This is a genomic window from Chelatococcus sp. CO-6, from assembly GCF_001271345.1.
GTDB lineage: Bacteria > Pseudomonadota > Alphaproteobacteria > Rhizobiales > Beijerinckiaceae > Chelatococcus_A > Chelatococcus_A caeni.
In genome coordinates this window covers 618,324-729,927 of record NZ_CP012398.1, presented here as the reverse complement: position 1 = coordinate 729,927, position 111,604 = coordinate 618,324, and the positions used below count along the sequence as shown (strand labels likewise).

The following is a 111,604-nucleotide window of genomic DNA, read 5'->3' as shown; positions in this document are numbered from 1 at the left end:
GCAGATCATGCCGCCGGTCATGGGCGCGGTCGCCTTCATCATGGCCGAGACCATCGGCGTGCCCTATGCCGAGGTGGTGCAGGCCGCCGTCGTGCCCGCAGTCCTCTATTTCGCCTCGGCCTTCTGGGCCGTGCATCTGGAGGCCGGACGCTGCGGGCTCACCGGCATGCCGAAGGCGGAGCTGCCCAACGCCTTCAAGGCCTTCACCTCGAAGTGGTACCTGGTGCTGCCGCTGGCGGTGCTCGTTTACCTCCTCTTCGCCGGCTATACGCCTCTCTTCTCGGGCTCGGTCGGGCTTGCCCTCACGGTAGTGCTGATCCTCGGGGCGGCCGTCGCGGCCGGTCTCGTGCACGAGGTGGTGCGCGTCGTGTTCTGGGTCGGCCTCGGCCTTCTCGCCGCGACTTTCCTGATCTGGGGCGTCCTCGTCATCCTCGGCCTCGTCGCCGTCCTCGTGGTCGCCAGCCTCTTCGTGCGCGGCGGCGTCGAGACGCTGGCGGCGTGCCGCGACGCGCTCGCCGAGGGTGCCCGCCAGGCGCTGCCCGTGGGCCTCGCCTGCGCCGTCGTCGGCATCGTCATCGGCACGATGACGCTGACGGGCATCGGCACCATCTTCGGCAACTGGGTCGTATCCATTGGCAAGGGCTCGCTCGCGCTATCGCTGGTGCTGACGATGTTCGTGAGCCTGCTGCTCGGCATGGGCATCCCGACCATCCCGAACTACATCATCACCTCGTCGCTGGCGGCGCCGGCGCTGCTCGAGCTCGGCGTGCCGCTGATCGTCAGCCACATGTTCGTGTTCTACTTCGGCATCATGGCGGACCTGACGCCGCCGGTGGCGCTCGCCGCCTTCGCGGCGGCTCCCATCGCCAAGGACAACGGCTTCCGCATCGGCTTCCAGGCGCTGCGCATCGCGCTGCCCGGCTTCGTCATCCCCTACATGGCGGTCTACGATCCGGCGCTGATGCTGCAGCCGGTGGCGGGCCTCTCGGGCGCCGCCTACTGGCTCGACGTCAGCTACATGATCTTCAAGACCGGCCTCGCCATCGGCCTGTGGGGCATCGCCTCCATCGGCTACCTCTGGTCGCCGCTGCAGACATGGGAGCGCGTCGTCGCGACCATCGCCGCGCTGTCGCTCTTCGCGGCCTTGTCGATGACCGACGAGATCGGCTTCGCGCTCGCGGCCGTGGTGCTCGGCTGGCACTGGTGGCGCACGCGCCGCGGGGCACGGCCGGCCTCGGCCGCGTGAGCGGCCTGTGCCTCGCGGCGGCGGGGCTCGTCGTGCATCTCGGCACGGCCGCCCTGACGCTCGGCTGGACCCATTCGGTGGAAAAGACCGTGTGGGAGGAGGACTGGCGGCTGACGGAGCAGGGTCTCGTCATCGCGGAAGCGCGCGTCAAGGGTTCCGGCGCGGGCATGGACCCGGCGCCGGACGCCCGGCTGATCGATGGCTTCTGGCGCTGGACACCGTCGCTGCCGCCGCAGGACATGGTCGTCATGCGGCGCTCGCAGGCGGTGGCGGACTGGTATCTCTGCGTGGAAGGGGCGTGCAGGCCGCTCGAGCGGCTCGTGCCGCAGGCAGCCGATCCGGTGACGCTGCGGGCGTGCGACCGGCCCTGATCAGGCCATGATCAAGCCTTGTGGCCGCCGGCCCCGTGGGCACCCTCGGCTCGCGCGGCCTGGCGCATGAAGCCGACCATCGCCCACAGGCCGACGAGGGCGAAGAGGCCCATCAGCACATAGCCGACGGTCTGGCCGAGCTCGAAGATGCCGGCAATGGCCCAGCCGGCCGCGATGGCGACGGCGAACACCTCGGTGCCGACGAGCACGGCCACGCTGATGAGCGTGACGAGGGTGCGGGAGGTGCGGGCCTTCTGCGCTTCAGCCACTTCTGTCTTCCCCGTGCCGCGCGGCGGCTTCATGGTGACGTCACGGTCTTGGCACTACAGCATGGCGGCGGCGAAAGGCAAGAGGCCTCGGCTTTCGGCCTCGTCGCGGCGGCTGGCGAAAGAGCCCCGGCCGCTCTATGGCTTAACGGTGCACTCGCTCGCACGCCCGGCCGAATCGCCAAGCTCCCCGCAACCATTCCCGAAACGAGTGGTGAGATGTCATCCAACGGTTCGCGTTACGCCATCTATTTCGCGCCCCATTCCGACGATCCGCTGTGGCGTTTCGGCTCCGGCATCCTCGGTTATGACGGGGCGACGGGCGAGGAGGTGCCGCAGATCGTGCCGCGCGGCCTCGATGCGGAGGCCTTCCACAGGCTGACGGAGGAGCCGCGGCGCTATGCCTTCCACGCCACGCTGAAGGCGCCGTTCCGCCTGGCCGAGGGCCAGGCCGAGAGCGACCTCATCGCGGCTCTCGTCGACTTCGCCGAGGCGCGGCCGGCCTTCACCCTGCCGCGCCTCATCCTGACGGCCATCGGCCGGCGGCCGGCGGAAGGGGCGTTCCTCGCGCTCGTCGAGGCCCGGCCATCCGCGGAGCTCGCGCAGCTGGAGCGGGCGCTCGTCCCCGCCTTCGAGCCTTTCCGCGCACCAGCGAACGGCGACGAGATCGCCAAGCGCCGGCCGGAGACGCTCTCCGAACGCCAGCGGCAGCATCTCGAGACCTACGGCTACCCTTATGTGCTCGAGGAATTCCGCTTCCACATGACGCTGACCGGGCGCGTGCCGCGCGAGGACGTGGCGCGCACCGAGGCGGCGCTCGCCCTCGCCTATGCGGAGCACGTGCCGCCGGCGGACGTCCTCGTCGATGCGCTCGCCCTCTGCCGGCAGGACGGGCCGGGCGAGCGCTTCCGCATCGTCGGCCGCGCCGCCCTCGGCGCTTAGAGCCGGATCCGATCGGGTTGAATCAAGCCGATCAGTCCGGGCTCTAGCCGTAGAGCGCCCGCGGCAGGGCCGTCGCGAGCGCGGGGAACAGCCATAGGATGGCGAGCACGGCGAGCTGGATGGCGACGAAGGGCGCGACGCCCCTGTAGATATCGGCGGTGCGCACCTCCGGCGGGGCGACGCCGCGCAGGTAGAACAGCGTCGGCCCGAAGGGCGGGGTGAGGAACGAGGTCTGCAGGTTCACCGCCATCATCACGCCGAGCCAGACGGGATCGATGCCCTCCATCTGCAGCAGCGCGGGGGCGACGATCGGCACGACGACGAAGACGATCTCGAGAAAGTCGAGGAAGAAGCCGAGGAAGAACATCACGGCCATGACGAGGAGCACCGCTCCCGCCGGGCCGCCCGGCATGGCCGAGAGGGCATCCTTGACGAGGTCCTCGCCGCCGAGGCCGCGGAAGACGAGGCTGAACAGCGTCGCGCCGATGAGGATGGCGAAGATCATCGCCGTCACGTCCGTCGTGCCGCGGGCGATGGTCTTGAGGAGCCCCTCCGTCGCGAGCCGCCAGAGGGCGTGGAGGAGGCCCGCCGCGACGAGCGCGCACAGCGCCGCCGCGACGAGGATGCCGGCGGACTGGCCCGCTGTCACGACCTCGCGCCCGAGGCGCAGGTCGACGAAGGCGGTGAGGACGAGGAGAGCGAGCAGCGCGGCGGCGGTGGAGCGCGCGACGAGGGCACTCCTGCGCCCGCGTCGGTCGGCGGCGATGAGGATGGCGCCGACCGCGCCGACGGCCGCCGCCTCCGTCGGCGTCGCCACGCCGCCGAGGATCGAGCCGAGCACGGCGACGATGAGCGCCACCGTCGGCACGACCGCGCGCACGACGGTTGCGACCGGCGAGGGGCCGAGGTCGCGCGCCTCGGGCGGCAGGGCCGGCGCAAGCGCGGGCCGCAGCCAGGCGACGAGCACCTGATAGAGCACGTAGAGCAGGACGAGCAGCAGGCCGGGAACGACCGCGCCGGCGAAGAGGTCGCCGACCGACACGGTCTCCGGCGCGAAATTGCCGAGCGCGAGCTGGGCGCTCTGATAGGCCGTGCCGAGCTGATCGCCGAGCACGACGAGCACGATGGACGGCGGGATGATCTGGCCGAGCGTGCCGGCGGCCGCGACGGAGCCCGCCGCCAGCGAGCGCGAATAGCCGTGGCGCAGCATCGGCGGCAGGGCCATCAGCCCCATGGTGACGACGGTGGCGCCGACGACGCCGGTCGTCGCGGCAAGGAGCGCGCCGACGAGGAAGATCGAGAGGCCGAGCCCACCGCGCACGGCGCCGAACAGGCGGGCGCAGGTGTCGATCAGCTCCTCCGCGACGCGCGAGCGCTCCAGCACCACGCCCATCAGCACGAAGAGCGGGATGGCGACCAGCACGTCGTTGGTCATGATGCCGTAGATGCGCTGGGGAAATGCCTGCAGGAAGGCATAGGGTATCGCCCCGGTCATCAGGCCGATGGCGAAGAAGACGAGCGCGCAGCCCGCGAGCGCGAAGGCGACGGGAAAACCGGTGAGGAGCAGCGCGAAGGCGCTGCCGAACATGGCAAGGCCGAGGATGTCGTGGAGCACGCTCAACGCTCCCTGCCGGTTGTGAGCGCGGCGAGCGCCTTGAGCGCCATGGCGATGCCCTCAACGGCGAGAAGCACGGCAAAGGCGGGGATCAGGGTCTTGAGCAGGTAGACGAACGGCAGGCCGCTCGTCTCGCGCGAGCCTTCGAGGATGGCCCAGGAGCGCGTGACATAGGGCAGGGCGACGTCGAAGGTCAGCAGCGCCAGCGGTACGACGAAGAGGAGCGCCCCGAGCAGGTCGACGAGCGCCCGCGAGCGGGGGCCGAGCCGGCTGTAGACGACATCGACGCGCACGTGCCCGTCCCGCGCCAGCACAGCGCCCGAGGCCAGCATGAAGGTGGCGGCATGCAGGTAGATGACGCTCTCCTGCAGGGCGATGAAGCCGATGCCGAAGACATAGCGCATGAGCACGACGGCGAATTCGACGACCACCATCAGGATGGCGCACCAGGATACGATGTTGCCGATGGCGAGGACCGGCACCTCGAGCGCGGCGGCGAGGCGTGCGGGCAGTGGGCGTTCGGGCTGGGCGTTCGGCACGGGAACTCTCGTGCGGCAGGGAGCGGGACTTGAAAGCGAGGGACGTGCAGGCGAGGGACTAGGGGGGAAGCGGCCGCGGGTCAATCACCAACACGGGGGAAAGGCGGCGCGTGGGAAGGGGAGGCAGGACCGGAACGGGCTCGCTCCCCCGGCGAGCGGGCGCTATGATCGCCGCCGATCCTGCCCTTCGGTGCGAGGCGCCATGCACGAGCATTCCCACGGCCATCACCACGATGATCACGACCACGATCACGAGGGCAGCGAGCTCTCGCCCATGGCGCTGCGCGTCAGGGCGCTGGAATCGATTTTGGTCGAGAAGGGCTATGTCGATCCCGCCGCGCTCGACGTGCTGATCGAGACCTATGAGACGAAGATCGGCCCGCGCAACGGCGCGCGGGTGGTGGCCAAGGCCTGGGCGGACGAGGAGTACCGTGCCTGGCTGCGCACGGATGCGACGGCGGCGATCCATTCGCTCGGCTTCACCGGCCGCCAGGGCGAGCACATGGTCGCCGTCGAGAACACGGCGGAGGAACACAACCTCGTCGTCTGTACCTTGTGCTCCTGCTATCCGTGGCCGGTGCTGGGCCTGCCGCCAGTCTGGTACAAGTCGGCGCCCTACCGCTCGCGCGCGGTCATCGACCCGCGCGGCGTGCTGGCCGATTTCGGCATCACGCTGCCCGCGGCGACGCGTATCCGCGTGTGGGATTCGACGGCCGAGACGCGCTATCTCGTCATCCCCATGCGCCCGGCCGGCACCGCGGGCTGGGACGAGGAGGCGCTGGCGCGGCTGGTGACACGCGATTCGATGATCGGCACGGGCCTTGCCCGCACGCTTGAGGAGTTGCGGCCATGAACGGCGCGCAGGACCTCGGCGGCATGATGGGCTTCGGCCCCGTGGAGCCGGAGCCGGAGGACGTGCGCTTCCACGCTCCTTGGGAGAAGCGGGCGCTCGCCGTCACCCTCGCCGCCGGCGCCATGGGCGCGTGGAACATCGATGCGAGCCGGCATGCGCGCGAGACGCTGAACCCGGCCGACTACCTGTCGTCGAGCTACTACGAGATCTGGATCAAGGGGCTGGAGAAGCTGCTGCTCGCCCGCGGGCTGGTGACGGCGGAAGAGCTGGCGGCCGGCCGGGCGCTGGCGCCGGGCGATCCCGGCCAGCGCGTGCTGAAGGCCGCGGACGTGCCCGCCGTGCTCGCCCGGGGCACGCAGTACGACCGGCCGCCCGAGGCGACCGCCCGCTTCGCGGTGGGCGAGCGGGTGCGCACGAAGGTGATGCACCCCGCCGGCCACACGCGCCTGCCGCGCTATGCCCGCGGCAAGGTCGGCACCATCGCGCGCGTCAACGGCGTCTTCGTCTTTCCCGACACGCACGCGCACGGCAAGGGCGAGTGTCCGCAGTGGCTCTACACCGTCGCCTTCTCGGGCGCGGAGCTGTGGGGCGCGGACGGCGATGCGACGCTCACCGTCTCGATCGACGCCTGGGAGAGCTATCTCGAAGGAGCGGCGGCATGAGCGCTGCGGATGCACTGCTCGATGCCGTCTGCGGCATCACGCCGGTGGCGCGGGACGCGGACGGGCCCGTCTTCCGCGAGCCGTGGGAGGCCGAGGCCTTCGCCATGGCGGTGGCGCTCAACGAGGCCGGGCTCTTCACCTGGAGCGAATGGGCCGAGGCGTTGTCGCAGGAGATCCGCCGCGCGCAGGCGGCGGGTGATCCCGACCTCGGCGACAGCTATTACCACCATTGGCTCGCGGCGCTGGAGAGGCTCGTCGCCGAGAAGGGCGTCGCCGCGCCCGAGGCGCTTGCCGAGCGCTGCGCCGCCTGGGACAGGGCCGCACGGGCGACGCCGCACGGACGGCCCATCCTGCTCGAAAACGATCCGCTGGCCCCGGCGTGAGGCCGTTCAGCTCGGCGCGGCGCCGGCCCACAGGCCGGCGAGGAGGGCAAGGCCGAGCACGAGGACGAAGGCTCCGGCAAGGACCTCGAGCCCCCCGACGATGCGCGCGCCCGTGAGGCCGCGCCCGCCTGCGAGCCGCAGCGCGAGTGCCTTGGCGAAGACGGCGAGGGCCGCGAGCGCCCCGGTCGTCAGGGCCGTGCCGAGCGCCATGGCGAGCGTCGCGGCGACGCCGGCGGCGAAGAGGCCCTGCGACAGGGCGAAGACGAGGACGATGAGCGCCCCCGAACAGGGGCGGATGCCGGCGGCGATGGCGATGCCCGCCATCTCGCGCCAGTCGCGCATCCGGTCGAGCGCCTCCGGCGGGGGGATGTGCACGTGGCCGCAGTCGTCGTCGCAGGATGCGGCGCCGGCCTGCGGCAGGCCGATGGCGACGAAGCGGCCCGCCTTGCGCCACAGCACGGCGGCCCCCATCAGCGCGACCGCGGCGAAGCTCGCGAGTTCCACGAGGCGCGCGGTTTCGTTGATGGAACGCGCGGTGGCGTTGAGCGCGAGGGCGAGCACGGCGATGAGCGCGATGGCGACCAGCGCCTGCACGAGGGCGGCGGCGAAGCTGAGGCCGACGCCCCGCTTCAGCGAGCGGCCGCTGGCCACGATGTAGCCGGAGATGACGCCCTTGCCGTGGCCCGGACCGGCGGCATGGAAGACGCCATAGGCGAAGCCGATGGCGACGAGGCTCCAGAAGGCGGCGCCATCCTGTTTCATCGCCTGCACGGCGGCGGTGAGCTGGCGGTAGTACTGGCTCTGGACGGCGAGGATAAAGGCGCCGAAACCCGTCGGTTCGGGGGCGGCCTCGCGCAGGCCGGTGCCGAAGGGGTTGCGCGCCGGCGGCGCAGGTGTCGCGCTCCCCTGCAGGAGGTGGGCGATGAGCGCGAGCACGCCCGCGACCACCGCCACAGCGACGATCGCCACGACGAGCCGGCGCGCCACGAGGCGCGGCCCTGCCGTCGCTCCTGCCAGGCCGAGGCTCGTCACGGGCAGGCCACGAGCACGCGGTTGGCGAAATCGGCCCCGAAGGTCGAGTTCGCGCTGAGGTTCTCGAAGAAGCTCTCCGACAATTCCTGCATCTTGGCCGGATCCGGCGTCTTCGGGCGGGTGACGTTGGTCTTGCAGCCGCTCGGGCCGCCGGCGAGCCGCACGGCGTCATCGCCCTCCGCCATGGCGAAGGAGACGAAATAGGTCGGGTCGTAGACCTCGAGCGACAGCAGCTTGTCGGCGCGCGCGGGCTTCGCCGTGGGCAGCGTGAAGGTGAGCGTCAGGGCGCCGTTGTCGTAGGTAAGGCCGTAGTCCCTGGGGTCGGCGAAGGCGACCTTGGCGCCGTTCGCCTTGGCGACCGTGAAGTAGTCGTACTCGTTGAGGGATTCGACGTTGACCTCGGCGAGTTCCTTGAGCTCGTCGGGCGAGATCTTGCCGTCTCCGTCCTTGTCGAGGCCCTGCACGGCGAAGGCCGAATAGGCCGCGTCGAAGGTCCAGACGTGGCGCACGCCGGTCATCTCCCCCTTGCCGTCATAGAGCACCTCGCTGCGCGCCGTCACCCAGACATGCGGATGGGCGGCGGCGGGTGCTGCGGCGAGCACCGTGATGAGGGCCGCTGCGATCGCGGCGGCAGGGCGTTTGATCATCGGGGTCATGTCGCCGTCATTTCATCCGAGCGAGCGCAAAGCGTTCCGTCGAGCCTCGGTCGACAGGGTTAACCATTGCTTGCGATCTTGCACGCAGGTGCGAGAGCATCGCTTCCGTTTCTATCACATGTCGGTGCGAGTGGGGCGAAATGGAGGCGCCGGTGAGTTGGGAAGCGCCTCCAACTGGAACCATTCTCATCTCGTTGACGCGGATTCGGAATTATGTCAGCATTACTGACATATCGACATGGCCAAGACCGGGAAACAATCCGGCGGCAAGCGCGTCCGAGGGGGCGCCAGGAGGAGGATCGGCATGGGCCAGCCCGCCATTCCGCTTAGGGACGTGTCGCTCGACGACAAGTACGACCTGACGAAGAGCAGCGTCTTCATCACCGGCACGCAGGCGATCGTACGCCTCATGCTGATGCAGCGGGAGCGTGACCGGCGGATGGGCCTCCATACCGCCGGTTTTGTTTCCGGCTATCGCGGCTCGCCGCTCGGTGGCCTCGACCAGCAGTTCGAGCGCGCCAGGCGCCATCTCGACCCGGCGGGAATCGTCTTCCAGCCCGGCCTCAACGAGGATCTCGCCGCGACCGCCGTCTGGGGCACGCAGCAGGCCGAGATGCGCGGCGAGGGCAAATACGACGGCGTCTTCTCGCTGTGGTACGGCAAGGGCCCGGGCGTCGACCGCTCGGGCGACGTCTTCCGTCATGCCAATATGGCCGGCACGTCGAAGCATGGCGGCGTCGTCGCCATCATGGGTGACGACCACACGGCCGAATCCTCCACCGTGGCGCACCAGACGGAGTTCAACTTCGTCGACATGATGGTGCCGATCCTCAACCCGGCCGGCGTGCAGGAGCTGATCGACTACGGCCTCTACGGCTATGCGCTCAGCCGCTTCGCCGGCACCTGGGTGGCCCTCAAGGGCATGAAGGACACGGTGGAATCGACCGCCATCGTCGACGGCTCGCTGGACCGGCTCGACATCGTCCTGCCGGAAGACTTCGTTCTGCCGCCGGGCGGGCTCAACATCCGGCCCTTCGACAACATCCTCCAGCAGGAGGAGCGGCTGCACGAGTTCAAGCGCGAGGCCGTGCTCGCCTTCGTGCGCGCCAACAGGCTCAACCGCATCATCACCTCGGGTGGGCGCAACCCGAAGATCGGCATCGTCACCGTCGGCAAGAGCTATCTCGACGTGCGCCAGGCGCTCGAGGACCTCGGCATCGACGAGGTCCGCGCCAACGACCTCGGCATCCGCCTCTACAAGATCGCCTGCCCGTGGCCGCTCGGCCGCGCCGACCTGCTCGACTTCGCCCGCGGCCTCGACATGGTGATCGTGGTCGAGGAGAAGCGCTCGCTCATCGAGGTGCAGCTGCGCGAGGAGCTCTACGGCACGGCCGACCAGCCGATCTGCGTCGGCAAGAAGGACGAGGAGGGCAACTGGCTCTTCCCGGTCAAGGGCGCGCTCGACCCCAACGACATCGCCATCGCGGTCGGCGAGCGCGTGCTGCGCTACCACCCGAGCGAGGAACTCGCGGCGCGCGTCGCCCGCATCAAGGAGTTCCAGCGCGCCCTCAAGGAGGCGCCGGAGATCGCCAACCGCCTGCCGCACTACTGCTCCGGCTGCCCGCACAACAGCTCGACGGTAGTGCCGGAAGGCATGCGCGCCTATGCCGGCATCGGCTGCCACTACATGGTGCAGTGGATGGACCGGCGCACCGACGGCTTCACCCAGATGGGCGGCGAGGGCGCCAACTGGATCGGCGAGGCGCCGTTCTCCAAGCGCGGCCACGTGTTCCAGAACCTCGGCGACGGCACCTACAACCATTCGGGCATCCTCGCCCTGCGCTGGGCCATCGCGACGAAGACCAACATCACCTACAAGATCCTGTTCAACGACGCCGTCGCCATGACCGGCGGCCAGCACCACGAGGGCAGCCTCACGGTGGACATGATCGCCCGGCAGGTGCGCGCCGAAGGCGTCGAGCGCATCGCCCTCGTCTCGGACGAGCCGCACAAATATCCGGCGACCATCGCGTGGCCGGCGGGCATCACCTTCCACCACCGCGACGATCTCGAGGCCGTGCAGCGCGAGCTCGCCGAGATCCCCGGCGTCACCGCGCTCATCTACGACCAGACCTGCGCGGCCGAGAAGCGCCGGCGGCGCAAGAAGGGCGAGTTCCCGGATCCCGACAAGCGCGTCATCATCAACGAGCTCGTCTGCGAGGGCTGCGGCGACTGCGGCGTCAAATCGAACTGCGTCTCGGTGCAACCGCTGGAGACCGAGTTCGGCCGCAAGCGCCTCATCGACCAGTCGAACTGCAACAAGGATTTTTCCTGCGTCAACGGCTTCTGCCCCTCCTTCGTCACCGTGCATGGCGCGCAGCTGAAGAAACCGGCTCCGGCCAAGGTGAAGGAGAGCGCGGATGACTGGGGGATGCTGCCCGAGCCGGAGCTGCCGGACTTCAACGGCCGGCCGTGGAACATCATCGTCACCGGTGTCGGTGGCACGGGCGTCGTCACGATCGGCGCCATCCTCGGCATGGCGGCGCATCTCGAAGGCAAGGCCTGCGGCATGATCGACATGGCGGGCCTCGCCCAGAAGGGCGGCGCCGTCTTCAGCCACGTCCGGCTGGCCGAGAAGCCCGAAGACATCCACGCCATCCGCGTCTTCGCCGGCGAGGCGGACCTCATCCTCGGCTGCGACCTCGTCGTCACCGGCATGAAGAAGGTGCTCGCCGCCATCCGGCAAGACGGCACCACCGTCGTCGTCAACACGGCCGAGGTGCATCCGGGCGAGTTCACCCGCAACGCCGACTACCACCTGCCGAGCGAGCGCATCAAGCGGGCCATCGCGGCCGCTGCCGGCGAGGGCGTCGCCTTCGTCGACGCGACCGGCATCGCCAACGCCATCCTCGGCAACGCCATCGCGGCCAACATGTTCATGCTCGGCTTCGCCTACCAGCGCGGCAAGGTGCCGGTCTCGGCCGCGGCGCTGGAGAAGGCCATCGCGCTCAACGGCCAGGCGGTCGGGCTCAACAAGGCGGCCTTCCTGTGGGGCCGGCGTGCGGCGCTGGAGCCGGCGCGCATCGAGCAGCTCGTGGCGCCGACGCGCGAGGCGACGCCAGCCCGGCACATCTCGCAGACGCTCGACGAGATGGTGGAGCGGCGCGTCGACTTCCTCACCGCCTACCAGAACAGCGCCTATGCGGCGCGCTACGCGGCGCTCGTCGAGCGCGTGCGCGAGCGCGAGACGGCGGTGAAGCCCGGCGCGACGGCGCTGGCGACGGCGGTGGCGCGCTATCTCTTCAAGCTCATGGCCTACAAGGACGAGTACGAGGTGGCGCGGCTCTATACCGACGGCAGTTTCGAGAAGCAGGTGAGGGCGACCTTCTCCGGCGAGAACCTGCGCTACGAATTCCACCTCGCGCCGCCGATCCTCGGGCGCAAGGATGCCAAGGGCAACCCGAAGAAGACGAGCTTCGGCCCGCGGATGCTGCCCGTGTTCCGCCTGCTCGCGAGGCTCAAGGTGCTGCGCGGCACGGCGCTCGATGTCTTCGGCTATACCGCCGAGCGGCGCACGGAGCGGCAGCTGATCAAGGGTTACGAGGCGCTCGTCGCGGAGCTCACGCAGGGTCTCACGCAGGAGAACCACGCGCTCGCCGTCGCCCTCGCCTCGATCCCCGAGAAGATCCGCGGCTTCGGCCACGTCAAGCTGCGCCATCTCGAGGCGGCGAAGAAGGAGGAGGCCGAGCTCATCGAGCGCTGGCGCGCCGGCGAGCCGCCGCTCGCCATGGCGGCGGAATAGGCCGCGCTCACCGGTGCAGGCCGAGCCCCTTGAGGGCGCGGTCGACATCATTGCGCGGCCCGTGCACGGAAAAGCCCGCAAGATCGAGCTCCGGGCTCGGCACGGCGGCGACGGCGGCGCGGTTTGCCGCGTCGTGGCCCGTCGCGAACAGCTGCTCGGTGAAGACGGCGAGGCCGAGGCTACGCGACCAGGCCCGCTCGTAAGCGGCCTTGAGCGCAGCGCCGTCCGCGGCGGTCAGCACGACCACGGGCTGGCCGAACATCGACCAGTATTGCCGGCCCGAGCCGTCCCGATAGGGCTCCCCGATGGTGCCGGGCCTGCCGGCGGCGATGCCGCTCGCGAGGAAGGCGACCATGTTGAGCTTCTGCCAGACGGCGAGATCCTCGCGCACGGCAATGGCGATCTTGGTGTCGAACTTCATGTGATCCCGGCTCTCCTGCCTCTTCGTTGGGCTGTCGTGTCCAGGATCGTTTCCGGTTGCGCCCCGCGTCTTGTACGCTGGTGCGGCGAGGAGAGATGGTCTTGCAACAGGCAACTGCCGACGACTGGTTCCGAACACGGCGCGACGACACGCGCGGCGCCGAGGCGCTGCAGGCCGGCCTCAGCCGGCACGCCTACGGCCGGCACGCGCATGCGACCTATGCGGTCGGCTTCACGGAGCGGGGATCGCAGAGCTTCTGGTGCCGCGGCGCCCGGCACCGGACGCAGCCGGGCTCCGTCATCCTGTTCAGCCCCTTCGACCTGCATGACGGCCATGCGACGACCGACGCGGGCGTTGTCTACCGCATGCTCTATCTGGCGCCGGAGCCGTTATCGGCCGCGCTCGCCGAGCTCGGCCCCAGGCACGAGATCGGCTTCCGGGATGTGGTGGCGGAGGATCCGCCGCTTGCCGCCGCGCTTTTCGCCTATGCGCACGAGCTCGACGCTGGGGATGATCCCTTCGCGGCGGGGGAGCGCTACCTCGGGCTCGCCGCCACGCTCATGCGTCACGCCGGGCGGCGCGGCCGGGCGGAGGATGCAGGCCATGGAGCCATCGCCCGGCTCGCCGCGCGCATGCGGGAGGAGATGGCGGAGCGGCTGACGATCGAGGCGCTGGCCGAGGGAGAAGGGCTCGGGCGCTTTCAGCTCATCCGTGCCTTCCGGCGCCGCTTCGGCCTGCCGCCGAGCGAATATCTGCGCGCCATCCGCCTGGAGGCGGCCAAGGGCGCGCTCGCCCGCGGCATCCCGCCCGCCGAAGCGGCGGCGGAGGCTGGCTTCACGGACCAGGCCCACCTTACCCGGCTCTTCAAGCGCGCCTACGGTTTGACCCCGGCGGCCTATGCGCGGCAGGCCGGTGTGCCGCGCCTGCCGCGGCGCACCTGACCGTTGCGGTCTTGCGTCACTTGATCAGGGCGAGCGCTTCTTTGAAGCGCGGGTGCTCGCAATCCTGCAGCCATTCGAAGACGACCATCTCGCTCGTAACGATCTCGACGCCGTGGCGGGCGAGCCGGTCGAGGGCGGCGGCCTTGCTCGCCGGCTGGCGCGAGCCGATGGCGTCGGCCACGACGATGGGGGCGAAGCCGTTCATCTTGAGGCCGAAGGCCGTCTGCATGACGCAGACGTGCGCCTCCCAGCCGGCGATGAGCACGGTGTCGCGGTTCTCGTCGAGGGCATCCTGCAGTTCGCTCTGGCGCGAGGCGTCGAAGGCCGTCTTGGCGATGACGAGCTCCGGCAGGTCGCGCAGGGCTTCGATCGTCGGGCCGAGCCCCTGCGGGTTCTGCTCGCTGGCGATGACGGGCACGTCGAAGAGCCGGGCGGCGAGCGCGAGGCGCCGCGCCGCAGCGACCGTCTCCATGGCGCCTGAAATGGCGGGGGCGAGGCGGCCCTGAAAGTCGACGAGGAGAAGGCAGGAGCGTTCGGCTTCGATGATCATCGCAGGATGGTTCCCCCAAGGTTCACCCGGTTTCTGCCGCCAAGGTTCCATTCCCGACGAGGCTGGACAAGAGGACGAAAGAAGGGAGACGCAAGGCCGAGCCCCCGGGCGGCGCACGATGCTTCGCTTGGCCGGCAAGCCTCTCTATAGTGTGCCGGCGACGCGGCCACGGACAGTGTCTTGATCACGACCGAGCATCTTCTTTCCATTGCGCGCTGGGCGCATGATCTTTCCCCGGCCGAACGGGAGCGGGCGGCGAGGGGCATCGTCGAGCGCAGCTTTGCGCAGGGAGAGTATATCTGCCATCAGGGGGACCGCTTCGACAGCTGGTCCGGCGTCGTCAGCGGCCTCGTCAAGGTCAGCACGGTGTCCGACACGGGCAAGGCCGTCACCTTCACCGGCATGCCGGCGGGCGGATGGTTCGGCGAAGGCACCCTGCTCAAGGACGAGCAGCGCAAGTACGACCTCGTCGCCATCCGTGCGACGCGCCTTGCGCTGATGAACCGGGCGACCTTCCTCTGGCTGTTCGACAACAGCGTCGCCTTCAACCGCTTCCTCGTCCATCAGCTCAACGAGCGGCTCGGCCAGTTCATCGCCGTGCTCGGCTATGACCGCATGCTCGACGCGCAGGCGCGGCTCGCGCGCGGCCTCGCCTGGATGTTCAACCCGGTGCTCTATCCGAGCGTCGGCAGCTATCTCGACATCAGCCAGGAGGAGCTCGGGCTGCTCTCCGGCCTGTCGCGCCAAATGACCAACAAGTGCCTCCGGGCGCTCGAGGACGAGGGCCTCCTGAAGATCGAGCACAGCGGCGTGCGCATCATCGACCTGCGCCGGCTGGCCCGCTACGGCGAATGAGGCCGGATGCGAATCGCCGCACGATTTCTGCGGATCGCTCCCAGGTGATATTCGTTTTTCCGCACAGAATGCTGCGACGCCAAACAGGTCCCGCATGACGGAGGAACGGGACGAAATGGACAAAAAAGGCGGGGAAAACGGTCGGCACAAGCCGGCATCCCAGCCAACACGGGCCTGACTTGTCTGTCAAGCGGATGCTTGCGGAGATGCGGCCCTCCGCGCACTATTCGAGCATCAACGAGAGCCGGCAAAACCCGGCCTGTAGGGAAACGCCATGGCCGATGGGGCCGAAGGGAGGAACGTGCCGTGACAGCGGTCGATTCCGTGCGGGCGGACACTTTCGCCAAGCTTCTGGCGCACAACGCGGCGGTGCGCGGCGACCGGCCGGCCTTCCGCCACAAGGATCTCGGCATCTGGCAGACGTGGACGTGGGCCGAGGTCTACGAAAACGTGCGCTGCCTTGCGGTGGGGCTCGAGCGGCTCGGCCTCAAGCACGGCGAGGCCATCGCCATCGTCGGCGCCAACCGGCCGAAGCTCTACTGGACGGTGATGGCAGCCCAGATGCTCGGGGCGGTGCCCGTGCCCGTCTATGCCGACGCCGTGGCGGACGAGCTCGCCTATGTCCTCGCCCACGCCGAGGTGAAGTTCGCGGCGGTGCAGGACCAGGAGCAGGTCGACAAGATCCTCTCCGTCTCCGAGCGCCTGCCCCTGCTGCGGCACATGATCTACGACGAGCCGCGCGGCCTGCGCGACTACGACCATACGCGCCTCCACCCGATGGCCGAGGTCATCGCAGAGGGCGAGGAGGCGCTGAAGGATCCTGCGGTCTCATCCTGGCTCGACGGCATCATGGCCGCCGGCAAGGGCTCGGACGTATCCATCATCCTTTACACCTCGGGCACGACCGGCCGCTCGAAGGGCGTGGTGCTGACGGCGGAGCGCTGCATCGCCGCGGCGCGCGACACGGTGACCTTCGACAAGCTGGGTGAGAAGGACGAGGTGCTCGCCTACCTGCCGCTCGCCTGGGTCGGCGACCATTACCTCAACTATGCCCAGGGGCTCGTCGCCGGCTTCTGCATGGCCTGCCCGGAATCCGCCGAGACGGCGATGCAGGACCTCAAGGAGATCGGCCCGACCTTCTATTTCGCGCCGCCGCGCGTCTTCGAGCAGATCCTGACTCGCGTCATGATCCGCATGGAGGATGCGGGCGGGCTGAAGCGGCGCATGTTCCATTACTTCATCGGCGTCGCGAAGCGCTATGGCGAGAAGATCCTCAACGGCGAAGACGTGCCGCTCGGCGGGCGATTGCTCTACGGGCTCGGGCGGCTCCTCGTCTACGAGCCGCTGAAGAACGTGCTCGGCTTCTCGCGCATCCGCGTCGCCTATACGGCGGGCGAGGCGATCGGGCCGGACCTCTTCTCCTTCTACCGTTCGCTCGGCCTCAACCTGAAGCAGCTCTACGGCCAGACGGAGGCCTTCCTCTACGTCACGGCCCAGCCCGACGGCGCCATCAAGCCGGACACGGTCGGCCCGCCGATGCCCAATGTCGAGATCCGCCTCTCCGAGAGCGGGGAGGTGCTGTTCCGCTCGCCGGGCATGTTCACCGGCTATTTCAGGGATGAGGAGAAGACCAGCGAGGTGCTGACCGAGGACGGCTTCATCAAGACGGGCGATGCCGGCTTCTTCGACCCCGCCGGCCACCTCAAGATCATCGACCGCGCCAAGGACGTCGGCAAGCTCAACGACGGCTCGCTCTTCCCGCCCAAGTACATCGAGAACAAGCTGAAGTTCTTCCCCAACGTGAAGGAGGCCGTCGCCTTCGGCCACGAGCGCGACTACGTCTCCTGCTTCATCAACATCGACCTCACCGCCGTTGGCAACTGGGCCGAGCGCAACAACGTGGTCTACGGCTCCTACCAGGAGCTCGCCGGCCATCCGCTCGTCTATGACATGCTCGAGAAGAACGTCGACGAGGTGAACCGCTCCCTCGCCGCCGAGCCGATGATGGCCGGTGCGCAGATCCGCCGCTTCCTCATCCTGCACAAGGAGCTCGATGCGGACGACGGCGAGCTCACGCGCACGCAGAAGGTCAGGCGCGGCTTCATCGCCGAGCGCTACGCGCCGCTCATCACGGCGCTCTACGACGGCTCGCGCGAGGCCGACATCACGACCGAAGTGACCTTCGAGGACGGCCGCAAGGGCACGATTTCGGCGCGCGTCAAGATCCGCGACATGCGGATCTATCCCGCCGCGGCGAAGGAGAAGGCCGCATGAGGGCGCCCGACATGGATGCCGGTGTCACGGCCGGCGACGTCCTGCTCGCCGTCGAGAACGTTTCCCTGCGCTTCGGCGGGGTCAAGGCCATCACGGATGTCTCCTTCGACATCCGCAAGGGCGAGATCCGCGCCATCATCGGCCCGAACGGCGCGGGCAAGACGTCGATGCTCAACGTCATCAACGGTTTCTACCACCCGCAGGACGGGCGCATCACCTTCAAGGGCAGGACGCGCTCGAAGATGCGCCCCTATGTGGCGGCGAGCCAGGGCATCGCGCGCACCTTCCAGAACGTCGCGCTCTTCAAGGGCATGACGACGCTCGACAACATCATGGCCGGGCGCACGCTGAAGATGAGGCGCGGCTTCTTCTGGCAGATGCTGCGGCACGGGCCGGCGATGGCCGAGGAGATCGAGCACCGCAAGGTGGTGGAGGAGATCATCGATTTCCTCGAGATCGAGGCCATCCGCAAGGTGCCGGTGGGGCGGCTGCCCTACGGCCTGCAGAAGCGCGTCGAGCTCGGCCGGGCGCTCGCCATGGAGCCGGAGCTGCTGCTGCTCGACGAGCCGATGGCGGGCATGAACCTCGAGGAGAAGGAGGACATGTGCCGCTTCATCCTCGACGTCAACAGCCAGTTCGGCACCACCATCGCGCTCATCGAGCACGACATGGGCGTCGTCATGGACCTCTCGGACCGCGTCGTCGTGCTCGAATACGGCCGCAAGATCGCGGACGGCGTGCCCGACGAGGTCAAGAGCAACCAGGCCGTCATCGACGCCTATCTCGGCGTGCCGCACTGAGGGCGTATTGATGGACATCCTGTACAACATCTTCATCGACCCCTTCGTGCAGATGGGCTCGGCGCCGGACCTTCTCGTGCAGACGCTGTGGGAGGGGCTCGTCTCGGGCGTGCTCTATGCGCTGATCGCGCTCGGCTTCGTGCTCATCTTCAAGGCTTCGGGCGTCTTCAACTTCGCCCAGGGCATCATGGTGGTGTTCGCGGCGCTGACCCTCGTCGGACTCTACGAGGCCGGCGTGCCGGCGATCCTGGCGCTCATCCTGACCATCGGCGTGATGTTCGTGCTCGCCGTCGGCGTCGAGCGCATCGTGCTGCGCCCGCTCGTCAACCAGCCCGACATCATCCTCTTCATGGCGACCTTCGGGCTCACCTATTTCCTCATCGGCTTCGGCGAGCTCGTCTTCGGCGGCAACCCGAAGGTGATGATCACCGACCAGCTCTACCTGCCGCGCGGCTCCGTCGAGTTCGAGATGCTCGGCGGCTTCGTCAGCCTGCAGAAGATCGACATCACGGCGGCGGTCATCGCCTCGATCATGGTGGCCTCGCTCGCCGTCTTCTTCCAGAAGACGCGCATCGGGCGGGCGCTCAGGGCGGTCGCCGACAGCCACAAGGCGGCGCTGTCGGTCGGCATCTCGCTCAACCAGATCTGGATCATCGTCTGGTTCACCGCCGGCATCGTGGCGCTCGCCACCGGCATCATGTGGGGCGCGCGCTCGGAGGTGTCCTTCGCGCTGCAGATCATCGCGCTGAAAGCCCTGCCGGTGCTGATCCTCGGCGGCTTCACCTCGGTGCCCGGCGCCATCGTCGGCGGGCTCATCATCGGCGTCGGCGAGAAGCTCGGCGAGTTCTACTGGGGGCCTCTGGTCGGCAGCGGGATCGAGAGCTGGCTCGCCTATGTCATCGCCCTCGGCTTCCTGCTGTTCCGGCCGCAGGGCCTGTTCGGCGAGAAGATCATCGAGCGGATTTGAGGAGGCGGCATCCGTGTTCTACCGCGAAGCAGGCCAGTTCAAGACGAACTATGCCGCAGACATGGCGGTCTTCCCGATCCTGCAGGACAAGATCGGCATCGCCCTCATCCTCACGCTCGCCCTCGTGGTCATCCCGCTCGCGGGCAACGCCTTCTTCCTGTCGGTGGTGATGATCCCGTTTCTCATCTTCGCGCTGGCGTCGATCGGGCTCAACCTCCTGACCGGCTACACCGGGCTCCTGTCGCTGGGCACGGCCGGCTTCATGGGCGTGGGGGCGTTCGCCTGCTACAAGCTGACGACGATCTTCCCCGGCGTGAACATCATCGTCTGGATCCTCACCTCGGGCCTGTTCGCCGCGGCCGTCGGCGTGTTCTTCGGCCTGCCGTCGCTGCGGATCAAGGGCTTCTACCTCGCGGTGGCGACGCTTGCCGCGCAATTCTTCCTGCAGTGGTGCTTCATCCGCATCCCGTGGCTCTACAACTACAACGTCTCGGGCGCGATCGAGGTGCCGACGCGGACCCTCTTCGGCATCCCGGTGACGGGCCCCAATGCCTCGCCCGAGATGCGCTACTACGTCGTCCTCGGCATCGTCATCCTGCTGACGTGGGTCGCCTCGAACCTCGTCCACGGCCGCATCGGCCGCTCGTGGATGGCGGTGCGCGACATGGACATCGCCGCCGAGCTCATGGGCATCAAGCTTTTGCCGACGAAGCTGCTCGCCTTCGCCGTCTCGTCCTTCTACTGCGGCGTCGCCGGCGCGCTGATGGTCTTCCTCTGGTACGGCGGCGCCGAGCCCGAGGTCTTCTCCATCAACCAGTCCTTCCTGATCCTCTTCATGGTGATCATCGGCGGGCTCGGCAGCCTCACCGGCTCCTTCTTCGGCGCGGCGCTCATCTACATCCTGCCCATCGTGCTGCGCGGGGCGCCCTCACTCGTCGGCCTCAACATCGGGGCCGCCACGGTCGAGCACCTGACGTTCATGATCGTCGGCGCGCTCATCATCTTCTTCCTGATCGTCGAGCCGCACGGACTGGCGCGGCTCTGGCAGACGGGCAAGCAGAAGCTCAGGGTCTGGCCCTTCCCCTACTAGCGCGGCAGGACCGGGAACGAGCCGGACAAACGGACGGGCGCCGCGTCGCAGGCGGGGCGCTTCAACGGGAGGAAACGAAACATGGTGCGCAAGCTTTCCACCATCCTGGCGACCGCGGTCGTGGCATCGGCGGCCTTCGCCGTGCCGGCCAAGGCGCAGGATTCGGTCTATGTGCCGCTGTTCACCTACCGCACCGGCCCCTTCTCGGGGTCGGGCATCCCGATCGCCAACGGCATGCGCGACTATCTCACCATGCTCAACGAGCGTGATGGGGGCATCGGCGGCGCCAAGCTCATCCTCGAGGAGTGCGAGACGGGCTACGACACCAAGAAGGGCGTCGAGTGCTACGAGGCGGTGAAGGGCAAGAACCCGGTGATGATCAACCCGTGGTCGACGGGCATCACCCTGCCGCTCATCCCGCGCGCGGCCGTCGACAAGATCCCGATCCTGTCCATGGCCTATGGCCTCTCGGCCTCGGCGGACGGCGACACCTTCCCGTGGATCTTCAACCCGCCGAACACCTACTGGGATGGTCTGTCGATGATCATCAAGTACATCGGCGAGCAGGAGGGCGGCCTCGACAAGCTCAAGGGCAAGAAGATCGGCTACGTCTATCTCGACGCGGGCTTCGGCCGCGAGCCCCTGCCGCTCTTCGACCAGCTGTCGCGCGACCTCGGCTTCGAGCTCAAGCTCTATCCCGTGCCGGCCGACAGCATGCAGAACCAGTCCTCGCAGTGGCTGAGCGTGCGGCGCGACCGGCCCGACTACATGGTGATGTACGGCTGGGGCGCCCTCAACCCGACCGCCGTGAAGGAAGCGGCGAAGATCAACTTCCCCATGGAGAAGTTCATCTCCATCTGGTGGCCAGGCGATGACGACCTGCGCTCGGCGGGCGCCGGCGGCAAGGGCTTCAAGACCCTCAACTGGCACGCGGTGGGCACGGACTTCCCGGCCCTGCAGGACATCCAGAAGCTCGTCGTCGACAAGGGCCTCAGCCAGGCGCAGAAGAACACCCTGGGCGAGGTGCTCTACAACCGCGGCGTCTACAACTCGATGCTGATCGCCGAGGGCATCCGCAACGCCCAGCAGCTCACCGGCAAGAAGGTGGTGACGGGCGAGGACGTGCGCCGCGGCCTCGAGACGCTCGACCTCAACGAGGCCCGCCTGAAGGAGCTCGGGCTCGAGGGCTTCGCCGGCCCGATCAAGCTCACCTGCACGGACCACAACGGCCATCGCCCGGCCTTCATGCAGCAGTGGGACGGGGAGAAGTGGGTGAAGATCTCCGAGCCCATCGAGCCGATGGCCGACCGCGTCAAGCCGCTGCTCGAGGCCGCCGCGAAGGACTATGCCGAGAAGAGCACCGGCTGGCCGAAGCGCACGGAGCCCTGCGACAAGCAGTCCTGACGGAACGTCCGCAGCCTCGTCCCTCTCCCCTCGCGGGGGGAGGGGCAGGGGGCAGGGCGAAACGTGACCTTCACCGTCCGCCCCCAACCGCTCCCGGAGGGCCAGGGGGGAACGAGGGAACCAGCATGAGCACCGCAGCCGCGCCCGCCGCCGAGGCGGCGACAGAGACGATCCTCTCGGTGAACAACATCGAGGTGATCTACGACCACGTCATCCTGGTGCTGAAGGGCGTGTCGCTCACCGTGCCGCGCGGCGGCATCGTCGCGCTGCTCGGCGCCAACGGGGCGGGCAAGACGACGACGCTGAAGGCCGTCTCCAACCTGCTGCGCGCCGAGCGCGGCGAGGTGACGAAGGGCTCGATCGAGTTCGACGGCGAGCGCGTCGACCGGATGACGCCGAACGAGCTGGTGCGGCGCGGCTGCATCCAGGTGATGGAGGGGCGCCACTGCTTCGGTCACCTCACCATCGAGGAGAACCTCCTGACCGGCGCCTTCACGCGGCGCGACGGAGGGGCGGCCATCCGGCGCGACATGGAGATGGTCTACGATTATTTCCCGCGCCTCAGGCAGCGCAAGAGCTCGATGTCGGGCTACACCTCCGGCGGCGAGCAGCAGATGTGCGCCATCGGCCGCGCCCTCATGTCCCGGCCGAAGATGATCCTCCTCGACGAGCCGTCGATGGGCCTGGCGCCGCAGGTGGTGGAGGAGATCTTCGAGATCGTGAAGGACCTCAACGCCCGGGAGGGCGTGTCCTTCCTGCTCGCCGAGCAGAACACCAACATCGCCCTGCGCTATGCCACCTACGGCTATATCATGGAGACGGGGCGCATCGTGATGGACGGCGACGCCGCCTCGCTGCGCGAGAACGAGGACGTCAAGGAGTTCTACCTCGGCATCGGCGAGGGCGAGCGCAAGTCCTTCCGCGAGGTGAAGAGCTACAAGCGCCGCAAGCGCTGGCTGATGTAGGAGCGAAGGATGGACGTGGTCGACACGGGGCGGATGGCGGCTTTCGCGCTGATCGCGCTCGGCATGGTGCTGACGCCGGGGCCGAACATGATCTATCTCGTGTCGCGCTCGATCACGCAGGGCTGGCGTGCCGGCGCCGTCTCGCTCGTCGGGGTGGCGGCGGGCTTCGTCTTCTACATGGTTGCGGCGGCCGTGGGGCTGACGGCGCTCGCGCTCGCGGTGCCCTTCCTCTACGAGGCCATCAAGTGGGCGGGGGCCGCCTATCTCCTCTATCTCGCCTGGCAGGCGGTGAAGCCCGGCGGCGCGACGCCCTTCGAGGCGCGGAACCTCGCGCCCGACAGGCCGGTCCGCCTCTTCGCCATGGGCTTCCTGACGAACCTGCTCAACCCGAAGATCGCGGTGCTCTACCTGTCGCTGCTGCCGCAGTTCGTCGATCCCGGAAAGGGCGACGTGCTGCTGCAGAACATTCTCCTCGGCTCGATCCAGATCGGCGTGAGCGTCAGCGTCAACATGCTCATCGTCGTATTCGCCGGCGCCATCGCCGCCTTCCTTGCTCGCCGGCCGCTGTGGCTCAGGGTGCAGCGCTACCTGATGGGACTGGTGCTCGCCGGGCTCGCCGTACGGCTTGCGACCGACCGTCGCTGAGAGGACCGATGAAGGAATTCTACGACCATCGCGAAACGCGCGACCCCGCCGCGCGGGAGGCGGAGCTTCTCGCCCATCTGCCGACGCTCGTCGCCAAGGCGATGCAGGCGCCCGGCTGGGCCCAGCATCTTTCCGGCATCCAGCCGCTCGACATCACGAGCCGCGAGGCGCTGGCGAGCCTGCCGGTGCTGCGCAAGTCCGACCTGCCGGCCCTGCAGAGCGCGGCGCCGCCCTTCGGCGGCTATGTCGGCGACGCTCCCGGCAGCTTCAGCCGGCTCTTCGCCTCACCCGGGCCGATCTTCGAGCCGGAAGGGGCGCAGGCCGACCCGTGGCGCTCGGCGCGCGCGCTCCATGCCGCCGGGTTTCGCAGCGGCGACGTGGTGCTCAACACCTTCTCCTATCACCTCACGCCGGGCGGCTTCATCCTCGATTCCGGCGCGCGGGCGCTCGGCTGCGCGGTCATCCCGGCCGGGCCCGGCAATACCGAGCAGCAGCTGCAGGTCATCGCCGCCTATCGCCCCACCGGCTATACCGGCACGCCGGATTTCCTGAAGATCCTCCTCGAGGCGGCCGATGCGGCGGGGCTCGACACCTCCTCCTTCCGCAGGGCGGTGGTATCGGGCGCTGCCTTCCCGCCGTCGCTGCAGAGGGCTTTCGCCGAGCGCGGCATCGACGGCTACCAGCTCTATGCGGTCGCGGAGTGCGGCGCCATCGCCTACGAGACGCCGGCCCGCGAGGGCCTCATCGTCAACGAGGACCTCATCGTCGAGATCGTGCGGCCGGGCACGGGCGATCCGGTGGCGGAAGGGGAGGTGGGCGAGGTGGTCGTCACCTCGCTCGACCCGCACCATCCGATCCTGCGCCTCGCCCTCGGCGACCTGTCCGCGATCATGCCCGGGACGAGCCCCTGCGGGCGCACCAACCTGCGCATCAGGGGCTGGCTCGGGCGTGCCGACCAGACGACGAAGGTCAAGGGCATGTTCGTGCGTCCGGAGCAGGTGGCCGAGATCGGCCGCCGCCATCCGGAGCTCGGCAAGCTGCGCCTCGTCGTCACGCGCGAGGACGAGATGGACGTGATGACGCTGCAGGCCGAGACGGCCAATGCCGATCTCGTCGACGCGGCGGCCGTGGGCGAGACGCTGCAGGCCGTCGCCAAGCTGAAGGGCGGCGTCTCCCTCGTCTCGCCCGGCGCCCTGCCCAACGACGGCAAGGTCATCGCCGACGAACGCAAGTATGATTGAGAGGCAACGGCAGTCGGGAATAGGCAGGCGGCAGCGGGCGCCTACCGGATTGATTGCGCCTCCCTTGCAAAGGCGTTGGGTGAGGGATCCGAGCAGTCTTGATCCTCCCCGCACGGGGAGGTGGCGCTGCGAAGCAGCGACGGAGGGGCACGCGGTCAACATAGACACGTCGTTCCCGTCCTCGACCCCGCCCGTCTCGGTCCTTCGGACCGATCCACCCTCCCCTGGAGGGGAGGGATCCATCCGTCGCGCTGGGGCGGCTAGTCCTAACTTCTGAGGCTGAAGGACGTCTCCCGGCCGCACCTACTGCATCACGATGCGGCCTTCGGGCTTGATGTCGATCGTGCCGAGCTTGCGGGCGTAGACCATCACGTCGTTCGCCATCAGCTTGCCGGCGACGTCGAGGTCGCCGCCCTTGACGCCGCTCGCCAGCATCGAATAGCCGTCGCCGCCCTTCAGCAGGAAGTCGTTGGTGGCGACCGTATAGGTCTTGTCGTCCTCGATGGGCGCATCGCCGACCGTCACCGCGACGACGCGGCTGCCGGCGGGGCGCTTGGGGTCGACCGTCACGGTCAGCCCCGACACCTGCGGGAAGCGGCCGGCGCGCTGCTCCATCTGCGAGAAGCCGTTCTCCAGCGCCGCCTTCACCTGCTTGCCGGTGAGGCTGGTGACGACGGTGCGGTTGCCGAAGGGCATCTCGGTGAGGATGTCGCGGCGGGTCAGTTCGTGGCCGGCCGGATATTGCTTGTTGCCGCGGATGCCGCCGCCGTTGGTGATGGCGATGGTGGCGCCCGTCGCCTCGCGCATCGCATCCGCGATGAAATCGCCGATGGCGGTTTCGTGCGAGCGGACGCTCGCGGTGCGGCTGTCGAGCGGGGCGGCGAGCGTGGCGACGGCGATGTCGAGCTCCTTCGACAAGTCCGCCTCGTAGCGCGCAACGACCGCGAGCACCTCCGGGTCGGGGTCGACGGCGCGGGAATCGTTGACGCGGAAGGTCGGCGTCCACGTCACCTTGCGGGCGCTGCCCTCGCCGCTCACGGAGGCGGTGAAGTCGATGGCCGTGACGTAATTGCCCTCCTCGTTCGATTCCACCATCACCGTCTTGCCGTCGAAGCCGATGGCGAGGTCGTGGTCGTGGCCGGTGAGCAGCACGTCGACGAGGCGCGAGCGCACGATCTCGTAGTCCATCGCCCGGTCCGTATGCGTGACCGCGACAACGAGGTCGGCGCCTTCCTCGCGCAGCTTCTTCGCCTCCTTGCGCAGCGTCTCCATCACCGGCAGGAAGGCGAGGTCGCCTGGATCCGACATCTGCGGCACGTTCTCGAGGATGAGGCCGACGACGCCCACCTTGATGCCGCCGAGTTCGAAGACGGCGCTGTCCTGGTGGCCGGGCAGGGGATTGCCGGCGGCATCGCGCATGTTGGCGGCGAAGAAGGGGAACTCGGCCTCGCGCTGGCGGGCGAAATAATCCTCCTTGCCGAAGTCGAACTCGTGGTTGCCGGGCACGAAGACGTCCGGCTTGATCATGTTGGTCAGCGCCACGATGTGGGCGCCGTGGTCGAAGCCGGACATCAGCGAGGGCGAGAAGCAGTCGCCGGCATGGCAGAAGAGCATGGGCACGCCGCGCGCCCGCTCGGCCTTGACGATGGCGGCAAGGCGCGGGAAGCCGCCGCGTCCCTTGTCCTCGTTCATCTTGTAGATGTCGTTGACGAGCAGGAGCGTGAAGCTCGCCGGCGGCGGTGCGGCTTCGGCGCCGGTGGTCAGCGTGGCGGCGGCGAGGCCGGCGGTCACGCCGAGGCGCAGGGTCTGGCGACGGGAGATGGGGCTCATGGGAGGCTCCGACCGGTGGCACCTTGCGAGGAGAATGGCGCGGGCGCGCCAAAGCATGATGTCGGGCCCATGATGTCGGGCCATGGAGCGGCCGGCAAGCGGCGCGAGCGGTGCCGTTGGAACTTATCTGCGGCGATCGGTCCCCCGGCGGCGGCGGCGCGTATATTGGACAGGCGGCGAAAGGTGTCTACATGAGGCCTGTCGTGCCTGTGCGAGCAACGAATGGAGAGCGATCCGGTGTCTTCGAGCGAAGCGGCATCCCGCGCTGTGCGCCTTCCTGCCGACCATCCGCCCGTCGCGGCGGGGCGCATCGGCGTGCTGCTGCTGAATCTCGGCACGCCCGACGCCACCGACTACTGGTCGATGCGCCGCTACCTCAAGGAGTTCCTCTCCGACCGGCGCGTCATCGAGACCCCGCGCATCCTGTGGTGGCCGCTGCTCAACGGCATCATCCTGACGACGCGCCCCGGCCGCAAGGGCAAGGACTACGAGACGATCTGGAACAAGGAGCGCAACGAGTCGCCCCTGAAGACGATCACGCGTTCGCAGGCGGAGAAGCTCACGCAGAAGCTCGCCACCATGCCGGGCGGAAGTGAAGGTCGCTTCGTCGTCGACTGGGCCATGCGCTACGGCAATCCGAGCGTCAAGGAGCGCCTCGAGGCGCTGCAGCGCGAGGGCTGCGACCGCATCCTCCTGGTGCCGCTCTATCCGCAATATGCCGCCGCGACCACCGCCACCGCCTGCGACAAGGCCTTCGAGGCGCTGATGCAGATGCGCTGGCAGCCGACCATCCGCGTCTCGCCGCCCTATCACGACGATCCCGTCTATATCGGAGCGGTGGTCGAGAGCCTGAAGGCCGAGCTCGCCAAGCTCACCTTCGAGCCCGAGGTCATCATCGCCTCCTTCCACGGCGTGCCCAAGGACTACCTCCTCAAGGGCGATCCCTATCACTGCCAGTGCCAGAAGACGGCGCGGCTGATGCGCGAGGCGCTCGGCCTGCCGCCGGAGCGCTTCATCCTCACCTTCCAGTCGCGCTTCGGCCGGGCCGAATGGCTGCAGCCCTATACGGACATGACCGTGAAGGGCCTCGCCGAAAAGGGCGTGAAGCGCCTCGCCGTGGTCATGCCGGGCTTTTCGGCGGACTGCCTCGAGACGCTCGAGGAGATCGCCGGCGAAAACGCCGAGATCTTCCACGAGCATGGCGGCGAGCACTTCGCCGCCATTCCCTGCCTCAACGATTCGCCGGAGGGCATGCGCGTCATCGAGCATATCGTGACGCGCGAGCTTCAGGGCTGGGTCTGATCGCTCGCCCTGGCCGCCCTCGGGCGAGCGAGAGCCCGCTGCGGATTACGCGACCCTCTGTGCGACCGTTGCCGGTGCTTTCGCGGTCGCCGGCATGTGATATGTAGCCTCGCCGCGAGGCGCCATGCGGGGGGCGCGGTTCAGGGGGCATCATGTTCGGCTTCGATATCTTCGTCATCGTCCTCGTCGGTCTCGTCATCCTGACGATCGCGCTCGGGGTGCGCACGGTGCCGCAGGGCTATGCCTATACGGTCGAGCGCTTCGGCCGCTACTCGCGCTCGCTCGGCCCCGGGCTCGGGCTCATCGTGCCCTATGTCGAATCCATCGGGCACAAGGTGAACATGATGGAGCAGGTGCTCGACGTGCCGAGCCAGGAGGCCATCACCAAGGACAATGCCGGCGTGAAGATCGATGCCGTCGCCTTCTTCCAGGTGCTCGACGCCCCGCGGGCTTCCTACGAGGTGTCGGACCTGTCGCAGGCGCTGCTGACATTGACGATGACCAATATCCGCACCGTCGTCGGCTCCATGGACCTCGACCAGCTGCTGTCGCACCGCGACGAGATCAACGAGAAGCTCCTGCGCGTCATGGATGCGGCCGCCTCGCCCTGGGGCGTCAAGGTGACCCGCATCGAGATCAAGGACATCCTGCCGCCCGCCGACCTCGCCGATGCCATGGCCCGGCAGATGAAGGCCGAGCGCGAGAAGCGGGCCAGCATCCTCGAGGCCGAAGGCGAGCGCCAGGCGCAGATCCTGCGCGCGGAGGGCGAGAAGCAGGCGCAGATCCTCGCCGCCGAGGGCCGCAAGGAGGCCGCCTTCCGCGACGCGGAGGGGCGCGAGCGCCTCGCCGAGGCCGAGGCGAAGGCGACCTCGCTCGTCAGCGAGGCTATCGCCCAGGGCGACCTCGCGGCGGCGAACTTCCTCGTCGCCGAGAAATATGTCGACGCGCTCAAGAGCCTCGCCGCGGCGCCCAACCAGAAGGTCGTGGTCGTGCCCATCGAGGCGGCGGGTGTCGTCGGCACGCTCGCCGGCCTCGGCGAGATCACCAAGACCGTCTTCGGCGAGGGCGGCTCCGGCACCGCCGTGGCGCGCCAGCTGCAGGCCTCGCGCCGCGGCAGCGTGCCCCCGAGCGGCGGGCCCGGCACTGCCGCCCCGGTCTGACGGGAGGCTCACGTGATCCGCGAGGCGATCATCGCCCTCGGCCCCTGGGCCTGGATTGTGCTGGGGCTGGTGCTCGTGGCGCTCGAACTCGCAGCGCCTGGCGTCTTCCTCATCTGGCTCGGCCTCGCCGCCATCGCGACAGGCCTGATCGATGCCCTGTTCGACCTCTCGTGGCAGGCGAGCGCCATCGTCTTCGCGCTGCTCTCCGTGGCGAGCGTCGTCGTGGGGCGGCTCGTCACCCGGCGCCGCGACGAGGGATCGGCCGACCAGCCCTTCCTCAACCGGCGCGGTGCGGCGCTCGTCGGCCGCAGCTTCACGCTCGATGTTCCGATCACGGGTGGGGAGGGCCGGGTGCGGGTCGACGACACCGTCTGGCGCGCCGTCGGGCCCGACTGCCCGGCGGGCACGCGGGTGACGGTCACGGGGCTCGACGGCGCCAATCTCGTCGTCGCGCCACATGAGGACGGCGACGCCTGAGGCGCCGCCGTCGCCCGCTTACTGCTGCAGGCAGATGCGGCCGTGGCGCGCACGGCCGGCGAGCTGGCGGAAGTCCCGGCCGGACATGTGGACGATCGTCTCGTGGTCGCCCGCTTCGAAATAGATGTCCGACAGGTCGGCCAGCATCTCGTCGACGATCATCGGCATGCCGTAGGCGGCGCCGAGCGGGGGAACCGCGCCGCGGGCGCAGTCCGGGAAGAGCCGCTCGATCTCGGCCTCGCGGGCAAGCTCGACCTCCTCGTCGAGCATCTCGCTGACGGCGCGCAGGCTGAGGTGCCGCGAGGCGGGCAGGACGGCCAGCATGTAGCCGGCCTTGTCCTTCAGCACGACCGCCTTGGCGATCATGTCGGCCGGCACGTCGCAGACTTTCGCCGTGCGCATCGAGGTGGCGGTGGGTTCGTGGCGCATGAGGTCATAGGCGACGCCGCTGCGCGACAGGTAGTGTTCTAGTCGTGGTGCGGTGGACATGACGCGTTCTCCCTTCGCGGGCGGGCCTTTCGCCCCGCTCGGGACCGACGCGTTATCCGTCACGGCCTTTCCGGACCCGTGACGATCCTGCTTCTCGCCGCGCCGCCCGACGGGCGGCCCCCCGGCTCCTGGCGGGGATCATATCGTCTGGTGCCGTGCGCGCAAAGCACGATCGGCGGGCAGGCGGGACGAGCCGGCCGGCTGTCAGGCGGCGCCGGCGCGCAGGAGATCGAGCACGTGGATGATGCCGACGGCGCGCCCGTCCTCGGCCACCACGAGGGCGCCGACCTTCGTCCGCTCCACCACCTCCAGCGCCTCGCCGACCAGCGTGTCGGGCGTGACGGCCTTGGGCGTGGGGTTCATCACCTCCTCGACGCGCTGGGCGAGGAGCGAGGGGTTCATGTGCCGGCGCAGGTCGCCGTCGGTGACGATGCCGGCGAGCCGGCCGTCGTCCTCGCTCACCAGCACGCAGCCGAAGCCCTTGGCGCTCGTCTCGACGATCGCCTCGGCCATCGACGTGCCGCGGCCGACGAGTGGCAGGCGTTCGCCGGTATGCATGATGTCGCGCACGAACTTGAGCTGGGCGCCGAGCTTGCCGCCCGGGTGGTAGACGCGGAAGTCCTGCGCCGAGAAGCCGCGGCTCTCGAGCAGGGCGATGGCGAGCGCATCGCCGAGGGCGAGCTGCATGGTCGTCGAGGTGGTGGGTGCGAGTCCGTTGGGGCAGGCCTCGCTCGCCTTGGGCAGGGCAAGGCACACGTCGGCCTCGCGGCCGAGCGTCGACTGCGCGCTCGATGTGAAGGCGATCAGCGGCACGCGGAAGCGCTTGGCATAGCCGATGATGTCGGACAGTTCCGTCGTCTCGCCCGACCAGGAGAGGGCGAGGATGGCGTCGTCCGCCTGGATCATGCCGAGGTCGCCATGGCTCGCCTCGCCGGGGTGGACGTAATAGGCCGGCGTGCCCGTCGAGGCCATGGTGGCGGCGATCTTGCGGCCGATGTGGCCGGACTTGCCCATGCCGGTCACGATGACACGGCCGCGGGCACCGGCGATCGCCTCGACCGCCGCCTCGAAGGGGGCGGCGAGATCGCCCCCGATGGCCTCGATCAGGGCCGCGAGCCCGGCCCGCTCGCTCGACAGCGTGCGCAGGGCCGAGGCCACGGCCGTGTCGGTCCTGCGCTGCGTCGTGCCGGGGTCGCGGGCTGCAAGGCTGCTCATGGTGTTCTTCCTGCTCTCGTCTTGCTCCTAGCGCCGGGCGCTCGGATTTCTCGTGGCGGTCTTAGCACGGTGAGTGGCGGCAGGCGACGTCGGCGCCGAAGCTTACCGGGCGTTAACCATGCCGCTTTAGCCTCCATTAACCACGCTGGCCATCCGCCGGAAAGAACCGTCACGGCGGCTGAGCCGCATCGCCTTTGCAGGAAAGCGACCACTTGCGCCAGGGCCCCTCCATTCCTTCTCGCCGGTGCGGCGGCGCGCCGCTGGCAACGTGCCTCGCCGCGGGCGCGATCATGCTCGCGGGGCCGGCCGCGCACGGCCAGGATGGTTCGTCGTTTTTCACGCTGCGCGGCACCGTGCAGCCCGATCGGGCCGGCGCCGGTGGGGGGCGGGTGTCGCTGCCAGGCGTGCTCGAAACGTCCGCCGGGGACGGGTCGCAGACGCCGCCGCCTTCGCCCGTCCATCGTCCGGTGCAGGCCCCCACCTCATTGGAGCAGAGCCCGCTGCGTCCGTCGCAGGTGCCGGTCGCGCGCCTGCCCGCGCCGCTCGACGCGCCTTTCGCCCCCCCGCGGCCAGGCGAGTTGGAGGAGGAAGATCCGTGGGCGCCGCTCGGCCTGCGCCTCGGCACGCTGACGGTCTTTCCGTCGATCGAGGTCGACGGCGGCTACGACAGCAACCCCCGGCGCGAGAGCGGGAACGTGAAGGGAGCGACCACCGTCGTCACGCGCGGCGGTGTGGCCCTGCGGTCCGACTGGTCGCGCCATGAGCTCACGGGCCATCTGCGCGGCTCCTACTGGGCCTTCCCCACCCTCGAGAAGGCGGACCGGCCGGAGGCGGACGGGCGCCTCAACCTGCGCCTCGATGCCACGCGGGATACGACCATCAATGTCGAGGGGCGGGCATCGCTGACGACGCAGCGGTCGGACAACCCCAACCTGCCGGGCGGCGTCGTCAACCAGCCGACGATCATCTCGTATGGCGCTTCACTGGGCGGCGCGCACCGCTTCAACCGGCTGACGCTCGGGGCAACCGGCGTCGTCGAGCGCAACGTCTATGGCGACGCCGAGTTCGCCGACGGCAGCCGCCTCGACCAGAGCTACCGCAACTACAACGAATATGGATTGCGGCTGCGGGCGGGCTACGAGGTGCACCCCGGCTTCATCCCCTTCGTCGAGGGGCTGATCGACCGCCGGCAGTACGACGAGCGGATCAATGCCGGCGGTTACGAGCGTTCGTCCAACGGGCTCGGGGCGCGCGTCGGCTCCACCTTCGAGCTCACGCGGCTCGTCACCGGCGAGGCGGCGATCGGGCACCAGGTGCGCAAGTACGACGATCCGCGCCTCGCAGACCTGCGCGGGCCCATCGGCGAAGTATCGCTGATCTGGCGGCCGACGGCGCTGACCACCGTCCGGCTGACGGGGGCGAGCAGCCTCGGCGAGACGACCATCGCCGGCTCGAGCGGCGTCGTGAACCGCAGTGCGACGCTCGCACTCGAACACGCCCTGCGCCGCAACCTCGTCTTCACGGCCTCGGCGACGCTCAGCGACAGCGACTACAAGGGCGTCGACCTCAACGAGAAGGGCTTTACCGGCCGTATCGGGATCGACTGGAAGCTGACGCGCTCGCTCGCGGTGCGCGCGGGCTTCACCCACGAGCGGCTCGACAGCACGGCGCCGGGAGACGACTACACCGCCAACATCTTCCTCGTCGGGTTGCGCCTGCAGCGGTGAGCTTCGCCGGGGGGCCGGGGTGCCGCCGCCTGCGGCGGCTGTCGACGGCCGGCCATATCAAGGGCTCCACGATCTGCCGCCGTCATGGTCAAGCGCATTGACCGCTTGTCCGTTCGCGCAGCGCGAAAGTGCGACCGAGAAGCGCGTGCCTCTCCACCGTCACGGCCGGGCATGTCCCGGCCATCCCCGCCTTTCACCCCTGCGCGAGCGTCACGGCGTGGATGCCCGCGACGAGCGCGGGCATGACGGCTGAGACAAATTCGCAAACGGAATGGGGCGGGTAGCACAACCTCCCCGTTCGTCATGGCCGGGCTTGTCCCGGCCATCCACGCCTCTCACCCCTGCGCGAGCGTCACGGCGTGGATGCGCCGCGACGAGCGCGGGCATGACGGCCGAGACAAGTTCGCAAATGGAATGGGGCGAGTAGCGCAGCCTCTCCGCCCGTCATGGCCGGGCCTGTCCCGGCCATCCACGGCTCTCACCCCGCGCGAGCTTTACGGCGTGGATGCCCGCGACAAGCGCGGGCATGACGGCCGAGACAAGTTACGCAAATGGAATGGGGCGGGTAGCGCAGCCTCTCCGCCCGTCATGGCCGGGCCTGTCCCGGCCATCCACGGCTCTCACCCCCGCGCGAGCTTTACGGCGTGGGTGCCCGCGACAAGCGCGGGCATGACGGCCGAGACAGTTACGCAAATGGAATGGGGCGGGTAGCATAACCTCCCCGTTCGTCACGGCCGGGCCTGTCCCGGCCATCCACGCCTTTCAACCCCGCACGAGCGTCACGGCGTGGATGCGCCGCGACGAGCGCGGGCATGACGGCCGAGACAAGTTCGCAAATGGAATGGGGCGTGTAGCACAACCTCTCCGCCCGTCATGGCCGGGCTTGTCCCGGCCATCCACGCCTTTCAACCCCGCACGAGCTTCATGGCGTGGGTGCCCGCGACAAGCGCGGGCATGACGCTGGCGACAGGGGCTTCGCTCACCGTTTGGCGAGCAGCGCCTCGAGATCGCGGCGGTAGTCGGCGCCGAGCTCGGGGTTCGAGAGCGCATAGGCGGCGTTGGCGGCGAGGAAGCCGAGCTTGGAGCCGCAGTCGTAGATGTCGCCGTCGAAGCGCGTGGCGAAGAACGGCTGCGACTTCGACAAGGTGATCATGGCGTCGGTCAGCTGGATCTCGCCGCCGGCGCCGCGCTCCTGCCGCGCGAGCAGGTCGAAGATCTCCGGCTGCAGGATGTAGCGTCCCGAGATGGCGAGGTTGGAGGGGGCGGTGCCCTTGGCCGGCTTCTCGATCATCTGCGTGATCGGATAGACCTTGCCGTTGCCGATCGCCTCGCCGACGCCGGTGATGCCGTACTGGTGCGTCTGGTCGGCCGGCACCTCGTAGACGGCGATCATGTTGCCGCCCGTGGCGTGGGCCTCGTAGGCCTCGATCATCTCGGCGAGGCAGGGCCGCACGCCGAGGTGCAGCATGTCCGGCAGCAGGAGGGCGAAGGGCTCGTCGCCGACGATGTCGCGCGCGCACCAGACGGCGTGGCCGAGGCCGAGCGGCCCCTGCTGGCGGGTGAAGCTGGTCTGCCCGGGGCCCGGCAGGTCACGGCGCAGCTGCTCGAGTTCCCTGGTCTTGCCACGCGTCTCGAGCGTGCGCTCCAGCTCGAACTGGCTGTCGAAATGGTCCTCGATGACGCCCTTGTTGCGGCCCGTCACGAAGACGCAATGCTCGATGCCGGCGGCACGTGCTTCGTCCACCACGTGCTGGATGACCGGCCTGTCGACGACCGTCAGCATCTCCTTCGGCATCGCCTTCGTGGCGGGCAGAAAGCGGGTGCCGAGGCCTGCGACGGGAAATACGGCCTTTCGGATAGGCTTCTTCATGGAACCCCAGGGGCTGGAGGGCACAACAAGAAACACGGCCCGGCGCCCTCTCTTGCCATGGCCGTGCCCGCACGAGATGTTCGCCGATATTGACCGGCGAACGTGTCAATCGCGTAAAGCGATTGACGAATGAACGCAGCCGGTCTGTCAATAGTTCCACGGAGCCGGAGGGCCTGCGCCAGCGGGACGGCCTGGCGCAGGAAAGGGATGGGGGCATGAGCGTCCTGGTGACCGGCGGAGCCGGCTATATCGGCAGCCATATGGTTCTCGAGCTCGTGGAGGCGGGGGAGCGTGTCGTCGTGCTCGACGACCTCTCGACCGGCTTTGACGAGGCCGTGCCGCGCGAAGCCGTGCTGGTGCGCGGCGATGCGGGCGATCAGGACCTCGTCGCAAGGCTGATCGGCGAATATGGCATCGATGCGATCGCGCATTTCGCGGCCAAGATCGTGGTGCCCGAATCGGTGGCCGACCCGCTCGGCTATTACCTCGCCAATACGGGGAAGACCCGCAACCTCATCGAGGCGAGCGTGCGGGCCGGCGTGCGGCACATGATCTTTTCCTCGACCGCGGCGGTCTACGGCGACGTCACCGCCAACCCGGTGTCGGAAGACCTCACCCCGGCGCCGGTCTCGCCCTATGGCCGCTCCAAGCTGGCCAGCGAATGGATGCTGGCCGACACGGCCGTGGCGCACGACCTCAACCACGTCATCCTGCGTTATTTTAACGTCGCGGGCGCGGATCCCGCGGGCCGGATCGGGCAATCCACCCCGCGGGCGACCCACCTCATCAAGGTCGCGTGCCAGACCGCTCTCGGCCAGCACCCGGTGCTGGAGGTCTTCGGCACCGATTATCCGACGCCGGACGGGTCGTGCGTGCGCGACTTCATCCAGGTGTCGGACCTTGCCCGCGCCCATGTGGCGGCCCTGGCGCACCTCAGGGCGGGTGGCGGCTGCCTGACGCTCAACTGCGGCTACGGCAAGGGTTTTTCGGTGCTCGAGGTGGTGGCGGCGGTCAAGCGCGTGTCGGGCGTCGATTTCCCGGTGAAGCTCTCGCCACGCCGCGCGGGCGATCCGGCAGCGATCGTGGCGGATGCCTCGCGCATCCGCGCCCTGCTCGACTGGCAGCCCCGCTACGACGATCTCGACGTGATCGTCTCCCAGGCCCTTGCCTGGGAGAAGCGGCTCGCCCAGCAATCGGCGGCTTGAAGCCGTTCCGTCAACGATTTTGCAACCATATCGCGCGAGCTAGTGGAGTTGAGTGCGTATGCGTGGCGGCTTCGGCCGCGGTTCGAAACGGGGATCCGACATGCGGCATGGCAGCAGGGACGGTGAGACGAGCCTCGCGACAGGGAACGGCAGGAGGCGGGCGCTGCTTGCCACGCTCGCCGTCAGCCTCGTCCTCGGCTCCTGCGCCTCGGCGGACGTGATGTCCGTCGGCAGCATCACGCCCTATGCGCCGACCGAGCAGCGGGTCACCCCCGAGGCGCCGCGGACCCCGGCCAGGTTCTCGCGCGGCGAGGGGGCGCCATCCCCGTCCTTCCGCGCCTTCGTCTCCGCCCTGTGGCCGGAGGCCCAGGCCCGGGGGGTCTCGCGCTCCGTCTACGACGCGGCCTTCTCCGGCGTCACGCAGGACGAGAAGATCATCGCGCTCACGAAGAAGCAGGCCGAGTTCGTCAAGCCGGTGTGGGAATATCTCGCCTCGGCCGTGTCGCAGAACCGGCTCGAGCGCGGCACGCCCATGACGCGCCAGTGGGCCTCCACCCTCGACACCATCGAGCGCACCTATGGCGTCGACCGCAAGGTCGTCATGGGCGTCTGGGGCATGGAGACGAATTTCGGCGGCTTCACCGGCTCGCACTACGTCGTACGCGCCCTCGCGACGTTGGCCGAAGCGAAGTATCGCGGCGACTATTTCCGCAACGAGCTGCTGACGGCGCTCGTCATCCTGCAGCAGGGGCACGTCAGCCCCGACCGCATGGAGGGGTCGTGGGCCGGCGCCATGGGCCAGACGCAGTTCATGCCGTCGAGCTTCATGCGCTACGCGGTCGACTTCACGGGCGACGGGCGCCGCGACATCTGGACCTCGGTGCCGGATGCGCTCGCCTCCACCGCCAACTATCTCAAGCAGCACGGCTGGCAGCCGGGTCTGCCGTGGGGCTTCGAGGTCAAGGTGCCGTCGGGCTTCCGCTACGGCCGGGACAAGAAGTCCTTCGCCGCCTGGGCGTCGGAAGGCGTGCGCCGGGTCGACGGGCGGCCGCTCTCCGGGGCCGGCGAGGCGCGCCTCTTCCTGCCGGCGGGCGCGCGCGGGCCTGTCTTCCTGGTAACGGCGAACTTCGACGTCATCAAGCGCTACAACAATTCCGACGCCTATGCCCTCGGTGTCGCCCACCTCGGCGACAGGCTCTATGGCGGCGCGCCGATCCAGACGCCGTGGCCCACCGACCAGGCGCCGCTCGCCAAGCACGAGCGGGAGGAGGTGCAGCGGCATCTCGCCAGCCGCGGCTACGACATCGGCGACGTCGACGGGCGCATCGGCTCCCAGACGCGCGACGCGATCTTCGCCTTCCAGGAAAGCCGCGGCCTTATCGCCGACGGCCATGCCGACAACCGGCTGTTGGCGCAACTGCGCCAGACGCGATAGCATGAACCCGGCCCCGGCTGCGGCCGGGGCGGGAAACGGGCGATGCCGGGACGCAGCCTCATCGTTGCCATTCTCGTTGCGGCGGGATGCATCTTCGCCGCGGCGGTCGCGCACGCCCAGCAGGATCCGCTGACGCGCTTCCTCAACAACATCTTCCAGCCGAAGCCGCCGCCGCAGATGGAGCAGGTGCCGCGGCGGTCGTCCCGGCCCGCAGCCGCCCGGCCGCGCCAGACGGTGCCGCGGGCGGTGCCCGAGCAGCGCGGCGTCGCCGAGCGCACGCCGCGCGTCGAGGTCGACACCTATATCGTCGTCATGGGCGATTCCCTCGCCGAACTCCTGACGGAAGGGCTCGCCGAAACGCTGGCCGAAGCCGCCGACGTCGCGATCTATTCGCGCGCCAAGGGCGACACGGGGCTCGTGCGCAGCGACTTCTACGACTGGCCCAAGGCGGTGCAGGAGCTCGTCGCCAATCCCGAGCGGGTGTCGATCGGCGTGATGATGATCGGCGCCAACGACCGGCAGGCCTTCCGCACCCCGGCGGGGGAGGTGGAGCACGGCACGGCCGAATGGCGAACGCTCTATACGATGCGCGTCGACGAGATCATCCGCACCTTCGGCGAGAAGCGGATACCGCTCGTCTGGGTGGGCCTGCCGCCGATGAAGGGCGAGCGGCTGTCGGCCGATATGCTGGCCCTCAACGCCATCTTCCGCGAGCGCGTGACGGCGGCCGGCGGCCAGTATGTCGACATCTGGGAGGCCTTCCTCGACGCCGACGGACGCTTCTCGGCCTTCGGGCCCGATGTGAACGGCCAGAACGCGCGCCTGCGCACCAATGACGGCGTGCATTTCACCAAGGCGGGCGCGCGCAAGGCGGCGCATTTCGCGGCGCTCGTGCTGCGCCGGCTGATCGATGCGCACGGCGGCATCCAGCAGGCGCTGCTGCCGCTGCACGACGGCGTGCCCGGCCTCGACATGCGCGACCCCATCGAACGCATGATCGATGCCTCGATCCCGAGCCTGCCCGAGCCGAACGGCCTCATCTCCGTGTCGAGCAAGCCCGTGGCGGGGCCCATCCTGCCGCTCACGGCGCCGGACGCGGCGCCCGGCGGCATCCTCGTCTCGGCGCCGGCGGGTGCGGGCCAGGTCGACCAGCTCGCCGAGCGGGTGTTCATCCTCGGCGACGTGCCGCAGCCAAAACAGGGCCGGGTCGACGATTTTTCCTGGCCGCGGCGGCCGTAAGGGAGGCTGATCAGGTCAACGGTTCCGATTACAGGACCGTCATGCCCGCGCTTGTCGCGGGCATCCACGCCCTGAAAAGTCGAATGACCTCAAAGGCGTGGATGGCGACAGCAACGCGCATGCGCGTTACGTCTCTTCAAAGTGCTGCAAGTCGGACAAGCCCGACTTGCAATGACAAGCCCGGCCATGACGGGGGAGAACGTCGCTCACGAAAGCCGGCTATCCGGCCCCATGCGCTGCTTTCCCTCGGGCGGGATCCTGCGGGCCGGAGCCCGCAGCACCCGAGCGGAAAGAATTCTCAGCGCGGCAGGACGGACGAGCCCGTCAGATATTCGTCGATGGCGCGGGCGGCCTGGCGGCCTTCGCGGATGGCCCAGACGACGAGGGACTGGCCGCGGCGCATGTCGCCGGCGGAAAAGACCTTCTCGTTCGACGTGCGATAGTCGCTCTCGCTGGCGGCGACATTGCCGCGCCTGTCGAGCGTCACGCCCGCCTGTTCGACCATGCCCTCAAAGACCGGGCTGGCGAAGCCGATGGCGATGAAGACGAGATCGGCCCTGAGGACGAATTCGGTGCCGGCAACCGGCACGCGCTTCTCGTCCACGCGGGCGCAGCGCACGCCGATGACGCGGCCCTTCTTGCCCTCGAGGCCGAGCGTCGCGACCTGGAACTCGCGCTCGGCGCCCTCCGCCTGGCTCGAGGAGGTGCGCATCTTCGTCGGCCAGTAGGGCCAGACGGTGAGCTTGTCCTCCATCTCGGGGGGCTTGGGGCGGATGTCGAGCTGGGTCACCGAGAGGGCGCCCTGGCGGAAGGAGGTGCCGACGCAGTCGGAGGCCGTGTCGCCGCCGCCGATGACGACGACGTGCTTGCCGCCGGCGAGGATGGGATCGGAATCGAGGAAGTTCTCGCGGCCGTTGCGGCGGTTCTGCTGCACCAGGAAGGGCATGGCGTAATGCACGCCCTCGAGCTCCATGCCCGGCAGCTGGGGATCGCGCGGGCGCTCGGCGCCGCCGCACATCAGCACGGCGTCGTAGGCCTTCGCCAGCTCCTCGAACGGCTTGTCGACGCCGATGTTGACGCCGTAGTGGAAGACGACGCCCTCGGCCTCCATCTGCGCCACGCGCCGGTCGATGTGATGCTTCTCCATCTTGAAGTCCGGGATGCCGTAGCGCAGCAGGCCGCCGGCACGCGGCTCGCGCTCGTAGACGTGCACCTCGTGGCCGACGCGGGCAAGCTGCTGGGCGGCGGCGAGGCCGGCAGGGCCCGAGCCGACGACGGCGACGGACTTGCCGGTGAGGCGCGCCGGCGGCTCGGGGCGGATCCAGCCCATCTCCCATGCCTTGTCGGCGATCGCCTGCTCGATGGTCTTGATGGTGACGGGCACGTTCTCGAGGTTGAGCGTGCACGCCTCCTCGCAGGGCGCGGGGCAGATGCGGCCGGTGAACTCGGGGAAGTTGTTGGTCGAGTGGAGGTTGCGCGAGGCCTCCTCCCAGTCGTCGTTGTAGACGAGGTCGTTCCAGTCCGGGATCTGGTTGTGGACGGGGCAGCCCGTCGGCCCGTGGCAGAAGGGAATGCCGCAGTCCATGCAGCGGGCGGCCTGCTTCTGCAGGTCCTTGTCGTCCAGCGGCAGCGTGAACTCACGGAAATGCCGCACGCGGTCGCCGGCGAGCTGATACTTCTGCTCCTGCCGGTCGAATTCGAGAAAGCCGGTTACCTTGCCCATCGTCTCGTCATCCAGTCGTTGCGCCGCCGACCCACCTCCCCCTTGCGGGGGGAGGTCGGCCGCGTAGCGGCCGGGAGGGGGTTCCTGCCCGGACCGCGGCCTCCCCACCCCGGCGCCCTGGGCGCCGACCCGTCCCCCGAAGGAGAGGGTGGACCGCGGTCCCATGTCCTTATTCCGCCGCCTGCAACGTGCGCAGGCGCTCCATCTCGCGCAGGGCGCGCCGGTACTCGACCGGCATCACCTTGACGAATTTGGTGCGGTAGCCCGCCCAGTCGTCGAGGATGGCCTTGGCGCGGGCCGAGCCCGTGTAGAGCAGGTGGTTGGCGATGAGCTGCATCAGCCGCTCCTCGTCGTGGCCCGACATGTCGGCGAGCACGTCGATGCGGCCCTTGTGCTCGAGGTCGCCGCCGTGGTGGTGCAGGCGCTCCATGAGCTCCTCCTCCTCCTCGACGGGTTCGAGGTCGACCATGGACAGGTTGCACCGCTTGGTGAAGGTGCCGTCCTCGTCGAGCACATAGGCGATGCCGCCGGACATGCCGGCCGCGAAGTTGCGACCCGTCGGGCCGATGACGACGACGACGCCGCCGGTCATGTATTCGCAGCCGTGGTCGCCCGTGCCCTCGACGACGGCGATGGCGCCCGAGTTGCGCACCGCGAAGCGCTCGCCGGCGACGCCGCGGAAGTAGCACTCGCCGGCGATGGCGCCGTAGAGCACCGTGTTGCCGACGATGATCGAGCGCTCGGGCACCGCCTTCGTCTCCGCCGGCGGCTGGACGATGATCTTGCCGCCGGAGAGGCCCTTGCCGACATAGTCGTTGGCCTCGCCCGTCAGGTGCAGCGTCACGCCGGCGGCGAGGAAGGCGCCGAAGCTCTGGCCGGCCGTGCCCTTGAGGTTCACCGTGATGGTGTCCTCCGGCAGGCCCTCGTGGCCGTGCAGCTTGGCGATCTCGCCCGACAGCATGGCACCCGTCGTGCGGTCGACGTTGCGGATCGTCTCCTCGATGACGACCGGCGTGCCCTCGTCGATGGCTTCGCGCGCCTGCGCGATGAGCCTGAGGTCGAGCACGTCGTCGATCGGGTGCTTCTGGCGCTCGCTGTGGAAGACGGCGACGTCCGGGCCGACCTCGGGCCGGTGGAACAGGCGCGTGAAGTCGAGGCCCTTGGCCTTCCAGTGGTCGATGGCCTCCTTCTTGTCGAGGAGGTCGGTGCGGCCGATCATCTCCTCGATCCTGCGGAAGCCCATCTCGGCCATCAGCTCGCGCACTTCCTCGGCGACGAAGAAGACGTAGTTGACGACATGCTCCGGCAGGCCCTTGAAGCGCTTGCGCAGGACGGGGTCCTGCGTCGCCACGCCGACGGGGCAGGTGTTGAGGTGGCACTTCCTCATCATGATGCAGCCGGCGGCGATGAGCGGCGCCGTCGAGAAGCCGAACTCGTCCGCCCCGAGCAGCGCGCCGATGACGACGTCGCGCCCCGTGCGCAGACCGCCGTCGACCTGCAGGCGCACGCGGCCGCGCAGGCGGTTGAGGACGAGCGTCTGCTGCGTCTCGGCGAGGCCCATCTCCCACGGGCTGCCGGCATGCTTGATGGAGGTCAGCGGCGAGGCGCCGGTGCCGCCCTCGAAGCCCGAGATGGTGATGTGGTCGGCCCGCGCCTTGGCGACGCCGGCGGCGACCGTGCCGACGCCGACCTCGGAGACGAGCTTGACCGACACATCGGCCGCCGGGTTGACGTTCTTCAGGTCGAAGATGAGCTGGGCGAGATCCTCGATCGAGTAGATGTCGTGGTGCGGCGGCGGCGAGATGAGGCCGACGCCCGGCGTCGAGTGGCGCAGCCGGGAGATGACCGCATCGACCTTGTGGCCGGGCAGCTGGCCGCCCTCGCCGGGCTTGGCGCCCTGGGCCACCTTGATCTGCATCATGTCCGAATTGACGAGATATTCGGTGGTGACGCCGAAGCGGCCCGATGCGATCTGCTTGATGGCCGAGCGCTTGGAGCGCCCGTCCGCCAGCGGCCGGAAACGCGCGGCATCCTCGCCGCCCTCGCCGGTGTTGGACTTGGCGCCGATGGCGTTCATCGCCAGGGCCAGGGTCTCGTGCGCCTCCTTGGAGATGGCGCCGAGCGACATGGCGCCCGTCGAGAAGCGCCTGACGATCTCAGCCGCGGGCTCCACCTCCTCGAGCGGCACCGGCTGGGCGCCGCGCTCGGCGGCCGTCCGGATGCGGAAGAGGCCGCGCACGGTGCTGAAGCGGTTCTCCTGCTCGTTCACGAGGCGCGCGAACTCGCGGTAGCGATCCTGCGCATTGAGGCGCACCGCGTGCTGCAGCGTCGCCACCGTGTCCGGGTTCCAGACGTGGTCCTCGCCGCGCAGGCGGTAGGCGTAGTCGCCGCCGACCTCGAGGGAATTGCGCAGCACCGGCACGTCGCCGAAGGCGTCGCGGTGGCGGCGCACCGTCTCCTCGGCGATCTCGGCAAGGCCGATGCCCTCGATGGTGGTGGCTGTGCCGAAGAAGAATTTCGCGACGAAGTCGCTCTTCAGGCCGACCGCGTCGAAGATCTGCGCGCCGCAATAGGACTGGTAGGTGGAGATGCCCATCTTCGACATGACCTTGAGCAGGCCCTTGTCGATGGACTTGATGTAGCGCTTGATGATCTCCTCGTCGTCGACCTCCTCGGGGAAGTCGAGCGCCTCGTGCATCGCCGCCAGCGTGTCGAAGGCGAGGTAGGGGTTGATCGCCTCGGCGCCATAGCCGGCAAGCAGGGCGAAGTGGTGCACCTCGCGCGGCTCGCCGGATTCGAGGACGAGACCGACCGAGGTCCTGAGCCCCTTGCGGATGAGGTGGTGGTGCACCGCCGCCGTCGCGAGCAGGGCGGGGATGGCGATACGGTCCGGCCCCAGCATGCGGTCGGAGAGGATGATGATGTTGTAGCGGCCATGCACGGCCGCCTCCGCGCGCTCGCACAGGCGCTCCAGCGCACCGGGCAGGCCCTCCGCGCCCTGGCCGGCGGGATAGGTGATGTCCAGCGTCTTGGTGTCGAACTGGTCCTCGCTGTGGCCGATGCAGCGGATCTTTTCGAGATCCTCGTTGGTCAGGATCGGCTGGCGCACCTCGAGACGCTTGCGGCGCGAGGTGCCCTCGAGGTCGAGGATGTTCGGCCGCGGCCCGATGAACGAGACGAGGCTCATGACGAGCTCCTCGCGGATCGGATCGATCGGCGGGTTCGTCACCTGGGCGAAGTTCTGCTTGAAATAGGTGTAGAGCAGCTTCGGCTTGTCCGACAAAGCCGAGATCGGCGTGTCGGTGCCCATCGAGCCGACGGCCTCCTGGCCGGTGACGGCCATGGGCTGCATGAGGAGCTTGAGGTCCTCCTGGGTGTAGCCGTAGGCCTGCTGGCGGTCGAGCAGGCTCACGTCCGTGCGCGATTCACGCGCCTGGACCGGCGGCAGCTCCTCCAGCACGATCTGGGTGCGCTTCAGCCACTCCTTGTAAGGGTGGCGGCGGCTCAGTTCGCTCTTGATCTCCTCGTCGGAGACGATGCGGCCCTCTTCGAGGTCGATGAGCAGCATCTTGCCCGGCTGCAGGCGCCACTTCTCGACGATCTTCTCCTCGGGGATGGGCAGCACGCCCATCTCGGAAGCGCCGACGACGAGCCCGTCCTCGGTGACGAGGTAGCGCGCGGGGCGCAGGCCGTTGCGGTCGAGCGTCGCGCCGATCTGGCGCCCGTCCGTGAAGACGATGGCGGCCGGGCCGTCCCACGGCTCCATCAGCGCGGCATGGTACTCGTAGAAGGCGCGCCGCTCCTCGTCCATGAGCGGATTGCCGGCCCAGGCCTCGGGCACCAGCATCATCATGGCGTGGGCGAGCGAATAGCCGCCCTGGGTGAGGAACTCGAGCGCGTTGTCGAAGCAGGCCGTGTCCGACTGGCCCTCGTAGGAGATGGGCCAGAGCTTGGAGATGTCGTTGCCGAAGATCTCGGAATCGACCGAGGCCTGCCGCGCCGCCATCCAGTTGACGTTGCCGCGCAGGGTGTTGATCTCGCCGTTGTGCGCCACCATGCGGTAGGGGTGGGCCAGCGACCAGGTGGGGAAGGTGTTGGTCGCGAAGCGCTGGTGCACGAGGGCGAGCGCGCTCTCGAAGCGCGGGTCGCGCAGGTCGGCGTAATAGTCGCCGAGCTGGTCGGCGAGCAGCATGCCCTTGTAGACGAGCGTGCGCGTCGACAGGCTCACCGGGTAGTAGCCGGCGGTGCGCGGGTCGTTGAGGTCGTAGATGGCGTTGGAGACGACCTTGCGCAGGATGAAGAGGTGCCGCTCGAAATCGTCCTGCGTCGTCACGCCCTCGCCGCGGCCGATGAAGACCTGCACGTGCCGCGGCTCGGTGGGCTTCACGCTCTCGCCGAGCACGGAGGGATCGACCGGCACGTCGCGCCAGCCAAGGAGCACCTGGCCCTCCTCGGCGGTGACGCGCTCCAGCGTCTCCTTGACGATGGCGAAGCCTTCCGCGTCGCGCGGCATGAAGAGATGGCCCACGGCATAGTCGCCGGCAGGCGGCAGGGCGATGCCGAGCTTCTCGCATTCCTCGCGCAGGAAGCGGTCCGGCACCTGCACCAGCATGCCGCAGCCGTCGCCCGCCTTCGGGTCGGCGCCGACGGCGCCGCGGTGGTCGAGGTTCTTCAGGATGGCAAGGCCATCGGCGACGATGTCGTGGCTCTTGTCGTTCTTCATGTGGGCGATGAAGCCGACGCCGCAGGCGTCACGCTCGCGCGCAGGGTCGTAGAGGCCTTGCGCGGGCGGCAGACCGGGGTCCGCAGCGCGCGTTTTCTGAAGCAGCGCCGGGTTGGAGACCAGCTTTTGCTCGTTCGTCGCGCTCATGTTCTGCCCCATCGTTGCCGCCGCGGCGGCGTGTCCACGTCGTTCGTCTCTCGCGGGGTCACCGGTCCGTGCCGGCGGCCTGTCGCCGCCCGCCCGTACGCACCCTCTTGTTGGTCTTAGAGGTCCGGTCGCGCTGTTTCCGTTGCGCCCGCACCTCGCGGGCGTCTCGCGGCATAAAGCCGGGGCGCGCCCGCTAAGCCCGCGTCGTGCGGGCGGCAGGTTTCGTATCGCGTTTGGCGGCCGTCAGACGTGCCATAACCAAGACCTGCCTTGCCTTGCTCGCGGAAGGCCCGACCGGATGCCGGGCTCGGGTGATCATCGGAATGGGACAGTAAGGCTGTCCTAAACCGGGCGGACCTTGCCAGATTTTTTCTAAGGTGACAAGCGGGTATTTGCGAGTCGTTTGATCGAAACTTATACGCAGGCCCCAGCCTGGATTGCGTTCGTGACGAATTGACGGAGGCACGCGTAATTTAATTGCGCGCCGGTCGCGGCTGAGCCGTTGCCGTCCGGCAGCAGGGGAGCCAGAGCGTGCTGCCGGAAAGGCGCCGCCATGACCCCTGTGCGCTTCACGCGGGCAGAACCATGCTCTAGCTTCCGCTGGCGACCGGAGTGCGGAGGCAGGATTGAATTTCGCAAGCGACAATGTGGCGGGTGCGAGCCCGCGGGTGATGGAGGCGCTCGTCGCCGCCAATGCCGGCAGCCAGCGCGCCTACGGGGCGGACGAGCATACGGCGCGCGTCGAGGCGCGGCTGAAGGAGATCTTCGAGCGCGACCTTTCGGTCTTCCTCGTCGCCACGGGCACGGCAGCCAACGCGCTGGCGCTCGCCACCCTCTGCCCGCCCTGGGGTGCGGTGCTGTGCCACGCCGAGGCGCATGTGGCCGAGGACGAATGCGGCGCGCCGGAGTTCTTCACGGGCGGGGCCAAGCTCGTCGGCTTTCCCGGGCGGCTCGGCAAGCTCACGGCGGAGGAGATCGCGGCGCATCTCGCCGCGCCGACCGGGCGGCCGCCGCATCAGGTCATTCCCTCGGCCCTCTCGCTGACCCAGGCGAGCGAGGCCGGCACCGTCTATACGCTGGACGAGATCGCGACGCTCGCGGACATCGCCCGCCGGCACGGTCTCGGCGTGCATATGGACGGCGCGCGCTTCGCCAATGCGCTCGTGCGCCTCGGCGTGAGCCCTGCCGACATGACATGGCGCGCGGGCGTCGACGTCCTCTCCTTCGGCGCCACCAAGAACGGCTGCCTTGCGGCGGAGGCCGTGATCGTCTTCGACCGCGACAAGGCGGCGCACATGGCGCAGCGTCGCAAGCGCGGCGGCCACCTCCTCTCCAAGGGCCGCCTGCTCGGCGCCCAGCTCGACGCCTATCTCGCCGACGGCCACTGGCTCGACCTCGCGGCCCGGGCCAATGCGGCGGCAGACCGGCTCGCCGCGGGCCTCGCGCGTCTCGGCTGCCGCATCGCTCTGCCGGTCGAGGCCAACGAGATCTTCGTCTTCCTGCCGCAAGCGATGGACGAGGAGCTGCGGGCGGCGGGCGCGCTCTACCACCCGTGGGTGACGTCGAGCCTGCCGGAGGGCGTTGCGGCCGGGGAGGGGGAGGTGCTGGTGCGCCTCGTCACCGCCTTCGATACCGCGGAGGCGGCCGTCGACCGCTTCCTCGCCATCGCCGGCGGACAGGCGGCGGCCTGACCTGCCGTTGCCGCGGCGGCGCCCAACGCCCGCCCCAATGCCGGTGCACAGACGAGGGTGACGAATGGCAATGAACGAGGCAGATGACGTGCTTGCTCCTGTTGCCGGACCGCGCCGCGCCCGGCGCGCTGCCGGGCTTCTCACGGCGCTCGCGGCGCTCACCCTGGCGTCGGGCGTCGCCCTCGCCCAGGGCTACTACGCGCCCGAGGTCTATGATGAGCCACTGAGCCCGCGCGAGGTGGTGCGCTCGGTGCGCTCGGAAGGTTTTGCGCAGATCTCCCGTCCGCGCCTGACGCGCGGTTTCTACGTCGTCGAGGGCACGGACGTGAACGGCTGGCGCATGCGCCTCTTCGTCGACGCCTATTCGGGTGCGATCGTCAATGCGCGCCCGCTGCGGTCGACGATCATGGCCGAGGAGCCGTACCGGCCCTATTCGCCCGACAGGTTCGGCGGCGAGATCGGCGTCGAGATCGATACCGGGCGCGGCACCACGATCTACGCGCCGGTGCCGCTCCGGCAACGCCAGCCGAGCATGGCGGCGCTGCCGCCGCCGCGTCCGAGCGACCAGGAACTCGGGCTGCGCGCACCGCTACCGCCGTCGCGCGGGGACGTGAGGCTGCCCGAGACCTCCGGGCAGGCGGATGCGGCTGGCGAGGCTGAGGAGAGACCGAGCGTCGTCCTCGCGCCGCCCGAGGTGCCGCCCGTGCCGCCGGCAGGCGATGTCATCGGCAATGACGGCGATGAGATCGGCGGGCCGGCCTCGGGCGAGGAGATCCTGCCGAGCGCGCCGTTCTGATACAGCGGCCGGTCGGACCCATCGCGGGCTCGATCCCGAAAACAAAAGGCGCCGGAACGTCCGGCGCCTCGTCTTTTCTGGAGCGTTCCATGGCCTCGGCACGCGAGGCCATGGCCTGCCGCGTCAGGCGGCTTCCTTGGCGCGATCCGCCACCTTGGCGTCGATGGCGATGTTCGTCGGCTTCGTCGCGATGGGGATGGTGCGGGGCTTCATCGCCTCCGGCACCTCGCGGACGAGGTCGACGTGCAGGAGACCGTTCTCCAGCGCGGCGCCTGTCACCTGAACGTGGTCGGCGAGCTGGAAGCGGCGCTCGAAAGCCCGGGCCGCGATGCCCTGGTAGAGCATTTCGGGCCTCTGGGCACCTTCGGCGACCTTCTTCTCGCCGCGGATCGTCAGGGTGTTGTTCTTCGTCTCGATGGCGAGATCATCGCTGGCGAAACCGGCGACGGCTACCGTGATGCGATACGCATCTTCGCCGGTTCGCTCGATGTTGTAGGGCGGATAGCTCGGGGAGCTGTCGACGCCGGCAACCTGATCGAGCATCGAGAACAGACGGTCGAAGCCGACCGTCGAGCGGTAGAGGGGGGACAGATCGAATTGACGCATGGCACATCCTCCATTTGAAGCGATATGCGGACAATGCCCGCCTGAAACGGCCAGGCATCCCACCGTGCAGCCGTCAGTGGCCTGCACGCCAGAGAGTTGGTGGCGCCCGGCCGGTCTTTCAAGACCTGTGGCGACGGGGCGGGTGCAGCGGCTATAACCGGCAGCGAGAGGCCGCAAACGGGCGGTGGGAGGGGGCGATGGAACTCGTCGCGACAGAGCTGAACCCGGTGCCGAGCCAGCCGGTGATCACGCCGGTGACCACCGCGGACGGCATCGTGCTGCGCGCCGTGCGCTGGCGGGCGACGGCGCGCCGGACGCGTGGCACGGTCTTGCTCGTGCAGGGCCGGGCGGAGTTCATCGAGAAATATTTCGAGACGGTGGCGGACCTGCGCCGCCGCGGCTTTGCGGTCGTCGCCTTCGACTGGCGCGGGCAGGGCGGCTCGCAGCGCGACCTCGCCAACCCGCGCAAGGGCCACGTCGACGACTTCTCGCTCTATGAGCGCGACCTTGCGGCCATCCTCGATCAGGTCATCCTGCCGCGCTGCCCGCCGCCCTATTTCCTGCTCGCCCATTCCATGGGCGGGACGATCCTCCTGCACGCGCTGAGGGGGAAGAAGACGCCCTTCGCCCGCCTCGTCGCGGCCGCGCCGATGATCGACATCGCCATGGTGCCCTGGCCGCGCGCCGCGCGCCTCCTGTCCGAGATGCTCGATGCCTGCGGCTTCGGGGCGAGCTACGTCCCCGGTGGCGGCGCCACGTCGATCTCCACGAAGCCCTTCGCGGGCAACCGGCTGACGTCGGACCCGGTGCGCTATGCGCGCAATGCCGAGGTGGCCGCCCGGGCCCCCGAGCTTGCCATCGGCGATCCGACCGTGGCGTGGCTCGACGCCGCCTATCGCGCCATGGGCGCCTTCGCCGATCCGAATTTCGCGCTCGAGATCAGGACGCCGGTGCTCGTCGTCGCGGCCGGGGCCGATCCGGTGGTCTCGACACCGGCGACCGAGCGCTTCGCTGCCCGCCTCAAGACGGGCCGCGCCATCGTGATTCCCGGTGCCCGGCACGAGATCCTGATGGAGCGCGACGGCATCCGCGACCAGTTCTGGGCCGCCTTCGACGCCTTCGTGCCCGGCTCGGAAGGGGCACTGCCGGATCAGGCCGAGAGCAGCTTGAGCGCGGCTTCGTGAATCCGCGGGTCGCCCGCGGCGACGACCGTGCCGCCCGCTGCCGGTGAATCGCCCTGCCAGTTGGTGACGACGCCGCCGGCCCCCTCGATGATCGGCACCAGGGCGACGATGTCGTAGGGCTTCAGCCCGGCCTCGATGACGAGGTCGATATGGCCGGCCGCGACCATGCAATAGGCGTAGCAGTCATAGCCGTAGCGCACGAGGCGCGTCTCCCGCTCGACCCGCTCGTAGCGCGGGCGCTCGTCCGCATCGAAGAGGGCGGGGGAGGTGGTCGAGAGGGTCGCCTCGGCCAGGCTCGCGCAGCGCCGCGTCTTGAGCTTGCGCGCACCCATGGGGCCCTTGTAGCCGGCACTCCTGCCGCCGCCGTAGAAGCGCTCGCCCGTGAAGGGCTGGTGCATCAGGCCGTAGACGGGCGCGCTGCGGTGGGTGAGGCCGATGAGCGTGCCCCACAGCGGCAGGCCCGAGATGAAGGCGCGTGTGCCGTCGATGGGGTCGAGCACCCACACGTAGTCGGCATCCGTGCGCTCGTCGCCGAACTCCTCGCCGCAGATGCCGTGCTGGGGAAACTGCCGGCGGATGAGCTGGCGCATGGCGGCCTCGGCCGCGCGGTCCGCCTCCGTCACCGGGTCGAACCTGTCGCCGAGCGCCTTGTTCTCGGCCATCAGGGCGGTGCGGAAGAAGGGCAGGATGGCGCGCCCGGACACGGTTGCGAGCTCGTCCATGAAGGCGCTGAAGTCGACCGCTGCCATTCCCATCCCCTCCGCCAGCCGTGCACGAGCCTCGCACCTCACGCGGGCAGGGCTGCGTTGCAGAGGGGTCTTATCGCGGGCGGGGCCGTTTAGAAAGAGAGGAACGAACGACAGGCCATGCGCCCGGTGGAGCGCGAGGCGGGAGGAGCGGGCATGAAGGATGGTCAGATCCCGGCGGATGCCGGCACGACGCCGGTGGGAAGCCAGGCGGTGCTGCTCATCGCGGTGCTCGCGGGCATCTACAGCGTCAGCCAGTTCCTGCGCAACTCGATCGGCGTCATCGCACCGAATCTCGCCGCGGACCTTTCGCTCTCCGCCACCGATCTCGGGCTTCTCTCCAGCGGCTTCTTCCTGACTTTCGCGGCGGCGCAGATCCCGGTCGGCATCTCCATCGACCGCTACGGGCCGCGCCGCGTCATGCTGGTGTGCTCCCTGATCGCGGTGGCCGGCGTCCTGCTCTTCGCGCTGGCGCGGGACGCGACAATGCTGGTCGGCGCGCGGCTTCTCCTCGGCATCGGCTGCTCCAGCTTCTTCATGGCGCCGCTCGCCATCTATGCCCGCCTCTTCCCGCCCGAGCGCTTCGCCTTCCTCACCGGCATCCAGCTCAGCATCGGCAATTTCGGCACGCTCGCCGCCACCGCCCCGCTCGCCTTCGCCGCCGAATCGATCGGCTGGCGGGCCAGCTTTCTGGTCGTCGCGGCCTTTGCGACGGCCGCGGGCCTCGCGGTCTTCCTCGGCGTGCGCGGTCCCGCCGTCACCGCATGGGCCGGCCGCGAATCGTGGCGCATGGCGCTCGCCGGCGTGCGCGAGGCGGTGCGCGTGCGCTCGTTCTGGCCGCTCTTCCTGATGCACGCGACCGGCTATGCGGCCTTCGGCACCGTCATCGGCCTGTGGGCGGGGCCGTTCCTGAGCGACGTGTACGGCTTCGACCTCGAGCGGCGCGGTGTCGCGCTCTTCGCGGCCTCGGCGACGCAGATCGCCGCCCTCTTCCTCTGGGGAGCGGCTGACCGGCTCTTCCGCGGGTACAAACCCCCGGTCGTGCTTGGCGCCTCTGCAACCATCGCATGCCTCGCCTACGCTGCCCTCATGCCTCTCGGCCCGGTCTCGGTGGTCGTCTGGCTAGTCGTCTTCGGGGCGGCCGTGGCCTACACGCCGCCGGTCATGGCGCACGGGAAATCTCTTTTTCCTCAAAATCTTATAGGTCGCGGCATCACGCTGATGAACATCGGCACCATGGGCGGCGTCTTCGTGATGCAGACGGTGACGGGGCGGCTCATGGACCTCTTCGGCCGTGGCCCCCTCGGGCACTATCCACAAGAGGCCTACAAGGCTGTCTTTTCCTTGCTGGCCCTTGCAATTGCGGCCGCACTCATTACCTACGTCCTCGCACACGACCCCCACCCCGGCCGGGATCGCGATCCCGGGGGCACAAAAAAATAGGTCAATCACCCTTGCTTTTTGTGCGGTGCGGTGGCATGTTGTTGCAGTGCGGTACGGCGATGTTCCGTCGCGGTGCCGCTGCCCTCCTTGGGCGTTTCCTCCCTAGACTTGGGCCGCGCACGCAAGTGTGCGGCCTTTTTTCTTGCCTGGCGCCGGACTGACGGGGCTGACGGCGAGCGCCGGCTATTCGGCAGCCAGGCGCCGCTCGGTGAGATCCGTGCCGGCCGTCTCGGCGATGAGGGAGAAGACCTCGGTGATGTCGCTTGCGAGGCGGGCGAAGCCCTCCGTGCGCTGCATCGTCCGCTCGTCCATGTAGAGGCTGCGGTTGATCTCCACCTGCAGGGCATGCCGGCCGGCCGCGGGCTCGCCGTAGTGCTCGGTGATAAAGCCGCCGGCATAGGGGCGGTTGCGGGCCACGCGATAGCCGAGGCGCTCGAAGGACTGCGCGACCCTGTCGCTGGTCGCCGCGGCGCAGCTCGTGCCGAATCGATCGCCGATGACGATGTCGGCGCGGGAGTTCTCGTCCCGCGTCACGCTGGAGGAGGGCATCGAATGGCAGTCGACGAGCAGGACCGAGCCGAACCGGCGCTGGGTGCGCATCACGATCTGCCTGAGGGCGCGGTGATAGGGCTTGTAAAGCCATTCGATACGGCGCATGGCCTCGGCCACGGGGAGCTTGCCGGGATAGATCTCCTGCCCGTCGCCCACGATGCGCGGGATGGTGCCGAGCCCGCCCGCGACCCGCAGCGAGCGCGTGTTGGCATAGGGCGGCAGCCGGCCGTCGAACATGCGCGGGTCGAGCTCGTAGGGCTCGCGGTTCACGTCGAGATAGGCGCGGGGAAAGCGGGCGACGAGCATCGGCGCGCCGAGAGCGCCCATGCCGGCGAAGAGCGCGTCCACATAGGCATCCTCCGAACGGCGCAGGGCGAGCGGATCGAGACGGGCGCCGTCGACGAAGCTCTGCGGGTAGACGGCGCCGGCGTGGGGCGCATTGAAGACGAGCGGCACCGTTTGATCGGACGGTTCGACGACCGTGAAGGGGACTGCGAGTTCCGGCTCGATCGGAGACGACATCGGGGACCATGACGCTGATACGGGGACGACGGCGCCCGCGGGCAGGGCCGTCTCGAACGGCGATTGTGGCCGATTTGCCGGCGCGTCGTCCATCGCCGCGTCGCCTGGCGCCCGTGCGATCCGTGCCGCGCCGTACGTCATGCGTGGTTTTTCACGCCTTTTTTACGAGGAACGTGGCTAGACGGTAGGGCACGGCGTCGGCAGCTCGGACGGAGCATTGTCCGGCGACGGACGTGCCACTAACCTCTCGGCCGGGCAGCGCGGCACGGCAGATCCGAGCCCGCAGCCCGCCCGATCACTTTCGACGCGTGCGCCATGAGCAAGATCCTTCTCGCCGAAGACGACAACGACATGCGGCGCTTCCTCGTCAAGGCCCTGCAGAACGCGGGCTACGAGGTGGTGTCCTTCGACAACGGGCTGTCGGCCTACAATCGCCTGCGGGAGGAGCCGTTCGAACTGCTGCTCACCGACATCGTCATGCCGGAGATGGACGGCATCGAGCTGGCGCGGCGCGCCACCGAGCTCGACCCGGACATCAAGGTGATGTTCATCACCGGTTTCGCGGCGGTCGCGCTCAACCCCGATTCGCAGGCGCCGAAGGACGCCAAGGTGCTGTCCAAGCCCTTCCACCTGCGCGAACTGGTGTCGGAAGTGGAAAAGTTGCTCGCCGCCTGAGTATTTTTCGCGGACGGCTTGCGCACCCCGCCACAAGCCGCTATATCCGCGGCCCACATGAGGACGTCGCGAAAGCGTCGTCCGAAGGGCGCGTAGCTCAGCGGGAGAGCACTACGTTGACATCGTAGGGGTCACAGGTTCGATCCCTGTCGCGCCCACCATTTTTTTTGAGGACGGCCGAGGTTCGCTGGAGCCGCGCCGTACGGAGATCGGACGATGAAGATCCGCAATTCGCTCAAGTCTCTGCGCGAGCGCCACCGCGACAACCAGCTGGTCCGTCGCAAGGGCCGCGTGTACATCATCAACAAGACGCAGAAGCGCTTCAAGGCGCGCCAGGGCTGACGCCCGGGCCAAGCGTCCGGCCGCTTCGGCGGTCTTGCATGAACAACGAAGAGCCCGGCGGTGACGCCGGGCTTTTGGCGTTGGCGCGACGGGCCGCGGCTCACGGCGACGTGTCCGCGAGGGGCTTTGCCCCCGGGGCGCGGCGCGCTAGGCTCACTCCCATGACACGCGCAATCCGCCCGCTTGTGCTTCTTTCGATGGGGATGGCCCTTGCCGTTCCGCCGTGGAGCAGCGTTGCGGCCCAGTCGCAGGGCTCTGAGCGGCGGGACGCGCCCCAGAGCGCAGAGCGGCCTGTATCGCCCGAGGCGCGGCGTGCGGCGCAGCTCGACCAGCTGTTCGAGCGGCTCGGCAACAGCGGTGACGCGGCCGAGGCGGCGGGCATCGCCCGCCTCATCGAGCGCCAGTGGCTGCGCTCCGGCTCCGATACGGCCGACCTCCTGATGAGCCGGGCGCTCGTCGCCGCGCGCTCGGGCAACCCGCCGCTGGCGATCGAGCTGCTCGACCGGGTCGTCGTCATCGAGGCGGGCTGGGCCGAGGCCTGGGCGAAGCGCGCGACGCTCTTCGGCATGCTGGGGGATCGCCGGCAGGCCATTCTCGACCTCCAGCAGGCCATCGCCCGCGAGCCGCGCCACTATGAGGCCTGGACGGCCCTCGGCCGGCTTTTCGAGGTGGACGAGGAGAAGGCGCTCGCCCTGCGCGCCTATCGGCAGGCGCTGGCCGTCCACCCGCACCTGGAGGCGGTGAAGGCCGCCGTGGAGCGGCTGGCGCCCGACGTCGACGGCCGGGACATCTGACACGCACCAGAGGGCGCCAGGGGCCCACGGGCGCGCGTGGCGCCCGCGTCAGCCCGTTTGAGCCGGATCTGCTACCAGCCTGGTGTCAGGCCTTGCGCGACGTATTGCCGTGGCCGAGCGCGCCCCCTTCCGGGGCGACGAAGGCGACGCGCACCATGTTCGTCGCGCCCGGCGTGCCGAAGGGCACGCCCGCCACGATGATGACGCGCTGACCGGTCTCGGCATAGCCCGCATCGCGGCTGATGTCGCAGGCGCGGTCGGCCATGTCGTCGATGTCGCGGGCATCCTCGGTCACGATGGGATGCACGCCCCAGACGAGGGCGAGGCGCCGTCCCGCATCGGCGTTCGGGGTCAGGGCGAGCAGCGGCGTCTGCGGGCGCTCGCGCGCGATGCGCAGGCCCGTGGCGCCGGAGGAGGTCCAGGCGACGATGGCCTTGAGGTCCAGCGTCTCGGCTATCGAGCGCGCGGCGGAGGCGATGGCGTCCGCGCCCGTCGCCTCGGGCTCGGCGCGCTGGGCATTGATGATGGCGCGGTAGTTGCTGTCGCGCTCGATCTCCTCGGCGATGCGGTTCATCGTCGCCACCGCCTCGACCGGATACTCGCCCGCCGCGCTCTCGGCCGACAGCATGATGGCGTCCGCACCCTCGAAGACGGCAGTGCCGACGTCCGACACCTCCGCGCGCGTCGGGACCGGCGAGGTGATCATCGATTCGAGCATCTGCGTCGCCACGACGACGGGCTTGCCCCAGCGGCGGGCGCTGCGGGTGATGAGCTTCTGGATGCCGGGCACCTTCTCGAGCGGCATCTCGACGCCGAGGTCACCGCGGGCGACCATCAGCGCATCGGAGACCTCGATGATCTCGTCGAGGCGGGCGACCGCCTGCGGCTTCTCGATCTTGGCCATGACGAGCGCCCGCCCGCGCGCGACCTTGCGCACCTCGGCGATGTCCTCCGGCCGCTGCACGAAGGACAGAGCGATCCAGTCGACGCCGATGTTGACGGCCGCCTCGAGATCGGTGCGGTCCTTCTCCGTCATGGCGGAGACCGGGATCGTCGTGTCGGGCAGGCTGACGCCCTTGCGGTTGGAGATCTTGCCCCCCACCACGACGCGCGTGGTGGCCTTGCCCTTGCCGACGCTCTCCACCTCGAGCCGGATCTTGCCGTCGTCGATGATGATGGCATGGCCGGGCTCGAGCGCCGCGAGGATCTCGGGGTGCGGCAGGTGCACGCGCTTGGCCGTGCCGGGCTTGGGGTCGGAATCGAGGACGAAGCGCTCGCCCGCCGACAGCATCTCGGCATCCTTGGCGAAGGTGCCGATGCGCAGCTTCGGGCCCTGCAGGTCGACCAGGATGCCGATGGGCCGGCCCGCGCGCTGCTCGACGCCGCGGATGGCGGCGACGCGCTCGGCGAGGCCATCCTTCGAGGTGTGGCTCATGTTGATGCGGAAGACGTCCGCCCCGGCTTCGTGCAGCCGGGCGATCATGGCCGGGTCGTTGGACGCGGGTCCGAGGGTGGCCAGGATCTTTACGCGCCGCATCCGTCTCATCTACGCACCTCGGCTGCTCTGTTGCTGTCCGTGAGCTGGACGGTCCAGCTCTTCTGCTGGCCCGTGTCGACCTCGAAGAACCCGGTCCGCTCGTAGCCCCGGGCGAGGCAATTATCGATGCCGCGAATGGAGAACTCGCGGTCGCGCGTGCACAGGAAGGAGCGGCCGCCCCATTCCCCGCCGCCGGAATAGTCGAGTGCGTAGATGTAGTAGAAACGCCCGGCGAGCGGCCCCTTGAGCAGCGTCTCGCACTTGCGCTCGTCGATGTTCCACCAGCCTTCGGTCATCCAGCCCTGCGGATCGCGATAGCCGAGCGCGACGCCGACGCGCGCCCCGGTCATGTTGCAGATGCGCAGGTCCGCCCGGGCGGGCGACACGGCCCCGACGGCGAGTGCGAGCGGCGCCAGCGCGAGGACGCTGAGGGCGAGCTTTCGCAGCCGGGGCAGAGAATGCGAGCGATCGGTTTTCATCGGCAAATCGAGCATCTAATCGATACAGGTCTTGAGCGTCGCGGCATGGAATGTCAACGCGCTCCTCGTCGTCCGCACCGGCGCATCCTAGCGGTCGTCGACGAGGATCACGCGACAATCGTTGACGTTGGTGCGTGTGGGACCGGGCAGGAGAAGGTCGCCGAGGGCTTCGAAGAAGCGCGTCGAGTCGTTGTCGGCCAGAGATGCGGCGGGATCGAGGCCAATGCCGCGTGCCCGTGCGACGGTCGTCTCGTCGACGATGGCGCCCGCCGGGTCGCTCGCGGCGCCGCCGCCGCCGTCCGTGCCGTCGGTGTCGCCGGCAAGGGCGGAGATGCCCGCGGCGCCGTCGAGGGCGAGGGCGAGCGCCAAAGCGTATTCCTGGTTGGGGCCGCCGCGTCCCTTGCCCTTCAGCGTCACCGTCAGTTCCCCGCCGGAGATGATGGCGGCCCGACGTCCGGCCTCGCGCAGGGCGAGCGCCTGCCGCGCATGGTCGGCCGCGACCTCGCGCGCCTCGCCCTCGAGGTCGGCGCCGAGGACGATCGGCTCATAACCGGCGTCTCGCGCGGTGCGCGCCGCGAGTGCGATCGAGTCGGCCGGGCGGGCGATGATCTCGAAGCGGCTGTGGGCGAAGGCCGGGTCGCCGGCCTTGGGCGATTCGTTGGCCGGATCGTCGAGCAACGCCTCGGCCGAGGCGGTGAGGGGAACGCCCCGGCGCGCGGCGATGGCGCGCGCCTCGGCGAGCGTCGTCGGGTCCGGCACCGTCGGGCCGGAGGCGATCGTCGAGGGGTCGTCGCGCGGCACGTCGGAAATGGCGAGGGTCAGGATCGTCGCCGGGGCGGCGCAGCGGGCGAGGCGCCCGCCCTTGATGCGCGACAGGTGCTTGCGCACGGCGTTGATCTCGTCGATCGAGGCGCCGGAGCGCAGCAGCGCGCGCGTGATGCCCTGCTTCTCCGCCAGCGTCAGGTTGCCGGCCGGCGCGATCCAGTTGGCGGAGCCGCCACCGGACAGAAGCACGAGCACGAGGTCTTCCTTATGCGCCCCCGCGGCGAGGGCGAGCGCCCGCTCCGTGGCGGCAAGGCCGGCGGCGTCCGGCACGGGGTGCCCGGCCTCGACGATCTCGATCCATTGCGTGGGCTGGCCGTAGCCGTGCCGCGTCACGGCGATGCCGGTCATGCGCTCGCGCGGGAGGCGGTATTCGCTCTCGTAGAATTCCTCGGCGACGACTGTCATCGATGCGGCGGCCTTGCCGGCCGCGAGCAGGATGATGCGCCCGTTGGCCGGCGGGGGAGGCAGGTGCTGCGGCAGGCAGAGGCGCGGGTGGGCGGCTGCGACGGCAGCCTCGAAGACCGCCTCCAGCACGGCGCGGCGTGCGCCGACGGGGCCGGACAGATGCGCCGCGTCCTGGTTCGCCATGCCTTCGTCGCCCAAGCCCTCGGCCATGTCGTTCTCCCTCGTTCCTCCCGGCGCCCGGCTGCTAGTGCGGCACGGGCGATTGTCGTTCCGCTGCGGTGCGCGGGGCTTTCGGCCGCGCGAGCCAGATGCCGAACAGGATGAGCAGTCCGCCTGCCGTTTGCACCAGCGTCAAGGCCTCGCCCGCGATCAGCCAGCCGAAGGCCGCGGCGAAGACCGCTTCCAGGAAGATGACGAGGGAGGAGAAGGTGGCCGGCAGGTGCCCGAGGGCAAAGGCGAGCAGCCCCTGGCCGCCGGCGTGGCTGAACCAGGCGAGCGCGACGAGGACGGCAAGGCCCCAAGCGCTCTTCGGCAGGATGTGCGGTTCCATGACGAGGGCCACGACGAGCAGGATGGCGGCGGTGATGAGGCTCGATTCGAAGGTGACGCGGGCGGCCCCGGTCGTCTTGCGCGCATGTTCGACGGCGAGGAAGTAGAAACCGAAGAAGACGGCCGTGGCGATGCCGAAGCCGTCGCCCACGAGCCGCTGCGGCGCGATGTCGAGGCTCTGGCCGATGAGGGCCGCCCCGCCCGCGAGGCAGAAGGCGAGGCCGACGAGAACCGGCCCGGCGACCCGGCGGCGCAGCACGAGCCAGCTCGCCAGCACGACGAAGAGCGGCGCCGTCGTCGCGAAGAAGGTGGCGTTGGCGATCGTCGTGTTCATGATGGCGAGATGCCAGAAGAACAGGTCGCCGGCGAAGAACAGGCCCGCGAGCACGGTGCCGCGGCCGAAGGGGCGTGACGGCGCGGCCCTGCGGCCGCGTTCTTCCGCCTGCATCCAGACCCAGAGGATGGGCAAGGCGAGCGCCACGCGCCAGAAGGCGCTGGCGAAGGGCCCGACGTCGGCAAGCCGCACGAGGACGGGTGACACGCCCATGGCGAGCGCCGCGGCGAAGAGCGCGCCGAGCGCGAGCGGCGAGGGCGAATGCGTGGCCTTGGAGGGCGAGGTGACGCTCAAGGGGGCACCGGCGGTCGGCAGCGGGAGGTCGCGGTCCCGATCCTCCTATGGCAAGTTGCGGCTTTCGTCACCATTGTTCCTCGCGACGGCCGGACCGGCGAGGAAGGAGAGCGGCAATGCAGCAGATCGACGCCCATACGATGACCGAACTCGAGGCTGCGGTCTTCCGCAGGCTCGTGAAGCACCTGCGCGAGCGCACCGACGTGCAGAACATCGACCTCATGAACCTCGCCGGCTTCTGCCGCAACTGCCTGTCCAACTGGCTCGAGGAAGCGGCCGCCGAGCGTTCGCTGACGCTCGACCGGGCGAATGCGCGCGAGCATGTCTACGGCATGCCCTACGAGGACTGGAAGGAGCGCTACCAGAAGGAGGCGACGCCGGAGCAGAAGGCAGCCTTCACCAAAGCGGGCCATGGCCACGGCTGATCCGGCCTTGACACCGGGATAGCGGGGACATGCGGCAGGCGAGCGCCCCCGCCCTCTTCCAATCCGCGCCGGAGCCACTAGTCTGCGCGGCTCGCGCGCGGGCGGCCGGAGGTCGCCCGTTTCCAATCAGTGAGACGGAAGAGACATATGGTCAACGACGTTGCCGACAGTGGCGTTGCCGCCGAGGAATTGAAGCAGTTCATCGAGCGCATCGAGCGGCTCGAGGAGGAGAAGGCGGCCATCGCGGGCGACATCAAGGAGGTCTATGGCGAAGCCAAGGGACGCGGCTTCGACACCAAGGCGATCCGCAGGCTCGTCAGCATGCGCAAGAAGCCGCCGGAGGAGCGCCAGGAAGAAGAGGCGATCCTCGAGCTCTACATGCAGGCGCTCGGCATGTGAGGCGCCGCGAGGCTGCCGCACCGGCCCAACAAAAAGCCCCGGTCCTGCCGGGGCTTTTTGTTGTCCGGGTTCGCGCCGCTGCGCCTCAGGGTTGCGGGGCCTCCGGACCGTCGGTCCGAAGCGGCAGCGCGAGCGTGAAGGCCGCTGCCGCGAGCCGGCCTGCCGGTACGGGTGCCGGGGAGGTGTCGGCGGCCGCGTGGGCCATCGCGATGCGAGAGGAGGGAGTCGGCGGCTCGACGGGATCGCCGCCGAAGAGCGGGCGCAGGACGCGGGGCACGGCCGCCGCGGCGACAGGACGGCGCACCTGGGGCGCGGGCCTCGCCTCCTCGGCGACGGCCGGCGAGACGGCGGCGGTGAGGCCGGGCCGGATGGGCGGGACCGGCACGTCGGCCGCGGCATAGGCCATCGGCACGAGGCCGGCGACGCGGGTCGCGGGCGGACGGGTGGCCGCTGCCGCGGCGAGGGCCGCGAGGGCGCCGCTCTCGTCGGACGAGGCGCGCGTGCCGATCTCCTGCGAGCCTAGGCCGGCGGCGGCGAAGCTGACCGGCCGGCTGGGCGGCACGGGAACATTCGCGACGACGGCCGTCGCGGCGATGGCGTTGACGGAGGCGATGGCATCCTCGGGCCGACGCGGCGGCACGGGCGCCAGGGCGAGGGCGACGGGCGCCTCGGCGGCCGGTGCGGCTGCAGGGGTGATGTCGTCCGGCCGGGCCTGGGGCAGCGGCGCCGTTGCCGGGGCCGCTGCTGCTGGAGCCTGGGCGACCTGCGGCTCCGCCTGAGGCGCGACGGCCGCCACCGCGGTGGGACGGGGCGCCTGCGGCTGCGCTGCCGGCGCGCTGCCGCCGCGCCGGTCGCGCAGGAAGAAGGACACGTTGCTATTGTCGGCGACCGCCGCATCGCCGCCCGAGGGAGCGGCGCCGGAGGAGGCGACCCGCGTGCGCGTGTTGCCGTTCGGCTTGGCGAAATCCTCGTCCTCCTCCTCCTCGAGGCCGAAGAGGGAAGCCCAGAAGCTCTTGCGCGAGCCGCTCGGCTGGGCCGATTCGGCTTCGGCATAGGCCGTGTAGGAGCCGGCGACGGCATCGCCGCGCGACATGATCTCGGCGCGGGCGAGCTCATAGCCCGCCATCGGCTTGCCGTCGGCGGGAATGTGCACGGTCTTGCCGTCGGGGAAGAGGCGCGAGAGCTGGTCGCGCGTCATGCGCGGCCACGAGCGCACGCTGCCGACGTCGAGATGCACGAAGGGGTTGAAGGCCGTCGGATAATAGCCGACGCCGCCGCGCTGCAGCCGCATCGCGATGGCGCGCACCTGGGCCATGTTGGCGTCGGGCAGGTAGAAGTCCATCGCCTTGCCGCGCATGTGCTGGCTCTGCTTGGCGACCGCGCTGGAGCGGCGGCGCAGCATGGCGTTGGTCTCCGGCGCGCGGTAGCCCGAGACGACATGGAGCGGCTGGCGGGAGCCCACCTCGCGGTGCACGGCCCAGGCCACGTCGAACAGCTTGGGGTCCATGGCGATGGGCTCGTCCCGGCGCCAGTCGCGCAGGATCCAGTTGAGCTTCTCCAGCGCCTCGCGGTCATAGACCCCGTTGCGCTTGAAGGTAACGGTCACGCTTTCCTTGGTATGGGTCTGGTACAGGCTGATCGCCCGCGTGTCGCCATTGGCGACCGCATCCTGGAGACTGCGGGTCCCGGCGACGACCGCGGCACAGGCGATCAGGATCTTGCACGCGGCACGCGAACAAGGCCCTACCCGGGACAACGCTTGCCTGAAGCGTGTCGAATACAAAGCCAACTCATCCGTTGCTGAGACGGCCTGGAACGCGACCGTCAGTCAAACGATGAACGAACTCTTACCGCAAAGCCTTAACGCAAGGTTAGCGCCGGGGCCGGCTGCGGACAAGAACCGGTTAAGGCGAGACGATGGCAAAATAATGCCGATCGCTCGCTCCTGCCGCCACGTTCAGTGCAAATCGCGGAGCGCGGCCGCGACACGCTGGTCGTGGCTATAGATATCCGGGTAGCGGACGAGCTTGCCTTCGTCGGTGACGACGAGGGTGAAGTAGGTGAGATGGATGGGGATAAGTTCGGGGAGACGCACGAGGCGCTCGCTCTTGCCGATCAGCTTCTTCATCCGCGACTGCGGCCAGGCCTCGCCGAGGACGATCTCGGCGAAGGTGAAGGGATCGTCCACCCGCACGCAGCCGTGGCTGAAGGCGCGCTCGCCGCGCTTGAAGAGGGAGCGACTCGGCGTGTCGTGCAGGTAGACGGCGTGCTGGTTGGGGAACATGAACTTGATGTGGCCGAGCGCGTTGCGCTCCCCGGGCGGCTGGCGAATCGAAATGCTGTTGCCGCGCCGAATCACCTCGTAGCCGCGGCGCGCCGCATAGTCCGGGTCCTGGGCCATGCGCGGCAGGAACTCGTTGCGAAGGATCGACGGCGGCACGTTCCAGTAGGGATTGACGACGACGTGCCGCATCACGTCCGAGAAGACGGGCGTCGGCGTCTCCGGCTTGCCGACGATGACGCGCGCCTCGTGGATCACCTCGCCCCGGTCGAGGACGCGGACCATGTAGGCGGGGATGTTGACGGAGATGTGCCGGTCGCCGAGGTCGGCCGGCAGCCAGCGCCAGCGCTCCATGTTGGCGAGGATGTCGGCCTCGAGGCGGCCGCTCGTCGTCACGCCGCCGCCGAGCGCCGCCAGCGTCTGCGCGCCCAGGATGCCATCGGCGGCGAGCCCGTGCTCGCGCTGGAAGTCGGCGACGGCGGCCGCCACTTTCTCGTCATAGGTGTGGTCGCCGTCCGGCGTCACGTCGAGGCCGAAGCGGGCGCGGATGAGCGGCACGCGCTCGTCCTGCATGCCGAGCCGCAGCGCCGGGCCCTTGGGCACGCGCACCATGGGCGTCTGCGCCGGCCGTTCGGAGCGCACCTCCGCGAGCTTGCGCTTCAGCGCCGCATATTGCGCGTGCTGCGGGTTGTAGGCCGCGAGCGCGGCACCGGGATCCGCGGCGGCGCCGAGGCGCTCCAGCACGTCGCCCGCCTCGGGCAGTTCGCGCGTCGGCGTCAGCAGCTTCGACAGCTTCGTGGGCTCGATGCGCCCGCCGCGCGCATCGCGCGCATAGAGGACGACGGCCGCGGTGAGCTTCAGGTCGGCATCGGCGAGCGCCTTGCCACGGTTGTCGCCCTCGAGGCCATCGACCTGCGGCAGCGGATAATCGGCAGGGTCGAGCCCGTCGGCCGCCGCGCCCTGAAGCACCGCCATGACCTTGCGGGCCGCCGGCGTGAAGGCGCCGTTCGCGATCCACAGGGGATTGAAGCCGCGCGCCTCGTAGAAGGCGCGGACCGCCCCGCGCTGCTCCTCGCCGAGGCGCGGCAGCGCCCAGTCGCGCGCATCGAGGATGCGGCCGGCCAGGGCGACGGAGGGCTCGTCCGCGGTGATCGACACCGCGATGTCCGGGAGATCGGGCGGGGCTAGCGCGTCCGCGCGTGCGGGCGAGGGCGTTGCAGGCCGCGGTGCCTCGCGCTCCGTTGGGGCGATGTCCGTCACGTCGACCGCCGCAGCGGGCGGGGTGGGCAGGACGAGGCTCTCAGACTGCGCCGGCAAAGCCGGCTCGGCCGCTGCGCGGCCCGCGATGGTGGCGGTCAGAAGACCGGTGCCAACGGCGACGATGCACGCTGCAGCGCTTGCCCGCATGAGTGCCCCCTTTCCCGCCGGTCCGGCCGCCGTGTCGGCCGGACCGGCTGTCTTGTAAACGATTCGCATGGTGAGAGGTTCGGCACCGTGTGCTGTCATACCTGCCGTCTTCATTCGATGGTTCCGTCCGCGTCCCCATCCGCGGCCTCGGCGAGGCCGAGTTCCTTGAGCTTGCGGTAGAGCGTCGAGCGGCCGATGCCGAGCTTGCGCGACACCTCGGACATGTGGCTGCGATAGTGGCTGAGGGCGAAGCGGATGGCGTCGGCCTCGATGTCGGCGAGCGGGCGTACGTCGCCGATGTCGTCGAGGAGGCGCAGGCTGCCCGGATCGCGGACCTCGACATGGACGATCTCGCGCGCCGGGGCAGGGGCGGGCGCCGGCCCCACGGGGGCGGGCGGGATGTCGACCGCATAGCCGTCGACCTGGCTCGCGATCTGCGGGAACTCCGCCACCGTCAGCTCGGGCCCGTCGGCGAGGACGACGGCGCGGAAGATCGCATTCTCGAGCTGGCGCACGTTGCCCGGCCAGTCGTAGCGGGTGATGAGCGCCATGGCCTCTGGCGCGATGGCGCGCACGCGCTTGCCCTCCTCGGCGGCGAAGCGGGCGAGGAAGCCGAGGGCAAGCTCCGGGATGTCCTCGCGCCGCGCGCGCAGCGGCGGCAGGGTCATCGGGAAGACGTTGAGGCGGTAGTAGAGATCCTCGCGGAAGCGGCCCTGCTTGACGAGGTCGAGCAGGCTGCGGTTCGTCGCCGAGATGAGGCGGATGTCGACCTTGACCGGCCGGCGCCCGCCGACCGGATCGACCTCGCCCTCCTGGATGGCGCGCAGGAGCTTGACCTGCGCGTCGAGCGGCAGTTCGCCGATCTCGTCGAGGAAGAGCGTGCCTCCGCTCGCCTCGACGAACTTGCCGGCATGTTTTTCCGTGGCGCCGGTGAAGGCACCTTTCTCGTGGCCGAACAGGGTCGATTCCACGAGGTTCTCGGGAATGGCGCCGCAGTTGACGGTGACGAAGGGCTTGCCCTTGCGCTCGCCCGAGCCCTGGATGGCGCGGGCCAGCACCTCCTTGCCGACGCCCGATTCGCCCTCGATGAGCACCGGGATGCCCGAGCGCGCCGCGCGCTCGGCGAGGTGTAACGCCCGCCGCATGGCCTCGCTGCGCGTGGCGATGTCGCGGATGGAGAGGGCGCCCTCGACGCGCCGCTTCATGCGGCGGATCTCGTCCTCCAGCGCATCCGTGCGCAGGGCGTTGGCGATGGAGACCTGCAGGCGCTCCGCCCCCACCGGCTTGACGACGAAGTCCGCCGCCCCCGCCCGCATGGCCGAGACGACGGTTTCGATGGAGCCGTGCGCGGTCTGCACGATGACGGGCAGCGCGATGCCTTTCTCGCGCATCGCCGAGAGCACGCCCATGCCGTCGAGATCGGGCATGACGAGGTCGAGCAGCACCAGATCGACGGGCGGCTGGCCGCCGGTCATCCGCGTGAGCGCCTCCTCGCCCGAGCTCGCGATGAGCGGCTCATAGCCGAAGCGCCGCACCATGCCCTCGACGAGGCGGCGTTGCACCGGGTCGTCGTCCACGATCAGGATCGTCGTCATCTCGCTCAATCGCCCGGCTGTGTTCCGTTTCGGGGCGATGCTGGGCGAGAACGGTAAAGCTCTTGTTAACGCAGCCGCGCGCGGCCGCCGGATCTTGCATCGCGTCGCGGCGTTGATCATCGCGGTTCAAAGCCCGATGATCGGCCCGAAACGGAATCGTCCCGCGGCCGGCAAGGGCATGCGGGGCAGCGGACAACGACAGGAAGACGATGACGAACAGCAGCACGGGCGCGCAGGCGCGGGACGGCAACACGCTCGGCGGCCTGCCGGAATGGGACCTGTCGCATCTCTATCCGGGCATGGATTCGCAGGCCTTCGCCGACGATCTCACGCAGGCGGAGGAGGAGTGCAAGGCCTTCGCCGCCGCCTATCGGGGCAAGCTCGCCGCGATGGCGGCGGCGCCGGATGCGAGCGAGCAGCTCGCGGCGGTGGTCGCCCGCTACGAGAAGCTGGAGGATCTTCTCGGCCGGCTCATGTCCTACGCCGGGCTCGTCTATTCGGGCGACACGACGGACCCGAAGCGCGGCAAGTTCTACGGCGACACGCAGGAGCGCCTGACGGCGGCGAGCTCGGATCTCCTGTTCTTCACGCTCGAGCTCAACCGCATCGACGACAAGGTCCTGGCGGCTGCGGCGTCGCGGGCGCCGCTCGCCCACTGGCGTCCGTGGCTCGAGGACATCGCCAAGGACAAGCCCTTCCAGCTCGACGACAGGATCGAGCAGCTCTTCCACGAGAAGTCGGTCACCGGCCGGGCGGCCTGGAACCGGCTCTTCGACGAGACCATCGCCTCGCTGCGCTTCACCGTCGACGGCGAGGAACTGACGCTGGAGCCGACCCTCAACAAGCTGCAGGAGCCGCAGGAAGAGGTGCGCCGGGCCGGCGCGGAGGCGCTGGCGCAGGTCTTCCGCGCCAATCTGCGCACCTTCACCCTCGTCACCAACACGCTCGCCAAGGACAAGGAGATCTCGGACCGCTGGCGCAGCTTCGAGGACGTGGCCGATTCACGCCATCTCGCCAACCGCGTCGAGCGCGAGGTGGTGGAGGCGCTGGTCAAGGCCGTGCACGAGGCCTATCCGCGCCTGTCGCACCGCTATTACGCGCTCAAGGCGCGCTGGTTCGGCAAGGACAAGCTGGCGCACTGGGACCGCAACGCGCCGCTGCCCAAGGTGGAGATGCGCACCATCGGCTGGGAGGAGGCGCGCGACACCGTGCTCGGCGCCTATGGCGAGTTCTCGCCGCAGATGGCGGACATCGCGCGCCGCTTCTTCGACGAGCGCTGGATCGACGCGCCGGTGCGGCCGGGCAAGGCGCCGGGCGCCTTCGCGCATCCGACCGTGCCCTCCGCGCACCCCTATGTGCTGCTCAACTATCTCGGCAAGCCGCGCGACGTGATGACGCTCGCCCACGAGCTCGGCCACGGCGTGCACCAGGTGCTCGCCGCGCCGAACGGCGCGCTCATGGCGCCGACGCCGCTGACGCTGGCCGAGACGGCCTCGGTCTTCGGCGAGATGCTGACCTTCCGCCGCCTCCTCGACGCCACGAGCGACAAGCGCCAGCGCAAGGCCATGCTCGCCGCGAAGGTGGAGGACATGATCAACACCGTGGTGCGGCAGATCGCCTTCTACACCTTCGAGCGGCTCGTCCACACCGAGCGGCGGGCCGGCGAGCTCACCTCGGAGCGGCTGTGCGAATTATGGCTGAAGGTGCAGACCGAGAGCCTCGGCCCGAGCGTCGACCTGCGCCCGGGCTACGAGGTGTTCTGGGCCTACATCCCCCACTTCATCCATTCGCCGTTCTACGTCTACGCCTATGCCTTCGGCGACTGCCTGGTGAACTCGCTCTACGGCGTCTACGAGGGCGCCCGCGAGGGCTTCGCCGAGCGCTATCTCGCCATGCTCGCGGCCGGCGGCACCAAGCACCATTCGGAGCTGCTCGCCCCCTTCGGCCTCGACGCGCGCGACCCGGCCTTCTGGCAGATCGGCCTCGGCATGGTCGACCGGCTGATCACGGAGCTGGAGGGGCTGGAGGATTGAGGGGGCGCTCGTGGCAGTCGCAATCCGGTCTCTTCGACACCAGATAGGGGCAGTTGGAGAAAACGCCCCATGAGCGATCCCGAAGGCAACCGGTTCTCGGCGCGTGCGGCCCGCTATGCGCGAGTCGGCGCCAATGTGGGCGGCATCGCCGCGCGGATGGTGGGCACGCGGGTGCTCGGGCGGGATGCCGACCGCTCGCGCTATGCGGCGGAGCTGACGGGCGTGCTCGGCGGCCTCAAGGGTCCGCTCATGAAGGTGGCGCAACTGCTCGCCACCATCCCGGACGCGCTGCCGCCGGAATATGCGGCGGAACTGCAGAAGCTGCAGTCGCAGGCCCCGCCCATGGGGGCGGCCTTCGTGCGCCGGCGCATGATGGCCGAGCTCGGGCCCGACTGGGCCGGGCGGTTCGGCGCCTTCGACCTGCAGCCGGCGGCGGCCGCGTCCCTCGGCCAGGTGCATCGGGCGCGCTCGCACGACGGGGCGCCGCTCGCCTGCAAGCTGCAATATCCGGACATGCAGTCGGCCGTCGAGGCGGACCTCAGCCAGCTCGGCATGCTGCTCGCCGTGCAGCGACGGCTGAGCCCGGAGATCGACACGGCCGAGATCCAGGAAGAGATCGGCGCGCGGCTGCGCGAGGAGCTCGACTACCGGCGCGAGGCGCGCCATGCCGCGCTCTACGCCCACATGCTCGCCGACGTGCCGGAGGTGCGGGTGCCGGGCGTGTGGGCGGAACTGTCGACGCTGAGGCTGCTCACGCTCGACTGGCTGGAGGGGCGGCCGATCCTCGACTACAAGCAGGCGCCGCTGGAGACCCGCAATCGCCTCGCCACGGCCATGTTCAAGGCCTGGTGGCATCCCTTCTCGCATTTCGGCGTCATCCACGGCGATCCGCATCTCGGCAACTACACGGTCTTCGACGATGCGGCGGGCCACGCCGCCGGCATCAACCTGCTCGATTACGGCTGCATCCGCATCTTCCCCGCCCGCTTCGTGGGCGGGGTGGTGGACCTCTACCAGGGCCTGCGCGACGACGAGCCGGACCGGGTCGTCGCGGCCTACGAGACCTGGGGCTTCCGCGGCCTGCGCAAGGACCTCATCGAGGTGCTCAACCTGTGGGCGCGCTTCATCTACGGCCCCTTGCTGGACGACCGGGTGCGCACGATCGCCGACGGCGTGGCGCCCGGCGAATACGGCCGGCGCGAGGCCTGGCGCGTCAAGCAGGCGCTGCGCGAGAAGGGGCCGGTGCGCGTGCCGCGCGAGTTCGTCTTCATGGACCGGGCGGCCATCGGCCTCGGGGCGGTCTTCCTGCACCTCAAGGCGGAGCTCAATTTCCACCGGCTGTTCGAGGCGGAGATCGACCGTTTCAGCCTCGATACGGTCGCGGCGGCGCAGGGCAGGGCCCTGTCCGCCGCCGGCCTTTCCGCGCCGGCATGAAGAATCGCTCTTGCGCGTCGATTAAAACGGTTTAATAGCAGAGCCCGCCAAATGAACGGGGCCACGCTGTCGCGGCCCGCGTTGCATGCGGCGACACCTTGCGGTAAAGCCGGACGACGCCGGATCATACCGAGGATTACCATGGCAGAGCACAAGCACGCCGTTCCCGCCGGGGGGCACCCGGACATGGATTATCCCGCCCACGAGCGCACCTACGCAGCGTTCATCACCTTCTCGAAATGGGCCACCATCGCGGTCGTGCTCGTCTTCGTCTTCTTGGCGATCTTCCTGCTCTGACAGCGGGCCCGGCCGGGCCCCGCGGTTTTCATCACGATCGGCCCCTGCCCTGGCGGGATGGCCTTGTTCCCGGGGGGAAACAATGCGCATCGCGATTGCGAAGGAGACGGCTCATCTCGAAAGCCGCGTGGCCGCGTCGCCGGAGACGGTGAAGAAGTTCACGGCGCTCGGGGCGACCGTCGCGGTCGAGGCCGGAGCGGGGCTCACCTCCGGCGTCACGGACGCGGACTACGAGGCCGCCGGGGCGACCATCGCCAAGACGGCGGCGGAGGCCGTGAAGGGCGCCGACATCGTGCTCGCCGTCAGGCGGCCGGAGCCTCAGGCGCTGAAGGGCGTCAACAAGGGCGCGCTCGTCATCGCCATCATGGACCCCTACGGCAACGAGGCCGCCGTGAAGGGCCTCGCCGAGACCGGCGTCGCCGCCTTCTCGATGGAGCTGATGCCCCGCATCACCCGCGCGCAGGTGATGGACGTCCTGTCCTCGCAGGCGAACCTCGCCGGCTATCGCGCCGTGGTCGACGCGGCAGCGGAATACGGCCGCGCCTTCCCGATGATGATGACGGCGGCGGGCACCGTCCCGGCCGCACGTGTCTTCGTCATGGGCGCTGGCGTCGCGGGCCTGCAGGCCATCGCCACCGCCCGGCGCCTCGGCGCCGTCGTCACGGCGACCGACGTGCGCCCCGCGGCGAAGGAGCAGGTGGAATCGCTCGGCGCCAAGTTCATCGCCGTCGAGGACGAGGAATTCAAGCAGGCGGAGACGGCCGGCGGCTACGCCAAGGAGATGTCGGACGCCTACAAGCAGAAGCAGGCGGAGCTCGTCGCCTCGCATATCGCCAAGCAGGATGTGGTCATCACCACCGCCCTCATTCCGGGCCGGCCGGCGCCGAAGCTCGTGAGCAAGGCGATGGTCGAATCGATGAAGCCGGGCTCGGTCGTCGTCGATCTCGCGGTGGAGCGCGGCGGCAACTGCGAGCTGGCGAAGCCCGGCGAGGTCGCGGTGCACAACGGCGTCAAGATCGTCGGCCACCTCAACGTGCCGGGGCGGCTCGCGGCCACGGCCTCCAGCCTCTACGCCAAGAACCTCTACGCCTTCGTCGAGACGCTCGTCAGCAAGGAGACGAAGGCCGTTGCCGTGAACTGGGACGACGAACTCGTCAAGGCAACCTGCCTGACGCGCGACGGCGCCGTCGTCCATCCGGCCTTCCAGCCGCAGGGTTAAGACAGTCCGACAGGCCCCGTCCGGGGCGAGGATCAGCAGGGGGAAGCGAGCCATGGCCAACCTGACGCCGGAACAGGCGCTCGAACAGGCCCGTGCGGCGGCCGACGTCGCCAGACAAGCGGCCGAAGCCGCACAGAGCTATGCCGATCAGGCGGCCGCGGCGCTGGGTGCCGCCGCCCATGCCGCGACGGGCGGCGCCGTCGACCCGACGGTGTTCCGCCTCGCCATCTTCGTGCTCGCGGTCTTCGTCGGCTACTACGTGGTCTGGTCGGTGACGCCGGCCCTGCACACGCCGCTGATGTCGGTGACCAACGCCATCTCCTCCGTCATCGTCGTCGGCGCGCTGCTCGCCGTCGGCGTCGAGACGGCGCCGGTGCTCGGCGACGGGCCGGTGTGGGCGCGGATCTTCGGCTTCATCGCCCTCATCTTCGCCTCCGTGAACATCTTCGGCGGCTTCCTCGTCACGCAGCGCATGCTGTCCATGTACAAGAAGAAGGGCTGAGCGAATGTCGGCCAATCTCTCGACCCTTCTCTACCTCGCCGCGGGCGTCCTCTTCATCCTCGCGCTGCGCGGCCTGTCGCATCCGGTGACGTCGCGGCAGGGCAACCTCTACGGCATGATCGGCATGGGCCTTGCCATCGTGACGACGCTGGTGGGCCATCCGCCGGCGGGCGGGCTCGCGTGGCTGCTCGTCATCGTCGGCATCGCCATCGGCGGCGGCACGGGTGCGGTCATCGCCAAGCGCGTGCCGATGACGGCGATGCCGCAGCTGGTCGCGGCCTTCCACTCGCTGGTTGGCATGGCGGCGGTGCTGGTGGCGGCGGCCGCGCTCTATGCGCCGCAGGCCTTCGACATCGGCCAGGTCGGCACCATCCACGGTGGCAGCCTCGTCGAGATGGCGCTCGGCGTCGCCATCGGCGCCATCACCTTCACCGGCTCGGTCATCGCCTTCCTCAAGCTCGACGGGCGCATGAGCGGCAAGCCGATCATGCTGCCGAGCCGGCACGCCATCAACATCGCGCTCGCCGTGGCGCTCGTGGTGCTGATCGTCCTCTTCGTGCTGACGGAGAGCCGCCTCGTCTTCTGGCTGATCACGCTCGTCAGCTTCGCGCTCGGCGTGCTGCTCATCATCCCGATCGGCGGCGCCGACATGCCCGTCGTCGTGTCGATGCTCAACTCCTATTCGGGCTGGGCGGCGGCCGGCATCGGCTTCACCCTGGGCAACCTCGCGCTCATCATCACGGGCGCGCTGGTCGGCTCCTCGGGTGCCATCCTGTCCTACATCATGTGCAAGGGGATGAACCGCTCGTTCATCTCGGTCATCCTCGGCGGCTTCGGCGGCGAGAGCGCGACGGCGGCAGCCGGCGAGACCGAGGCGCGGCCCATCAAGCAGGGCTCGGCCGACGACGCCGCCTTCCTCATGAAGAACGCGAGCAAGGTCATCATCGTGCCGGGCTACGGCATGGCGGTGGCGCAGGCCCAGCACGCGCTGCGCGAGATGGCCGACAAGCTCAAGCACGAGGGCGTCGAGGTCAAATACGCCATCCACCCCGTGGCGGGCCGCATGCCGGGCCACATGAACGTGCTGCTCGCCGAGGCCAACGTGCCCTACGACGAGGTGTTCGAGCTCGAGGACATCAACTCCGAGTTCGCGCAGGCGGATGTCGCCTTCGTCATCGGCGCCAACGACGTGACGAACCCGGCGGCCAAGACCGACCCGGCCTCGCCAATCTTCGGCATGCCGATCCTCGACGTCGAGAGGGCGAAGACCGTGCTCTTCGTCAAGCGCGGCATGGGCTCGGGCTATGCCGGCGTCGAGAACGAGCTGTTCTTCAAGGACAACACCATGATGCTCTTCGCCGACGCCAAGAAGATGGTCGAGGAGATCGTCAAGGCGCTGGACTGACAGGCGCGCTCTTGCAACGGACATCGGAAAGGCCGCCGCGAGGCGGCCTTTTTCCTGGGCGCGCCTCACGAGGCCGTGGCTGGCGGCTGCAGGCCTGCTCGTGATATGGCGCAGACATGATCAAGGTCGCGCTCAACGCCACTGCGCTGTTCGCCGTCGTCTACGGGCTGATGGTGGCGGGGCTCGTCGTCTTCCAGCGCGACCTGCTGTTTCCCGCCGACGCCGCGCCGATCGACGGCAGCGTGGCGGCCATCCCGGGGCTCGAGCAGGTGCAGCTCGAGACGAGCGACGGCGAGAGCCTGAATGCCTGGGTGGTGCCGCCGGCGCCGAACAGGGCGGTGCTCGTCTTCTTCCACGGCAATGCGGGCAATCTCGCGCTCGCCTTCCGCGTCAGCCGCTTCCGGCAGCTGGTCGCGGACGGTACCGGCCTCGTTGCCGTCAGCTACAGGGGCTATGGCGGGTCGACCGGCCGGCCGAGCGAGGCGGGCCTGCACCGTGACGGCGCGGCGGCCTATGCCTATGCCGCCGAGCGTTTCGGTACGGAACGGCTCTTCGCCTATGGCGAATCGCTCGGCACGGGCGTTGCCGTGCGCCTTGCGGCCGAGCAGCGGCTGGCCGGGGTCATCCTCGAGGCGCCCTACCTGTCGACGGCCAAGGTGGCCTCAGGCATCTATCCGTTCGTGCCGGTGTCGCTGCTCATGAACGACCAGTTCCGCAGCGACGAGATCGTGGGCCGCATCGGCGTGCCGATGCTCATCCTGCACGGCATGCGCGACGGTGTCATCCCCTTCGCCCATGGCGAAGCGCTGTTCGGCCTTGCCGTGACGGCGCGCCGCTTCGTCCGCTTTGTCGACGGTGGCCATGTCGATCTCTTCGACCATGGCGCGGTGCCGCACATCCAGCGCTTCATCGCCGATACCCTCGCAGGGAGGGTCGCCGGCACGGATGTTCTGACCGTTCCGGCGCAGCAGGAGGCCGGCCGGCGGTAGGGGGATCAGCGGAACAGCGCGAGGCCGCCGCCAACGCGGGACATGCCCTCGCGCGCCACCTGGTTGCTGCTGTCGATGGACAGCGCCCGCTGGTACGACTCGGTCGCCTGCGCGCGGTCGCCCTGGCGCTCGAAAGCGACGCCGCGCCACGCCCAGGCCACCGCATTGCGGTTGTCGGCGTTGAGGGCGGCGTTGAAGTCCTCGATCGCCTCCTGGTACTTGCCCACGGCGACGAGGCTCTGGCCGCGCGCGGCATAGGGCGCGCCGGCGAAGGGGTTGCGGTCGATGGCCGAGCGGAAGTCGGCGATGGCGAGCTCGTTCTGCCCCTGGCGCTGGTGCACGAGGCCGCGGGCATGATAGGCCTCGGCCGATTCGGGGTTGAGCTGGATGACCCTGGAGAGATCGGCCAGCGCCTGGTTGAAGTCGCCCTTGACGCGCAGCAGATTGGCGCGGCCGAGATAGGCGGGGCCGTAATTGGGGTCGGCCTGGATGGCACGGTTGAAGTCGGCCAGCGCCTGGTCGTCCCGGCCGGTCTGGCGCAGCGACAGCGCCCGGTTGGTGTAGGCCGCGGCGAAATTCGGATCGAGCTTGATCGCCTGGTTGAAGTCGCTCATCGCGTCGCTATAGCGGCCGGAGCGCGCATAGGCCGCACCGCGGGCGTTATAGGCCTGGGGATCGTTCGGGTTGGCCCGGATCACCTCCGACAGCGAGGCGAGGTTGGTCTTGCTCGCGTCCGTATTGTCCTGCACGAACTCCGCCACGCCGCGCGAGCCGCCGACGCCGCCCACCGTCTCGCAGCCGGCCAGGGCCAGTGCCACCGCAAGCGGCAGCAGGCCGCGGCCGAGCGTCGTCGCCGACAGGATGGCGCCAGAGGCCGACTTCCCCCGTTCGTTCACGTCAATCCTCCACCCCGAACATGTTGATCGTTTGTTGCGTGCCGGTTCTGGGACACAAGTGAGGCAGGAGCGTGAACGCCCCGGCGCGGCCGGGACCTCGCTGGCGCTCCCCGAGAGGCGGGACGGCGGGCACATGCAAACAAAGCGCCCATCCGCGAGGAGGGCGCTTGCGCTGCCGGGGCCCGGACCCCGTGATGATACGCCAATGCCGCGATGCCGGAGGCGAGAGGCGCCCCCGCTGCGGCGGCCCCTCAGCGGGTCGGCTTCGGCTTGCTCGGCAGCAGGCCTTCGCGCTGCAGGCGCTTGCGCATGAGCTTGCGGGCGCGGCGGACGGCCTCGGCCTTCTCGCGGGCGCGCTTCTCCGACGGCTTCTCGTAGTGGCCGCGGAGCTTCATTTCCCGGAAGATGCCTTCGCGCTGCATCTTCTTCTTCAGCGCACGGAGCGCCTGATCAACGTTGTTGTCGCGAACGAGAACCTGCACGCGTCGTCTTCCCGCTTTTGAATTCGTGGTGAGTGGCGAAACGCCGTAATGGCGCGAACGGCGCGCCACAACCGTGGCAGGGTGGATAACAGATCGGATGGCGCCTGTCCACAGGTCCGGCGCCGGAAACCGGTCTCCACCTCAGGTTTTGACGCGGGTGACGTGGCCCATCTTGCGACCGGGCCGGGCGGTCGCCTTGCCGTAGAGGTGCAGATGCGCGCCCTCCTCGGCGAGGAGCTCCGGCCAGGCGGCCATGTCGTCGCCGATGAGGTTGGTCATCTCCACCGGCCCGACGAGCGCGACCGAGCCGAGCGGCCAGCCGCAGACGGCGCGGATATGCTGCTCGAACTGCGAGGTCTTGGCGCCCTCGATCGTCCAATGGCCGGAATTGTGCACGCGCGGTGCGATCTCGTTGACGAGAAGGCGCGGGGGTTCGCCGTCCGTCTCGACGACGAACATCTCGACGCACAGCGTGCCGACATAGTCGAGCGCCGTGGCGATGCGCCCGGCGATGGCGCGCGCCTCGTCGCACAGGTCCGCGGGCAGGGTGCCGGGCACGCGCGTGATGTGCAGGATGTGGTCGCGGTGCTCGTTCTCGCACAGGTCGTAAGCGGCGACGCTGCCGTCGAGGCCACGCGTCGCCACCACGGACACTTCGCGCAAGAAGGGCATGAAGCCTTCGAGAATCGCCGGCACGTGGCCGATGGCGCCGAGCGCGGCCGCCGGGTCGTCGCCCGTCCTGATGATGACCTGGCCCTTGCCGTCGTAGCCGAAGCGGCGCGTCTTGAGCACGGCCGGCCGGCCGAGGGCGGCGAGGGCGGCGCGCAGGTCCGTCTCGTTGGAGACGGCGCGGAAAGGGGCGGTGGCGATGCCGAGGTTGCTGACGAAGGTCTTCTCCTCGAGCCGGTCCTGGGCCACGGCGAGGGCCCGCGCACCGGGGCGCAGCGGCACGTGCGATTCGAGGATGTGGGCCGTATCGGCAGGGACGTTCTCGAATTCGTAGGTGACGACGTCGACGCTCGCCGCAAAGCCGACCAGCGCCCCCTCGTCGGCGTAGGGGGCGACGGTGTGGCGGGCCGCCACCTCGAAGGCGGGGCTGTCGGGATCGGGCGCGTAGATATGGGCCTTGAGGCCATAGCGGGCGGCGGCGAGCGCCAGCATGCGGCCGAGCTGGCCGCCGCCGAGGATGCCGATGGTGGAGCCGGGGGCGAGCATCGCGTCAGTCATCCTGCGGCCGCTCGGCAACGGCCGCGCTCTGGGCGGCACGCCAGTCGTCGAGGCGTGCGGCGAGCGCCGTGTCGGAGAGGGCGAGGACTGCGGCGGCGAGAAGGGCGGCGTTGACGGCGCCGGCCCGCCCGATGGCGAGCGTGCCGACGGGAATGCCGGCCGGCATCTGCACGATCGACAGGAGGCTGTCCTGGCCCGACAGGGCCTTCGACTGCACCGGTACGCCGAAGACCGGCAGCGGGGTGAGCGAGGCGACCATGCCCGGCAGGTGGGCCGCGCCGCCGGCCCCGGCGATGATCACCTTGAAGCCCTCGTCGCGCGCGCCCCTGGCGAAGGCGAAAAGCCGCTCGGGCGTGCGGTGGGCGGAAACGATGCGCGCATCGTAGGCGATGTCGAGCGCGGCCAGCGTCTCCGCCGCGTGGCGCATGGTCTCCCAGTCCGACTGGCTGCCCATGACGATGGCGACCGGCGTGTGCGTCGTCATTGATGATCCTGCGAAAAAGCCTTCCGCGCGGGGCATACAGTAACAGGCGGGCAGTGGGCAATCGGCAATCGGCTCCGCTCTCGCGTCTCGCCGACGCTGCATGCGTCCGGCAAACGCGGCGGGGTAGGGTCGCGGCGTGCCTGCGCTTCAACCCTGCGCACGCTCGTGCCCCGGACGCACCGCAGCATGAAATGATGCGGTGCTGAGCCGGGGCCTATTCACACCGCGCCTTCGGCAGTTTCTTGCGCTGGGTCCCGGATCGCATTCCGCTCTCGCTGCATGCGTCCGGGACACGAGGTTGCTTCCGGTTGCGGCGAGGTGATGCCCGCGCGACTGCCGGCTGCCGACTGTCGCTACGCAATGATGTCCGGCGTCAGCCTGTCTTCGAGAAAGGTGATGCGGTCCTTGAGGATGAGCTTGCGCTTCTTCAGCCGCTGGATCTGCAACTGGTCGGCGGGGCCGACGGATTCGATCGCCGCGATCGCCGCATCGAGGTCGCGGTGCTCCTCGCGCAGGCGATTGAGTTCGCCCAACAGTTGCTGGCGTTCGTCTTCGTCGTCGATATCAATAGTCATCATGGCGCTGCCCGGGGGCATCGGCCCGGTGAATGACGGGAGCGCGAAGTATGCGGCGTGGCCGCACGCTCGGCAAGCCGAGCCCGTGCAAAAAGGGTGGCTTGCCCACTGCTCGCCGCCGGTGCGCCGCTGATGGCGGAATCTGCTTCGACTCCGCCACAATGCTGTGTCACAGTTCTGTCGTCGGAGTGATCCGAAGGAGGAAAGCGATGTCTTTGAACGCCCATCTGGCCGAGCTCGCAAAGCGGCACGAAGCGCTTGAGCGGGAGATCCAAACGGTGCAGGCCAGCCCCTCGGCTGACGAGCTCAAGATCGCGGAACTCAAGCGCAAGAAGCTGCAGTTGAAGGACGAGATGGAGCGCTTGCGTCATACGACGATATCGCAATCGATACATTGACAGATCTGCCGGCTGAACCGGCACGACGGCCACCCTGAGGGTGGCCGTTTTCATTTGGGCCGGCGGCCTCCTCAGACCTCGCGGGCCATCTCGCGCAGGCGGAACTTCTGGATCTTGCCCGTCGAGGTCTTCGGCAGCTCGGTGAAGACCACGTAGCGCGGGCATTTGAAGGCGGCGAGCCGGCTGCGGCAGAAGGCGATCAACTCCTCGGGCGTCGCCTCCGCTCCGGGCTTCAGCTCGACGAAGGCGCAGGGCGTCTCGCCCCATTTCTCGTCCGGCTTGGCGACGACCGCGGCGGCCTGCACCGCCGGGTGCTTGTAGAGCGCGTCCTCGACCTCGATGGAGGAGATGTTCTCGCCGCCGGAGATGATGATGTCCTTCGAGCGGTCCTTGAGCTGGATGTAGCCGTCGGGGTGCTTGACGCCGAGGTCGCCGGAGTGGAACCAGCCGCCGGCGAAGGCCTTGTCGGTGGCGGCCTTGTTCTTGAGATAGCCCTTCATCACCACGTTGCCGCGGAACATGACCTCGCCGAGCGTTTCGCCGTCGGCCGGCACGGGGGCGAGCGTCTCGGGGTCGCGCACGTCGAGGCCCTCGAGCACGAGGTAACGCACGCCCTGGCGCGCCTTCTTCGTCGCATAGTCGCCCATCGGCAGGTCGTCCCAGGCGCTGTTCCAGTCGTTGACGACGGCAGGGCCATAGGTCTCGGTGAGGCCATAGAGGTGGGTCACGTCGAAGCCGGCGTCCTTCATGGCGGCGAGCACCGCCTCGGGCGGCGGCGCGGCGGCGGTGAAGAAGGAGACCTTCTGGGGAAAATCGCGCTTGTCCGCGTCGGGCGCATTGAGCAGCGTCGCCATGACGATGGGCGCGCCGCACAGATGCGTGACGCCATGCTCGGCGAGCGCTGCATACATGGCGCCGGCGCGCACCTGGCGCAGGCACACATGCGTGCCGGCGACCACCGAGATGGACCAGGGAAAGCACCAGCCGTTGCAGTGGAACATCGGCAGCGTCCACAGATAGACGGGATGCTTCCCCATGCCGCAGGTGACGACATTGCCCATCGCGAGCAGGTAGGCGCCGCGGTGGTGGTAGACGACGCCCTTGGGGTCGCCGGTCGTGCCCGAGGTGTAGTTGAGCGAGATCGCGTCCCACTCGTCGCCCGGCATCTGCCAGGCGTGTTCGGGGTCGCCGCCGGCGAGGAAGGTCTCATAGTCGGCACTGCCGAGAAGCTCGCCGGGCCCGTCGTATTCGGGATCGTCGTAATCGATGACGAGCGGCTTCGCCCTGGCGAGGGCGAGGGCCTCGCGGACGGTCTTCGAGAACTCACGGTCGGTGATCAGCACCTTGGTCTCGGCATGGTCGAGCGTGAAGGCGATGATGGCCGCGTCGAGCCGGGTGTTGAGCGTGTTGAGCACCGCGCCGGTCATGGGCACGCCGTAGTGGCACTCAAGCATCGCCGGCGTGTTCGACAGCATCACCGAGACCGTATCGCCGCGGCCGATGCCATGGGCGGCCAGCGCCGAGGCGAGGCGCCGGGCGCGGGCATAGAAGTCGCGATAATTGCAGCGCAGGTTGCCGTGGATAATGGCCGTGCGCTCGGGAAAGACGCTCGCCGCCCTTTCGAGGAAGGTCAGCGGCGTCAGCGGCTGGAAATTGGCCGGGTTGCGATCGAGGTCGAGGTCGTAGGCTGAGGCCGTCATCTTTCCAGTCCACTTCGGAACTTGCGATGTGGCAGCCTAGCCGGCTAGGTCGCAGGCGATCAATCAGCCAAAGGGAGAGGCGCCTCGTCGGCCTAGGGCGCGACCGGCGCGGGCAGGGGCAGACCCTTGGCGGCCATCACGGTGCGGGCCCGGTCGGGATAGTCGGTGATGAGGCCATCGACGCCCCAGTCGATCAGGCGCGCCATGTCGTCGGTCTCGTTCACCGTCCAGGGCACCACCGCCAGCTCCATCTCCTGGGCTTCCTCGACGAGCGGCTGCGTGAGGTTGCGGAAATTGGGCGACCAGGTGGTGCAGCCGGCCTCCGTGACGAGGGCGGGCACCGAATCGAAATCGTCGACATCGAGGCCGCCGAGCCAGGGCGAGCCGCCGTCTCTGCCGCGCTGGAGCGTGTCGAAATTGCCCTCGCTCGTCAGGCACACGCGCGGGATGTCGGGCGAGACCTCCTTCAAGGCCATGAGGGTGCGCCAGTCGAAGGACTGGACCGTGGCGCGCTCGCCGAGCCCGGCCTTGTCGATGGCCTTCGCCAGCGCCGTGGCGAAGGCGCGCGGCTCGGGCGTGCCGGCATCCGGCGCCGGGCTCGACTTGGTCTCGATGTTGAAGCGCACGTCCTTCGCGCCGAGGCGTTCAGCGAGGGCGAAGACATCCTCGAGCGTCGGTATGCGCGTGCCGTCGACAGGCGTCTGCTCCGGGAAGGACTTGGCGGTGCGGCTGTCCGGCCTGATGCGGCCAACGTCGAAGCTCCGCAGCTCCTCGAGCGTCATGGCGGTCAGCGCCTTGCCCGGCCCGGCCAGAAAGGCGCCGTCGGGCCCGCGCGTGATGTCGGGATTGAGCTTGGGGTCGTGCGAGACAACGAGCACGCCGTCGCTCGTCATGCCGATGTCGAGCTCGAGCGTCGCGACCCCGGTGCGCAGGGCCTTCTCGAAGGCGGGAAGGGTGTTCTCGGGCGAGAGCCCGCGCGCGCCGCGGTGGCCCTGCAGGTCGAAGGCTGCCGCGCTCGCGCCGGCAAGAAGGAGGGCAAGGCAGGCCACGCCGGTGCGAAGGATGGTGAAACGTGCGAACGGCGGCATGGCTTTTCCTGTCGAGCTCTCGTCCCGGGCGGGACGGGAAGAATCAGATGAGTGCAATAAACCCATCATATGTCAGTTTGAGGCCGACGAGCACGAGCAGGGCATAGATGAGGCGATAGAAGGCGGTCGGGTCGACGCGCCGCACCAGCCAAACGCCAGCCATGGTCGAACCGACGGCGACGGGCATGAGCACGAGCGAGGTTGTGAGGTTCTCGTGCGTGAACTGGCCGAGCCAGACATAAGGCGCCACCTTCATCAGATTGACGGTGGCGAAGAACCACGTGGTGGTACCCACGAGCACGTCGCGCGAGAGCCTGAGCGGCAGCACGTAGACCTGGAACGGCGGCCCGCCGGCATGGCTGATGAAGCTGGTGAAGCCGGATACGCTGCCCCACAAGAGCCCCCAGGCGATGCCGCCCGGCCGCTCGCCCGCCGCCTGCTTGGCGAGGTTGAGCCACCAGTTGAGGGCGAAGACGAGGGCGATGAGGCCGACAGCGAGCCGCACCGCCGCCTCGGAGACCGCCGCGGCCGTGAAGGTCGCAAGGACGATGCCGGCAAGCGCGCCCGCGAGGGTGATGGCGAGCAGGCGTTTGTTCACGTGCCGGCGGAAGGCATAGATGCCGACCGCGTCCTGCACGATGAGGATGGGCAGCATGATGGCGGCGGCCTGCACCGGCGGCACGAACAGCGCCATCAGCGGAATGCCCAGGATGGCGAGCCCGACGAAGCCGCCCTTGGAGAGGCCGATGATGACGACCGCGGGGATGGCGGCGAGATAGAAGAGGGGATCGGTGATCATCGGGCTGGGCTCGGCAGGCATCTCTTGGTAGTCAGGCCCGCCGAAAGTCTCAAGGCGGCCGGCCGCCGGGCTGCTATGCTCACAGGGCCGGACATGCTTTCGGGCATGTTGCAAGGCGCCGCCGCCGGTCGCACCATCTGTCCGCCGGGGCATGCCCCGGCCAAGCGGGAGGACAGCCAGCATGATCGCCGCGCCCAAGGCATCTGCAGCACGCAGCCGATACGGGGAGGTCTACGAGGCCTGGCGCACGGACCCGCTCGCCTTCTGGGCGCAGGCGGCCAAGGCCATCGACTGGATGCGCCCGCCGACGCAGATCTTCGATGGCTCCCTCGGCGTCTACGGCCGCTGGTTCCCGGGGGCGACCTGCAACACCTGTTTCAATGCTGTCGACCGGCATGTCGACGCCGGGCGCGGCTCCCAGCCGGCCATCATCTACGACAGCCCGGTCACGGGGGCGAAGCGCATCATCTCCTACAACGGCCTTCTGTCGGAGGTGCGCGTGCTCGCGGCGGTGCTGCGCGACCTCGGGGTCGGCAAGGGCGACCGCGTCGTCATCTACATGCCGATGGTGCCGGAGGCGGTGGTCGGCATGCTCGCCTGCGCCCGCATCGGCGCCATCCATTCCGTCGTCTTCGGCGGCTTCGCCGCACGGGAGCTGGCACAGCGCATCGCCGACGCCGAGCCGAAGGTCATCCTGTCCGCCTCCTGCGGGGTCGAGCCGACCCGGGTCGTGCCCTACAAGCCGCTGCTCGACGAGGCGATCGAGCTCTCGCCGGCGAAGCCCGAGGCCTGCCTCATCCTGCAGCGCGCCCAGGAAGAGGCGAGCCTCGTCAAGGGCCGCGACCTCGACTGGGCGGAGACGGTGAGCAAGGCCCGCGCGGCCGGCAAGGACGCGGACTGCACGCCGGTGGAGGCCACCGACCCGCTCTACATCCTCTATACCTCGGGCACGACGGGAAAGCCCAAGGGCGTGGTGCGCGACAACGGCGGGCACATGGTGGCGCTCGCCTGGTCCATGCAGAACCTCTATGGCGTGGCGCCGGGCGAGGTGTTCTGGGCGGCCTCCGACATCGGCTGGGTCGTCGGCCACAGCTACATCGTCTACGGACCGCTGCTCACGGGCTGCACCACCATCCTCTACGAGGGCAAGCCCGTCGGCACGCCCGACGCCGGCGCCTACTGGCGCGTCATCGCCGAGCATGGCGTCACCACGCTGTTCACCGCGCCGACGGCCTTCCGCGCCATCCGCAAGGAGGATCCGCAGGGTGCGCTGATCGACAATGTCGACATGACGGCCTTCCGCGCCCTGTTCCTCGCCGGCGAGCGGGCCGACCCCGACACCGTGCAATGGGCGGAACGGGTGCTCAACGTGCCGGTGATCGACCACTGGTGGCAGACGGAGACCGGCTGGGCCATCGCCGGCAACCCGCTCGGCCTCGGTGCGCTGCCGGTCAAGCACGGCTCGCCGACGGTGCCGATGCCGGGCTACGACGTGCACATCCTCGACGAGGCGGGCAAGGACCAGCCGCAGGGCACCATGGGCGAGATCGCGGTGAAGCTGCCGCTGCCACCCGGCTGCCTGCCCACCCTGTGGCAGGCCGACGAGCGCTTCCGGGAGAGTTACCTCGATGCCTTCCCCGGCTTCTACAAGACCTCGGACGCCGGCTACGTCGACGAGGACGGCTATCTCTTCGTCATGGGGCGGACGGACGATATCATCAATGTCGCCGGCCATCGCCTGTCGACCGGCGGCATGGAAGAGGTGATCGCCGCCCATCCCGACGTTGCCGAATGCGCCGTCGTGGGCGCGAGCGACCCGGTGAAGGGGGAGGTGCCCGTCGGCTTCGTCGTGCTGAAGAGCGGTGTCGATCGCGCGCCCGCAGAGATCGAGGCCGAGATCGTCGCCCGCGTGCGCGAGGAGATCGGCCCCGTCGCCGCCTTCAAGCTCGCCCTCGTCGTCGCGCGCCTGCCCAAGACGCGCTCGGGCAAGATCCTGCGCGGCACCATGAAGAAGATCGCCGACGGCGACGCATGGTCCGTGCCCGCGACGATCGACGATCCGGCGGCGCTCGACGAGATCGCCGCCGTGCTCGCCCGCCGTCCGGGCGGATCGGCTGCCTCATAAGAAAAACCCCGCGGATGGTGCCGCGGGGTCCAATCGGTCGGAAGCGCCGTTCCCGGCGGCTTCTCAGAGCTCTTCGTCCTCCTCGTCGTCCGGGCGCTTGAGCTGCTTGAGCTTGGCGAAGACGGAATCGACGTCGAGCTTTTCCTCTTCCTCCCGGCGCGGGCGCGAGGTGTCGCCGAAGGGCTGCACCTCCTCCTCGGGCGCGGTGGTGACTTCGGCCGGCAGCAGCGTCTGGTCGCTCTCGGGCGCCACCTGCGGACGGTCCTTGGCGGCGCGGGCCACCTCGAAGTCGAGATCGATCTGCGAGCACAGGCCGAGCGTGACCGGGTCCATCGGCGTCAGATGCGCCGCATTCCAATGGGTGCGGTCGCGGATCTGCTGGATGGTCGTCTTGGTCGTGCCGACGAGACGCATGATCTGCGCGTCCTTCAGCTCGGGGTGATTGCGCAGCAGCCAGAGGATCGCATTCGGCCGGTCCTGGCGGCGCGAGACGGGCGTATAGCGCGGGCCCTTCTTGCGCTTGACCTCCGGCAGCTTGACCTTGGGCGGCGCGAGCTTGAGGCGGTAGGCGGGATTGGCCTCGGCCCGGGCGATCTCCTCGCGGGTGAGCTGGCCGTTCACCGTCGGATCGAGCCCCTTGATGCCGGCCGCGACCTCGCCGTCGGCGATGCCCTTCACCTCGAGCGGATGCAGCTTGCAGAAGTCGGCGATCTGATCGAACGTCAGCGCCGTGTTTTCGACGAGCCAGACGGCGGTCGCCTTGGGCATCAGCGGTCCGGTGGACATGGTCGGCTCCTTAAGACATTTCGGCGGGCGCCTGGCGCCCCGGCCTGGCGGACACGGTTTCCCTGCGCTCCGACCCGGCGGGGCCGAAGCAATCATCGATCGTCGATGACGGGGACTGGCCGCTATATAAGCGCGTCGCGCCGATCTGGCAAATGATCGCAGAGGATCGCGGCGACGTCTTGTCGGGGCCCGCCTCTTCCCGCATTCAGCCGCCGCAGGCGGCGGCCCGCTTGAGGAGGAAAGCCCTCTCGCGCTCGTTGCGGGTGAGGGCGGCCGCCTCCTCGAACGCCTGCCTCGCCTCGGCGAGGCGGCCGGAGCGGAAGAGGAAATCGCCCCGGGCCGCCGGCAGCGGCGCGTAGTTGCGCAGGGCGTCGGCGTCGACCGCCGCGAGGAGCGCAAGGCCGGCCTCGGGACCGAAGGCCATGGAATGCGCGATGGCGCGGTTGAGGTCGACCACCGGCGAGGGCATGACCTCGCGCAGGATATCGTAGAGCGCGGCGATCCGCGCCCAATCCGTCTCCTCGGCCCGCCGCGCCCGCGCGTGGCAGGCGGCGAGGGCCGCCTGCAGGGCATAGGGCCCGCGAGCCCCGCCCAGGGCCTCGGCGCGCGCGAGGGCGGCAAGGCCGCGGCGGATGAGGAGCTGGTCCCAGCGGGCGCGGTTCTGCTCGGTCAGGGGCAGGAGCATGCCGTCCGGCCCCAGGCGCGCGGCGAGGCGGGAGGCCTGCAGCTCCATCAGCGCCAGGAGGCCGAAGACCTCCGGCTCCTCGGGCATCAGGCCGGCCAGGATGCGGCCGAGGCGCTGGGCCTCCATGCACAGCGCAGGGCGAGTCAGGTCCGCGCCGGCCGTGGCGGCATAGCCCTCGTTGAAGATGAGATAGATCACCTCCAGCACCGAGGCGAGGCGCTCCGCCCGCTCCCTGCCGCGCGGCACCTCGTAGCTCAGCCCGGCCTCGCGCAAGGTCTTCTTGGCCCGGACGATGCGCTGGGCGATGGTCGGCTCGCCCGCGAGGAAGGCGCGCGCGATCTCGTCCGTCGTCAGGCCGCCGATGAGGCGCAGCGTCAGGGCTGCGCGCGCGTCGGGCGAGAGGACGGGGTGGCAGGCCGTGAAGATGAGGCTCAGCACCTCGTCGCCGACATCGTCGTCGAGCGCCGCCTCGAGCGTCGCCACAGGATCCGCGCCGTCCTCGGCGAGATCGCGGCCGATCTCGGCGTGCTTGCGCGTGAGCATCGCGGCACGACGCAACCGGTCGATGGCCCGGCGCTTGGCCGTGGCCATAAGCCACGCGCCGGGATTCTGCGGCACGCCCGCCCGCGGCCATTCGGAGAGGGCGGCAAGGAGCGCGTCTTGCGCCAGCTCCTCGGCGAGGTCGACGTCCCGTACGATGCGGGCGAGGCCGCCGACCAGCCGCGCCCGTTCGATCCGGAAGACCGTCTCGATCGCGCGGTGGGTGTCGCTTGCCGCCATGCCTTCCGCTTAGGCGAGAAACAGGCGGCAAGGCAAGCATGGCGACGAGGGGATGCCTCAGCGTTCCGGCAGCCTCTCGCGCAGACGGTTGAGCCGCTCCCCGAATTCGGGGGCGAGCTCCTCGCCGAAATCGGTGGCATCGACCACCGGGCGGATCTCGATCTCGCTCGCCCCGGGCATAGGATTGGGGCAGCGCTTCACCCAGGCGACCGCCTCGTCCATGTCCTTGACCTCCCAGAGCCAGAAGCCGGCGACCAGTTCGCGCGTCTCGGCGAAAGGGCCGTCGATGATGGAGCGGTTGGGGCCGTCGAAGGCCACGCGCTTGCCGGCGGACGAAGGCTTCAGCCCGTCGCCGGTCAGCAGCACGCCGGCGCTGATCAGCTCCTCGTTGTACTTGCCCATGGCCTCGAGCAGCTCGGCCGAGGGGATGGCGCCGGCTTCGCTGTCCTTGGTCGCCTTGACCATGACCATCACACGCATCGTCTCGTCTCCTTGTCTTCCGGAGAGGCCCCGATGGCCTTCCTGCCCCTACGACGAGCGAGCATCGCCGGGATCGACATGGCACGCGAAATTTTTTCGGCCGAGGCCCGGTGGGGGGCGATGGGCGGGCCGCTGTCGCCCGGGCGGGTGACAATCCCGGCCGCCTCGCCGTAAACTGAGGGGTCCGCAACTGGCGACGGGAGGGAGGACATGCAGGACATCTTCGGCGACGAGCCGCGCAAGGGTCCCCTCGGCAAGAGTCCCCTCGCTCACGAGATCGGGCAGGATCTGTCGGCGCTGTCGCTCGACGAGCTCGAGGACAGGATCACGCTGCTCAAGGCGGAGATTGCCCGGCTCGAGGGGATGAGAGAGGCGAAGCAGGCTTCACGGCAGGCGGCGAACGCCTTCTTCCGCTGATCCATTCTGGATGATGGATCAGCCTGTGCCGTAGCGGGACGCGAGCGCCCTTGCCGGCCCGCAACAGCTTAACGGAGCGTTAAGGTTTCCGATTTATAACGGAAGCCATCCAGTCTTCTGGATGCCGAGTGGCTCCTGTCCACTCTGTTTGACGCCTCCCTGTTATCACTTCGGGCCGCCCCTCGGGCGGCTCTTTTTTGATGCCCGCGCGGCGGGGCAGGGCGCCTGAAGCGCCAAGAAAAGCTGATCGGCGCCAGGGGCTTGATCGCCATTGCCGCCGCCGCGGGGCAGCGAGGCCGACGCCGCGGCCGGCCCGGCATGCATGCTCTTAAATTCTGCCGCTTTCTCTCCATCGGCAGTTTCGTTAACCTATTGCTGAGGTGATTGGCGGCAAACTTGCAACGTGTCTCCCGCAACGAGTGCAACGTTCCATTTCGGAGCAGCATGGTGGCGGAACCGAGGGAGGCGCGAGGACCCATGAGCGAACAGAGCAAGCTCCGCAGCGAGCACAACGACGATACGGCCCCCATTCCCTTCGGGCGCAGCTTCGTGGCCTCCGAGGCTTTCCGGCTGCTGTTCCGCGAGGGGATGGACCTGATCGAGGAATCGGCGGCCTATCTCGACGGGCCGGGCCGCGAGGAAAGCCGCCAGTTGCAGAGGCAGGCGGCGCTCGCCTATGCCGCCGAGAGCATGCGGCTGACGACGCGCCTCATGCAGGTCGCGTCCTGGCTGCTGCTGCAGCGCGCCGTGGCGGAAGGGGAGCTGACGCCCGAGCAGGCGATGCAGGAAAAGCACAAGGTCAAGCTGACCTGGCAGAACACGCCGACGTCGGACGACCTCGTCTCGCTCCTGCCCGAGCGCATGCGCGAGCTCATCGACCATTCGCTGCGCCTGCAGGAGCGCGTGCTGCACCTCGATGCGCTCTTGAGCGGGGAAAGCCTGCTCGCCTCGTCGACGAGCCCGGTCGCCCTGCAGCTCGGGCGCCTGCAGTCGGCCTTCTCCCGGCACTGACCGCAACAGCCTCCCCTCGACAAGCAAAAGCCCCGGCGACAACGCCGGGGCTTTGCATTTGGGGAGAGAGGCGGAAGGCTCCGCCCCGCCCTTACTTCTTGCCGAAGCTGAGGCCGGCGAAACGGTTGTTGAAGCGCGAGACGCGGCCGCCGCGGTCGAGCAGCTGCTGCGAGCCGCCGGTCCAGGCCGGATGGGTGCGCGGATCGATGTCGAGGTTCAGCACGTCGCCTTCCTTGCCGTAGGTCGAGCGCGTGACATATTCCGTGCCGTCGGTCATCACGACCTTGATGAAGTGGTAATCGGGATGCGTATCGCTTTTCATGGCGGTGTCCTTGTCCAACACTGCGCCGCACGTCTCACGCCGGCAGCAGCGCATCATGACGACGACGGATATTCCTGAAGATCGCGACCCTATAGCGCAGCGCCAAGGCGGATACAAGCAGGGCAGAAAGGCCAAAATCGCCGCGGGCGATCCGGCGAGGAGGAAAGGACGGGACGATGGCAGCGGGCAGGGGCCGCACGCGTATGGAAGGCGAAGCCGCGGACGGGGCGGCGGGCGGAAGGGGCGAACGCGCGCCGATGGCGGCGCTGAAGCCGCTGGTGCCCTTCGCGCTCGCCTACCGGGGCCGCATCGCGGCGGCCCTCGTGGCGCTCGTCGTTGCCGCGGGCGCGACGCTTGCGCTGCCGCTGGCGGTGCGGCGGGTGATCGACGGCGGCTTCTCCGACCCCGACAGCGGCATGATCAATGCCTATTTCGGCATGCTCGTCATCGTCGTCGCCGTGCTCGCCGTCGCGAGCGCGGCCCGCTACTACCTCGTGACGACCCTCGGCGAGCGGGTGGTGGCGGACCTGCGCACGGCCGTCTTCCGCCATCTCCTGTGGCTCGATCCCGGCTTCTACGACAGCGCTCGCAGCGGCGACCTCGCCTCGCGCCTCGCCGCCGACACGACGCAGATCAAGGCCGCCTTCGGGGCGAGCGCCTCGATCGCGCTGCGCAACCTCTTCCTCTTCATCGGCGCGGCGACGATGATGGTGGTGACGAGCCCGCGCCTGTCGGCCCTCGTCCTTGCCGCCATCCCGGTCATTGTCCTGCCGCTCGTCGCCTCGGGGCGCAGCGTGCGCCGACGCTCGCGCGCCGCGCAGGACAGGCTGGCGGACGCCTCGGCCTTCGCCACAGAGGCGGTCGGCGCCATCCGCACCATGCAGGCCTTCGGCGTCGAGACGGCGACCGCCGGGCGCTACAAGGCGGCCGCCGAGGACGCCTTCGAGGCCGCGCGCGCCTCCATCCGCGCCCGCGCCTATCTCACCGCCGTCGCGCTCTTCCTCATCGCGGCAAGCGTCGTCGCGGTGCTCTGGTACGGCGCGCAGGACGTGCTCGGCGGGCGCATGAGCGCCGGGCGGCTGTCGCAGTTCGTGCTCTATGCGGTCTTCGCCGCCGGCGCGCTCGGCGAGCTCAGCCAGGTCTGGGGCGAGGTGTCCCAGGCGGCGGGTGCGGCCGGCCGCCTGTCGGAGCTGCTCGCCACGCGTGCGAGTGTCGCCTCGCCCGCCTCGCCGGTCGCCCTGCCGCAGCCGCCGCGCGGCACGGTGGCCTTCGAGAACGTCTCCTTCGCCTATCCGAGCCGGCCGGAGCGCTCGTCGCTGCATGCGCTCGACTTCTCGGTCGCGGCGGGCGAGCGCGTCGCCATCGTCGGGCCGTCGGGCGCCGGCAAGACCACCGTGTTCCAGCTCATCCTGCGCTTCTACGACTGCCAGGGCGGCACCGTTCTGGTCGACGGCGTCGACGTGCGCCGTGCCGATCTTGCGGCGCTGCGCAGCCGCATCGCCTATGTGCAGCAGGAGGCGGTGATCTTCGGCGCGAGCGTCGCCGACAACATCCGCTACGGCCGCCCCGATGCGTCCATGGAAGAGGTGCGCCGCGCGGCGGAATTCGCCGCCGCCGATACTTTCATCGCGGCCCTGCCGCAGGGCTACGACACCATGCTCGGCGAGCGCGGCGTCACGCTCTCGGGCGGCCAGCGCCAGCGCCTCGCCATCGCCCGCGCCGTCCTGAAGGACGCGCCGATCCTCCTGCTCGACGAGGCGACCTCGGCGCTCGACGCCGAGAGCGAGCGGCTCGTGCAGGCGGCGCTCGACCGGCTGATGCAGGGCCGCACCACGATCGTCGTCGCCCACCGCCTGGCGACCGTCCAGTCCGCCGACCGCATCCTCGTCATGGACGAGGGGCGCATCGTGGAGGAGGGCACGCACGCGACGCTCGCGGCGCGCGGCGGTCTCTACGCCAAGCTCGCCCGCCTGCAGTTCGGCGACGTGCCGGCCGAGGTGCTCGCGGCGAAGTAGGTTTTGGAGCGGAGAAGGGCGGCCTCTTCTCCCTCCCCCCACGAAGTGGCGGGGGAGGGTCGGGGTGGGGGGTGGTTCAGCAGGCAGGCGGCAGCAAATTCGGGGACGAAGGTAACGGATGCGCCGCTCAGGCGGCGCCGCCCCCACCCCTAGCCCCTCCCCGCCGCAAGCGGGGGGAGGGGGACGGGTTGCTCTAGGCCCTCCAGTCCCTCCTATACCGACCGTCACCGCTCGGTGAGCTTCAGCTCGATGCGGCGGTTGCGGCGGAAGGCGTCTTCGGTGTCGCCGAGCTCGATGGGCTGGAATTCGCCGAAGCCGGCGGCGAGCAAGTGCTGGGGCGGCACGCCCTTCTCGACGAGATACTGCACCACCGAGATGGCGCGCGCCGCCGACAGGGCCCAGTTGGACTTGTACTGGCCCGTGCCGGACAGGGGGCGCTTGTCGGTGTGCCCGTCGACGCGCAGCACCCAGGGGATGTCGGGCGGGATCTCGCCGGCGAGCTCGAGGACCGCGCTCGCGATCTTGTCGAGCTCGGCCGAGCCGGCGGGCAGGAGCGTCGCCTGGCCCGTGTCGAACAGCACCTCGGATTCGAAGACGAAGCGGTCGCCGACGACGCGGATGTCGGACCGGTTGCCGAGGATCTGCCTGAGGCGGCCGAAGAAGTCGGAGCGGAAGCGGGCAAGCTCCTGCACCCGCTGGGCGAGCGCGGTATTGAGGCGCGAGCCGAGGTCGGCGATACGCGCCTGGGATTGCTTGTCGCGGGCCTCCGAGGCCTCGAGCGCCTCTTCCAGCGCCGCCAGCTGCCGGCGCATGGCGGCGAGCTGCTGGTTGAGCAGCTCGACCTGGGCGAGGGCGCGCGCGGAAACGTCCCGCTCCGCCGACAGCGCGCCTTCGAGCTCGCCGACGCGCCGGCTGGCCGCATCGCCCTCGGCCGTGCCGCTCGTGAGCAGGCCCGAGAGGCGGCTGCGCTCGGCCTCGCTCGCCGACAGCGTCGACTGGAGGAGGGCAAGATTGTCCTGCAGCTCCTTCTTCGAGCCGCGCTCGAGGGCGAGCAGCTCGGTCAGCTCGGCGATCTGCTGGTTGAGCCGCTGCAGGGCGGTGTCCTTGCCGGAGATCTCCTGCGACAGGAAGAACTGCAGCAGCATGAAGACCGACAGCAGGAAGATGATGGCGAGAACCAGGGTCGACAGCGCGTCGACGAAGCCAGGCCAGTAATCTATCCGGCGGTCGGAACGGCGGGCGCGGGACAGGGCCATGCTAGTCGATCCGCGCGCGCTCGGAGTTCAGGCGCTCGAGCAGCATCTTGATCTCGCGCTGGTGGCTCGCCTGGGCCTCCACCCAATCGCGGATCATCTGCTGCTCGGTGCGCATGTGCTGGACGAGGCCCTGGATGCCCTCGGCGAGATTGGCCATGGCATGGGTGGCGGCCCGCCCGCTCTGGCCCTCGCCGACGGCGGCGGTGAGCCGCTCCAGCGCGGCCGCGACGTCCTGCCCGGCGGCAAGGGCCGGCGTGCCGGGCATGGCATCGAGCGTCACGTCGGCGACGGAGGCCGCGAGCCAGTCCTCCAGCTCGGTGTAGAAGCGGTTCTGCGCCTGGCCCGCCTGCAGGTCGAGGAAGCCGAGGACGAGGGAGCCGGCGAGGCCGAAGAGCGAGGACGAGAAGGAGATGCCCATGCCGCCGAGCGGCGCGGCAAGACCCGCCTTGAGCTCGTCGAAGAGGGCGCTCGCCTCCCCGCCGGTGCGCATGGACTGGATGACCTTGCCCACCGAGCTCACCGTCTCGAGCAGGCCCCAGAAGGTGCCGAGCAGGCCGAGGAAGACGAGCAGCCCGGCGAGGTAGCGCGTGATGTCGCGGCTCTCGTCGAGGCGCGCGGCGATGGAATCGAGGATGGCCCGCAGGGTCGCCGTGGGCACGCCGCCGCGGCCGAAGCGGTCGCCGATCAGCGTCGCCATGGGCGCGAGCAGCACCGGCATGTCGGCGAGGGCGACGCCCTCGCCGCTGCGGCGCAGGTTGTTGACCCAGCGCACCTCGCGGAAAAGCCGCGCCACCTGCCGCAGGGCGAGCACGATGCCGATGAGCAGCACCCCGAGGATGATACCGTTCAGCGCCGGGTTGGTGAGGAAGGCCGACCAGATCTGGCGGTAGAGCACGAAGGCGAGGAAGCCCACCAGAATGAGGAAGACGCCCATGCGGACCAGGTAGATCCGGGGGGAGGAAAGCTTGATCGAATCGCCGGCCGCCATCTCAAACCATCGGGTTGTGTCCAGAGGGACTATACACCCATGTTCGCCGGGGAATACCCGGCGATCAAGCCGGCACGCGTCGCGCCACGTGCCGACAATGGCCCTTCCTTGCACGTCTTGTCGGCATCTTCGTGACTGCGTTGCAAGGTCGCTGCGCCGCAGGAGCTGCCGCTCAGGCGCGCGCCCCCTTCAGCACCTCGAGCAGCTCGCGGTGCAGCGTTTCGTTGCCGCAGGCAATGGAGCCGCTGGCGACCGGGTTGACGCCGCCGTCGGCATCGCTCGCGAAGCCGCCCGCCTCGCGCAGGATGGCGAGGCCGGCCGCCATGTCCCAGGAGTTGAGGCCGCGCTCCCAGAAGATGTCGAGCCGCCCGCAGGCGACATAGGCGATGTCGAGCGCGGCCGAGCCCGAGCGGCGCACGCCGGCGGCGCGCACGGAGACGGCGGCAAGCTCACGGATGAGCTGGCCATGGCCGCCCTTGCCCAGGTGCGGGATGCCGCAGCCGACGAGGGCCTGCGGCATCTCGCGGCGGGCGGAGACGCGGACGCGCCTGTTGTTGAGGAAGGCGCCCTTGCCCTTCTCGGCGACGAACATCTCGTCCTTGATCGGGTCGTAGATGACGCCGGCCACCAGCTGCTCGTCGCGCTCAAGGCCGACAGAGATGGCGAAGTGCGGGAAGCCGTGCAGGAAATTCGTCGTGCCGTCGAGCGGATCGATGTGCCAGCGGTGGCTCTTGTCGCTGCCCTCGACGATGCCGCTTTCCTCCATCACGAAGCCATAGCCGGGACGGGCCTTCTCCAGCGCCTCGCGCAGCGTCTTCTCCGCCTTGCGGTCGGCGGCCGAGACGAAGTCGCCCGGCCCCTTGAGCGTCACCTGCAGCGCCTCGACCTCGCCGAAGTCGCGCTTGAGCGAGCGGGCCGCCTTCATGACGGCGTCGGTCATCACGGTGATCAGGGGGGAGCGGATCATGCCTTGGGGTCTTTCGTCACTGGAATGGCGGCCGGGCGGCGGGTTTGCCCCCGCTGCGCGGCGCGGTCAAGGGCCGATGCCGAATTCGAGGCGTTCGGCCCGTTCACGGGCGTTGTCGGCGGCAGCCTTGCGCTGCTCGTCGGTGAGGGTCTTCAGGGTGTCGTCGAGCCAGCTGTCGGCAAGGCCCGCCTGTGCGGCGAGCATGTGCCAGGTGGCGGCCTCGACCGGATCTGCCGGGCGGCCGCGGCCGGCGGCGAGGATGCGCGCCAGCCGGTTCTGGGCGATGGGATTGCCGCCCCACGCCGCACGCTCGAACCAGCGCGCCGCCTCTTCCTCGCTGCGCGCCGTGCCGTCGCCGTTGAAGAGCGCGATCGCGTATTCGACCTGGGCCGGCACGTTGTCGTTCTCGGCGGCGCGCGCCAGCCATTCGGCCATCTTGATGCGGTTGACGGGCACGCCGCGCCCTTCGCGGTAGAGCACGGCGAGCGCGTATTGCGCATCGGCGATGTCGGCTTCCGCCGCCCGTTCGAGCAGCGCCACCGCCCGCGCGTCGGCGGCTTCGGAGCGCCTCGGCAGCAGCAGCAGGGCGAGGTTGTAGGAAGCGACCGGGTGGCCCTTGCCGGCGGCCTCTTCGAGCAAGGCCTCGGCCCGGGTCCGGTCCCGGTCGAGGCCCCGCCCGTCCATGGTCAGCATGGCGAGCGCGAAGGTGGCATTGGCATCGCCCTTCTCGTGGGCGAGCCGGTACCAGGAGGCGGCCTCGTCGAAATCCCGCGGCACGGCAAGGCCTTGCGCATAGAGCTCGCCGAGCAGCGTCATGGCGGCGGCGTCGTTGCGGTTGGCCTCCACCCGCGCCGTCGCGTATTTCAGGGCCGACACGTAGAGCCCGCGCTGATAGGCGCCGTAGGCGAGGTCGCTGCGGTCGCTGGGCAGCGTCGGGATGAGCGGGGCAGCCTGCTGGGGCGTCGGCAGGAGGCGCGTACGCCCGGCCTCGGCCGGCGCGGCGCTTTCCGCGGGCGGGGGCAGCGTCGGCTGCGCGGCCGGCTGGGCGATGGCGGCGGCGGGCAGGAGGGCGGCAAGAGCGACGGCGAGGCGCAACCTCATCGTTGCGGCACCTCGGCGGAAGCAAGCGCCCCGAGCGCGCAGGCCACGGCCTTGGCGGGCCCTTCGGGGGCGGACCAGACCGCATCGCCCACCGCGACGAACTCGACGCCCGTCTCGGCGAGCGGCGTCACGTCCTCGAGCGTCGGCGCGAAGGCGACACAGGGGACCGCAAAGATCTCGGCCCACCAGGCCGTGCGTTCGACCACCTGCGCGAAGGGGGGCAGGACGGCATTGGGCAGCGGTTCGCCGAACATGACGTAGTCGATGTCCATCTCGCCCGCGACCATGGCATCGTGCTTGCCGCGCAGCCCGCCGATGCCGACGATGCGGTCGGGCTTCATGGCTTCGAGCGCCTCGCGCGCCGCCGCGATCTCGGCCGGCGAGCCGGTGCCCGTGATGTGCACACCGTCGGCTCCGCCGCGAATGGCGACGACAGGCGCGCCGGCGACGACGACGGCGGCGCCCTCGTTCTGGGCGATGGGCGCGAGCGCCTTCACCTGCTTGATGGCCGCCCGCTCGTCGCTCGCGGCGAGCCGCAGCAGCACGGCCGCGATATCGCCGACCTTGCAGGCCGCCTCGAGCTGCGGCGCGAAGGCCTCGACATCGGTGACGAGGGGGGAGACGAGATAGAGACGGGGCGTGAGGTCGGACATGGCCCTTGAGGTACCCGAGTAACGGGAGCCCGTGCCGGTCCGGTTGCAGGGCAATCCGGCCGGCTTCGGCTCCGAGGCGTCGTCGTCCGCGCCGGCTGCCGGCAGCGTGAGGTCGCGGGGGGCGACTCTAGAGCGCCGTGCCGGAAAGTGGAAACCTGTTTTTGAAACACGGAGGGCCGCCGTGCGGCGACCCTCGCGTCATGCTCCGGTCCGGGAACCGGCCGGGCATGGATCAGGCGATCTTCGGGGCGAGCTCGCCGGAGCGGTAGCGCTTGGCCATCTCCGACAGGGAGACGGGCTTGATCTTGCCGGCCTGGCCCGCCGTGCCGAACTGCTCGAGGCGCTCCTTGCAGAGCTTGGTCATCGCCTCCATCGCCGGCTTCAGATATTTGCGCGGGTCGAACTCGCCCGGGTTCTCGGTGAGGATGCGGCGGATCTGGCCGGTCATCGCCATGCGGTTGTCGGTGTCGATGTTGATCTTGCGCACGCCGTGCTTGATGCCGCGCTGGATCTCCTCGACCGGCACGCCCCAGGTCTGGGGCATCTTGCCGCCGTGCTGGTTGATGATGTCCTGCAGATCCTGCGGCACGGAGGAGGAGCCGTGCATGACGAGGTGCGTCTCGGGCAGGCGGCGGTGGATCTCCTCGATCACGTGCATGGCGAGGATGGCGCCATCCGGTTTGCGCGTGAACTTGTAGGCGCCGTGCGAGGTGCCCATGGCGATGGCGAGCGCATCGACCTGGGTCTCCTTGACGAACTTCACAGCCTCGTCCGGGTTGGTCAGCAGCTGGTCGTGGCTGAGCTTGCCCTCGGCGCCGTGGCCGTCCTCCTTGTCGCCCATGCCCGTCTCGAGCGAGCCGAGCACGCCGAGCTCGCCTTCCACCGAGACGCCGCCGTAATGGGCCATCTCGGTCACCCGGCGGGTGATGCCGACGTTGTAGTCCCAGTCGGCCGGCGTCTTGCCGTCCTCCTTCAGCGAGCCGTCCATCATCACGGAGGTGAAGCCGTGCTGCATGGCGGTGACGCAGGTTGCTTCGTTGTTGCCGTGGTCGAGGTGCATGCACACGGGGATGTGCGGGTAGAGCTCGACGAGCGCGTCGATGAGGCGGGCGAGCACCACGTCGTTGGCATACTGGCGGGCGCCGCGGCTCGCCTGGATGATGACGGGCGCGTCAACGGCATCGGCCGCCGCCATGATGGCGAGGCCCTGCTCCATGTTGTTGATGTTGAAGGCCGGCACGCCGTAGCCGTATTCGGCAGCGTGGTCGAGCAACTGACGCAGGGTGATGCGAGCCACTGTACTTCTCCGCTAGACTGGCCGGGCGGGCGTTGGCTGCCCGCCTCGTTATGGTTGCCGCGCCTCAGCCGGCGCGCAAGGCCTCGACGCCGGGCAGGGCCTTGCCTTCCATCCATTCAAGGAAGGCGCCTCCCGCCGTCGAGACATAGGAAAAGGCTTCCGCGACGCCCGCGTGGTTCAGCGCCGCGACCGTGTCGCCGCCGCCGGCCACGGAGACGAGCTTGCCGCCCGCCGTGCGCTCCGCCGCATGGCGGGCGGCCGCGACCGTGCCGGCGTCGAAGGGCGTGAGCTCGAAGGCGCCGAGCGGGCCGTTCCACACCAGGGTCGCGGCGTCGTCGATGGCCGCGCGCACGCGCTCGATCGACTGCGGGCCGACGTCGAGGATCATGCCGTCCTCGGGGATGGCGTCGAGGCCATAGGCATGCGAGGGGGCGTTCGCCTCGAAATGCCATGCCACCACCGCATCGACCGGCAGGATGATGGCGCAGTTGTGCGCCGAGGCCTTCTCCATGATCCTGAGCGCCGTCGTCGCCAGGTCCTTCTCGGCGAGCGACTTGCCGACGGGGACCCCTTGGGCGTGCAGGAAGGTGTTGGCCATGCCGCCGCCGATGACGAGGGCATCGACCTTGGTGACGAGGTTTTCGAGGAGGTCGATCTTCGACGATACCTTGGCGCCGCCGACGATGGCGACGACGGGCCGCTTCGGCGCCTCCAGCGCCTTGGCCAGGGCCTCGAGCTCGGCCTGCATGGTGCGCCCGGCATAGGACGGCAGCACATGGGCGAGACCTTCGGTGGAGGCATGCGCCCGGTGGGCGGCGGAGAAGGCGTCGTTGACGTAAAGGTCGCCGTTGGCGGCGAGCGCCTTCACGAAATCGGCGTCGTTCTTCTCCTCGCCCGCGTGGAAGCGGGTGTTCTCGAGAAGGACGATATCGCCGTCCTTCAGGGCGGCGACGGCCTCGGCGGCCGCCTCGCCAATGCAGTCCCCGGCGAAGGCCACCGGCCGGCCGACGTGCTCGGCGACCGCGGCCGCGACCGGCCTCAGGCTGTCCTTGGGCTCGGGCTTGCCCTTCGGGCGGCCGAAATGGGCGAGCAGCACCACGCGGCCGCCGTTGTCGGCGATCTCGCGGATGGTCGGCACGACCCGCTCGATGCGGGTGGCGTCGCTCACGCGGCCATTCTCCATCGGGACGTTGAGGTCGACGCGCAACAGGACGCGCCTGCCCTTCACCTGCGCATCGTCGAGCGTGCGAAAGCTCCGGGTTCCAGGGCTCGGTGTCCCATGGCTCATAATCCAATGCCTCCGGGCAGGAATTTGATGAGGGCGACGGTGAAGCTCGCGGCCAGCACCGCCGCGATGACCGCAGCGACGATGAGGGCGGAATAGCCCGGCAGGCGGGCGACGCGATCGTGCAGCGCGGCAAGGTCGCTCTGGCGGGCGAGCTCGCCAGAGAGGTTCGAGGTCGCCTGCACCTTGTCGTCGAGCCGCAGCATCAGCGCCTCACTGCGGGCGTGCTTCTCCTCGAGCCGTGCCGCCTTTTCCTCGATGCGGGCGAGCTGCTCCGCCAGGGAGCGGGCGCTCGGGGTGGCGGGGGGCGCCGGCGGGTCCTCGACGGGGGCAGGGGGAGAAGCCGGCGGCGGGGCCGGCGCAGGGGCCGGCTCGGCAGGGGCGGCGGCCGGCTCGGCGTCAGGGGCTGACTGAGGCAGAAAGGGTTCGATGCGTTGGCCACCTGTGTCGCTCATTGCGGTCTCCAGCTCGCCCCCCGTCGAACCCCTCAAGTAACGCGGGACGCGGACGTTGGGTCCGCGCCCCGATGCATTTTCAGGCCAGCTTGCCCATCGCCACGGCCGTGTCGGCCATGCGGTTGGAGAAGCCCCACTCGTTGTCGTACCAGGACATGACGCGCACGAGCGTCCCGTCCATCACCTTCGTCTGGTCGAGCGCGAAGGTGGAGGAGTGGCTGTCGTGGTTGAAGTCGACGGAGACGTTGGGGCTCGCCGTGAAGCTGAGGATGCCCTTCAGCTCCTGCGCGGCGGCGCGCTTGATGGCCTCGTTGACCTCGTCCTTCGTCGTCGCCTTGCGGGCGATGAACTTGAAGTCGATGACCGAGACGTTCGGCGTCGGCACGCGGATGGAGACGCCATCGAGCTTGCCGTTGAGCTCCGGCAGCACGAGGCCGACAGCCTTGGCCGCGCCGGTCGAGGTCGGGATCATGCTGAGGGCCGCCGCGCGGGCGCGGTAGAGGTCCTTGTGCATGGTGTCGAGCGTCGGCTGGTCGCCCGTATAGGCGTGGACCGTCGTCATGAAGCCCTTCTCGATGCCGATGGCATCGTTGAGCACCTTCGCCACCGGCGCGAGGCAGTTCGTGGTGCAGGAGGCGTTGGAGACGACGAGGTGGTCCTTCGTCAGCTTGTCGTGGTTGACGCCGTAGACGACCGTGAGGTCGGCGCCGTCAGCCGGGGCCGAGACGAGGACGCGCCGGGCGCCGGCATCGAGATGGGCCTGCGCCTTGTCCCGGGCCGTGAAGATGCCCGTGCACTCGAGGGCGATGTCGACGCCGAGATCCTTGTGCGGCAGCTCGGCCGGATTGCGGATGGCGGTGACCTTGATGGGGCCGCGGCCGACGTCGATCGTGTCGCCGTCCACCTTCACCTCGGCCGGAAAGCGGCCGTGGACCGAATCGAAGCGCAGCAGGTGGGCGTTGGTCTCCACCGGCCCGAGGTCGTTGATGGCGACGACCTCGATATCCTTGCGCCCGCTCTCGATGATGGCGCGCAGGACGTTGCGGCCGATGCGTCCGAAACCGTTGATGGCTACCCGAACCGTCATGGTGTCACTCCCTCGATCTGTTGCCGTGAGACACGGCCCGTTCGGCGAAACTGAGGCGAAGCGCGCCCGCTCAGGCGTTGTGCCTGGCGAGGACGCGCTCGACGACGGCGTCGGCCGTGATGCCGAAATGCTTGTACAGCTCCTTGTACGGGGCGCTGGCGCCGAAGCCCGACATGCCGACGAAGATGCCGTCGGGGCCGATCACCGCATCCCAGCCGAAGCGCACGGCAGCCTCGACGGCGACCTTGATCCGCGCGTTGCCGATGACGTCGCGGCGCACGTCCTCGGGCTGGGCGAGGAAGAGATCGAGCGACGGCACGGAGACGACACGGGCGGCGATGCCGCGCTCGGCGAGCAGCGACTGGGCGGCGACCGCGATCTCGACCTCGGAGCCCGAGGCGAAGAGGCTGACGACGGCCTCGCCCTCGGCGGCGGCGAGCTCGTAGGCGCCGGTGGCGCACATGTTCCAGTCGGCGAAGGTCGTGCGCTGGGCGGCGAGGTTCTGGCGCGTCAGCGCGAGGACCGTGGGGCCGTCGCGCCGCTCGAGCGCCAATTGCCAGCACTCCAGCGTCTCGACCGCGTCGGCCGGACGGAAGACGCGCATGTTCGGCATGGCGCGCAGGCTGGCGAGATGCTCGACCGGCTGGTGCGTCGGCCCGTCCTCGCCGAGCCCGATCGAATCGTGCGTCATGACGTAGATGGCCTGCGTGCCCATGAGGGCCGCGAGGCGCATCGCCGGGCGCGCATAATCCGCGAAGACGAGGAAGGTGCCGCCGGCGGGGATGAAGCCGCCGTGCAGCGAAAGCCCGTTCATGGCCGCGGCCATGCCGTGCTCGCGGATGCCGTAATGGATGTAGCGCCCGCCGTAATTGCCGGGGCTGACCGCCTCGAGGTTCTTGGTGCGCGTGTTGTTCGAAGGCGTCAGGTCGGCGGAGCCGAGCACCAGTTCGGGCACCGCGTCGGCCAGCACCCCGAGGGCCGTCTCGCTCGCCTTGCGGGTGGCGAGCGTCGGCGCCGTCTCCACGAGCTCCCGCTTCAACCGGGCGACCGCCTCGTCGAGGCCGGCGAGCGGCGTGCCGGTGATGCGGCGGGAGAACTCCTCGCGCAGCTCGGCGTCCATGGCGGCGAGGCGGGCCTGCCAGGCCTCGCGCGTCGCGCGGCCGCGCTCGCCGATGGCGAGCCAGGCGGAGCGGATGTCCTCGGGAATCTCGAAGGCGCCGTATTCCCAGCCGAGGCGCTGCTTCGCCCCGCCGAGCTCCTCGGCGCCGAGCGGCTCACCGTGCGCCTTGGAGGTGCCGGCCTTGTTCGGCGCGCCGTAGCCGATGGTGGTGCGGCAGGCGATGAGGGTGGGGTATTCGCTGTCGCGGGCGGCGGCGATCGCATCGGCGATGGCCTGCGGGTCATGCCCGTCGACGCGCGTCGTCGCCCAGCCGGCCGCCTCGAAGCGCTTCAGCTGGTCGACGGAATCGGACAGCGACAGCGGCCCGTCGATCGAGATGCCGTTGTCGTCGAAGAGGACGATGAGGCGGTTGAGCCTGAGGTGGCCGGCAAGCGCGATGGCCTCCTGGCTGACGCCCTCCATGAGATCGCCGTCGGAGGCGAGCACATAGGTGTAGTGGTCGACGAGATCGTCGCCGAACTGGGCGTTGAGCATGCGCTCGCCGAGCGCCATGCCGACCGCCGTGGCGATGCCCTGGCCGAGGGGGCCGGTCGTCGTCTCGATGCCCGAGGTGATGAAGTTCTCGGGATGGCCCGGCGTCTTGGAGCCGAGCTGGCGGAAGCGCTTGAGCTCGTCGAGCGTCACATCCGTGTTGCCGGTGAGGTGCAGCAGCGAATAGATGAGCATCGAGCCATGGCCGGCCGACAGCACGAAGCGGTCACGGTCCGGCCAGCGCGGATCGGCCGCGTCGAACTTCAGGAAGCGCGAGAAGAGGACGGTGGCGATGTCGGCCGCCCCCATGGGCAGGCCGGGATGGCCGGATTTGGCCTGTTCCACCGCGTCCATGCTGAGGGCGCGGATGGCATTGGCAAGGCGGGCGTGCTCGACGGGAGAAGTCACTGGATCGTTTCCGGTACGCTCGAAACCAGGGTCTGACTGCGCTTTCGACGCCGCTTCCGACGTGGGCCGGCACAGCCGCGGGGGGCGCGGGCTTGATAGCAGGTCATCTTTGCGAGTCAATGGAACGACGGCCGGCATGCGATTCCCCGCGCCGCCGACAGTCATCGGGTGAGATCATGGCGCGATCGCAGGCAATGCTCAATGCAGCTCTCGAGCGACTCGAGACCGCTGTCGCGGGGCTCGAGCGCGCGGCAGCACGGCGGCTCGAGCTGGAGCAGCGGCGCGGCGACCTCGAGACCGAGCTGTCGCTGATGCAGGACGACCGGGCGCGGCTCGCCGTCGAGCTCGACGGGGCCCTCGCCCGGCTGGAGCGGCTGGAGGCCGCGGCGGACGATGTGTCGCGGCGGGTCGAGCGCGCCATGGGGGCGGTCAGGACCGTCGTGGGGGCCGAGGGCCAGCCTTAACGCCAAGGGGTAAGAGCGATGCCGCAGGTTTCCGTCACCATCGCCGGGCGCCTCTACCGCATGGCCTGCGGGGAGGGCGAGGAGGCGCATATCGAGGGGCTCGCCGCCACCCTCGACGGGCGCATCGAGGAAATGCGCACGGCCTTCGGCGAGATCGGCGACATGCGCCTGCACGTCATGGCCGCGCTCACCATCGCCGACGAGCTGAGCGAGACGAAGCGGGGCCTGGCGCGGCTGGAGGGCGAGGTCGCCGCGCTGAAGGAGGCCGTTGGCGCGGGCGACGAGCGGCTCGGCGACGTCGAGGAGCGGCTGGCGGAGGCCGTCTCGACCCTCGCCGAGCGCATCGAGCGCGTGACGAAGTCGCTGACGCCCTCGGCGCAGCCGAGCCAGCCGGGCTGAGCCATCCAGGCTGAGCCATCCAGGCGGCTGTTGGCAGGGCGCGCGGGCCTCTAGCAATCTTCCCGGCGCCGTCCTATGTTTGCCGCGCGGTGCTGCGGGGTGCGTCAGGAGAACATATCCCCGGGGCCTTATCGATCCTAACGGGAGCTGTTCCTTGCCTCGTCCGTGGACTTGGCGACCACGGCGCCCACCTACGTTGTAGGTTTCCCGGGATCGATCCTCCAACGGCCATCGTGGCTCCGCACTGTCTTCATCCGCCGGCGAGGCCAGTCGACGCGTGCACGCCCTTCCCGGTTCCCCCTCCAAGGAAGAGCTGCGCCGGGCCGCCCTTGCCCGGCGGGATGAGGCGGCGCTCGACGTCGACACGATGCTGGAGGCGGCCGAGGCCCTGCGCGACAACGCGCTGACCCTGCCGGAGCTCGCTGGTGACGGCCCATTGGCCGGCTATTGGCCGATGCGCAGCGAGATCGATCCGCGTCCTATCCTGGAAGTGCTGGCCGACCGGGGAAGCGCCCTTGCCCTGCCGGTGTGCTCGCCGCAGGGGCTCGTCTTCCGGGCGTGGCAGCCATGGCAGCCGCTGGTGCCGGCCGGTTTCGGCACGCTGGGTCCGCCGGAGACGGCTGCGGAGGTGACGCCGCGCGTCCTCTTCGTGCCGCTCGCGGCCTTCGACCGGGCCGGCCATCGCATCGGCTACGGCAAGGGCCACTACGACGGGGCGATCGCCCGGCTTTCGGCCGCCGGGGCTCTGACGACGATCGGCCTTGCGCTCGCCTGCCAGGAGGTTGCGAGCGTGCCGGCAGAAAATCACGACCAGCGGCTTGACGTCGTCGTCACGGAAAGCGAAGTGATCCGCCCACAGGCGGCCTGAGCGCCGCGCGGAGTTCCGCATCCCGCCCGCCCGCAATCGGGGAGTTCACATGCGCCTTCTCTTCCTCGGGGACATCGTCGGTCGTCCGGGGCGCACGGCCGTCGTCGAGCGGCTGCCGCGCCTGCGCGAGCGCTGGAAGCTCGACCTCGTCGTCATCAACGGCGAGAACGCGGCCGGCGGCTTCGGCATCACCGAGGCGATCTGCGACGAGGTGCTCGCGGCCGGTGCCGACGTCATCACTCTCGGCAACCATTCCTTCGACCAGCGTGAGGCGCTCGTCTTCATCGAGCGCCAGCCGCGCCTCCTGCGCCCCGCCAACTATCCGCGCGGCACGCCCGGCCGCGGCGCCACCGTCGTCGAGGCCCGCAACGGTGCGCGCGTCCTCGTGATGAACGTGATGGGCCGCCTGTTCATGGATCCGCTCGACGATCCCTTCACCGTCGTGGCGCAGGAACTGGAGGCCTGCCCCCTGGGCGCGGCCTGCGACGCGGTCGTCATCGACATGCATGCCGAGGCGACGAGCGAGAAGCAGGGGATTGCGGCCTTCGTCGACGGGCGCGCCAGCCTCGTCGTCGGCACGCACACCCACGTGCCGACCGCCGACGGGCGCATCCTGCCCGGCGGCACGGCCTATCTCTCGGACGCCGGCATGTGCGGCGACTACGATTCCATCCTCGGCATGCAGAAGGACGAGCCGATCCGTCGCTTCCTGGAGAAGACGCCGGGCAGCCGGCTGGAGGCCGCGAGCGGCGAGGGCACGCTCGCCGGCATCGCCGTCGAGACCGACGATGCGACGGGCCTCGCACGCCAGGTGGCGCATGTGCGCATAGGGCCACATCTTGCGCCGAGCGGGCCGGATTTCTGGGAATAGCCGCGGCTGCGCCGCTTCCTTTATTTTCGACGAGAGGCGGCTTATAAGGCGCCCACTCATTCCAGACGGGGACGACCTCAGGGCGGCCGGGAGCGGCCCGTGGCGCCCCGCATCCGCCGGAGGACCGATGGCCGGACATTCACAGTTCAAGAACATCATGCACCGCAAGGGCAAGCAGGACGCCGTGCGGTCGAAGCTCTTCTCCAAGCTGGCGCGCGAGATCACCGTCTCGGCCAAGCTCGGCCTGCCCGACCCTGCCATGAACCCGCGCCTGCGCGCGGCGATCCTGGCGGCGCGCGCGGAGAACATGCCGAAGGACAACATCGAGCGCGCCATCAAGAAGGCGAGCGGTGGCGAGGGCGAGAACTACGAGGAAATCCGCTACGAGGGCTACGGGCCGGGCGGCGTCGCCGTCATCGTCGAGGCGATGACCGACAACCGCAACCGCACCGCCTCGGACGTGCGCTCCTACTTCACCAAGAGCGGCGGTAACCTCGCCGAGACGGGCGCCGTCTCCTTCATGTTCGATCGCGTCGGCTATGTCGCCTTCGCCGCCTCGGTGGCTTCCGCCGACGACATGCTGGAAGCGGCCATCGACGCCGGCGCCGACGATGTCGTCTCGGGCGAGGAGAGCCACGAGGTCTATTGCGAGCAGGGTGCGCTCAACGAGGTCTCCAAGGCGCTCGAGGAGAAGTTCGGCGAGCCGACGGCCTCCAAGCTCGTGTGGAAGCCGCAGAACACCATCGCCGTCGACGACGAGACGGGCGAGAAGCTGATGCGCCTCATCGGCACGCTCGAGGAACACGACGACGTGCAGAACGTCTTCGCCAATTTCGAGATCTCCGACAGCCTCCTCGCCAAGCTGAGCGCCTGATCGAGCGCGGCCGTGCGCCCGGCGCACGGCTGCTGCCCGCCGCGCGACGATGTGCGCCGCCCGACCAGCCGCTATGGATGCGCCACTGGTTTCAGCGGCGTTCCGGAGGCGTGGATGGCGGTGCATACCGAGGGCGCGGTCGATGCTACTACCGCGGCGGCGCGGGCACCCGTGCGTGACGGCCGGCTCCTCGGCATCCTCGCCGCGCTCACCGCGATCTCCATCTGGGCCGGCTGGCAGATCGCCACGCGCCACAGCGCCTCGACCAGCCTGACGCCGTTCGATCTCGCCTTCCTGCGCTACGGCGTGGCGTCGCTGCTGCTGGCGCCGGTGCTGCTGCGCAGCGGCCTCTTGCCCCGCCATGCCAATCCCTGGACGATCGCCGCCATGGTGGCCGGCGCGGGCCTGCCCTTCGGGCTCGTCGCGATGGCCGGCGCGCGCCTCGCCCCGGTCGCCCACATGGGCGCCATCATGCCGACCACCGTGCCGATGTTCGTGATGCTCTTCGGCGCGCTGTGGTTCGGCGAGCGGGCGACCCGCGTCCATCTCGTCGGCTTCGCCCTCATCCTCGCCGGCGTCGCCGCCATCATCGGGCCGAGCCTCGGCGATGCCGCCGGCAGCTGGCGCGGCGACCTGCTCTTCGTCTGCGGCGGCGCGCTGTGGGCAGTCTACACCTTCGGCATCCGCCAGAGCGGTCTGACCGGCTGGCAGGCCGCCGCCGTGCTCAACGTCTGGTCCTTCCTGCTGCTCCTGCCGATCTGGTATCTTTCCGGCGACAGCGGCTTCCTCACCGCTCCCTGGCAGGAACTCGCCATGCAGGTGCTGTGGCAGGGCGTCCTGTCCGGCGTCGTCGGCATCGCGGCCTATTCGCTCGCCGTGCGCCGCCTCGGCGTCACGGTGGCCGCTGCCTTCTCGGCGCTCGTGCCGGCCATGTCCTCCTTCGGCGGCATGCTGCTTCTCGGCGAGAGCCTCGCCCCGCTCGCCATCGGCGCCCTCGTGCTCGTGACCGTCGGCTTCCTCTTCGCGAGCGGCGCCGTCGGGGCGCTGGCGGGCGCCGGCAAGCGCCGCGGGTAAAGAGACTGGCCGTTCGCCCTTTGTTCGGCTAAAGCCGAAGGCATGGGCGTTGACGCGATTCGCATCCTCGGTATCGACCCCGGCCTGCGCAAGATGGGCTGGGGCGTCGTCGACATTGCCGGCACGCGCCTGTCCTTCGTCGCCTGCGGCTGCGTGACCTCCAACGGCGAATTGCCGCTCGCCGAGCGGCTGCGCGAATTGCACGACGGGCTCACGGCCATCGTGCGCGATCACGGGCCGGACGAGGTGGCGGTGGAAGAGACCTTCGTCAACAAGGATGCGCAGGCGACGCTGAAGCTCGGCCATGCGCGCGCCGTGGCGCTGCTGGTGCCGGCGCTCGCCGGCCTCGACGTCGCCGAATATGCGGCCAATCTCGTCAAGAAAACCGTCACGGGCGTCGGCCATGCCGAGAAGCGCCAGATCGCGGCGATGATCAAGGTGCTGCTGCCGAAGGCGGTGGCGACGACGGCGGATGCGGCCGATGCGCTCGCGGTCGCCATCACCCACGCCCAGCACCGGCAGGCACGGGCGCTGCGCAAGGCTCTTGCCCTATGATGACGGCACGATTCGACAGGCGGGTGCGGGCATGATCGGCAAGCTCAAGGGTGTCGTCGACAGCTACGGCGAGGACCACGTCATCCTCGACGTGCACGGTGTCGGCTATCTGGTGCATTGTTCCTCGCGCACGCTGCAGAACCTGCCGCCGGCCGGCGAGGCGGCGACCCTCGCCATCGAGACCATCGTGCGCGAGGACATGATCCGCCTCTACGGCTTCCGCAGCGATGCGGAGCGGGAATGGTTCCGCTTGCTGCAGACGGTGCAGGGGGTGGGCTCGCGCGTCGCGCTCGGCATCCTCTCCGTGCTCGACCCGGGCGCCCTTGCCTCGGCCGTCGGCATGGGCGACAAGGCCGCGATCGCCCGCGCGCCCGGCGTCGGGCCGAAGCTCGCCGCCCGCCTCATCGCGGAGCTGAAGGACAAGGCGCCGGTGTTCGGCGCGGTCGATCCGGCGGTCATCCGCCTTGCCGGCGCGGTCGAGGAGGGCGGGGCCCCGCCGCCCGTGGCCGACGCCGTCTCCGCGCTGGTCAATCTCGGCTATGGTCAGCCGCAGGCGGCGGCGGCCGTGGCCGCGGCCCTCAAATCGGCGGGAGAGGAGGCGCAGGCCGCGACCCTCATCCGCCTCGGCCTGAAGGAGCTGGCACGTTCATGAGCAGCGAGGGAGAGGCCTGATGGCGGGCGAACGCCTCGTCACCGCCGAACGGCGGGGCGACGATCCCGATCAGTCGCTCAGGCCGCTCGCCCTCGGCGAGTTCATCGGCCAGGCCCAGGCGCGGGCCAACCTGTCCGTCTTCATCGAGGCGGCGAAGACGCGGGGCGACGCGCTCGACCACGTGCTCTTCGTCGGCCCGCCTGGCCTCGGCAAGACGACGCTCGCCCAGATCGTGGCGCGCGAGCTCGGCGTCAACTTCCGCTCCACCTCCGGGCCCGTCATCGCCAAGGCGGGGGACCTTGCCGCCCAGCTCACCAATCTCGACGAGCGCGACGTGCTCTTCATCGACGAGATCCACCGCCTCAACCCGGCGGTGGAGGAGATCCTCTATCCGGCCATGGAGGACTATCAGCTCGACCTCATCATCGGCGAGGGGCCGGCGGCGCGCTCGGTCAAGATCGACCTGCCGAAGTTCACGCTCGTCGGCGCGACCACGCGCCAGGGCCTCTTGACGACGCCGCTGCGCGACCGCTTCGGCATTCCCATCCGCCTGCAGTTCTACACGGTGGAGGAGCTCGAGCTCATCGTGAAGAGGGGCGCGCGGGTCATCGGCATCGGCATGAGCGACGACGGCGCCAACGAGATCGCCCGCCGGGCCCGCGGCACGCCGCGCATCGCCGGGCGCCTCCTGCGCCGGGTGCGCGATTTCGCGGTGGTCGACGGGGCCGACACGGTCACCCGCGCGATCGCCGACAAGGCGCTGCAGCTGCTCGAGGTCGACGGCGCCGGGCTCGACCTGATGGACCGGCGCTATCTCTCGACCATCGCGCTCTCCTTCGGCGGCGGGCCGGTGGGCATCGAGACGATCGCCGCCGCCTTGTCGGAGCCGCGCGACGCCATCGAGGAGATCATCGAGCCCTTCCTCATCCAGAAGGGCTTCGTGCAGCGCACGCCGCGCGGGCGCATCCTGACCCCGCACGCCTTCCGCCACCTCGGCCTCGAGGAGCCGCAGCGCGAGACGGTGCAGTTCGGCCTGTTCGGCGGCGACGACGACGCCTGAGGCTCAGGGCTTGTAGGCGACGAGGACGACGCCGGCCGTGATGAGGACCACCCCGAGCCAGTTGATCGAGGCCAGCCGCTCGTTGAGGAAGAGGGCGGCGAAGACGGCGACGAGGACGACGCTGAGCTTGTCGATGGGCGCGACGCGCGAGGCGTCGCCCAGCTTCAGGGCGCGGAAGTAGCACAGCCAGGACGCGGCCGTCGCAAGGCCGGAGAGGACGAGGAAGAGATAGCTCCTCCCCGGCACCGAGGCGGGCGACTGCCACTGCCCGGTCATCGCGACGATGGCCGCCGCGGCGGCGAGGATGACGAGCGTGCGCACCAGCGTCGCGTAGTCGGAGTTGATTTGTTCTACGCCGACCTTGGCGAGGACCGCCGTCAGGGCCGCGAAGGTGGCGGACAGAAAGGCCCAGAGCTGCCAGCTATTGATGAGGGATTTCATCGGAAGGACCGGTCATGCGGCCGCGGACGGCCGGATCGCCGCGACGATAGCACAGGCGTCCGCGGGGGGCAGGGGATGGAAATCGTCGGCCGGGACGTATAGGTCAGGGCGCGGGAGAGGAGCGGCCGATGGAAAGGACGAGATGGACGGGCGAAGGGACGACCTGATGACGACTGACACCGCAGACCGGCAGTGGCCGCACCTTGCCGGCGTGCTCGAGGGGCGCACCCACATCCTGCCGGTGCGCGTCTATTACGAGGACACCGATTTCTCCGGCATCGTCTATCACGCGAACTACCTGCGCTTCCTGGAGCGCGGGCGCACCGATTTCCTGCGCCTTGCGGGCGTCGCCCAGTCCGACCTGCATGCCGACGGCGAGGGCCTCATCTTCGCCGTGCGGCGCATGACGATCGACTATTTCCTGCCGGCGCGCATGGATGACGTGCTGACGGTGGAGACGCGCACCGACGAGGTGAGGGGCGCCTCGCTCGTCATCGCCCAGCGCATCCTCCGGGGCGAGGAGGTTATCGTCACGGCCGACGTGCGCGTCGCCGCCATCGCCGGCGGGCGCCCGGCGCGCATCCCGGACCATCTGCGCAGGATCCTCGGCGGCGAGGCGTAAGGGCCGGCCCCTTACATCGACAGCGCCCTCAAAGGCATGTAAGACCTTTTCACATGAGCTGGAAACGCGGCGGATCGGATGGCCCCCGGGGTTATCATCACGGGAATTTGAAGGAGACGCTCGTCCGTGCCGCTCTCGAGCTCATCGCCGAGAAGGGGCCGGCCGGCTTCACCTTCGCCGAGGCGGCGCGCTGGGCTGGCGTCAGCCCCGCCGCGCCCTATCGCCATTTCCGGGACCGGGAAGAGCTGCTCGCCGATGTGGCGCTGCGCGGCTTCAGCCAGTTCGAGGGCGAACTCGCGGCTGCCTGGGCAAACGGGGCGCCCGACCCGGGTACGGCCTTCGAGCGTCTCGGCAAGGCCTATCTCGCCTTCGCCCGCAACGAGCCAGCCTATTACTCGGCCATGTTCGAGGCGGGGGTCTCGCTCGACACCAACCCGGAGCTGAGGCTCGCCGCCGAGCGGGCCTTCCTGGTGCTGCGCAATGCGTCGGACGCGCTGGTCGCGACCGTGCCGGCGGGCAAGCGGCCGCCGGCGCTGATGATGGCGCTGCACATCTGGGCGATGTCGCACGGCATCGCCTCGCTGTTCGCCCGCGGCGACGCCGGGCGCCGTGCGCTGCCGATGACGCCCGAGGAGCTGCTGGAGGCGGGCATGCTCGTCTACCTGCAGGGGCTCGGCATCGGCGCCCCGGCAGAGGCCGGCGAGTAACGGGCAAGGCCGCAGGCCGTCGTTCCCCGGATGCGCCGCAGCACGAAGCGATGCGGCGCTGATCCGGAGCCCGTTCGCAAGCAGTGCCTTCGGCGAATTGTTGTGCTGGGTCCCGGATCGCATTCCGCTTCGCTGCATGCGTCCAGGACACGAGGTTGCTCTTGCGCGCGGCGGCGTGTGATCCGTCCGACTGCCGACCACCGCTTTCGCTTGACAAGCCCCCCGACCTTGCCTACCTATGTAAATGTGATTTACATTCACAGCCGATCGACACTCACCGATGGAGCCCAGTCATGCCGATCGCGGCGAAGCTCGACGAGATGGGACGGGGGGCATGGATTGCGCTCACGATCCTCGGTTTTCTCGTCTGGTGGCCTCTCGGCCTGTTTGTCCTGATTTATGCAATGTGGAGCGGACGTATGATGTGCGGAAGAGGCGGTGACCGCTGGGAGCGCAAGATGTCGCGCCTGCAGGAGAAGATGGATCGCCTGCGCAACGGCATGGGAGGCCATGGCGGCTGGGCGGGCGGTTCGAGCGGCAACAGCGCCTTCGACGAATACCGCGAGGAGACGCTGCGCCGGCTCGAGGAAGAGCAGCGCGAGTTCAAGACCTTCCTCGACAAGCTGCGCTTTGCCAAGGACAAGGCCGAGTTCGACCAGTTCATGGCCGAGCGTCGCCAGCGTCCCGAGCCCGAGGCTCCCGCGGCGTAACGCCGCTCACGCTGCCCGAATGCCGGCAGCCTTTGCAAACGCCCGCCTTCCGGCGGGCGTTTTCGCTTGTCCGGCCCTGGTGCCCGTCCACCTTGCCGTCAATGCATCGCGCCGCGGAAACCTGGCGTTAACCTTGTCGCGCGCCTTACTGGTAGCAATGGCAAGTTGCCTATTGCGCGGGAAGCGAGGGCCGGGGGCGCCCTCATTTCGACAGATTCGGAAGCGACTGAGCATCTGCGCGACGCTTCCGGAATTTCGACAGCCTGCCGTTTGCCGTTGATGACGGCGAATGCCGCGGCGCATGCGGCGCGAGAGTGCAGAAGGACAAGCGAATGGACCCCGCCGAAGTGACGCAAGGTGCCTTGCAGGCCGTGAACGAGGTATCCCTCTGGGGGCTGTTCTGGCAGGCGCATTTCGTCGTCAAGCTCGTGATGCTGGGCCTTCTCGGCGCCTCCATCTGGTCCTGGGCCATCATCGTCGACAAGACGCTGCTGTTCATGCGCACCAAGCGCCAGATGGACCGTTTCGAGGAGGTCTTCTGGTCCGGCCAGTCGCTCGAGGAGCTCTATCGCTCGCTCGCGAACCGGCCCGTCTCGGGCATGGGCGCCCTGTTCGTCGCCGCCATGCGCGAGTGGAAGCGCTCCTTCGAGGGCAGCGGTCGCGCGGTCGCGAGCCTTGCCCAGCGCATCGACAAGGTGCTCGACGTATCGATCCAGCGCGAGGTCGAGCGGCTCGAGTCGAAGCTTCTCGTGCTCGCCACCATCGGCTCGGCCTCGCCCTTCATCGGCCTGTTCGGCACGGTCTGGGGCATCATGACCTCCTTCCGCTCCATCGCCGCCTCGAAGAACACAAGCCTCGCCGTTGTCGCGCCGGGCATCGCCGAGGCGCTCTTCGCCACGGCCATCGGCCTTTTCGCCGCCATTCCGGCCGTCATCGCCTACAACCGGCTGCAGGCCGAGGCGGCGAAGTCGCAGGGGCGCCTCGAAGGCTTCGCCGACGAGTTCTCCGCCATCCTGTCGCGGCAGATCGACGAACGGGCGGCCGCCTGAGCGGCGCGAAAGACCAGGGGATCTGACCATGGCCATGTCCGTCGGAGCAGGAGCGGGTGGAGGCGGCCGGGGCCGGCGTCGGCGCCGGCGCCACGGCGCCATGTCCGAGATCAACATGACGCCGTTCATCGACGTCATGCTCGTGCTGCTCATCATCTTCATGGTCGCGGCGCCGCTCCTCACCGTCGGCGTGCCGCTCGACCTGCCGGAGACGGCCGCCAAGCCCATCAACGTCGAGCAGAAGCCGCTGATGCTGTCGATCGACGACAAGGGACGCGTCTTCCTGATGGAGACGCCGCTCGAGGACGGCGAGATCGTGCCCAAGCTGATGGCGGTCGCCAAGGCCGGCGCCGAGGAGCGCATCTACATCCGCGGCGCCCGCCAGGTCGACTATGGCCGCGTCGCCCAGGTCATGGCGCTCGTCACCTCCGCCGGCTTCAAGCGCGTCGCGCTGGTGACGGAGCCGGAGCAGCAGAGCTGAGGGGCGGGACCGTGGCGCTGCGCTTCCTTCGCCAGCAACCGGGGTTGATCGTTTCGGGCGTCGGCCATGCCGCCGTGCTCGTGGCGGGGCTCGTCGCCTTTTCGACGGCGACGCCCTTTGCCGACCAGCAGGAGGCGATCGCCGTCGACGTCGTCAGCGAGAGCGACCTGCGCGAGCTGACGCGCGGCACGCCGACCGAGAAGAAAGTGGCCGAGAACCCGCGGCCGGTGGTCGACAAGCAGTCGGAGAAGGTCGAGGAGCAGCCGAAGCCCGGCGAGGCGCCGCGTGACGTGCCGGCGCCTCCCTCGCGCCCGCAGACCGCCGAGACCGAGCAGCCGGAGGCGCCGAAGCCGCCGCCTCCGCCGCCGCCCCCTCCGCCGCAGCAGGCCACGCCGCCGAAGCCGCAGCCGGCGCCCACCGCCGAGACCGCCGAGAAGCAGGCCGAGGAAAAGCCCGAGCCCGCCCGGACGGAGCCCGCGCCGCAGCCGCCGAAGCGGCCCGAGATCGCGGAGAAGCCGCCCGAGCGCCAGCCGGAGC

At 69.5% G+C, this 111,604-nt stretch carries 106 protein-coding genes, 1 tRNA gene and 1 other RNA gene (2 of these 108 only partly in view); 62 read left to right on the top strand and 46 right to left on the bottom strand.

Annotated features, from left to right (window positions below):
* Window positions 1-1,246, top strand: the 3' portion of a protein-coding gene (locus tag AL346_RS03535) for a TRAP transporter fused permease subunit (RefSeq protein ID WP_245258957.1). Its footprint begins 728 nt before the window's first position; the window shows 1,246 of its 1,974 coding nt (coding positions 729-1,974); its start codon lies off the left edge, out of view; the stop codon is at window positions 1,244-1,246.
* On the top strand, window positions 1,204-1,617 hold the full coding sequence (locus AL346_RS03530; protein ID WP_019404273.1) for a DUF1850 domain-containing protein: 414 nt from the start codon (window positions 1,204-1,206) through the stop codon (window positions 1,615-1,617). The genes AL346_RS03535 and AL346_RS03530 overlap by 43 nt, the downstream gene beginning before the upstream one ends.
* 11 nt (window positions 1,618-1,628) lie before the next feature.
* Here the strand turns inward: AL346_RS03530 and AL346_RS03525 are convergent, their stop codons facing one another.
* Window positions 1,629-1,886: a hypothetical protein gene (locus tag AL346_RS03525; protein WP_019404274.1), complete on the bottom strand. Its 258-nt coding sequence runs from the start codon at window positions 1,884-1,886 to the stop codon at window positions 1,629-1,631.
* 216 nt (window positions 1,887-2,102) lie between these two features.
* On the opposite strand from AL346_RS03525, the gene AL346_RS03520 reads away from it, so the two are divergent.
* Window positions 2,103-2,825: a DUF1045 domain-containing protein gene (locus AL346_RS03520; RefSeq protein ID WP_019404275.1), complete on the top strand. Its 723-nt coding sequence runs from the start codon at window positions 2,103-2,105 to the stop codon at window positions 2,823-2,825.
* A 43-nt stretch (window positions 2,826-2,868) separates the two neighbouring features.
* On the opposite strand, the gene AL346_RS03515 is transcribed toward AL346_RS03520, so the two are convergent.
* Both AL346_RS03515 and AL346_RS03510 read right to left on the bottom strand, forming a co-directional pair.
* Window positions 2,869-4,413, bottom strand: a complete 1,545-nt coding sequence (locus AL346_RS03515; RefSeq protein ID WP_053194015.1) for a TRAP transporter large permease subunit — start codon at window positions 4,411-4,413, stop codon at window positions 2,869-2,871.
* A 29-nt stretch (window positions 4,414-4,442) separates the two neighbouring features.
* Window positions 4,443-4,979 (bottom strand): TRAP transporter small permease subunit, encoded by a 537-nt coding sequence (locus AL346_RS03510; RefSeq protein ID WP_019404277.1) that lies wholly within the window; start codon window positions 4,977-4,979, stop codon window positions 4,443-4,445.
* A gap of 202 nt (window positions 4,980-5,181) precedes the next feature.
* Between AL346_RS03510 and nthA the strand changes: the two genes are divergently transcribed.
* Genes nthA through AL346_RS03495 form a run of 3 tightly spaced genes read left to right on the top strand, consistent with a single transcriptional unit; the run spans window position 5,182 to window position 6,877 of the window.
* Window positions 5,182-5,832: a nitrile hydratase subunit alpha gene (gene nthA, locus AL346_RS03505; RefSeq protein WP_019404278.1), complete on the top strand. Its 651-nt coding sequence runs from the start codon at window positions 5,182-5,184 to the stop codon at window positions 5,830-5,832.
* On the top strand, window positions 5,829-6,494 hold the full coding sequence (gene nthB / locus AL346_RS03500) for a nitrile hydratase subunit beta (protein ID WP_019404279.1): 666 nt from the start codon (window positions 5,829-5,831) through the stop codon (window positions 6,492-6,494). Before nthA ends, nthB begins: the two co-directional genes overlap by 4 nt.
* The gene (locus AL346_RS03495) at window positions 6,491-6,877 is read left to right on the top strand and encodes a nitrile hydratase accessory protein (RefSeq protein WP_019404280.1); all 387 of its coding nucleotides are present in this window, start codon (window positions 6,491-6,493) and stop codon (window positions 6,875-6,877) included. The genes nthB and AL346_RS03495 overlap by 4 nt, the downstream gene beginning before the upstream one ends.
* 6 nt (window positions 6,878-6,883) lie before the next feature.
* Here AL346_RS03495 and AL346_RS03490 read toward each other — a convergent pair whose 3' ends face one another.
* Both AL346_RS03490 and AL346_RS03485 read right to left on the bottom strand, forming a co-directional pair.
* The gene (locus tag AL346_RS03490; RefSeq protein WP_019404281.1) at window positions 6,884-7,909 is read right to left on the bottom strand and encodes a nickel/cobalt transporter; all 1,026 of its coding nucleotides are present in this window, start codon (window positions 7,907-7,909) and stop codon (window positions 6,884-6,886) included.
* On the bottom strand, window positions 7,906-8,556 hold the full coding sequence (locus AL346_RS03485) for a DUF1007 family protein (protein WP_245258955.1): 651 nt from the start codon (window positions 8,554-8,556) through the stop codon (window positions 7,906-7,908). Before AL346_RS03485 ends, AL346_RS03490 begins: the two co-directional genes overlap by 4 nt.
* Before the next feature lie 313 nt (window positions 8,557-8,869).
* Here AL346_RS03485 and AL346_RS03480 point away from each other — a divergent pair, with 313 nt between their 5' ends.
* The gene (locus AL346_RS03480; RefSeq protein WP_019404283.1) at window positions 8,870-12,367 is read left to right on the top strand and encodes an indolepyruvate ferredoxin oxidoreductase family protein; all 3,498 of its coding nucleotides are present in this window, start codon (window positions 8,870-8,872) and stop codon (window positions 12,365-12,367) included.
* Window positions 12,368-12,374: 7 nt separating this feature from the next.
* On the opposite strand, the gene AL346_RS03475 is transcribed toward AL346_RS03480, so the two are convergent.
* Window positions 12,375-12,788, bottom strand: coding sequence for a DUF2000 domain-containing protein (locus tag AL346_RS03475; RefSeq protein ID WP_019404284.1), 414 nt, complete (start codon window positions 12,786-12,788; stop codon window positions 12,375-12,377).
* 101 nt (window positions 12,789-12,889) lie between these two features.
* Between AL346_RS03475 and AL346_RS03470 the strand changes: the two genes are divergently transcribed.
* A complete protein-coding gene (locus AL346_RS03470) occupies window positions 12,890-13,729 on the top strand; it encodes an AraC family transcriptional regulator (RefSeq protein WP_197286597.1) in 840 nt (279 codons plus the stop codon).
* 16 nt (window positions 13,730-13,745) lie between these two features.
* Here the strand turns inward: AL346_RS03470 and AL346_RS03465 are convergent, their stop codons facing one another.
* Window positions 13,746-14,279: an isochorismatase family protein gene (locus tag AL346_RS03465; RefSeq protein WP_019404286.1), complete on the bottom strand. Its 534-nt coding sequence runs from the start codon at window positions 14,277-14,279 to the stop codon at window positions 13,746-13,748.
* Between the two features lie 180 nt (window positions 14,280-14,459).
* On the opposite strand from AL346_RS03465, the gene AL346_RS03460 reads away from it, so the two are divergent.
* The 9 genes from AL346_RS03460 to AL346_RS03420 all read left to right on the top strand — a co-directional run bounded on the left by AL346_RS03460 (window position 14,460) and on the right by AL346_RS03420 (window position 24,520).
* Window positions 14,460-15,134 carry a Crp/Fnr family transcriptional regulator gene (locus AL346_RS03460; RefSeq protein WP_019404287.1) on the top strand — a complete coding sequence of 225 codons (675 nt, stop codon included), beginning with the start codon at window positions 14,460-14,462 and terminating at the stop codon, window positions 15,132-15,134.
* A 306-nt stretch (window positions 15,135-15,440) separates the two neighbouring features.
* Window positions 15,441-17,408: an AMP-binding protein gene (locus AL346_RS03455; RefSeq protein ID WP_019404288.1), complete on the top strand. Its 1,968-nt coding sequence runs from the start codon at window positions 15,441-15,443 to the stop codon at window positions 17,406-17,408.
* Window positions 17,405-18,208: an ABC transporter ATP-binding protein gene (locus AL346_RS03450; protein ID WP_019404289.1), complete on the top strand. Its 804-nt coding sequence runs from the start codon at window positions 17,405-17,407 to the stop codon at window positions 18,206-18,208. Before AL346_RS03455 ends, AL346_RS03450 begins: the two co-directional genes overlap by 4 nt.
* A gap of 10 nt (window positions 18,209-18,218) precedes the next feature.
* Window positions 18,219-19,175 (top strand): branched-chain amino acid ABC transporter permease, encoded by a 957-nt coding sequence (locus AL346_RS03445; protein ID WP_197286596.1) that lies wholly within the window; start codon window positions 18,219-18,221, stop codon window positions 19,173-19,175.
* A gap of 13 nt (window positions 19,176-19,188) precedes the next feature.
* Window positions 19,189-20,265 (top strand): branched-chain amino acid ABC transporter permease, encoded by a 1,077-nt coding sequence (locus AL346_RS03440; RefSeq protein ID WP_019404291.1) that lies wholly within the window; start codon window positions 19,189-19,191, stop codon window positions 20,263-20,265.
* An 81-nt stretch (window positions 20,266-20,346) separates the two neighbouring features.
* Window positions 20,347-21,669, top strand: a complete 1,323-nt coding sequence (locus AL346_RS03435) for an ABC transporter substrate-binding protein (RefSeq protein WP_019404292.1) — start codon at window positions 20,347-20,349, stop codon at window positions 21,667-21,669.
* A gap of 125 nt (window positions 21,670-21,794) precedes the next feature.
* Window positions 21,795-22,634, top strand: a complete 840-nt coding sequence (locus AL346_RS03430; RefSeq protein WP_019404293.1) for an ABC transporter ATP-binding protein — start codon at window positions 21,795-21,797, stop codon at window positions 22,632-22,634.
* A gap of 15 nt (window positions 22,635-22,649) precedes the next feature.
* Window positions 22,650-23,279 carry a LysE family transporter gene (locus AL346_RS03425; protein WP_026015497.1) on the top strand — a complete coding sequence of 210 codons (630 nt, stop codon included), beginning with the start codon at window positions 22,650-22,652 and terminating at the stop codon, window positions 23,277-23,279.
* A gap of 8 nt (window positions 23,280-23,287) precedes the next feature.
* Window positions 23,288-24,520, top strand: a complete 1,233-nt coding sequence (locus AL346_RS03420; protein WP_019404295.1) for a phenylacetate--CoA ligase family protein — start codon at window positions 23,288-23,290, stop codon at window positions 24,518-24,520.
* A 303-nt stretch (window positions 24,521-24,823) separates the two neighbouring features.
* On the opposite strand, the gene AL346_RS03415 is transcribed toward AL346_RS03420, so the two are convergent.
* Window positions 24,824-26,350, bottom strand: coding sequence for a bifunctional UDP-sugar hydrolase/5'-nucleotidase (locus tag AL346_RS03415; protein WP_053193267.1), 1,527 nt, complete (start codon window positions 26,348-26,350; stop codon window positions 24,824-24,826).
* Between the two features lie 222 nt (window positions 26,351-26,572).
* Here AL346_RS03415 and hemH point away from each other — a divergent pair, with 222 nt between their 5' ends.
* The 3 genes from hemH (at window position 26,573) to AL346_RS03400 (ending at window position 29,289) form a co-directional block, all read left to right on the top strand.
* Window positions 26,573-27,652, top strand: a complete 1,080-nt coding sequence (gene hemH, locus AL346_RS03410) for a ferrochelatase (protein WP_019404297.1) — start codon at window positions 26,573-26,575, stop codon at window positions 27,650-27,652.
* A gap of 152 nt (window positions 27,653-27,804) precedes the next feature.
* Complete coding sequence (locus tag AL346_RS03405) at window positions 27,805-28,812, top strand: SPFH domain-containing protein (protein WP_026015498.1); 1,008 nt, start codon at window positions 27,805-27,807, stop codon at window positions 28,810-28,812.
* Window positions 28,813-28,824: 12 nt separating this feature from the next.
* Window positions 28,825-29,289: an NfeD family protein gene (locus AL346_RS03400; RefSeq protein ID WP_019404299.1), complete on the top strand. Its 465-nt coding sequence runs from the start codon at window positions 28,825-28,827 to the stop codon at window positions 29,287-29,289.
* A gap of 18 nt (window positions 29,290-29,307) precedes the next feature.
* Here the strand turns inward: AL346_RS03400 and AL346_RS03395 are convergent, their stop codons facing one another.
* Window positions 29,308-29,778, bottom strand: a complete 471-nt coding sequence (locus AL346_RS03395; protein WP_026015500.1) for an aminoacyl-tRNA deacylase — start codon at window positions 29,776-29,778, stop codon at window positions 29,308-29,310.
* 204 nt (window positions 29,779-29,982) lie between these two features.
* The gene (locus tag AL346_RS03390) at window positions 29,983-30,993 is read right to left on the bottom strand and encodes an SIS domain-containing protein (protein WP_019404301.1); all 1,011 of its coding nucleotides are present in this window, start codon (window positions 30,991-30,993) and stop codon (window positions 29,983-29,985) included.
* A 290-nt stretch (window positions 30,994-31,283) separates the two neighbouring features.
* Between AL346_RS03390 and AL346_RS03385 the strand changes: the two genes are divergently transcribed.
* Window positions 31,284-32,720 carry an outer membrane beta-barrel protein gene (locus AL346_RS03385; RefSeq protein WP_019404302.1) on the top strand — a complete coding sequence of 479 codons (1,437 nt, stop codon included), beginning with the start codon at window positions 31,284-31,286 and terminating at the stop codon, window positions 32,718-32,720.
* Between the two features lie 979 nt (window positions 32,721-33,699).
* Here AL346_RS03385 and AL346_RS03380 read toward each other — a convergent pair.
* The gene (locus AL346_RS03380; protein WP_026015124.1) at window positions 33,700-34,590 is read right to left on the bottom strand and encodes a UTP--glucose-1-phosphate uridylyltransferase; all 891 of its coding nucleotides are present in this window, start codon (window positions 34,588-34,590) and stop codon (window positions 33,700-33,702) included.
* A 215-nt stretch (window positions 34,591-34,805) separates the two neighbouring features.
* Between AL346_RS03380 and galE the strand changes: the two genes are divergently transcribed.
* From galE to AL346_RS03365, 3 genes are all read left to right on the top strand, one after another.
* Complete coding sequence (gene galE, locus AL346_RS03375; protein WP_019402098.1) at window positions 34,806-35,795, top strand: UDP-glucose 4-epimerase GalE; 990 nt, start codon at window positions 34,806-34,808, stop codon at window positions 35,793-35,795.
* A gap of 100 nt (window positions 35,796-35,895) precedes the next feature.
* The gene (locus AL346_RS03370; RefSeq protein WP_019402099.1) at window positions 35,896-37,230 is read left to right on the top strand and encodes a lytic murein transglycosylase; all 1,335 of its coding nucleotides are present in this window, start codon (window positions 35,896-35,898) and stop codon (window positions 37,228-37,230) included.
* A gap of 42 nt (window positions 37,231-37,272) precedes the next feature.
* A complete protein-coding gene (locus AL346_RS03365; RefSeq protein WP_050996599.1) occupies window positions 37,273-38,469 on the top strand; it encodes an SGNH family hydrolase in 1,197 nt (398 codons plus the stop codon).
* Between the two features lie 298 nt (window positions 38,470-38,767).
* Here the strand turns inward: AL346_RS03365 and AL346_RS03360 are convergent, their stop codons facing one another.
* Both AL346_RS03360 and gltB read right to left on the bottom strand, forming a co-directional pair.
* Window positions 38,768-40,192, bottom strand: coding sequence for a glutamate synthase subunit beta (locus tag AL346_RS03360; RefSeq protein WP_019402101.1), 1,425 nt, complete (start codon window positions 40,190-40,192; stop codon window positions 38,768-38,770).
* 169 nt (window positions 40,193-40,361) lie between these two features.
* Entirely contained in the window at window positions 40,362-45,062 is a 4,701-nt protein-coding gene (gltB, locus tag AL346_RS03355) for a glutamate synthase large subunit (RefSeq protein ID WP_156332668.1), read from the bottom strand.
* Between the two features lie 626 nt (window positions 45,063-45,688).
* Between gltB and AL346_RS03350 the strand changes: the two genes are divergently transcribed.
* On the top strand, window positions 45,689-46,753 hold the full coding sequence (locus tag AL346_RS03350) for a low specificity L-threonine aldolase (protein WP_026014944.1): 1,065 nt from the start codon (window positions 45,689-45,691) through the stop codon (window positions 46,751-46,753).
* A gap of 70 nt (window positions 46,754-46,823) precedes the next feature.
* Window positions 46,824-47,549: a PepSY domain-containing protein gene (locus tag AL346_RS03345; protein ID WP_019401085.1), complete on the top strand. Its 726-nt coding sequence runs from the start codon at window positions 46,824-46,826 to the stop codon at window positions 47,547-47,549.
* A 123-nt stretch (window positions 47,550-47,672) separates the two neighbouring features.
* Here AL346_RS03345 and AL346_RS03340 read toward each other — a convergent pair whose 3' ends face one another.
* Entirely contained in the window at window positions 47,673-48,155 is a 483-nt protein-coding gene (locus AL346_RS03340; RefSeq protein ID WP_019401086.1) for an Hsp20 family protein, read from the bottom strand.
* Window positions 48,156-48,352: 197 nt separating this feature from the next.
* Between AL346_RS03340 and AL346_RS03335 the strand changes: the two genes are divergently transcribed.
* Window positions 48,353-49,339 (top strand): alpha/beta fold hydrolase, encoded by a 987-nt coding sequence (locus tag AL346_RS03335; protein WP_019401087.1) that lies wholly within the window; start codon window positions 48,353-48,355, stop codon window positions 49,337-49,339.
* On the opposite strand, the gene hisN is transcribed toward AL346_RS03335, so the two are convergent.
* The gene (gene hisN / locus AL346_RS03330; protein ID WP_019401088.1) at window positions 49,306-50,088 is read right to left on the bottom strand and encodes a histidinol-phosphatase; all 783 of its coding nucleotides are present in this window, start codon (window positions 50,086-50,088) and stop codon (window positions 49,306-49,308) included. The two genes, AL346_RS03335 and hisN, sit on opposite strands and share 34 nt — an antisense overlap.
* A gap of 153 nt (window positions 50,089-50,241) precedes the next feature.
* Here hisN and AL346_RS03325 point away from each other — a divergent pair, with 153 nt between their 5' ends.
* Complete coding sequence (locus AL346_RS03325) at window positions 50,242-51,528, top strand: MFS transporter (protein WP_156332667.1); 1,287 nt, start codon at window positions 50,242-50,244, stop codon at window positions 51,526-51,528.
* A gap of 183 nt (window positions 51,529-51,711) precedes the next feature.
* On the opposite strand, the gene AL346_RS03320 is transcribed toward AL346_RS03325, so the two are convergent.
* Window positions 51,712-52,602, bottom strand: coding sequence for an N-formylglutamate amidohydrolase (locus tag AL346_RS03320; protein WP_053193264.1), 891 nt, complete (start codon window positions 52,600-52,602; stop codon window positions 51,712-51,714).
* 315 nt (window positions 52,603-52,917) lie between these two features.
* Between AL346_RS03320 and cpdR the strand changes: the two genes are divergently transcribed.
* The 4 genes from cpdR to AL346_RS03300 all read left to right on the top strand — a co-directional run bounded on the left by cpdR (window position 52,918) and on the right by AL346_RS03300 (window position 54,413).
* On the top strand, window positions 52,918-53,277 hold the full coding sequence (cpdR, locus tag AL346_RS03315) for a cell cycle two-component system response regulator CpdR (RefSeq protein WP_019401091.1): 360 nt from the start codon (window positions 52,918-52,920) through the stop codon (window positions 53,275-53,277).
* Between the two features lie 86 nt (window positions 53,278-53,363).
* Window positions 53,364-53,438: transfer RNA gene (locus tag AL346_RS03310), tRNA-Val, on the top strand.
* A gap of 55 nt (window positions 53,439-53,493) precedes the next feature.
* The gene (gene ykgO, locus AL346_RS03305) at window positions 53,494-53,619 is read left to right on the top strand and encodes a type B 50S ribosomal protein L36 (protein ID WP_019401092.1); all 126 of its coding nucleotides are present in this window, start codon (window positions 53,494-53,496) and stop codon (window positions 53,617-53,619) included.
* Between the two features lie 203 nt (window positions 53,620-53,822).
* The gene (locus AL346_RS03300; protein ID WP_019401093.1) at window positions 53,823-54,413 is read left to right on the top strand and encodes a tetratricopeptide repeat protein; all 591 of its coding nucleotides are present in this window, start codon (window positions 53,823-53,825) and stop codon (window positions 54,411-54,413) included.
* 85 nt (window positions 54,414-54,498) lie between these two features.
* On the opposite strand, the gene pyk is transcribed toward AL346_RS03300, so the two are convergent.
* From pyk to AL346_RS03280, 4 genes are all read right to left on the bottom strand, one after another.
* A complete protein-coding gene (gene pyk / locus AL346_RS03295; protein WP_026014946.1) occupies window positions 54,499-55,959 on the bottom strand; it encodes a pyruvate kinase in 1,461 nt (486 codons plus the stop codon).
* A complete protein-coding gene (locus AL346_RS03290) occupies window positions 55,956-56,429 on the bottom strand; it encodes a DUF1036 domain-containing protein (RefSeq protein ID WP_050996494.1) in 474 nt (157 codons plus the stop codon). Before AL346_RS03290 ends, pyk begins: the two co-directional genes overlap by 4 nt.
* Window positions 56,430-56,516: 87 nt before the next feature.
* Window positions 56,517-57,842 carry a glycerate kinase gene (locus AL346_RS03285; RefSeq protein WP_050996496.1) on the bottom strand — a complete coding sequence of 442 codons (1,326 nt, stop codon included), beginning with the start codon at window positions 57,840-57,842 and terminating at the stop codon, window positions 56,517-56,519.
* Window positions 57,843-57,903: 61 nt separating this feature from the next.
* Complete coding sequence (locus tag AL346_RS03280; RefSeq protein WP_019401097.1) at window positions 57,904-58,836, bottom strand: DMT family transporter; 933 nt, start codon at window positions 58,834-58,836, stop codon at window positions 57,904-57,906.
* A 116-nt stretch (window positions 58,837-58,952) separates the two neighbouring features.
* Here AL346_RS03280 and AL346_RS03275 point away from each other — a divergent pair, with 116 nt between their 5' ends.
* Both AL346_RS03275 and AL346_RS03270 read left to right on the top strand, forming a co-directional pair.
* A complete protein-coding gene (locus tag AL346_RS03275; protein ID WP_019401098.1) occupies window positions 58,953-59,261 on the top strand; it encodes a DUF1244 domain-containing protein in 309 nt (102 codons plus the stop codon).
* Window positions 59,262-59,408: 147 nt separating this feature from the next.
* The gene (locus tag AL346_RS03270) at window positions 59,409-59,660 is read left to right on the top strand and encodes a GapR family DNA-binding domain-containing protein (protein ID WP_019401099.1); all 252 of its coding nucleotides are present in this window, start codon (window positions 59,409-59,411) and stop codon (window positions 59,658-59,660) included.
* Between the two features lie 85 nt (window positions 59,661-59,745).
* On the opposite strand, the gene AL346_RS25285 is transcribed toward AL346_RS03270, so the two are convergent.
* The 3 genes from AL346_RS25285 to AL346_RS03255 all read right to left on the bottom strand — a co-directional run bounded on the left by AL346_RS25285 (window position 59,746) and on the right by AL346_RS03255 (window position 64,943).
* The gene (locus tag AL346_RS25285) at window positions 59,746-61,416 is read right to left on the bottom strand and encodes a DUF882 domain-containing protein (RefSeq protein ID WP_053193261.1); all 1,671 of its coding nucleotides are present in this window, start codon (window positions 61,414-61,416) and stop codon (window positions 59,746-59,748) included.
* Window positions 61,417-61,617: 201 nt separating this feature from the next.
* Window positions 61,618-63,348, bottom strand: coding sequence for a murein L,D-transpeptidase (locus AL346_RS03260; RefSeq protein WP_053193260.1), 1,731 nt, complete (start codon window positions 63,346-63,348; stop codon window positions 61,618-61,620).
* A gap of 110 nt (window positions 63,349-63,458) precedes the next feature.
* Complete coding sequence (locus tag AL346_RS03255) at window positions 63,459-64,943, bottom strand: sigma-54 dependent transcriptional regulator (protein WP_019403301.1); 1,485 nt, start codon at window positions 64,941-64,943, stop codon at window positions 63,459-63,461.
* A 209-nt stretch (window positions 64,944-65,152) separates the two neighbouring features.
* Between AL346_RS03255 and AL346_RS03250 the strand changes: the two genes are divergently transcribed.
* The 7 genes from AL346_RS03250 (at window position 65,153) to AL346_RS03225 (ending at window position 72,822) form a co-directional block, all read left to right on the top strand.
* On the top strand, window positions 65,153-66,976 hold the full coding sequence (locus AL346_RS03250; protein ID WP_019403302.1) for a M3 family oligoendopeptidase: 1,824 nt from the start codon (window positions 65,153-65,155) through the stop codon (window positions 66,974-66,976).
* Between the two features lie 69 nt (window positions 66,977-67,045).
* Window positions 67,046-68,410, top strand: a complete 1,365-nt coding sequence (locus tag AL346_RS03245; RefSeq protein ID WP_019403303.1) for an AarF/ABC1/UbiB kinase family protein — start codon at window positions 67,046-67,048, stop codon at window positions 68,408-68,410.
* 141 nt (window positions 68,411-68,551) lie between these two features.
* On the top strand, window positions 68,552-68,707 hold the full coding sequence (locus AL346_RS24480; RefSeq protein WP_019403304.1) for an aa3-type cytochrome c oxidase subunit IV: 156 nt from the start codon (window positions 68,552-68,554) through the stop codon (window positions 68,705-68,707).
* Window positions 68,708-68,789: 82 nt separating this feature from the next.
* Window positions 68,790-69,926: a Re/Si-specific NAD(P)(+) transhydrogenase subunit alpha gene (locus AL346_RS03240; RefSeq protein ID WP_019403305.1), complete on the top strand. Its 1,137-nt coding sequence runs from the start codon at window positions 68,790-68,792 to the stop codon at window positions 69,924-69,926.
* A gap of 52 nt (window positions 69,927-69,978) precedes the next feature.
* Complete coding sequence (locus tag AL346_RS03235; RefSeq protein ID WP_019403306.1) at window positions 69,979-70,428, top strand: NAD(P) transhydrogenase subunit alpha; 450 nt, start codon at window positions 69,979-69,981, stop codon at window positions 70,426-70,428.
* A 4-nt stretch (window positions 70,429-70,432) separates the two neighbouring features.
* Window positions 70,433-71,833, top strand: coding sequence for an NAD(P)(+) transhydrogenase (Re/Si-specific) subunit beta (locus AL346_RS03230; protein ID WP_019403307.1), 1,401 nt, complete (start codon window positions 70,433-70,435; stop codon window positions 71,831-71,833).
* A gap of 116 nt (window positions 71,834-71,949) precedes the next feature.
* Complete coding sequence (locus AL346_RS03225; RefSeq protein WP_019403308.1) at window positions 71,950-72,822, top strand: alpha/beta hydrolase; 873 nt, start codon at window positions 71,950-71,952, stop codon at window positions 72,820-72,822.
* A gap of 5 nt (window positions 72,823-72,827) precedes the next feature.
* Here the strand turns inward: AL346_RS03225 and AL346_RS03220 are convergent, their stop codons facing one another.
* The 5 genes from AL346_RS03220 to AL346_RS03200 all read right to left on the bottom strand — a co-directional run bounded on the left by AL346_RS03220 (window position 72,828) and on the right by AL346_RS03200 (window position 76,489).
* Window positions 72,828-73,718 (bottom strand): tetratricopeptide repeat protein, encoded by an 891-nt coding sequence (locus AL346_RS03220; protein WP_019403309.1) that lies wholly within the window; start codon window positions 73,716-73,718, stop codon window positions 72,828-72,830.
* Between the two features lie 251 nt (window positions 73,719-73,969).
* Window positions 73,970-74,200: a 30S ribosomal protein S21 gene (gene rpsU, locus AL346_RS03215; RefSeq protein ID WP_019403310.1), complete on the bottom strand. Its 231-nt coding sequence runs from the start codon at window positions 74,198-74,200 to the stop codon at window positions 73,970-73,972.
* A 141-nt stretch (window positions 74,201-74,341) separates the two neighbouring features.
* A complete protein-coding gene (locus tag AL346_RS03210; RefSeq protein WP_026015327.1) occupies window positions 74,342-75,427 on the bottom strand; it encodes a 5-(carboxyamino)imidazole ribonucleotide synthase in 1,086 nt (361 codons plus the stop codon).
* Window positions 75,420-75,911, bottom strand: a complete 492-nt coding sequence (gene purE / locus AL346_RS03205) for a 5-(carboxyamino)imidazole ribonucleotide mutase (RefSeq protein ID WP_019403312.1) — start codon at window positions 75,909-75,911, stop codon at window positions 75,420-75,422. The genes AL346_RS03210 and purE overlap by 8 nt, the downstream gene beginning before the upstream one ends.
* 353 nt (window positions 75,912-76,264) lie before the next feature.
* Window positions 76,265-76,489: a YdcH family protein gene (locus AL346_RS03200; protein ID WP_197286595.1), complete on the bottom strand. Its 225-nt coding sequence runs from the start codon at window positions 76,487-76,489 to the stop codon at window positions 76,265-76,267.
* 206 nt (window positions 76,490-76,695) lie between these two features.
* Here AL346_RS03200 and AL346_RS03195 point away from each other — a divergent pair, with 206 nt between their 5' ends.
* Window positions 76,696-76,884 (top strand): YdcH family protein, encoded by a 189-nt coding sequence (locus AL346_RS03195; RefSeq protein WP_019403314.1) that lies wholly within the window; start codon window positions 76,696-76,698, stop codon window positions 76,882-76,884.
* A gap of 71 nt (window positions 76,885-76,955) precedes the next feature.
* Here AL346_RS03195 and AL346_RS03190 read toward each other — a convergent pair whose 3' ends face one another.
* The 3 genes from AL346_RS03190 to AL346_RS03180 all read right to left on the bottom strand — a co-directional run bounded on the left by AL346_RS03190 (window position 76,956) and on the right by AL346_RS03180 (window position 80,471).
* Complete coding sequence (locus AL346_RS03190) at window positions 76,956-78,584, bottom strand: acyl-CoA synthetase (protein WP_019403315.1); 1,629 nt, start codon at window positions 78,582-78,584, stop codon at window positions 76,956-76,958.
* A 92-nt stretch (window positions 78,585-78,676) separates the two neighbouring features.
* A complete protein-coding gene (locus AL346_RS03185; protein ID WP_019403316.1) occupies window positions 78,677-79,672 on the bottom strand; it encodes a glycerophosphodiester phosphodiesterase in 996 nt (331 codons plus the stop codon).
* 43 nt (window positions 79,673-79,715) lie between these two features.
* A complete protein-coding gene (locus tag AL346_RS03180; RefSeq protein ID WP_019403317.1) occupies window positions 79,716-80,471 on the bottom strand; it encodes a sulfite exporter TauE/SafE family protein in 756 nt (251 codons plus the stop codon).
* 181 nt (window positions 80,472-80,652) lie between these two features.
* Here AL346_RS03180 and AL346_RS03175 point away from each other — a divergent pair, with 181 nt between their 5' ends.
* Window positions 80,653-82,596 (top strand): propionyl-CoA synthetase, encoded by a 1,944-nt coding sequence (locus tag AL346_RS03175; RefSeq protein WP_019403318.1) that lies wholly within the window; start codon window positions 80,653-80,655, stop codon window positions 82,594-82,596.
* A 63-nt stretch (window positions 82,597-82,659) separates the two neighbouring features.
* On the opposite strand, the gene AL346_RS03170 is transcribed toward AL346_RS03175, so the two are convergent.
* From AL346_RS03170 to AL346_RS03160, 3 genes are all read right to left on the bottom strand, one after another.
* Entirely contained in the window at window positions 82,660-83,382 is a 723-nt protein-coding gene (locus AL346_RS03170; RefSeq protein WP_019403319.1) for a DUF1013 domain-containing protein, read from the bottom strand.
* Window positions 83,383-83,587: 205 nt separating this feature from the next.
* The gene (locus tag AL346_RS03165) at window positions 83,588-84,847 is read right to left on the bottom strand and encodes an RNA polymerase sigma factor (protein ID WP_019403320.1); all 1,260 of its coding nucleotides are present in this window, start codon (window positions 84,845-84,847) and stop codon (window positions 83,588-83,590) included.
* A 57-nt stretch (window positions 84,848-84,904) separates the two neighbouring features.
* On the bottom strand, window positions 84,905-85,327 hold the full coding sequence (locus AL346_RS03160) for a YciI family protein (protein ID WP_019403321.1): 423 nt from the start codon (window positions 85,325-85,327) through the stop codon (window positions 84,905-84,907).
* Between the two features lie 210 nt (window positions 85,328-85,537).
* Between AL346_RS03160 and AL346_RS03155 the strand changes: the two genes are divergently transcribed.
* Both AL346_RS03155 and AL346_RS03150 read left to right on the top strand, forming a co-directional pair.
* A complete protein-coding gene (locus AL346_RS03155) occupies window positions 85,538-85,744 on the top strand; it encodes a DUF1192 domain-containing protein (RefSeq protein WP_019403323.1) in 207 nt (68 codons plus the stop codon).
* A 477-nt stretch (window positions 85,745-86,221) separates the two neighbouring features.
* The gene (locus tag AL346_RS03150; RefSeq protein WP_019403324.1) at window positions 86,222-86,755 is read left to right on the top strand and encodes a DUF1465 family protein; all 534 of its coding nucleotides are present in this window, start codon (window positions 86,222-86,224) and stop codon (window positions 86,753-86,755) included.
* A 91-nt stretch (window positions 86,756-86,846) separates the two neighbouring features.
* On the opposite strand, the gene rpmE is transcribed toward AL346_RS03150, so the two are convergent.
* A complete protein-coding gene (rpmE, locus tag AL346_RS03145; RefSeq protein WP_026015329.1) occupies window positions 86,847-87,077 on the bottom strand; it encodes a 50S ribosomal protein L31 in 231 nt (76 codons plus the stop codon).
* A 176-nt stretch (window positions 87,078-87,253) separates the two neighbouring features.
* On the opposite strand from rpmE, the gene AL346_RS03140 reads away from it, so the two are divergent.
* Window positions 87,254-89,092, top strand: coding sequence for an ABC transporter transmembrane domain-containing protein (locus tag AL346_RS03140; protein WP_156332665.1), 1,839 nt, complete (start codon window positions 87,254-87,256; stop codon window positions 89,090-89,092).
* Window positions 89,093-89,316: 224 nt separating this feature from the next.
* On the opposite strand, the gene AL346_RS03135 is transcribed toward AL346_RS03140, so the two are convergent.
* The 10 genes from AL346_RS03135 to tkt all read right to left on the bottom strand — a co-directional run bounded on the left by AL346_RS03135 (window position 89,317) and on the right by tkt (window position 100,240).
* Entirely contained in the window at window positions 89,317-90,348 is a 1,032-nt protein-coding gene (locus tag AL346_RS03135) for a peptidoglycan -binding protein (RefSeq protein WP_019404322.1), read from the bottom strand.
* 1 nt (window position 90,349) lies between these two features.
* On the bottom strand, window positions 90,350-91,336 hold the full coding sequence (locus tag AL346_RS03130) for a hypothetical protein (protein WP_019404321.1): 987 nt from the start codon (window positions 91,334-91,336) through the stop codon (window positions 90,350-90,352).
* 172 nt (window positions 91,337-91,508) lie between these two features.
* The gene (locus tag AL346_RS03125) at window positions 91,509-92,303 is read right to left on the bottom strand and encodes an inositol monophosphatase family protein (RefSeq protein WP_019404320.1); all 795 of its coding nucleotides are present in this window, start codon (window positions 92,301-92,303) and stop codon (window positions 91,509-91,511) included.
* A 66-nt stretch (window positions 92,304-92,369) separates the two neighbouring features.
* Window positions 92,370-93,404, bottom strand: a complete 1,035-nt coding sequence (locus AL346_RS03120; protein ID WP_040405466.1) for a tetratricopeptide repeat protein — start codon at window positions 93,402-93,404, stop codon at window positions 92,370-92,372.
* Complete coding sequence (locus AL346_RS03115) at window positions 93,401-94,057, bottom strand: thiamine phosphate synthase (RefSeq protein WP_019404318.1); 657 nt, start codon at window positions 94,055-94,057, stop codon at window positions 93,401-93,403. Before AL346_RS03115 ends, AL346_RS03120 begins: the two co-directional genes overlap by 4 nt.
* A 232-nt stretch (window positions 94,058-94,289) precedes the next feature.
* Entirely contained in the window at window positions 94,290-95,354 is a 1,065-nt protein-coding gene (fba, locus tag AL346_RS03110; protein ID WP_026015504.1) for a class II fructose-bisphosphate aldolase, read from the bottom strand.
* A 64-nt stretch (window positions 95,355-95,418) separates the two neighbouring features.
* Complete coding sequence (gene pgk, locus AL346_RS03105) at window positions 95,419-96,642, bottom strand: phosphoglycerate kinase (RefSeq protein WP_026015503.1); 1,224 nt, start codon at window positions 96,640-96,642, stop codon at window positions 95,419-95,421.
* The gene (locus tag AL346_RS25280; protein WP_183317186.1) at window positions 96,639-97,094 is read right to left on the bottom strand and encodes a hypothetical protein; all 456 of its coding nucleotides are present in this window, start codon (window positions 97,092-97,094) and stop codon (window positions 96,639-96,641) included. Before AL346_RS25280 ends, pgk begins: the two co-directional genes overlap by 4 nt.
* Before the next feature lie 79 nt (window positions 97,095-97,173).
* Window positions 97,174-98,181 (bottom strand): type I glyceraldehyde-3-phosphate dehydrogenase, encoded by a 1,008-nt coding sequence (gene gap, locus AL346_RS03095; protein WP_019404032.1) that lies wholly within the window; start codon window positions 98,179-98,181, stop codon window positions 97,174-97,176.
* Window positions 98,182-98,251: 70 nt separating this feature from the next.
* The gene (gene tkt, locus AL346_RS03090) at window positions 98,252-100,240 is read right to left on the bottom strand and encodes a transketolase (protein WP_019404031.1); all 1,989 of its coding nucleotides are present in this window, start codon (window positions 100,238-100,240) and stop codon (window positions 98,252-98,254) included.
* A 194-nt stretch (window positions 100,241-100,434) separates the two neighbouring features.
* Between tkt and AL346_RS03085 the strand changes: the two genes are divergently transcribed.
* The 10 genes from AL346_RS03085 (at window position 100,435) to ruvB (ending at window position 107,057) form a co-directional block, all read left to right on the top strand.
* Window positions 100,435-100,704, top strand: coding sequence for a DUF4164 family protein (locus AL346_RS03085; protein WP_019404030.1), 270 nt, complete (start codon window positions 100,435-100,437; stop codon window positions 100,702-100,704).
* 18 nt (window positions 100,705-100,722) lie between these two features.
* The gene (locus AL346_RS03080; protein ID WP_019404029.1) at window positions 100,723-101,103 is read left to right on the top strand and encodes a cell division protein ZapA; all 381 of its coding nucleotides are present in this window, start codon (window positions 100,723-100,725) and stop codon (window positions 101,101-101,103) included.
* 86 nt (window positions 101,104-101,189) lie between these two features.
* A non-coding RNA gene (gene ssrS, locus AL346_RS24470) (6S RNA) lies at window positions 101,190-101,347 on the top strand.
* Window positions 101,348-101,380: 33 nt separating this feature from the next.
* Window positions 101,381-101,971: a 5-formyltetrahydrofolate cyclo-ligase gene (locus AL346_RS03075; RefSeq protein ID WP_019404028.1), complete on the top strand. Its 591-nt coding sequence runs from the start codon at window positions 101,381-101,383 to the stop codon at window positions 101,969-101,971.
* A 49-nt stretch (window positions 101,972-102,020) separates the two neighbouring features.
* Window positions 102,021-102,842: a TIGR00282 family metallophosphoesterase gene (locus tag AL346_RS03070; RefSeq protein WP_019404027.1), complete on the top strand. Its 822-nt coding sequence runs from the start codon at window positions 102,021-102,023 to the stop codon at window positions 102,840-102,842.
* 127 nt (window positions 102,843-102,969) lie between these two features.
* Window positions 102,970-103,716, top strand: a complete 747-nt coding sequence (locus AL346_RS03065; RefSeq protein WP_019404026.1) for a YebC/PmpR family DNA-binding transcriptional regulator — start codon at window positions 102,970-102,972, stop codon at window positions 103,714-103,716.
* A 114-nt stretch (window positions 103,717-103,830) separates the two neighbouring features.
* The gene (locus tag AL346_RS03060) at window positions 103,831-104,790 is read left to right on the top strand and encodes a DMT family transporter (protein WP_053193257.1); all 960 of its coding nucleotides are present in this window, start codon (window positions 103,831-103,833) and stop codon (window positions 104,788-104,790) included.
* Between the two features lie 42 nt (window positions 104,791-104,832).
* Window positions 104,833-105,345, top strand: coding sequence for a crossover junction endodeoxyribonuclease RuvC (ruvC, locus tag AL346_RS03055; protein WP_019404024.1), 513 nt, complete (start codon window positions 104,833-104,835; stop codon window positions 105,343-105,345).
* A 31-nt stretch (window positions 105,346-105,376) separates the two neighbouring features.
* Window positions 105,377-105,997: a Holliday junction branch migration protein RuvA gene (gene ruvA, locus AL346_RS03050; protein WP_019404023.1), complete on the top strand. Its 621-nt coding sequence runs from the start codon at window positions 105,377-105,379 to the stop codon at window positions 105,995-105,997.
* Window positions 105,998-106,016: 19 nt separating this feature from the next.
* Window positions 106,017-107,057, top strand: a complete 1,041-nt coding sequence (ruvB, locus tag AL346_RS03045; RefSeq protein ID WP_019404022.1) for a Holliday junction branch migration DNA helicase RuvB — start codon at window positions 106,017-106,019, stop codon at window positions 107,055-107,057.
* 3 nt (window positions 107,058-107,060) lie between these two features.
* On the opposite strand, the gene AL346_RS03040 is transcribed toward ruvB, so the two are convergent.
* On the bottom strand, window positions 107,061-107,498 hold the full coding sequence (locus AL346_RS03040) for an EamA family transporter (RefSeq protein ID WP_053193255.1): 438 nt from the start codon (window positions 107,496-107,498) through the stop codon (window positions 107,061-107,063).
* A gap of 166 nt (window positions 107,499-107,664) precedes the next feature.
* Here AL346_RS03040 and ybgC point away from each other — a divergent pair, with 166 nt between their 5' ends.
* The 6 genes from ybgC to AL346_RS03010 all read left to right on the top strand — a co-directional run.
* Window positions 107,665-108,120, top strand: coding sequence for a tol-pal system-associated acyl-CoA thioesterase (gene ybgC, locus AL346_RS03035; protein ID WP_040405337.1), 456 nt, complete (start codon window positions 107,665-107,667; stop codon window positions 108,118-108,120).
* A 53-nt stretch (window positions 108,121-108,173) separates the two neighbouring features.
* Window positions 108,174-108,827 carry a TetR/AcrR family transcriptional regulator gene (locus tag AL346_RS03030; RefSeq protein WP_026015452.1) on the top strand — a complete coding sequence of 218 codons (654 nt, stop codon included), beginning with the start codon at window positions 108,174-108,176 and terminating at the stop codon, window positions 108,825-108,827.
* Window positions 108,828-109,120: 293 nt separating this feature from the next.
* Entirely contained in the window at window positions 109,121-109,537 is a 417-nt protein-coding gene (locus AL346_RS03025) for a DUF2852 domain-containing protein (RefSeq protein WP_019404018.1), read from the top strand.
* 332 nt (window positions 109,538-109,869) lie between these two features.
* Window positions 109,870-110,586: a protein TolQ gene (tolQ, locus tag AL346_RS03020; RefSeq protein ID WP_053193253.1), complete on the top strand. Its 717-nt coding sequence runs from the start codon at window positions 109,870-109,872 to the stop codon at window positions 110,584-110,586.
* Window positions 110,587-110,614: 28 nt separating this feature from the next.
* Window positions 110,615-111,067, top strand: coding sequence for a biopolymer transporter ExbD (locus AL346_RS03015; RefSeq protein ID WP_026015451.1), 453 nt, complete (start codon window positions 110,615-110,617; stop codon window positions 111,065-111,067).
* An 11-nt stretch (window positions 111,068-111,078) separates the two neighbouring features.
* On the top strand, window positions 111,079-111,604 hold the start of the coding sequence (locus AL346_RS03010) for a cell envelope integrity protein TolA (RefSeq protein ID WP_156332664.1). 554 nt of this gene lie beyond the right edge of the window; only the first 526 of its 1,080 coding nucleotides appear in the window; its start codon is at window positions 111,079-111,081; its stop codon lies off the right edge, out of view.

Excerpts from the sequence above, each read along its gene's own strand:
- AL346_RS03520 (WP_019404275.1), top strand. The coding sequence starts at position 2,103 with ATGTCATCCAACGGTTCGCGTTACGCCATCTATTTCGCGCCCCATTCC.
- AL346_RS03515 (WP_053194015.1), bottom strand. The coding sequence starts at position 4,413 with ATGTTCGGCAGCGCCTTCGCGCTGCTCCTCACCGGTTTTCCCGTCGCC.
- nthA (WP_019404278.1), top strand. The coding sequence starts at position 5,182 with ATGCACGAGCATTCCCACGGCCATCACCACGATGATCACGACCACGAT.
- nthB (WP_019404279.1), top strand. The coding sequence starts at position 5,829 with ATGAACGGCGCGCAGGACCTCGGCGGCATGATGGGCTTCGGCCCCGTG.
- AL346_RS03495 (WP_019404280.1), top strand. The coding sequence starts at position 6,491 with ATGAGCGCTGCGGATGCACTGCTCGATGCCGTCTGCGGCATCACGCCG.
- AL346_RS03485 (WP_245258955.1), bottom strand. The coding sequence starts at position 8,556 with ATGATCAAACGCCCTGCCGCCGCGATCGCAGCGGCCCTCATCACGGTG.
- AL346_RS03480 (WP_019404283.1), top strand. The coding sequence starts at position 8,870 with ATGGGCCAGCCCGCCATTCCGCTTAGGGACGTGTCGCTCGACGACAAG.
- AL346_RS03475 (WP_019404284.1), bottom strand. The coding sequence starts at position 12,788 with ATGAAGTTCGACACCAAGATCGCCATTGCCGTGCGCGAGGATCTCGCC.
- AL346_RS03465 (WP_019404286.1), bottom strand. The coding sequence starts at position 14,279 with ATGATCATCGAAGCCGAACGCTCCTGCCTTCTCCTCGTCGACTTTCAG.
- AL346_RS03450 (WP_019404289.1), top strand. The coding sequence starts at position 17,405 with ATGAGGGCGCCCGACATGGATGCCGGTGTCACGGCCGGCGACGTCCTG.
- AL346_RS03445 (WP_197286596.1), top strand. The coding sequence starts at position 18,219 with ATGGACATCCTGTACAACATCTTCATCGACCCCTTCGTGCAGATGGGC.
- AL346_RS03435 (WP_019404292.1), top strand. The coding sequence starts at position 20,347 with ATGGTGCGCAAGCTTTCCACCATCCTGGCGACCGCGGTCGTGGCATCG.
- AL346_RS03430 (WP_019404293.1), top strand. The coding sequence starts at position 21,795 with ATGAGCACCGCAGCCGCGCCCGCCGCCGAGGCGGCGACAGAGACGATC.
- AL346_RS03420 (WP_019404295.1), top strand. The coding sequence starts at position 23,288 with ATGAAGGAATTCTACGACCATCGCGAAACGCGCGACCCCGCCGCGCGG.
- AL346_RS03415 (WP_053193267.1), bottom strand. The coding sequence starts at position 26,350 with ATGAGCCCCATCTCCCGTCGCCAGACCCTGCGCCTCGGCGTGACCGCC.
- hemH (WP_019404297.1), top strand. The coding sequence starts at position 26,573 with ATGGAGAGCGATCCGGTGTCTTCGAGCGAAGCGGCATCCCGCGCTGTG.
- AL346_RS03405 (WP_026015498.1), top strand. The coding sequence starts at position 27,805 with ATGTTCGGCTTCGATATCTTCGTCATCGTCCTCGTCGGTCTCGTCATC.
- AL346_RS03395 (WP_026015500.1), bottom strand. The coding sequence starts at position 29,778 with ATGTCCACCGCACCACGACTAGAACACTACCTGTCGCGCAGCGGCGTC.
- AL346_RS03390 (WP_019404301.1), bottom strand. The coding sequence starts at position 30,993 with ATGAGCAGCCTTGCAGCCCGCGACCCCGGCACGACGCAGCGCAGGACC.
- AL346_RS03385 (WP_019404302.1), top strand. The coding sequence starts at position 31,284 with ATGCTCGCGGGGCCGGCCGCGCACGGCCAGGATGGTTCGTCGTTTTTC.
- AL346_RS03380 (WP_026015124.1), bottom strand. The coding sequence starts at position 34,590 with ATGAAGAAGCCTATCCGAAAGGCCGTATTTCCCGTCGCAGGCCTCGGC.
- galE (WP_019402098.1), top strand. The coding sequence starts at position 34,806 with ATGAGCGTCCTGGTGACCGGCGGAGCCGGCTATATCGGCAGCCATATG.
- AL346_RS03370 (WP_019402099.1), top strand. The coding sequence starts at position 35,896 with ATGCGGCATGGCAGCAGGGACGGTGAGACGAGCCTCGCGACAGGGAAC.
- AL346_RS03365 (WP_050996599.1), top strand. The coding sequence starts at position 37,273 with ATGCCGGGACGCAGCCTCATCGTTGCCATTCTCGTTGCGGCGGGATGC.
- AL346_RS03360 (WP_019402101.1), bottom strand. The coding sequence starts at position 40,192 with ATGGGCAAGGTAACCGGCTTTCTCGAATTCGACCGGCAGGAGCAGAAG.
- gltB (WP_156332668.1), bottom strand. The coding sequence starts at position 45,062 with ATGAGCGCGACGAACGAGCAAAAGCTGGTCTCCAACCCGGCGCTGCTT.
- AL346_RS03345 (WP_019401085.1), top strand. The coding sequence starts at position 46,824 with ATGAACGAGGCAGATGACGTGCTTGCTCCTGTTGCCGGACCGCGCCGC.
- AL346_RS03340 (WP_019401086.1), bottom strand. The coding sequence starts at position 48,155 with ATGCGTCAATTCGATCTGTCCCCCCTCTACCGCTCGACGGTCGGCTTC.
- AL346_RS03335 (WP_019401087.1), top strand. The coding sequence starts at position 48,353 with ATGGAACTCGTCGCGACAGAGCTGAACCCGGTGCCGAGCCAGCCGGTG.
- hisN (WP_019401088.1), bottom strand. The coding sequence starts at position 50,088 with ATGGCAGCGGTCGACTTCAGCGCCTTCATGGACGAGCTCGCAACCGTG.
- AL346_RS03325 (WP_156332667.1), top strand. The coding sequence starts at position 50,242 with ATGAAGGATGGTCAGATCCCGGCGGATGCCGGCACGACGCCGGTGGGA.
- AL346_RS03320 (WP_053193264.1), bottom strand. The coding sequence starts at position 52,602 with ATGTCGTCTCCGATCGAGCCGGAACTCGCAGTCCCCTTCACGGTCGTC.
- cpdR (WP_019401091.1), top strand. The coding sequence starts at position 52,918 with ATGAGCAAGATCCTTCTCGCCGAAGACGACAACGACATGCGGCGCTTC.
- ykgO (WP_019401092.1), top strand. The coding sequence starts at position 53,494 with ATGAAGATCCGCAATTCGCTCAAGTCTCTGCGCGAGCGCCACCGCGAC.
- AL346_RS03300 (WP_019401093.1), top strand. The coding sequence starts at position 53,823 with ATGGCCCTTGCCGTTCCGCCGTGGAGCAGCGTTGCGGCCCAGTCGCAG.
- pyk (WP_026014946.1), bottom strand. The coding sequence starts at position 55,959 with ATGAGACGGATGCGGCGCGTAAAGATCCTGGCCACCCTCGGACCCGCG.
- AL346_RS03290 (WP_050996494.1), bottom strand. The coding sequence starts at position 56,429 with ATGAAAACCGATCGCTCGCATTCTCTGCCCCGGCTGCGAAAGCTCGCC.
- AL346_RS03285 (WP_050996496.1), bottom strand. The coding sequence starts at position 57,842 with ATGGCGAACCAGGACGCGGCGCATCTGTCCGGCCCCGTCGGCGCACGC.
- AL346_RS03275 (WP_019401098.1), top strand. The coding sequence starts at position 58,953 with ATGCAGCAGATCGACGCCCATACGATGACCGAACTCGAGGCTGCGGTC.
- AL346_RS03270 (WP_019401099.1), top strand. The coding sequence starts at position 59,409 with ATGGTCAACGACGTTGCCGACAGTGGCGTTGCCGCCGAGGAATTGAAG.
- AL346_RS03260 (WP_053193260.1), bottom strand. The coding sequence starts at position 63,348 with ATGCGGGCAAGCGCTGCAGCGTGCATCGTCGCCGTTGGCACCGGTCTT.
- AL346_RS03255 (WP_019403301.1), bottom strand. The coding sequence starts at position 64,943 with ATGACGACGATCCTGATCGTGGACGACGACCCGGTGCAACGCCGCCTC.
- AL346_RS03250 (WP_019403302.1), top strand. The coding sequence starts at position 65,153 with ATGACGAACAGCAGCACGGGCGCGCAGGCGCGGGACGGCAACACGCTC.
- AL346_RS03245 (WP_019403303.1), top strand. The coding sequence starts at position 67,046 with ATGAGCGATCCCGAAGGCAACCGGTTCTCGGCGCGTGCGGCCCGCTAT.
- AL346_RS24480 (WP_019403304.1), top strand. The coding sequence starts at position 68,552 with ATGGCAGAGCACAAGCACGCCGTTCCCGCCGGGGGGCACCCGGACATG.
- AL346_RS03240 (WP_019403305.1), top strand. The coding sequence starts at position 68,790 with ATGCGCATCGCGATTGCGAAGGAGACGGCTCATCTCGAAAGCCGCGTG.
- AL346_RS03235 (WP_019403306.1), top strand. The coding sequence starts at position 69,979 with ATGGCCAACCTGACGCCGGAACAGGCGCTCGAACAGGCCCGTGCGGCG.
- AL346_RS03230 (WP_019403307.1), top strand. The coding sequence starts at position 70,433 with ATGTCGGCCAATCTCTCGACCCTTCTCTACCTCGCCGCGGGCGTCCTC.
- AL346_RS03225 (WP_019403308.1), top strand. The coding sequence starts at position 71,950 with ATGATCAAGGTCGCGCTCAACGCCACTGCGCTGTTCGCCGTCGTCTAC.
- AL346_RS03210 (WP_026015327.1), bottom strand. The coding sequence starts at position 75,427 with ATGACTGACGCGATGCTCGCCCCCGGCTCCACCATCGGCATCCTCGGC.
- purE (WP_019403312.1), bottom strand. The coding sequence starts at position 75,911 with ATGACGACGCACACGCCGGTCGCCATCGTCATGGGCAGCCAGTCGGAC.
- AL346_RS03200 (WP_197286595.1), bottom strand. The coding sequence starts at position 76,489 with ATGATGACTATTGATATCGACGACGAAGACGAACGCCAGCAACTGTTG.
- AL346_RS03195 (WP_019403314.1), top strand. The coding sequence starts at position 76,696 with ATGTCTTTGAACGCCCATCTGGCCGAGCTCGCAAAGCGGCACGAAGCG.
- AL346_RS03190 (WP_019403315.1), bottom strand. The coding sequence starts at position 78,584 with ATGACGGCCTCAGCCTACGACCTCGACCTCGATCGCAACCCGGCCAAT.
- AL346_RS03185 (WP_019403316.1), bottom strand. The coding sequence starts at position 79,672 with ATGCCGCCGTTCGCACGTTTCACCATCCTTCGCACCGGCGTGGCCTGC.
- AL346_RS03180 (WP_019403317.1), bottom strand. The coding sequence starts at position 80,471 with ATGATCACCGATCCCCTCTTCTATCTCGCCGCCATCCCCGCGGTCGTC.
- AL346_RS03175 (WP_019403318.1), top strand. The coding sequence starts at position 80,653 with ATGATCGCCGCGCCCAAGGCATCTGCAGCACGCAGCCGATACGGGGAG.
- AL346_RS03170 (WP_019403319.1), bottom strand. The coding sequence starts at position 83,382 with ATGTCCACCGGACCGCTGATGCCCAAGGCGACCGCCGTCTGGCTCGTC.
- AL346_RS03165 (WP_019403320.1), bottom strand. The coding sequence starts at position 84,847 with ATGGCGGCAAGCGACACCCACCGCGCGATCGAGACGGTCTTCCGGATC.
- AL346_RS03160 (WP_019403321.1), bottom strand. The coding sequence starts at position 85,327 with ATGCGTGTGATGGTCATGGTCAAGGCGACCAAGGACAGCGAAGCCGGC.
- AL346_RS03155 (WP_019403323.1), top strand. The coding sequence starts at position 85,538 with ATGCAGGACATCTTCGGCGACGAGCCGCGCAAGGGTCCCCTCGGCAAG.
- AL346_RS03150 (WP_019403324.1), top strand. The coding sequence starts at position 86,222 with ATGAGCGAACAGAGCAAGCTCCGCAGCGAGCACAACGACGATACGGCC.
- rpmE (WP_026015329.1), bottom strand. The coding sequence starts at position 87,077 with ATGAAAAGCGATACGCATCCCGATTACCACTTCATCAAGGTCGTGATG.
- AL346_RS03140 (WP_156332665.1), top strand. The coding sequence starts at position 87,254 with ATGGCAGCGGGCAGGGGCCGCACGCGTATGGAAGGCGAAGCCGCGGAC.
- AL346_RS03135 (WP_019404322.1), bottom strand. The coding sequence starts at position 90,348 with ATGGCCCTGTCCCGCGCCCGCCGTTCCGACCGCCGGATAGATTACTGG.
- AL346_RS03130 (WP_019404321.1), bottom strand. The coding sequence starts at position 91,336 with ATGGCGGCCGGCGATTCGATCAAGCTTTCCTCCCCCCGGATCTACCTG.
- AL346_RS03125 (WP_019404320.1), bottom strand. The coding sequence starts at position 92,303 with ATGATCCGCTCCCCCCTGATCACCGTGATGACCGACGCCGTCATGAAG.
- AL346_RS03120 (WP_040405466.1), bottom strand. The coding sequence starts at position 93,404 with ATGAGGTTGCGCCTCGCCGTCGCTCTTGCCGCCCTCCTGCCCGCCGCC.
- AL346_RS03115 (WP_019404318.1), bottom strand. The coding sequence starts at position 94,057 with ATGTCCGACCTCACGCCCCGTCTCTATCTCGTCTCCCCCCTCGTCACC.
- pgk (WP_026015503.1), bottom strand. The coding sequence starts at position 96,642 with ATGAGCCATGGGACACCGAGCCCTGGAACCCGGAGCTTTCGCACGCTC.
- AL346_RS25280 (WP_183317186.1), bottom strand. The coding sequence starts at position 97,094 with ATGAGCGACACAGGTGGCCAACGCATCGAACCCTTTCTGCCTCAGTCA.
- gap (WP_019404032.1), bottom strand. The coding sequence starts at position 98,181 with ATGACGGTTCGGGTAGCCATCAACGGTTTCGGACGCATCGGCCGCAAC.
- AL346_RS03085 (WP_019404030.1), top strand. The coding sequence starts at position 100,435 with ATGCTCAATGCAGCTCTCGAGCGACTCGAGACCGCTGTCGCGGGGCTC.
- AL346_RS03080 (WP_019404029.1), top strand. The coding sequence starts at position 100,723 with ATGCCGCAGGTTTCCGTCACCATCGCCGGGCGCCTCTACCGCATGGCC.
- AL346_RS03070 (WP_019404027.1), top strand. The coding sequence starts at position 102,021 with ATGCGCCTTCTCTTCCTCGGGGACATCGTCGGTCGTCCGGGGCGCACG.
- AL346_RS03065 (WP_019404026.1), top strand. The coding sequence starts at position 102,970 with ATGGCCGGACATTCACAGTTCAAGAACATCATGCACCGCAAGGGCAAG.
- AL346_RS03060 (WP_053193257.1), top strand. The coding sequence starts at position 103,831 with ATGGCGGTGCATACCGAGGGCGCGGTCGATGCTACTACCGCGGCGGCG.
- ruvC (WP_019404024.1), top strand. The coding sequence starts at position 104,833 with ATGGGCGTTGACGCGATTCGCATCCTCGGTATCGACCCCGGCCTGCGC.
- ruvA (WP_019404023.1), top strand. The coding sequence starts at position 105,377 with ATGATCGGCAAGCTCAAGGGTGTCGTCGACAGCTACGGCGAGGACCAC.
- ruvB (WP_019404022.1), top strand. The coding sequence starts at position 106,017 with ATGGCGGGCGAACGCCTCGTCACCGCCGAACGGCGGGGCGACGATCCC.
- AL346_RS03040 (WP_053193255.1), bottom strand. The coding sequence starts at position 107,498 with ATGAAATCCCTCATCAATAGCTGGCAGCTCTGGGCCTTTCTGTCCGCC.
- ybgC (WP_040405337.1), top strand. The coding sequence starts at position 107,665 with ATGACGACTGACACCGCAGACCGGCAGTGGCCGCACCTTGCCGGCGTG.
- AL346_RS03030 (WP_026015452.1), top strand. The coding sequence starts at position 108,174 with ATGAGCTGGAAACGCGGCGGATCGGATGGCCCCCGGGGTTATCATCAC.
- AL346_RS03025 (WP_019404018.1), top strand. The coding sequence starts at position 109,121 with ATGCCGATCGCGGCGAAGCTCGACGAGATGGGACGGGGGGCATGGATT.
- tolQ (WP_053193253.1), top strand. The coding sequence starts at position 109,870 with ATGGACCCCGCCGAAGTGACGCAAGGTGCCTTGCAGGCCGTGAACGAG.
- AL346_RS03015 (WP_026015451.1), top strand. The coding sequence starts at position 110,615 with ATGGCCATGTCCGTCGGAGCAGGAGCGGGTGGAGGCGGCCGGGGCCGG.